Source organism: Syntrophorhabdaceae bacterium (assembly GCA_036504895.1).
Classification (GTDB): Bacteria; Desulfobacterota; Syntrophorhabdia; order Syntrophorhabdales; family Syntrophorhabdaceae; genus PNOM01.
Map to the genome: position 1 here is coordinate 1 of DASXUJ010000062.1, position 113,815 is coordinate 113,815.

The following is a 113,815-nucleotide window of genomic DNA, read 5'->3' on the forward strand; positions in this document are numbered from 1 at the left end:
ATGCATCCGATTTTCTCTATCAGGTAAAAATCAAGAAGGAAGAGTCCTATGTATATTTCAAGAATGACCGGATCTGGTTCAAGAGAAATAACTGGATCAACAATATAGATTATTTTGATAATAAACTCGATAAGATCAAAGGCCTCACCGTCATCGAGCTCGCTCCCGACTACACTATCAAGAGACGCTTTGATGCAAAAGAAGGCGTTTGGAAAGACGGCTCATGGACTTTTTATAATGTATCGGAAAGAAGTTTCGGTACGAATGGTTTTATATCAAAAAAAACGTACCCTGCCTTGAGCAACCTCATTCAGGAACCTCCGGCCGTGTTTAAGATAGCGGAAAAAAATCCCGAAGAGATGGGCTACGGCGAACTCTCCCGTTACATTAAACGACTCAAGCTGGACGGCCATGACGTGAGGAGGTATCTCGTTGACCTCTATAACAAGATTGCCTTCCCCTTCATTAACCTTATAATGGTATTTGCTGCCTTTTCCGTGGGCCTCAGGTACAGCAAAACCAAACATATATCGAAAGGGATATTTGCGGGTATGTCGCTGGGGATTTTTTACTGGTTCCTTCACTCCGTCTCCCTGTCGCTGGGGTATTCCGAAATATTCCCTCCCCTGTTCGCCGCCTGGTTTTCAAATCTTATTTTCTTCTCTTTCGGGATTATAGGTATCGTAACTTTAAGGACTTAATTGATTTTATTTTGCATAGAAAGGTAAAAGGGTGTTTTAAGTGAAAGCGTATCTCGACATTGAAACGGACAGAAACGGAAACATTTGCGTTATCGGCATTCACACGGAACCCAGCGGGTTCGTCCAGTGGCACGGAGAGAACATCAACACGGACGATATAGAAAGGGAATTGCAGAGGGCCAGTACGATCGTCACTTTCAACGGCGATCTCTTCGACCTGCCCACGATCAAGAAATACCTGAACATCGATCTGAAAGAAAAATGCAGCTCGAGGGATCTCTTTAAGGTGAAAAAGAAGCTCGGCATTAAAGGCGGGCTTAAAGACCTTGAAAAGATGTTCGGCATCAAACGGAAGACGGAGGGCATCAACGGATATAAAGCCGTGCTTCTCTGGGAGCGTTACATGAAGCGGGGAAGGCACTCCGATTTAAGCCTCCTTCTCGAATACAACAAGGAGGACGTGCTCAACCTCATCCCCCTGGAAGAAAAACTTGATGAGTTGAAAGGTACCATGAGGTGATACGATACGTCGAGCTCGATTCTTCGTATAATAAGATAAGTGCCCTATTCACCACTCCGGATGCGGGAAAGGGCCCCTTTCCCGCCGTCATCCTCTCCCATGGCCTGATCAGCTCGAAATCGAGCTCCAAGTATATGACCCTTTCGGAGCGCCTGGCTGCGTCGGGAATGGCTTCATGCCGCTTCGACTACCATGGCTGCGGGGAGAGCGGGGGAGACATCCGGAGCACCACCCTCACGATACGTCTCGAGAACCTCGACCGCATTTTTGATTACCTGATATCCCGTCCTGATGTGGATGCGGAAAAGGTCGGCATGCTGGGGGCCAGCTTCGGTGGAGCCGCCTGCCTTGTCAAGGCATCGCGAGATAGTCGGATAAGATGTGTCTCCCCCTGGGCAACACCTTACATGCTCGAGAAATCGGATGAGAAGATCGATGGCATCACGTTCGATGATGAGCTGTATGCCGACTTCGCGCGATACGATATACTTGCCCTGGCAGGAACAGTCTCCAATGCTCTCGTGATTCACGGCGATGCCGACGACGTCGTTCCATGCCGCGAGGGGGTGGAGATTTATAATGCGATCCGGGAGCCGAAAAGGCTGGAAATTATCGAGGGCGCCGACCACATCCTCTCTAACCCGATCCACCGGGAGAGGGCCGTCAGTCTTGCCGTGAGATGGTTTGGAGAATATCTATTGAGATAGATCCGGAGAATTTATAGAGGCGCCTTTTTCTTTTCTCCCCTCTCTCTTACCTTGTCTTTTATCAGGTCGGCAAGGACATGGCTCAAGCCTATGCCGAGAGCGAGGGACATGGTCATGATAATCCCACCGAATATGATAAGAAAACTGATGGTGATGATCGTGTTGCCCACACCCATGTATTCGAATACAATGCCAAAGGTGATAATAATGAGGAAAACCCTCACTCCTTTGGCGATCAGGTCCCCATACCTCACATTCGCATTTTCACAGGTAATGAAGATGACCCGGTTGATAAAATTTGCGAAGATAATCCCGAACACTATAATAAAAAGAGAGACGGCGATATTGGGTAAGGCGCTGGAGATCTTGGAAGTGTATTCCGAAAACTGGGTAATTCCGATAAAATTCAGCCCGAAGGAGAAGGAGGCGACGATAATCACCCAATAGGCGATCTTGCCGATTATAACCGAAGGGAGGACCTTTACGCCCCCCTTTTCCAGGAAATTCTTTATTCCTACTTCCTCGGCCCATCGGTCAAAGCGGAAAAGCATGAGAAGTTTTATAAGGACCTTCTTTATAAACCAGCTCACGATGAATCCCAGGATCATCACTATGATCATCACGATTATGTTGAGGAAGACTTCCGTGAAATTCTCATAGAGATCGACGAACATATCTTTGAAGAACTCTTTCATGGGTGACATCTTATTAGAACTCAGTGACTATGTCAATCAAAAATCACCACCAAACCGGTCGCATACAGCATACCCGACCTATGGGGCGGATTTGCCGGCCTTTCCCCATCGCGGGCTTCCATGGCCGGGGCATGATTTCGGTAAATCCTGATATAGGTCGGAAGGCCACAAAATTACGGTAAGCCCGAAAAGCCTTCGTGACCGTGAATTCCCGCCTTTCCGGCCCTCCGGCCACTTTCGGGTAGTTTCACTTTTCTATTGACTTTCACCCCCATATCCGTTAGGAATTCTTAAAAAGAAAGGAGGTAAAACAGATATGCCCGCGAAGATCGATGTAGAAAATTGTACAGGATGTGGAGCATGCGCCGAGGTTTGTCCTGCCGATGCATTAACGGTTGACGATACGGCAAAGGTCGACTCTGAGCTCTGCACAGAGTGTGGGGCTTGCGTTGAAGAATGCCCCGTGGAAGCTATAACCCTGGATGAATGATGCTGTTCCGTGAAAACATAAAAGGATGGGCAAGCCCATCCTTTTATGTGATCCTCACGGTGAAACCGGATTTTACAAACCTTCCGCCACAATCTCCGAAATATCACGCGCCTTCATGGTTTCGCCCTTCTCCTTATCCTTGATCGCATCTTCCATCATGATAAGGCAATAGGGACATCCCGTCACCACCGTGTTCGCGGACAGTGCAATGGCTTCATCCATCCTGTTGTGGTTTATCCTCTTGTGGTGCTCTTCCATCCATATCCTGCCGCCGCCGCCGCCGCAGCAGAACCCTTCATCTCTGTTCCGGTCCATTTCTACGTATGAGCCTTTCTTGACTCTGTCGACCAGGTCTCTCGGGGCATCGAAGATCCTGTTGACTCTTCCGAGATAACAGGGATCGTGGAATGTGGTAATGCCCTCGAGGGTCGGGCTGATGGAGATCTTCCCCTGCCGCGCGAGCATCGAGATCATCTCCGTATGATGGATTACCTCGTAGTTGCCGCCCAACTGAGGATAATCGTTCTTCAGCGTGTTATAGCAGTGCGGGCAGGCGGTAATGATCTTCTTCACGCCCAGCTCATTAAGAAGGGCCACATTACCCTCGGCCATTTCCTGATACTGATATTCGTTTCCGGTCCTCCTCAGGGGATCGCCGCAACACTTTTCATCAGGTCCCAATACCCCGAAAGAGACCCCCGCCTTCTGCAGTATGGTCGCCACTGATTTGGCTATCTTCCTGTTCCTGTCGTCAAGGGAGGCTACGCAGCCGACCCAGTAGAGGTACTCCACTTCCTCTTCCGTCGCCTTCTTTACCTCGAGGCCTTCCGTCCACTCCAGTCTCTGGCTCTTGCCCATACCGTACGGGTCGGATCTCTGCTGGAGGTTCTTGTAAAGGAGCTTCATTTCGGAGCTTACCTTGCTCAGGGTCATCGTGAGATAACGTCTCATCTCGATATTCTTATCGAAGGTCGGGATAGACACGGGACAGTTCACCTGACAGGAAAGACAGGCCGTGCAGGACCAGAGGGTCTCTTCCTGGATGACGTTGTCGATGATGCCTTCCTCGTTCTTTATCCCCTGTGCCGCCCTCTCCCATTCGCCTTTCAGGTCCTGAATCAATTTCTTCGGCGAGAGGGGCTTTTCGGTATTATACGCAGGACAGCGCTCCTGGCACCTGCCGCACCTGGTACAGGCATCGAGGTCAAAAATCTGCCTCCAATTGAAGCCGTCTATGGCATTTACGCCGAATTCCTCTGCGTTCTCGAAATCTTCGATCGCGGGAAGGGCCCCGCGCGGCGCATCCTCAACGCCCCTGAACATCATGTTGAGCGAAGAGGTGATTATGTGCAACAGCCTGGAATACGCGATATAGACAATGAGTCCGAAGGAGAGGAGCATGTGGAAATACCAGAAGAACTTGTGGCCTGCCGAAATGCTTTCTTTTGAAGCTCCTGCAAAGAGGGAAGAGATCCCCCACCCGACAAAGCTCCATGCTTCGAATTCGGGCCTGCCCTCCCCGGCAATCCTCGCGCCTTCCACGATGAATCCGGTAACAAGGACCACGAGAATCCAGACCAAAGTGATAAGATCGTCCGGCTTGCTATCGAGCCTGTCAGGTTTGGTTACGTATCTGCGGTACATGGCCATGAGAATGCCTACTATTGCCGCGATACCGCCCAGTTCCAGGAAGAAGGAGAATATCAGGTAGAAATCGCCCTTGATGAATTCAACTCCCCAGATGAGCCGGACCACGTCATCCTGTAACGCCACCAGTGCCGTGCCGATCGCCAGAACAAGAAATCCCCAGAAGAGAAAGAGGTGCATAAAACCGGGGTAGCCTTCCTTTGCCCGTAAAATGGTTCTGTGGAATATTCCGCTCTTAATGAAGTAACCTATTCGCTGACCGAGATCCTTCTTAAAATCGAAAGGCGCACTTTTACCCATACGCCACATGTCATATCTCTTCTTAAGACCGTAAATCAGGAAGATAAAAGTTACTATCATTAGTGCGTAGGTGATCCACCTCGCTCCCTGACCGACGTTCCAGAAGATTTCTCTGCCGATTTCCATCATCCAGCCTCCTAAACCGTGATTTTCCCATATATTATCATAAAAATCACCTGAAGGGCACAAATTTATGTGAAAAAAAATACAAAAAAATCACCTGTCAAAAGAGCATGATTAGTCTCTGTTTTGTCAATTCATACGTAGATATAATGAAAAAATATCTTGACATCTTTTTGCGTATTCTGATAAAACCCTACATAAGTTCTGCATCTCAAAACAAAACCGAAACGGGGTAAATGAAGAGACTCACAATAACGGCTCTCACAAGTTTATGCTTCATCTTATCGCTTGCGGTTTCCGCCTTCAGTGCACCGGCCAGTAGGGTAAAATCAAACGAGAAGCTGCAGACGTCGTCCAAGAAGCAACATGCCGGCGGCGAAAAGCAAAAAATTGTCGATAGACAGAAATCCTCAAAAACATCGAAAACACAAGTCTCGAGTCAGCGCCAGCGGCTGAGAGCCGAGAGGGACCGCAAAATGGCGGCGAAAAGCGCCGGAGGAATGAAAAACTCCCGTATTGCCCGCGTCCCGGCAGTGATCGAAGAGGTTGAAAATGACGGGGAGTTCCTGGAGTACAAGGTAAGGAAGGGAGATACCCTCGAAAACGTTGCATTGCGCTTTGGCCTCGAAAGAGATGATATTCTCGAATCCAATAATAACCTGGGAAAAAGGCTTGCCCCTGGAATAACGCTCCTCATCCCTAAAATAGGCGAGGACGGAAAGGATGACGGTTTTATCGATTTGCCAGGCAGGCCCATGAAACCATGGAAAACCCATGAAGAAAAATATATGCTCGTCAAAGTAGCGAAAAGCTTTATGGGCGCTCCTTACCGCTACGGCGGCGACAGTGTGCGGGGCCTTGATTGCTCCGCTTTCGTAAAGAAAATTTATGATATTTTCGATGTCCAGCTCCCGAGGAGCGCCAGGGATCAATTTAAAGTGGGTCCCAAAGTGGAAAAGGATGAACTGTCTGTGGGGGATCTTGTCTTCTTCAGGACAAAGAGATTTGTGAAATATCCTACTCACGTAGGCATCTATATCGGAGAAGGCAAATTTATTCATTCTTCTTCCGCCCACTGCAAAATCGGCGTGAGAGTCGATTCACTCCAGTCTGATTTTTACACGAAGACCTTTATGGGCGGCACAAGGATAAAGAAATCGCCCGACGAGACTCCCGACATCACCAAGAATCCCGATCTACCTTTAAACTTCAACCATAATTCCTGATTCACGTGAAGAAGTATCTGCTTCTTCTCGGCCTCTCCTTTTCTCTTCAGGGCTTCGGCTACTACTGCCTTGTGCATCGTGTCGAGCCCTTCTGCTATTTCTTCTATGTCACCTCATGGTGGTCCTTTATAATTCTCGCCGATGCGGTCCTGGCCGCAAAGAAAGGCAGGCTGTCGGTTCTCGACAGGCGTCTTCCCCTCACGGTCTTCGTCTCCTGCGGCTACTGGTGTCTCTTCGAAATCCTGAACCTACGGCTTCAGAACTGGCATTACATAGCCCTTCCCGAAGAAAGGGCTATACGGTACGCGGCCTATCTGCTTTCCTACGGGACCGTCGTTCCCGCGATCTATCTCACGGACGAGCTTCTCCGTCATATCTTCCCCGGTGAGCTCAGGATACGACCCCGATCCATACCCTCCCGCTATCCTGCCTACGCTTTGACAACGGGATTTCTCTGTCTCCTTCTGCTCCTTATTTTCCCTTCTGTCGCCTTCCCGCTCGCATGGGTCTTCCTCGCCCTTCTCATTGACGGCTATAATTATCTACGGGGGTATCGATCTTTTGCAGGTGATCTCGAGGCAGGCACCCTTGCCGCCTGTCTCAGGGGAGCCACCGCCGGGCTGTTTTGCGGGGTCATCTGGGAAGCATGGAATTACCGCGCCTTATCGAAGTGGATCTACACGGTTCCTTTCGTAGAGGGTCCGAAGATTTTCGAGATGCCTTTGGCCGGTTATATCGGTTTTTTGGCTTTCGGCATCGAAACCATCGCGCTCCTCAATCTTCTTGAAGGCATCTCCCGGGACCGTATTCCCCTTTATGTGCCGGCAACGCTCGCCTTAGCCGTCTCCCTTGTCGTCTTTCCTTTTATCGACCGGTATACGGTTCTTTCTTTTGTGCCTGCGATATATCGTTGACAGGAACCGTCCCGGTATGGTCAAATAAATCCCATGACAAAAAGAAAGGTAATGGAAGAGATAAAAAAGCCCGATTTCTTGATGGTGGCGGTCCAATCGGCGATCACCTACGTGCGCACCCACCTGAAACTGGTCATCATCGCCGCGGCCGTCTGCTGTATCGCGGGTCTTTCAGTCTTTGCCTACGCGGCATACGAGGATCGAAAAAGCGCCAAAGCCCAATCTGCCATTATGGAAGGGGTAAAGAGCCTGGAATCATACAATCAGGCGGGTAAGAAAGAAGACCTCGATAAAGCCGAAACAATCTTCCAGAAGGTGGTAAAAGAGAAGCCCGGGAAGATTTACATGGTAGCCGAACTTTATCTGGGCACCGTCTATGCCCTCAAGGGCCGTGCCGATGACGCGAAAAACATTTACCGCCGTCTTGCCAGGAAAGGACCAACAGTGGTGAGGATGTTGGCCGAAAAGGCCCTGCTCAACCTCGATACGAAATAGATTTTCCCTTTATTAGTCCCCCTCGAGATATGCAACTCTTTCAAGAAAGGTAAGAGTCGTATTCGCCCGTGCCACGGCGAGGATATAATTTTCCCGCGCGCTCGCGAACTCCCTCTCTGCCTGAAGGAGTGCAAGAATATCGCCCTTTCCTACCCTGTATTCACCGAAAGCCTGTTCATAATTTGAGTTGGCCTGGCGTACCAGCTCATTATAAAGCCTCACATTATCACAGCTCAGCTCGTAATCTTTATAGGCGCGCACGATCTCGATTCCCGCATTCCGTTTTATCTCGCCGAGTCTGAAACGGGCGGCCGCTATATCGCTGGAGGCGCCCTGCATATTATAGTATCTCCCCACGCCGTCAAAAAGGGCATAACTGAAATTGAGGATAAATGCATCCTGCCGCCCATCGGGGAAGAACTGCGTATCCGTTCTCGCCTGTTGCAGTTGGGCGTCAATTCTGGGAAACCAGGCGCTCGTCCTCTCCTTATACACCATCTGAAGCCGCTCGATCTCCTTCATCTGGGCCGTCACATCGGGTCGTATTGCAACGGCCCTCTCTATGAGAGTCTGAAAATCGGCCCGGTATCCCGGCTCCCCCAGAGGCCCTTCCACATCCTGCTGATCCTTCGGATCGTAAAGAAGAAATGATTTAAGCTCCTCCAGCGACCTCTCATACTGTTTCACCGAGGTGAGAAGATCGATCCTGGCGGTGGTCATTCTCACCTCGGCCTGGAGAACCTCGCTTTTCTTCGCCACCCCCGCGTCATACCTGCCCCTGGTGAGCCCGTACACCTTCTCTGCCGTCGCGAGAGCCTCTTTTCTGGTATTTACCACGTGCTTGTTTCCCAAAGCCGTGTAGAACGCGCTTTTGACGTTGTAACGTACTTCGACTCTCACGTTTTTCAGCAGCTCTCCTTCCCTGCCCATAAGGGAATAGGCCTGCCTTCTTCGGGCGAACCGCTCGCCGCCATCGAAAAGCCTGTACGAAATTGTCCCGGTGAAGGTGTAAATATTCGTGGCGGCAAAAACATTTGAAAAATTTCCGAGAGTGGAGACGCTTACGACAGACTGACCCGCGGAGGTTTGACCGTTGAGGGACCTGATATAGGAGCTTTGTATGTCGATCTTGGGGAGATAGGGATCAATCGTGGAGATGTAAGAGAATTCGGAGCTTTTGATTATTTCCTTCTGCTGTTTTATGGTGAAGGAGACCTCGAATGCCCTTTTTACCGCTTCTTCAAGAGTGATGGAAAGAAGGGGCAAGGGCGCGAGGAGCATAACGAGAAGGAGCAGGACGATCCCGACACTCCCTGTCCACGACAGAATGAACCCTCTCTTCCCCTTTGAAAGGGTTCCGCCTCCATCCCTCCCTGCTCCCGAAGCTCCGGTGCCACACTTCATCTCTCCTCCACCCGGATCCCGATTGAAAAATTCTTCTCAAGGTACGTTCAGTTTATTTAAACCACGAGCCCCTGTCAACAGCCATTTTGCGAGGAAAGACGCGTATTTTGTGGGGAATTGAGACCTCTGGCGCCGAAGGACCTGTCCGAAACGCAGTGAGAGAAAGAAGAAATGCGGTGGTTGGTATAAAAAAAGCAGGTCAGGAGTCATGATTGCCTGACCTGCTTGACTATTCACATCACCCTTTAGCGGATTCTTACGAACCCATAAAAGAAGTGGTGCCGAGGCGCGGAATTGAACCACGGACACGGGGATTTTCAGTCCCCTGCTCTACCGACTGAGCTACCTCGGCAACGCTTTATTTTAACCACAGTTTCTCCGTTTATGTCAAGACATTCATTGATTGAAATATCCGGAAAATGTCCGCGCTCATAGCCAGGCAAAAAACTTTGACATTCCTTCCGTCCTGTGTTAACAACATGTGCATGCGCGACCACTATCTCAAGCCCTTTCGGGGCATCATCTACAATAAAGCGAAGGTGGGCGGGATCGCCCCCTGCGTATGCCCTCCTTATGACGTGATTTCAGACGACGAGACCTACCTCTCGAGAAGTCCTTACAATGCAGTGAGGCTTGAGCTTCCGAGACCGCTGCCCGGCATGGACAGGTATGCCCATGCCCGTCAGACGTTCATAAATTGGTGCGAAGAGGGCGCATTGGTGCCAGACAGGGAAAGGACCATATACATCTACGAACAGGAATTCGATATTGAAGGGAAAACCTTCTTCAGGCGAGGCTTTATCGGGCTTCAAAAGCTCGACAAAGAACGGATTCTCACCCACGAACAGACAAGGAAGAAAGCGAAGGAAGACCGGGAGAAGCTCATCGTAGCCCTGGGAGCTTATACCAGCTTCCCTTTCGGACTTTATGAAGATAGCGGTTTGGAGGTGGAGAATCTGCTGGAGACCGCCGAAAAGGATGGGCTTTTCGATTTTATCGATGATGAGGCCATAAGGAACAGGTTTTACCGGATGACAAAACCTTCCGAGATGGACGCCCTGGCAGAGCTCATGGACGCGCGCAAAATCTATATCGCCGACGGCCATCACAGGCTGGACGTCTCCTTCAGGCTCAACCTCTCCCATATCCCTTTTTATCTGACCAACATGTATTCAAAGGGGGTCGTGATCCTCCCCTATCACCGGATCGTGACCCTGGAACAGAAGAGGGACCTCCGGGACCTGCTGGGCCTTCTTCAAAACCACGTGCAAATTGAAAAGATACCTTTTGAGGGTTCTCAGTCCATTTCACAGGCAATCAGGCGGATTACCCTATCCCGGGAACCTTCGTTTGTCCTGTATCCACGTCAGGACCAGGGCAGCCTTTATGTCCTCACCGCTCCCACTCCCACCGAAGGAGCGGGGCCCCTTGAGAGGTTGAAGGTAAATATCCTCCATTCAGATTTGCTGCGTAATGTGCTTGCCATCAAAGAGGAGGAGATATCCTTTACTCAGGACCCCGGGGAACTGCTCGAGTCGGTGCGGACGAAAGCTGCCGACCTCGCGTTCCTCCTCCCTCCCACGACCACGACCGAGGTCAAGGAAGTGGCCGACTGCGGTCTCGATATGCCCCCTAAATCGACTTTCTTTTATCCGAAGATTCTCACCGGTCTCGTCTACCACAAATATGCCTGAAATCGCGGGGGCCGACGAGACCCTGGAACTGCTCTGCGACGAAGAGTTGAAAATCGTGCAGAAAAAGGAAGGCTACAGATTCTCCGTAGACGCCATTCTTCTCGCTAATTTCATTCACCTGAAAAAGGGTGAAAGGTTGTTGGATATTGGGACCGGTTGTGGTATTATACCTATCTATATGATGAGAAAGGGTTTTTGTAATAATATGACGGGAATTGAGCTCCAGCCGGGATTATTTCAGACGGCAGTTAAAAACAAAGCGATAAACGGCTGTGAGAATATCGAATTCATCGAGGGTGATGCAACCTCCCCTCAGATCGACTTAAAAAAGGCGCGTTTCGACGTGGCCGTGAGCAATCCCCCCTATACCAGAAAGGGCACCGGAAGAAGGAGTCCGGATGATTCGAGACATATCGCGCGCCACGAGGAACACCTCGATCTGTCCCGCCTGCTCTCTCTTACATCGTCATTGCTTCACGGGAAGGGGAGACTATATCTCATCTATCCTTCCACGCGGATCGGCGAGGTCATGGGATGCGCGCGCGCTCACAGGATGGAGCCCAAACGCCTCCGGTTTATCCATTCCAGGGAGGCCGAGGAATCGATTCTTTTTCTCGCGGAGTTCCTGAAGGATGGGGGAGCCGGTACGGTCGTGGAGAAACCGCTCTACATCTATAAAGAAACCGATTACACCGAGGAAGTACGCTCCTACTATACATTTAAAGGTCAGGAAACATGGAAAGCGTCTTAAAACTTATCGAGCAGGACTTGGAAAATCTGGAATTGTCCATACAAAAGCTGATCACTACGAGGGTCAGCTTTATCAGAGAGATAGTAACGTATATAATAAAATCGGGAGGCAAAAGGGTACGGCCCATCCTCCTCATCCTTTCCGCGAGGCTCGCGGGATATAAGGATGATCTCCACATCCCTTATGCGGCAATAGTCGAGTTCATCCACACCGCCACCCTGCTTCATGACGATGTAGTCGACAACGCACAGACCAGGCGGGGGAATTCTACCGTCAACACGGTATGGGGAAATGAATCGAGCGTGCTCGTCGGTGACTTCCTCTATTCGAAATCTTTCGAGCTTATGGCGGAGGACGGGAATCCGGCAATATTGAAGACGATTTCGAAGGCCACCACGGCACTCTCCGAAGGAGAGATCCTCGAGCTTCTCAAGACTTCCGATGTGGAGACGACAGAGGAAGAATATTTCGAGGTTATAGGAAACAAGACAGCGGTCCTTTTTTCGGCCGCGTGCGAGATAGGAGCCCTTCTGGGCAAGGCAACCCCCACGCGACGGGAAGCGCTCAGGGGCTTCGGGTATAATCTCGGAATCGCCTTTCAATTAAAAGACGATATTCTCGATTACACCTCTTATGATGCAATTCTCGGGAAGACCGTGGGCACGGATTTGAAGGAAGGCAAAGTGACCCTGCCGCTCATATATGCCCTCAAAGAGGCAAGCGAGAAAGATCGGGCCTATGCAAAAAAGGTACTTGAAAAGCCGACTATGAGCCCCAGGGATTTCAAGGGCGTGCGCAGGATCATCACGAGACACGGGGGCATGGAGTATACGGCGGAAATGACGGCGCGTCATATCGAAAGGGCAAAGAAATATCTGGCCGCCTTCCGGGCCTCACCTTACAAGGATGCCCTTCTCGATCTTGCGGATCACATGGTGGAGCGCGAGACGTAACAGGGGAATTTACTTCAGGATTGCATCTTTCGGTATCACGACTATTCCTTCGTCGGAGACGAAGAATCTGCTCCGGTCCTTCTCCAGGTCATAACCGATGCGCATATTATCGGGTATCCTCACATTCTTATCGATTATTGCCCTTTTTACTTTGGCTCCCATACCGATCACCACATCGTGGAGCAGTATCGATTCCCTTACATCGGCATAACTGTTTACCCGCACCCCCGGGGACAGGATCGACCGCTCCACCCTGCCGCCGCTTATGATCACGCCGCTGCAGATAATGGAATCGAGAGCCTTCCCTGCCCTGCCCTTCGCTTCGTCCGCAAAAACCGTTTTTGCAGGGGGGTATTGTCCTTCATAGGTCCTTATGGGCCATTTCTTGTCATAGAGGTTGAAGACGGGACTTACGGACGCGAGATCCATATTGGCGCTCCAGTAAGCGTCTATTGTACCTATATCCCTCCAGTAGTCTGCGTGCCTTCCGCCACCTTTGCCGAAAGGATAGACGAATACCCTGTGGTCCGGGTACATGTAGGGTATGATATCCCTGCCGAAGTCATGGCTCGAGTCGGACCGGGCTGCATCCCTGGATATGATATCAAACAATGCCTTCCTGTTGAAAATGTATATGCCCATTGAAATAAATGCCTTGTGCGGCTTTCCCGGTATATGCTCGGGATGCTCCGGTTTTTCCTGGAAACCGCACACCCTGCCGTTGCTGTCTGCCTGAATGATGCCGAACCTCGATGCTTCGGCGATATCGACCTCCATGGTGGAGATCGTCAGGTCCGCTTTGTTTTTCTGGTGATGTTTTATGAAATGGCTGTAATCCATCTTATAGATATGGTCGCCCGAAAGAATGAGTACATGCTCTCCCTCGACCTGCTCGAGATGGTAAAGGTTCTGGTAGATAGCGTCCGCCGTTCCCTTGTACCAATCGTCCCCCACCCTCATCTGGGGCGACAGATGGGTGACAAACTCTCCAAGCTCCGGACTTAGTATGCTCCAGGCGTCTCTCGTATGGCCAAGGAGGGAATGGGACTTATACTGGGGGAGGACGAATATCTTCCTTATACCTGAATTGACGCAGTTGCTGAGCGTAAAATCGATGACCCGGTATTTTCCGCCGAAAGGCACGGCAGGCTTGGCCCGATCTTTGGTGAGGGGATGGAGCCTTGCGCCGACTCCGCCCGCCAGAACGAAGGCTACCGCATTATGAAGGAATTTTTGTCGCATATCTCCCTATTCTGAATATATCCCTCTATACATAACACATCACGAGCGTAAAATGAAGACCTGTAAGTAATCAATCCTGCTGCCTGCCCGCGGCGCCGCTAATAATCACCACATATTCACCTTTCGGTTCGACCTGATCGTACTCTTCGGCCAGTGACCGGAGGGTGCCCCTGCGGACCGTCTCGTGGACCTTCGTCAACTCTTTAAACACCGCTGCCTCGCGATCTCCCAACTCCGCGACGGCCGCATCAAGAGTATCGTGCAAACGTCTGGGGGATTCATAAAGGACCATGGCGTGCGGCATGAGGGCCAGTTCTCTGAATATTTTTTTCTTCTTTCCCTTCTTCAAGGGCAGAAAACCCAGGAACAGAAAGCGATCGGCATAAAGTCCGGAAATAGAAAGGGCGGCTATGACAGCGGACGGCCCGGGTATTGCCCTCACCTCGATCCCTTGATCGTGGCACTTCTTTACTACTCCCCGGCCGGGATCGGAAATACAGGGAGTGCCGGCGGCCGTGATAAGGGCGGCCGATTTCCCGCTCAAAAGCCTGTCGGTGATCTCTCCAGCCTTATTTTCCTCGGAATAACTGTTAATTGAAATAATCGGTTTTCTTATGCCGAGATGGCTCAGCAGCTTGAGCGCCCGCCCCCTGTCCTCGGCCACCACAAAATCTACCTCGCCCAGCACCTCGATAGCCCTAAGGGTGATATCTTTTAGATTTCCTATCGGCGTGGCCATTACATAGAGAATTCCTTCCATCCAACCCCCTGTACCTAACATTCGGTTCCGCTTCCTGCCAAATATTTATGACTGACGGACTGCCGAAATCGACGTATCCCCTGCCCTTCATCCGCCCCCTAAAGCAGAGGCAACCGTCAAAAGACTTGACAAGAGCCGAAAAAATGAAGAAAATAAATAAATGATATCCGTAAGACTACTCGTGCTCTGCGTTGCGCTCCTCCTCCCGATCACCGGATATTCGGCGGTCTACGGATATGTGGATGAGCACGGGGTATATCATTTCACCAATATAACCCCAATAGGCAGAAAATTCCATACTGTTACCGGTGAGAAAAACAGGTCGATGACCACCCCCGGTTTCCGGGCGGCCAACATCAACAATAACAGTTACGATCACCTTATTCGGCGTCACTCCGAGTCTCACGGGATAGATCCCAGTCTGGTAAAGGCAGTAGTGAGAGCGGAATCGAATTTTAATCCCAATGCCGTCTCACAGAAAGGCGCCCGGGGCCTTATGCAGCTCATGCCCGATACTGCAAAGCTCATGCGGGTGGAAGACCCCTTTGATCCGGATGATAATATCAAGGGAGGGACCCGTTATTTAAGGTACCTGGACGATACGTTCCAGGGCAACCTGGAGCTCATGCTTGCCGCCTATAATGCGGGCCCCACGAGAGTGATTGAAAACAGGATGACCGTCCCCCCGATAGAAGAGACCCGTAATTTCATCAAAAGAGTAAAATACTTTTACCAGAAGCTGAAAAATCCAAATGAAGGATAAGGATGAGAAAACATCTGTCTGGACCCTCCCAAACAGGTTGAGTGTAGTCCGAATCCTGTTTATCCCCATAATAATATCCTTCATCGCAACCGAAGACGAGATGTTCTTCTTCGCGGCCTGCCTCCTTTTCATTGTAGCAGGAATCACGGACGGCCTGGACGGCTTCGTGGCGCGGAAAATGCACCTTACCACAAAGCTCGGCCTCTATCTCGATCCCATCGCCGATAAACTCCTCGTCACCTCGGTCCTCATTACACTCACCTATTATAAGCTTGTCCCGCTGTGGGTCACCCTTATCCTGGTGGGACGGGAGTTCCTCATCAACGGCCTGAGGTCCTTCTATGCGATGGAAGGCATTGCCATCTATCCCTCTTTTGCGGGGAAGCTGAAAACAAGCCTTCAGCTTATCGGTATCTCATGCATTCTTTTCAATGTCCCTGAGAAGAGCAATTTCAGCATGTGCGATTATCTTCAGTATATCGGTATCTCGTGCCTTGATTTTAACAGCTCTCTCCGCCAGATAGGCTTGATCGTCATCTATATTGCGTTATTCTTCAGCATCCTCTCAGCGGTAGACTACATGAAGGCGATCTTCAAACCCCTGCCCTCTCAGAACCAGGGATCGGGAAAGAAGGACGAAACCCGCTGAGAACCTTTTTCAGGGATCTCTCCGTTTTACCCATTCGTGATCAGGAAATTATACGCGCTCGGGCCCGCAAATCCCGCAGTGGCTGCAGCAGCTTTCTTTTCCCGTGTCTTCATAGATACCCGCGACCCCTGAGGGACTCTCCACGCTGAGGCGGTCTCCCCTCCTCTCGCCCAGGTACTGATGATCCACGGGCACTTTACCCAGGCCTCCCGAGATATCGATGGCATAGTGAGGTATTGCAAGACCCGACACCGACCTTCTGAGGGCCCGCATGATCTCTATGCCTTTTTCCACTTTCACTTTAAAGTGAGACGCTCCCCTCACCTCGTCAAGCTGAAAAAGATAATAAGGTTTCACTGCCATGGCAACAAGCTCTTCAAAGAGTTTTCCCAATATGCCGGCACAGTCGTTCACTCCCCTGAGCAGCACAGTCTGGCTCACGAGCACCGCGCCGCTTTTCCGGAACCGCCCTATTGCCTCCACAAACTCCGGTGTGATCTCTTTGGGATGGTTTATATGTATTACCACCCATACGGGCCCGGCGTCATGAAGGGCTTTATAATAAGACTTGCTTAATCGCTGGGGAGAGACCACGGGCATGCGCGTGCTGATCCTGATGATCCTTTTTCCCATCCCTTTGAGCCTCGCCAGAATATGTGCGAGCTCTTCGGCGGGCCGCATGAAAGGGTCTCCGCCGGACAATATGACCTCTCGGATGGAGGTATCATTCTCAAGATATTCGAGTGTTTCCTCCACGTAGCGCGCCGGATCCCACCCTTTACCCACAAGGCGCCGTCTGTTGCAGAACCTGCAGTACATGGCGCACTCCGCGCTTACCAGAAACACACCCCTGCCATGATAGCGGCTTACAAAAACAGGTGTGCGAAGACTGCCCCCTTCATTCAAGGGATCGCTCTGCCCCGAGAGATCGAATTCGTCGCCCGACGGCAATGCCTGCCTTCCCACAGGGCAGGTCATGGGAGAATCCTTATCTATAAGAGAAAGGTAGTGTTCCGGAATACGGAGGGGATAAAGGCTGGCGACCCTTTCTATTTCCTGTCTCTGCCCTTCCTCCAATGACAGGACTTTCGTCAGATCAGAGGCGTTATCGATAAAAAAAGGGAGGGTAATCGGATTACCCTCCGCCTTTCTCGACAAAATTACGGAAGCGGCTGTATATGGGCTCTTCTGTTCTTGGCCCATGCGGCTTCATTGTGTCCAGGATCGAGCGGTCTTTCCTTGCCGTAGCTGACAGTGTCCATCAGCTTGCCGTCAATTCCGAGATCCTGCAGGTATTTCTTTGTGGAATCGGCCCTCTTCTGACCGAGCACAAGGTTGTACTCTACGGTGCCACGCTCATCGCAATGGCCCTCAATCTTAACCTTTTTGCCCGGGTTAGCCTTAAACCAACTTGCATCGCCCTTCAATATCTCTCCATCCCCTGCGCGGATAGCGTATTTATCGAAATCAAAGTTCACATCTTTAAGCGCGACCACCGCGGCAGCAGCCGGCGGCGGAGGCGGAGGAGTCACAGGCACTTCAACCTTTGCCTCCGGCGGCGCTACTTTAGCCGCGGGAGCGGGAGGCGGAGCCTGCTCGCCCTTCTGGGCCTGCATGAAACAACCACATCCGCTCAAGAACATACCAATAGCAATAATCAGGATAACAAGTCCGAACGATCTCGTTTTCATGGTCCTCCCCTACGTTCATCATTCAGGGTATATCCTTTATCAAGGATATACCCTGATATTCGGTTACTACTTTTTCGCTGGTTCCGGTGCTTTCTCGGGTGCTTTCTCGGGGGCCTTCTCGGGCGCGGGCGCTGTTGCTGCGTCCTTCGCGGGCTCCTTCGCAGGCTCCGGAGCAGGTGCTGCCGGTTTCGCCTCTTCTTTCTGGGCAGGCTTCGGGGGCTCGGTCTGACCGCAGCCGATCAAAGAAAAACCTGCAAAAAAAGAAATCGCTATAAATAACACCAATAGTTTCTTCATCAAAATTCACCTCCTTTCTTTTATTGATTAAACATAATATATCATTTCGAATAAGTAAATTAAAATTTCTTAACAATTATATCTTTTTCTATTGCCTCCACTTCTGCGCTGGAGCATCCGTCGACATAAAGATTCAGTGTTGATGCGGTTCCACACGCGACTCCGAGGCGCAGGGCGTCCTCAAAAGTGTCTCCCTTGCTTAATGCAAAAATCAAGCCTGCAGCCAGGGAGTCTCCCGCCCCCACGGAACTGCGGACTTTGACTTTTGGTGGAATCATGTGAAATATCCCGTTTCCGGAAAGGCCTATCGCGCCCCTGGGACCCATGGAAATGACCACACAGGCCGCCGAATCAAGGAAAGGCTTTGCGGATTCGACGACCTCTTCCGCTTCGGTCAGGTTCTTTCCCACGAGTCTGCTTAACTCGTGAATATTCGGTTTGATCATGTAAGGCCGTGCATTAATAGCCTGTCTCAATATATTTTCATCCGCGTCGATAACCACTTTGATGCCCCTGTCGCCGAGGGCCGTAATCATCTGGGCATAAAATTTATCATCTATCCCTCCCGGCGCGCTGCCGCTGATCACGAGATAACTGCCCCTTGGTAATTCCCTCATTTTTTTGAGAAGAGCCAGTGTCTCGAGAGGTCCCACTTCCGGTGAAGCCGTGCTGAGTAAGGTCTGAATTTTTTTTCTCTTCTGGAAAACTGTTACATTTAGTCCCGTAGAACCCGATATAGGAGTGAGGTCGCAGACCACGCCTTCCTGGATAAGTCTGCCTTCCAGCTCCATACCACTGTAGCCGCCGGCAAAACCGAGGGCGACGCTCTCCCCTCCCAGATCTTTTATTACACGGGAAACGTCGATTCCCTTCCCTCCCGCTCTCGACCGCTCTTCGGTAATCCTGTTCACATCATCATATACAAGCTCTTCGACTTCAATGATGCGGTCGAGAAACGGATTTAATGTGACCGTGTATATCATAGCAGGACCTGCGTCTATTTTATTAAATAAAATTCAAAATCGCTACAGAAAAATCGCAGCACCAATGGATTTTTTTCTTTGTCCTTATTGACTTTCCGGTACCTGTCGTCAAAAAAGTGAGGTTTTACGGCGATTCGCGGCTGTCGTCAGAATCTCGTGTTCCGATAATCGAACATTCAACGATAGTCATATTTTCCGCGATCTCCTTGAATTTCGTAACGAAATCTCGCCGGGGGAGGGAAGAGGTCGCTATTTGATAAGCTCGGTTGCTGCCGCGGTAAGTGCCGCAGGATCAAGAGGAAGCTCATGCTGTTCCTTTGTGCCCATATTTCGGAGCGTCACGATGCCTTTCTCTATCTCGTCATCCCCGAGAATCAGTACGAAATCGGATTTGAGGCTGTCCGCGTATCTCATTTGGGATTTAAGTGATTTTCCATGGTAGTCGTACCTCAGAGGCATCCCGCTTTCCACGAAAGCCCGCGCCACGGAAGCCACATATTTCGCGGCTCTCTCACCCATATAGGCAAAGAAAAACCGCGGTCCCTTATGCGCCATTCCTCCGGGCGACACCATGGCCAATCTTTCGACGCCGATGGCGAAACCCGTGCCCGGTGTTTTCGGGCCGCCCATCTCTTCCACAAGGTTATCGTACCTCCCTCCCGCGATAAAGGTCTGCTGTGCGCCCAATTCGCCGGACGTAAATTCGAAGACGGTTCTGGTGTAGTAGTCGAGGCCCCTTACGAGGCGCTTATTAATCGTCGTCTCTACGCCGAATCCGGCAAGAGAAGCGAGAAACTCATCGAAATGGGTTCTACAGGGGTTGCACAGGCTCTCGAATAGAAATGGCGATTGCCTGCTCACCTCGATACAATGGGCATGCTTACAATCGAAAATCCGGAGGGGGTTCCTGTAAAGGCGCCTCACACAGTCTTCGCACAGATGCTCCTTCTTTCCCTCAAAATAGGTGATTACCTTGTTCCTGAAATCGAGCCGGCATTCGGGACAGCCCACGCTGTTCACCTCGATGGTATACCCGGCCACTCCAAGATCTTTTAATATGAGGGAGATCATCCATAGTAATTCCGCATCGATAAGCGCCGAATCGCTGCCGAACACTTCCACATCGATCTGGCGGAATTGCCTGAACCTCCCTTTCTGGGGCTTTTCATGGCGGAACATGGGGCCGAGGGTGAAAAGCTTGCTCACCCGCTCCTTCACGAACAGGCCCGCCTGAAGGTAAGAGCGCACCACCCCTGCCGTGGCCTCGGGTCTCAGCGTCACCGAATCCCCACCAAGGTCCGTGAAGGTGAACATCTCTTTCTCCACTATGTCGGTCGTGTCCCCGATGCTTCTCACGAAGAGCTCGGTTTTTTCCAGGACCGGTATCTCCATTTCCATATAACCCAGGAGGTCAAGGTGCTTGCGCGAGATCCGCTCGATCTCGCGGAACTTTTCTATCTCTTCGCCCCAAATATCCCTGAACCCCCGAAGCGTCTGAATCTTGGCCATAATCTTCCTCTGAAGAAAAAGTTTTAAAATCAACTCATTAGTACCATAATCGGGGTGATATTTAAAGCGGAAAAGCCGGCGCGGATTCATCCTCGTGATCTCGAACGCTATAGAAACCGTATCGGAGTCCGAATCTTCCTTCAACAGTTGCTGGCAATCACCATGCCCTGTAGGTTATAATTCTTTACCATCATAATGGCGAGGTGCAGGAGATGAGAAACAAGGGATACAAGGTGCGCCGCATGCCCGCTTCCGGCAAGAAGGGTGAGGGAAAGACCGTGGATGAGATCGTGAAGGAACTCCAGTCGATGAATGCCCCGAAAAACGATTACCGCGAGCAGTCGCTCAAAATCTACGGCCTCATCTGTGCAAAATGCGCGAGGGAATTCGAATATAAAGACAGGCATCTTCTTACGGTGCACCACAAAGACGGGAACCACAACAACAACCCTCCCGACGGCTCAAATTGGGAGAACCTCTGTGTCTATTGTCATGATGAAGAGCACACGAAGGGGATGCTCGGAGATTATCTCAGCTCCGACAGGTGAATTGGTTCAAAAAAACGGGGATCGAATGGATGAGAGAATAGAATGCGGCGCCAAGGTGAATAATCCGCCCCGGCTCTCCTATGTCAGTAGCGGAGAGGGACTGGAGCTGGGCAGCCACGCTTTCTTGAGGCCCTTGCCTCCCTGCTGCGCTCAAATCGCTTCACCTTATTGGGCGCGTATAATCGGCGCCGTATCGAATACAGGCGGTCGAGAGGTCCTCGTGAAAGTGATCGCCACCCTCTTCGACGAAGAGGGCAGGACTCTCGGCACACATTTCGATTTCATGGCCCTCGATGGAGGCGAGAAGAGCGAGTTCGATATTAAAATCACCAGCTTTTATGACCATGCCTATGCCTACGGCCTCGAAGTCACGGAAAGCGGAGATATCTGAAGGTTTGACCAAATCACTGAAAAGAGAAGAGAAGGTCCTTGAAATTGTCGATGTTTCTCTCCCCGACGGATTCGGCGTGGGCAAGGAGGAAGGCTTCGTATATTTCGTTCCCGGCGCCGTGGCGGGCGACATCGTGCGCATCGGAATAAGAAAGAGGGATCGCCGTTTTTCCGTGGGAGATATCCTCGAGATCATCCGGCCGTCCTCTCACAGGGCTCAACCTTTCTGCGGCCACTTCGGCTCCTGCGGGGGATGCACTCTTCAGCACATCGCCTACGATAGGCAGCTCGAGATCAAAGAAAACCATCTCCGTCAGGCCCTGGCCAGAATAGGCGGAGTGGACCTCGAATCGGTTGAGATAGCCCCAATTGTGCCTGCGCCGCACCAGCAGTGGGGCAGGAACAATATAGAGCTGTCTTTCGGGCGGGGAAAATCAGGACTCGTGCTCGGACTGCGCGAGCGGGCTGCTCCCGGAAAAAGCTATGAAGGAAAGGTGGTTCCTCTCTCACAGTGTCCCGCCTTCAGTACCGCAATCGATTCGATCGTGCCGGTCGTCTCGGAGTACTTCAACCGGAGTGGACTTACCCCGTACGATCCTGGTCGTAAGAAAGGAATTCTTAAACATCTCCTCCTGCGGGAGTCCAAATCCACCGGCCGCATCATGGCCGTGCTCGAGACCGCGCCGGGCCCTATCATATCCCTGTCCGCCCTTTGGCACGAGCTCCGTGAGAGGGTTCCCCGACTGGGGTGCTTCTACCGCGCCGTGAGCAAGGGTAGCGTCGATACGGGCCTCTATGATTACGAAGAGCATCTCTTCGGCGCCGCTTCGATCGAAGAATCGGTGGCAGGCCTTACATTCCACATATATCCCCAATCCTTTTTTCAGGCGAATACCGCGGTCGCAGAGCTTCTCTATGAGAGCGTTCTCGAGGTGGCCCGACTTGGGAAGGGCGACAAGGTCCTCGGTCTCTACTCCGGCATGGGTCCCCTCGAGATTATTTTGTCCCGAAACGCCCGCCGGGTGACCGGGGTCGACTCGAACCCTGCCAATATCATAAACGCCCGCCTGAATTGCCAGGTAAACGATATCATGAATTGCGTTTTCATTGAGGGGAAGGTCGAGCAGTTGAAGAGCCGGCTTCCTTCCGGACCCGATCTACTCGTCATCGACCCCCCAAGGGGAGGCGTGAGCCCGCAGGGACTCAGCCTCGCAGTATCCCTCAATCCGTCGAAATTCATCTATATCTCCTGCAATCCCTCCACCCTCGCACGGGATATCGGCCTTCTCAGGGGCAGCGGGTACCGGCCGGTGAAAATTCTCCCTTTTGACGCCTTCCCTCACACCTCCCACCTGGAGACCCTGGTGCTGCTCGAAACGGGCGGCCCCTTTTGAAACTCCGGGTTCGCCATGGTATAATAGGGACATGAAAAAAATTATTTCTTTCGATCTGGACGGAACCCTCGTGGACGGCATTTATGGTGAAATGGTGTGGAACCACGGGGTTCCCGAGGTCTATGCGAAGACCCACGGCATTACATTTGAAGAGGCAAAGAGATTCACGCGCAAAGAATTTGAGTCACTGGGCGATGGAAGGCTGGAATGGTACGATATCGATTACTGGCTGCACCGTTTCGGCCTCCCCGTCTCGCCTCCGGAGCTTCTTGACCGCTATGAACGCCATATAGAGCTCCTGCCTCACGCGAAGGAGGTGCTCACGGCCCTTCAGAAGAGGTACACGCTTATTATCGCATCCAACGCGGCGCGGATCTTCGTTGAAAAGGAGATCTCCTTCACCGGCATCGGAGTACACTTCACCCACATCGTATCGGCCACGAGCGACTACGGGATCGTCAAGAAAGGAGAAACGTTTTACAGGACTCTCCTCGACAACCTTTCCGTATCCCCGGACGAGGTCGTCCACGTGGGCGATCACAGGTTATTTGATTACGAGGCCCCTTCCCGGTTCGGCATAGAGTCCTATCATCTCTGTTCCGAGGGTAACGGCAGCCACAAGATTATACACGATCTGAAGACTCTCCTCGAGAGACTATGATGGAATGTCCAAAATGCCACGCCCCTCTCGACGGTGAGCGAATCTCCTTCAGGGACGAATGCCCTCTCTGCGGGACCGACCTCCACGCCTGCATCTACTGCCGGTTCTACGACCAGGGCAAGGCCAACCGCTGCAGAGAGCCTCAGGCCGATTACGTCCATGAGCGGGACCGTGCCAATGTCTGTGAATATTTCAATTTTGAATATAAGGACGCCTCAAGGGCCTCCGGAAAAGATGCCGCCCAGAAGCTCTGGGATGAGGTGTTCAGGAAGGGCTGAGGTCTCCCGCAAGGCCTTATTCTGCAATAATTAACCTTTTACTCCGGCGGCGCTCCACCCTTTTCGGGCCCGGCGGCACATTCCTCGAGCACTCGCAGGATCGGCATATAATCGTAGTTCTCTACCAGACGCCCCAGCGCATGTGCCAGAGCTGCGTCTCTTTCATTGATCCCGATAACAATCCTGGAAATCGACTCCTGGTCAGCCCTGATCAACGCATCCGAAAGCTCCTGCCGTAGTGATGACGAAAGCCCTTCCAGCGCGGCCGGCTTAAAAAATCCGTCATCCGTCTCCGGCAACCCTGTCCTCTCCCCGTATAAGTATTCGATTCCAAGGTGTCTCCGCATGCAATCGAATATCTCTTCAGGACGGTAAGGCTTACGCACCAGGTCGTCCATATCCGCAGCCATAACCTCTTCCTTATGCTCCACAAGTGCCGAGGCCGTAACCGCGACGATCTTCACGTCCCTGCCGCCCTCGAGCCCTCGGATCGCACGGGTTGCCTGGAGACCGTCCATGACGGGCATACGCCGATCCATCCAGATAAAGTGCGGCTTCCACTCTTGAAAAAGACGCACCCCTTCCCGGCCGTTTACCGCGCTCTTCACACGGAGACCCACACCTTCCAGAAGGCGTGTGAGAAGGAGTCTGTTTTCCGCCTGGTCTTCCACAATCAGGATACGCCACTCCTCGGGTCCGGGCGCAATGGCAACGGGTCTTGCCCTTTCCTTCAGGGACGACTCCCTGACCGGCTCGTCGCTCACCTTTGCAGGCAGCTCAACACGAAATAGCGAACCCGTGCCGGGGGTGCTTTCCACCTCAATTTTTCCACCCATCAGTTCAACGAACTGTTTCGTAATAGCGAGACCGAGACCGGTCCCTTTCTGGGCGCTCGTCTTCCCCACCTGCACGAAAGGGTCGAATATATCGCGCCGGTCTTCCTCGCTGATACCGACGCCGCTGTCCTCCACCTCTATCGCGATCACGGGGCCCCGGAGCCGGAGGTGCAAGGTGATGCTGCCACGGTCGGTAAATTTCACGGCATTGGTGAAAAGGTTTATGATCACCTGCCTCAATTTCACCCCGTCGCTACGAACTATTTTAGGAAAATCATACGATTGGTCGAGAAGAAGATCGAGCCCCTTCTTTGCTGCCCGTTCCTGCATCATGGCCATTATTTCCCGCATCATGGCATGGAGGTCCACGGGCTCTTCATCTATCTTGACGCGACCCGCTTCGATCTTCGCCATATCGAGGACGTCGTCAATGAGAGAGAGCAGGTATTCCCCGCTACGCCTGATTATCTCGAGGCTCTCTCGCTGCACGGGGGTTGTGGAAGGGTCGTTTTGCATGAGATCGGAAAATCCGAGGATGCCGTTCATCGGGCTTCTCAGCTCATGGCTCATATTCGCGAGAAAGGCGCTCTTGGCCCTGTTCGCATGCTCCGCCCGCTCGGTTGCCTCCGCCAACTCCCGGCTGCGAACGATAAGGGCGGAGTTCGCCTGGGCCAGTTGCCCCAGGGTCTTCCGCCGTTGCAGGCTCACACGGATGAGAGTTATCACCAGTAGCGTCTCCAGTGCAAACGCGGCGAACGCAAGGAGCACATAATTCCGATAGCGCTGCCAAAGCGTTTTCTCGCGGTGCAAAATCACGCTTCCCGGCGGCAAGCGAGTATCAGGAATACTCCATTTCCGAAGCGCGGGAGCATCAAAATAATATCCGGTCAGCTCTTCCTTCAGCTGCTTTCCGGATAATCTGAGCGGTGAATCATACCCTGCAGCGATAACACGGCTCATCAAACCGCCTTCTTTCTCGCCGCTCCTCAAGAACCCCCCGACCACATTTCCCTTCATGTGAGAGTCAAGGACCCCGAAAACAGGAACCGAAGCGGATTCGCCGAGCCGTTGAGCCACCCTTTCCTGATAACCATGCTTCCCCAGGCGGTCATAGGACATCCCGAGATAGAGAATGGCTGCAGTCCTCGGAAGCTTTCCTGCCTTTTCATACACCTCTTCAAAAGAGAGATTGTCCCAGAACTCGAACTCCGCCCTGCCGGCGAAGGCACGTGACGACTCCCTCAGGTCTCCGAAGATTCCGGCAGCCCGGTGGCCGGGATCACCCACCACCACAATACGTCGTGTCTGCGGCAGGACGTGGAGGATAGTGGCAATTGCAATCTTTCCTCCATCGGAAAGGGCAGAGAAAGAGGCGTCCTGAGAAATACCCGGCGTATTGGCTTTCCCGATCATGTTGAAAAAGAGCCGGGGAGTTCCGGAAAAGAGGCCCGGGTTGCCGGAAAGAAATTCAGCTGCGGGCAATGACTCGGTAAGGACCATATTGAACTTTGTGGAGCAATATTTTGCCGCGAGGTATTCAGCGAGCGCCTTCCGGCCGTCGGCCGTTTCGAGACGGCCGAGGTCAAGCTGCTCCTCGTATACATCCGGCCGGATGCCTTCCGGTATTTCATGCAAACCTTGTGCAAGGCCCTTTCGCACGTTTGCGGTGTAACTGTATCCGTCGTTGAAGGAATAAAGCACGAGTGTTTTCCGGTTTTCTGCTGTTTCCTTTTTTTCTCCCCACGAAGGAACGGCATAGAAGATGAAAAGACAGCACAAGGCCCAAACCAAATACAGATTGCCTCTCCCATGGCCGGAAAACCGTGCTATCGCCGCCCCCTGACGCCCTTTGGAAGAAGAAACCTTTTCACTCATGGCGGATACAATTCCGGCCGGCCTCTTTGGCTGCATAAAGGGCGCGGTCGGCGGCCGCCACCAGGGAAGAAGGAAGAGACCCGCTCTCCGGTAAACGCATAGCTACCCCAATGCTCACCGTCACGAAACCACGGTCGACGGCTGAATCGGGAATGGGTTCGTCTATGAAACGGGACTGAATATCTCTTGCAATGTTCATTGCCCCTTCCAATGGGGTATCTGGCATCACCACCACCACTTCCTCTCCCCCGTAACGCGCGACCAGGTCGGTGGAGCGACGCAGCACCGTGCGAACCTTCTCCGCCACCGTCTTCAGGCAGGCATCGCCGGCCAGATGGCCGTAGGTATCGTTATATAGTTTGAAGTGGTCCACGTCGATCATGGCCAGAGAGAGGGGGGTCCCGCTCCTCATATGGCCGTTCCATTCCCTCTCCAGGACCCGATCGAAACATGGGCGGTTGGCAATGCCAAGCAGTCCGTCCGTCTCCGACAGGCGCGTCAACTTTTCGTTTGCCTCGATCAAGGCCTGATTGAGCCGGGCCAGCTCCCGCCGTGACCTGTAGAGCTCGATGTGGGTAGTCGCCCTCGCCAGAACTTCTTCCCGCCTGAAAGGCTTTGTGATATAGTCCACCCCGCCCGCCTGAAAAGCGGCGAGTTTATCTTCGACGTCGGCCGCGGCGCTAATGAAGATCACGGGAATAGGCCTCAACATCGCGTCTTCCTTGAGACGCCGGCAGACTTCAAACCCGTCGAGCCCCGGCATGCGTACGTCCAGAAGGATCAACTCCGGCGGCTCCATACCGGCCGACCGCAGCGCCAACTCACCGTTATTGAGCGGCCGTACACGGAAACCCTCGGAAGCAAGCGTTTCCGTCAGGAGTTTAAGGGAAGCAGGGGTATCATCGACGATCAGGATATTACTGTTCATTACCACTCCACTTTGGCTTCGCAGACACGCCCGAAGACCTCCTGCTGAACGGTTAGGCCCTGTCTCACGGCCTTCAGCCCACCACGGTTGCAAAACCTACGCGCGAGCCGGATGACAGCCGTGAATGATTATCGATTGTCCGGGAAATATCTTAAATGACGTGAACCGCTGCAGGGGCTCCACAAGATGGATACGAGAAAAAAAGAGGCGGCCCTTATCTCCGGGCGGGCCTCTCTCAGCGCGCAGTCTTTAGCCGGTCGCGGGATCGGGTAAATATGATTCGGTATTTTTCGGAATCCGCGTCGAAACAGACCATGCACCCCTTCGCCCCGCAACTCCCTTCGTTCAGCTCGTCTTTGGGTGGAAGCGGTTCGACGAGGACTTCAAGACCGAGGGATTCATAAAGCTCGGCCATTTCCGACAGACGGGGCTCACAGCTGACGAATTTCTTCTCCCATCCGTCGCGTGACAATTCCTCTTCCCTGGTCATCACGGCGCCTTTTGGGACTGAAAATAGTCCACCGTTCTTTTCAAACCATCGCCCAGGGTGACGCGGGGCTGCCAACCGAGGTGCTGCCTGGCCTTCGCGATATCAGGGCACCTTCTTTTTGGATCGTCCTCGGGCAGACGCTCGAATACGATCTCGGAGGCCGATCCCGTCATCTCCACAATCTTTCTGGCGATTTCAAGGATCGATACCTCTTCCGGGTTGCCGAGATTGATGGGGCCGGAAAATCCCGACAGATGGGGCTTTGTATAGTCCGTCTGCCTTTCCGTCTCGCCCTTCTCGTAGTCCATCATCCGTACCATGCCCTCTATCATGTCTTCAACATAACAGAAGGACCTTGTCTGACTTCCGTCTCCGTAAATGGTGATCGCCTCGCCCCGCAGGGCTTGTTCTATGAAATTACTCACCACCCGGCCGTCATCGGACCGCATTCTGGGGCCGTAGGTATTGAATATACGGATGACTTTTACATCCACCGAATTCTGCCTCATATAATCGAAAAAAAGCGTCTCGGCGACTCTTTTGCCCTCATCATAGCAGCTACGCTTACCGATAGGGTTCACGTGCCCCCAGTACTCCTCAGTCTGGGGGTGGACCTCAGGGTCTCCGTACACCTCGCTGGTGGATGCCTGCATTACCCTCGCCCGCACCCTCTTCGCAAGGCCGAGCACATTGAGGGCACCCAGGACGTTGACCTTTGTGGTCTTCACCGGGTTATACTGGTAATGAATCGGACTTGCGGGACAGGCCAGGTTGAAGATCCAATCCACCTCTACGAGAAGAGGTTCGGTGATGTCATGCCGGATCATCTCGAAGCGCGAATTTGCCGTGAGGTGACAAATATTCTCTTTTCTGCCCGTAAAGTAATTATCCAGGCATATTACCTCATGTCCGTCCTTGAGCAGCCGCTCCGAAAGGTGGGAGCCGATAAATCCGGCCCCTCCGGTGATAAGAATTCGCTTTGGAATAGAATAAGTGCGATAGGTATACATTTCTCCCTCATGAGAGGCGGGGAACGGTTTACTCCGAATCCCGGGGCGCTTACCTCTTGATCTCGCGCAAACTTCTACCTCGCCGGCCTTCCGATGCAACTGTAATAGAAGCCGTGACCAGCTACGGTCGCAGGATTGTACTGGTTCCTTCCATCGAATATAACAGGCGCTTTCATCACAGATTTCATCCGGTCGAAGTCCGGCTCTCTGAATGAAAGCCATTCGGTGACCAGGATAAGCGCGTCTACATCCTGAAGTACGTCGTACTGGCCCTTACCGAAGACAATATTCGTGTTTCCCTCGAAAATTGCGCGGGCCACTTCCATGGCTTTCGGATCATAAAGCATGCAGAAGGCCCCCCTCTTCGTCAACTCATCGACAATGTAGACGGCCGGGGCCTCCCTCATGTCGTCCGTATTGGGTTTGAATGCCAGGCCCCAGACGCCGAATTTTCGTCCCTTCACGTCGCCGCCGTAATAGTCGAGCAGCTTGTTCGTAAAGGCGACCCTCTGGGAGGCATTCACCTTCATCACGTCTTCCAGTATGGAAGCCTCGCATCCATAATCCTGACATGTCTTTATGAGAGCACGCACGTCTTTGGGGAAACAGGAGCCGCCGAAGCCTACGCCGGGAAAAAGAAATTTTGGTCCGATCCTCGAATCGCTTCCCATGCCCCGCATCACCATCATTACATCGGCCCCCACTTTCTCACACATGGCCGCAATCTCGTTCATAAAGGAGATCCTTGTGGCAAGCATGGAGTTCGCCGCATATTTTGTCATTTCACTCGATCTTACATCCATCGCGAGAAGAGGCGCGCCCGTGCGGGTGAAGGGTGAATAAAGCTCTTTCAGTATCTCCCCTACCCTGCTATGCTCGACCCCTACGACTACCCGTTCGGGCTTCATGCAGTCATCGACTGCCACGCCCTCTTTCAGAAATTCGGGGTTCGATGCGATATCAAAGGCGATACCGGCGGCCCTCGCTTTCAATTCCTCGTCTATCGCTCCCTTCACCTTTTCGCAGGTTCCCACGGGAACGGTGGATTTGACTACCACGATCCTGTATTTCTCCATCACCTTACCGATGCTATGGGCCACATTCATCACATATTTAAGGTCCGCGGAGCCGTCCTCATCCTGTGGAGTATTTACGGAGATGAAGACGATGAGTCCATGGTCGACGGTTTCTTTGATATCGGTGGTGAACCTGAGCCGCCCTTCATCCATGTTGCGCTTCACTATTTCCTCGAGGTGAGGCTCATAGATGGGAATGATCCCTTTATTCAGGTTTTCAATTTTCACGTCATCTATATCCATACAGATTACGTCATTGCCTGTCTCGGCAAAGCAAGCCCCCGTGACGAGGCCGACATATCCCACTCCGATAACCGATATATGCATAAAACCTCCATACCGTATTTGTCCCTTTATTTACCTGGAAAAGCCCCGGAAAGTCAACTATATTATACGTATAAGCGACCCGGGGGTCAAGGTGGGGACCGAGATTTCCCGAAGTTGGGAGAGGCGGAAAAACAACTGCCCCGGACAGCGAATAACCTATTGAAATAATATCCATATTATGTTAACATTTAACCCGTTAGTGGGCTCGACCCGCTATTTTACTTTATAGGTCATGGTATACGAACAGGAGATCATAGAAAAGATCGAGTCCCTTCTCGCGCCCATAGTTCGCGAGGAGGCGGTCGAACTCGTCGATGTGGAGTTCAAGCCGGCCGGAAAGCGGTGGGTGCTTCGTATCTTCATCGATAAAGAGGGCGGCGTCACCATCTCCCATTGCGAAAAGGTCGCCAGGGAGCTCGGGAGACTGCTCGACGTGGAGGATTTTATCGAGCATGCCTATACTCTTGAAGTATCGTCACCGGGGCTGACGAGGGCATTGAAGAAGAAGGAAGACTTTGCCCGGTATAAAGGGCAAAGGTGCAAAATCGTAACGAATGAGCCCTTGGACGGCAGAAGCGAATTCAAGGGAGAAATCGTCAATGTTGACGACGATAAAGTTGAGATTAAAGGAAAAATAGGTGTATTTACTGTTCCGATATGTGCTATAAAAAAGGCAAACTTAGAATTCGAATTATAAGGGGTACACATGTATTTTGATTTAAATTACGTGATCGAGCAAGTGGGAAAGGAGAAGGGCATACCGAAGGAAACCCTTATCTCCGCCCTCGAAGAGGCCATACTCTCCGCCTCCAAAAAGAAGTACGGCAGCCATCTTGATCTCGAAGCGAAGTATAATGAAGAGCTAGGCGAAATAGAGGTCTTTCAGTTCAAAACCGTCGTCGAGGAGACAAACGAGCCCGATGTGGAGATATCCATTGAAGAGGCGAGAGTACATGATCCCGAGTGCGAGATAGGCGACAGCATAGGCATTAAGATGGATACTTCGTCCCTCGGCAGGATCGCTGCCCAGACCGCGAAGCAGGTAATAGTCCAAAAGGTGCGCAATGCCGAGAGCGATGTCATTTATAACGAATATAAAAGCAAGAAGGGTGAAATCGCAACAGGGGTGGTTCAACGAGTCGAAAAGAATCATTATGTGATCAACCTGGGGAAAACGGAAGCGGTATTGCCTGTCAAAGAAGTGATACCCGGCGAGGGATTCCGGCAGAGAGACAGGATAAAAGCATTCATTCTTGACGTGGAGAAAACCCAAAAAGGCTGCACCATCCTGCTTTCGAGGACCCATCCCGGTTTTCTCATGAAGCTCTTCGAGCTGGAAGTCCCGGAAGTACAGGAAGGGATAATAAAGATCGTCGGCGCCGCCAGGGAGCCTGGCGAGAGAGCAAAGATATCCGTACACAGCACGGACACCGATGTGGACCCTATAGGGGCCTGCGTGGGAGTAAAAGGCTCGAGAGTGCAAGCGGTAGTCCAGGAGCTGAGAGGCGAAAAAATAGATATCATACCATGGAGCAAAGACCCCGCGAAATTCGTGTGCAATACTCTTGCGCCTGCCCGGGTATCCAAGGTTTACATAAATGAGGAAGAGCATTCGATGGAGATCATCGTGAATGATGATCAGCTTTCAGTCGCCATAGGGAAAAAAGGACAGAACGTGCGTCTCGCATCGAGACTGACCGGGTGGAAGATAGATATTAACAGTGAATCAGAGGTTGAGATTACGTCGCGCAAGATTATAGAAGACTTAATGGAGAAATTGAAAGTCAGCGAGATTCTTGCCCGCATTCTCCACGACGAATACCTGAGAGACCCTCAGGACCTCGCAAAGCTCACGTCCGAGGAGCTTAATAAGATTACCAGCATTTCTATCGAAGACTGCAAAAGGATTATAGAACAGGCAAAACTGGTCAGAGACAAGGAAAGGTCGGAAAAGGCCGAGGAGCGGCAGGAAGAGTCAGCAGCCGAAACAACCGAAACGGCCGATGCAACCGAGGCAGCCGATGCAACCGAAACGGCCGAGGCAGCCAAAGCAACCGAGGCAACCGAAACAGCCGAGACTCGGCAACCGTAGAAATCCAAAAAGAGCAGACGGGACTTAGGAAGGATTAAGGAATGACGAAAATAAAAATCACCACCCTCACCGATAAAATAAGCGATGATGAGATTCTCTCAAAACTCAAGGGGATCGGTGTAAAAATAAAAGATAAGGCGAAAGATGAGACGCCTCACGAAGAGGCAAAAGAAAAATCTGCGCCTACCGGAGAGACTCTTGTGGAAAAGAGAGTGGCCTCCACCATAATACGAAGACGGGTTCAGGCGCCCCCGCCTCCTCCACCGGTTGAAGAGAAGCCGGAGCCGGTAGAGGAGAAAGCCGATATAAAGGAAACTTTAAGAGCGACGGAAAAAGAGAAAGCTGCCGCGAAGCCGAAAGAGCGGACCCGGGAGATCACCAGGACCCCCGTGGCCGGCGCGTCAGAGATTGAAGCTCCTCCTCCCGAAGAAGGGGCCCCTGTTGCCGCTATCGAACCGGACCGTGCCCCGGAACAGGAGGCGGTCGCGGAAGAACCCTCCAAAGGCGAGATCGAGCGGATGGGCCAGGATAAGGAAAAGGAGATCACAAAGGTCCTGGAAGAAGCTTATAAGCAGGATCTCGAGAAAGAGGTCCCCCTTACTGATGAAACCGAAGAAGAGAGACAAAAGAAGAAAACAGAGAAGCTTCTGAAGAAGATAGAAGATGCTGAATTTGCGGAGACCAAGGGAGTAAAGAAAAAAGGTCTCCTCAAAAGGAAAGTGGTGATAAAGGAAGAAGATCTTTACACCTTCAGGAGAGGCAAAGGTAAGCCCATGCCCGGCCGAAAGTCGAGAGATCGCCTGGATGACAGGCATGACGACGACAGGAAGGCGGAGGGCAGACAGGCCCGCAAGATCATAAAAGTGGGAGACGCGATCCAGGTAAGCGAATTCGCGAAAAAACTGGGCGTCAAGGCTCAGGACATAGTAACGAGACTTCTTCCCCTGGGCATCATCGTGCCTATCAATCAGAATATCGATTTCGATACGGCATCTTTCATAGGGAACGAATTGGGTTATGACATCGAAAAAATCGTCTCCATCGAGGATGAGTTCCTCGCCCTCGAAGAGGAGCAGAAGGAAAGCAGCAGCAGGAATCTGAGACCCCGTTCCCCGGTTGTCACCATAATGGGTCACGTCGACCATGGGAAAACCCTCCTTCTCGACACCATCCGGCACACCAATGTGGCGGAGAAAGAAGCGGGCGGCATTACCCAGCATATTGGAGCTTATGTGGTCAACATCGAGGGAAAGGAGATCGTCTTCGTCGATACTCCCGGACATGAAGCCTTCACCTCCATGAGAGCCCGGGGAGCACGGGTGACCGACATTGTCGTGCTCGTGGTAGCCGCAGATGACGGAGTAATGCCTCAGACGATCGAAGCGATCAATCACGCGAAGGCGGCAAATGTTCCCATCATAGTTGCCATTAATAAAATAGATAAGCAGAATGCGAATGTCGACAGGGTCCTGAAGGAGCTCACCGAGTACGGACTGGTCCCGGAGGATTGGGGCGGCACCACCCTCTTCGCCAAGATTTCGGCGAAACAGAAAGTGGGAATAAAGGAGCTCCTCGAGCTGATCGCTCTCCAGGCGGAAATGCTGGAGCTTACGGCCGATCCGGATCAGCTTGCGAAAGGTATAATCATAGAGTCGGAATTGGACAAAGGCCAGGGGCCCATAGGAACAGTGATCATTCAGGAAGGAACCCTTAAAATAGGAGACCCTTTTATCGCCGGCAGCATGTTCGGCCGGGTTCGGGCAATGCTGGACGACAAAGGAAAGCGAATTCAGAAAGCCCCGCCCTCGAGGCCCGTCCTTGTGGTGGGATTCCAGGACGTACCTCATGGTGGAGACCGGTTTATCGTCACCACGGAAGAAAGGTATGCGAGAGAGCTTTCCAAATTCAGACAGGAACGCCTCAAGGAAAAGGAGATTACGAAAAGCTCCCGCACCACCCTTGAGGAGCTTTATTCCAAGATGCATGAAACCGGAAGGGTCACCCTCAATGTCATCGTGAAAGGCGACGTGAGAGGCACCATCGACGCAATCGTGGAAGCCCTGAGGAAACTATCGAACGATCAGGTAGAGATCCAGATCATCCACAGCGGCGTGGGCGCGATCACTGAAACGGATGTAAACCTCGCCATGGCGTCAGGCGCCATCATAATAGGTTTTAACACGAGACCCGTGGCCAAGGCACAGGCCCTGGCCGAGCATGAGAAGATCGATATCAGAACCTATTCAATCATTTATGAATTGATAGACGAGATCAGGAAGGCCATGGAAGGCATGCTCGCCCCCAAGATTGTGGAGACGGAGATCGGCAAGGCCGAGGTACGGAAGGTGTTCTCCGTGTCAAGGATCGGGACCATTGCAGGATGTTACATGACCGAAGGAAAGGCCACCAGAAACTCCATAGTAAAGGTTTCCAGGGCGGGAAATATCCTGTTTACCGGAAAATTGGCTTCTCTTAAAAGGTTTAAGGATGATGTCAAAGAAGTTCTGGCCGGTTACGAATGCGGTATATCGGTAGAAGGGTTCAATGATATCAAAGAAGGTGACGTACTGCTATTTTCCATACAGGAAAAAGAAAAACAGACTCTTGATGGTTGAGCAGCATGATTGTCGGTGTCTCGACTATAGAGATGTTCTTTTCTGAAAACCACTCTCTGAAAGACAAAAGGCAAACCACAACGAAGATAGTGGAGAAGATAAGGACGAGGTTTAACATTTCCGTCATGGAAGTAGAACAGACCAATCTATGGCAGAGGGTCGAGATCGCCTTCGCCATCGTGGGTGTGAAAAAAGATCATGTAGAGGCGGCGATCGAGAATGTCCACAGGTTTGTAGAATCCCTTTATGTGGGGGAAATCATCAATACCAGGACAGAAATCATAATGATGTGAGAATTTTATGAAGTATAGAAAACTAAGGGTTCAGGACCAGATACGGGAAGAGGTTTCTTCGATGATTCAGAGGGACATCAAAGATCCTGGTATTGGTTTTGTAACCATAATGGAAGTTAAGATGTCGGAGGACCTGAAGGTGGCCAAGATATTCTGCTCCGTCTATGGAGATGACGAGACGAAGCAGAAGACCCTTGAAGCACTGAAAAGGTCCAAAGGATATATCAGGTTTCTTCTCGGGAAGCGTATAAAGCTACGTTATACCCCTGAACTGATCTTTGTGCTCGACAAGACATTCGAGACTGCGATGAAGATCGACGAAATACTGAAGAAGGAATCCCATGCTCCGGAAGATTAAGACGATCATTGCCGAAAACGACCGCTTTCTCATCACGAGCCATATCGATCCCGATGGCGATGCAATCGGCTCTGCCTTTTCACTCTCCTGGGCCTTAGAGACGCTGGGAAAACATCCCACGGTCTATCTCAGGGATGAAATCCCTTACAAATACCAGTTCCTGCCCCTTCCTCCCCGGTTTACGAGAAAGTTTCCGGAGGAGAGGTTCGATGCGGTCTTTGTGGTCGATTGCGGCAATCTTTTCAGGGTCGGAGCAGGCTACGAGCGGCTGAAGGATATGGGGCCCCTTGTGAACATAGATCATCACCAGACGAATGAGGCTTTCGGCGCGGCAAATCTGATCGATGAAAAGGCGTGCTGCGCGGCGGAGATACTTTACGGCCTCTATGAATTCCTGAACATCCCCCTCTCCCACGACATGGCGATCAATATTTATACGGCCATTTTGACGGATACGGGTTCATTCCGTTATGAGAACACGAATATCGCGGCCTTTGCAATCGCCCAAAAAATGGTAGAGGCGGGGGTAAAGCCGTCCTACGTATCACGGATGGTCTATAACAGTCATCCCAAGGAGCGGTTTAAGCTTCTCGGCCTTGTCCTTTCTCAACTGGAGACATTCAACAGCGGCTCCATCGCGATGACATTCGTAACCGATGACATGTTCACAAAAGCCAATGCAACAAAAGAACTGAGCGACGGGTTCGTCGAGCTCGTGAAAGAGATCAGGGGAGTCGACGTGGCAGCTCTTCTGCGGCAGGTTCCCGACGGTTATAAGATCAGCCTCAGGTCGGCAGGGGCGATCGATGTCGCCCATGTCTGCGGCCTCTTCGGCGGCGGCGGGCACAAGAATGCTGCCGGCTGTACCATTGAAGGTGATCTGGAACAGGCGAGAAATAGACTTAAGGAGGCTTTAAACATCCAGTGAACGGTTTTCTAATAATCGATAAAAGCTCCGGAATGTCATCTTATGATGTGATACGGAGGCTTAAGAGAATCCGGTCTTTTAAGAAGATCGGCTACATAGGCACCCTCGACAGGAATGCGACGGGGATTCTGCCGGTGGCTATCGACGAAGCAGTGAAGCTGATCCCTTTTCTCGAGAACGGCCGAAAAACATATAAAGCGACGATTCTCCTCGGCACTACCACGGATACGCTCGATATAGAAGGCACGGTGCTCTCGGTTGTGGAGACCGAGCCCTTTGATATAGAACGCCTGAAAAACGGACTCACCAGGTTTGAGGGTAAAATCACCCAGCAGATTCCCGCCTATTCTTCAAAGAAGGTAAACCGAAAGCCTCTCTACAAGTGGGCAAGAGCGGGCGTCGCCATGGAGCCTCAGACCAAAGAGGTCGAGATATTCGATGTCCATCTCCTCGATTACGCCCATCCCTACGTCACCATTGAAGTATCGTGCTCGAAGGGCACCTATATCAGGGCACTCGCTCAGGAATTCGGGGCGGACCTCGGCTGCGGCGCAACCCTTCATGCACTCAAACGCACCAGGCATGGCGAGTTCGCCGAAGGGATGTGTGTGGACCTCGATCGCATAAATATCGAGCAGGACGTGGTAAACAGTTTAATATCATTAGAGGATGTGTTAAAATACGTGAAGGAGACCGTTTTGGAGCCGCCTTTGGAGAAATTTCTGAGACAGGGTATGCCTGTTCCGCTCCTCGGAACCAGGTCGGAGTGGCTTCACGGCGAGTTGACGAGGATTTTCAATGCAAAAGGGGATCTTATTGCGATAGGTACTGCGGATACGCTCTCACGAACGATAAAAATAAAACGACTGATTAATAATTAATATTAAGGAGGTTAACATGTCACTTACCCCTGGACAAAAATCTGCTGTTATAGAGGGTTACAAAATCCACGAGAAAGATACCGGCTCGCCGGAGGTCCAGATTGCCCTTCTCACGGAACGGATCAAGACTCTCACGGAACACTTCAAGGTTTATTCGAAAGACCACAATTCGAGAAGAGGTCTTCTCGTGCTGGTGGGAAGCAGAAGAAGGCTTCTCAACTATCTGAAGGATACCAATGTGGATCGTTATAAAAAACTCATCGAGAGGCTCGGTTTAAGAAAATAACCTCCAGAGACAGAAAGGAAAATTATGAAACAAAGTGTTACTATTGAATATGCGGGAAGACCATTAACGATCAGTACCGGCGAATTGGCAAAACAGGCAGGAGGCAGTGTGGTCGTGCAGTATGCGGACACGGTGCTGCTGGTGACGGCTGTCGCCCGGAAAGAGCCATCGGACAGGGATTTCCTCCCTCTTACGGTAAATTATCAGGAGATGGCGTACGCGGGCGGTAAATTTCCCGGCGGCTTTTTCAAGAGAGAAGGACGGCCCGCCGCCGGCGAGGTACTCATCTCCCGGCTCATCGACAGGCCCATTCGCCCTCTCTTTCCCACCGGCTACCGGCACGAGACCCAGGTCATCGCCACCGTGCTCTCCGCCGACCAGGAATGCGATCCGGGCATACTGGCCATGACAGGCGCCTCGTGCGCCCTCACTATCTCCGACATACCCTGGGAAGGCCCGATTGCCGGAGTCAAGATCGGCAGGAAGGAAGGCTCTTTCATCGTGAACCCCACTGCGGCCGATATGACGGAAAGCGATATCGATATCGTCGTAGTCGGTACGAGGGATGCAATAATGATGGTCGAAGGCACGGCGCAATTCGCGACTGACGCAGATCTTCTCGAAGCGATCCAGTTCGGGCACCAGCAGATTATTCCCCTCATCGACCTGCAGGAAAAGCTGAGAGACCTGGCAGATCCGAAGCCGAAGTGGGCTCCCCAGGTGAAAGAAGCGCCCCAGGGGCTCAAAGAGGAAATGAGAAAGAAGTACGAGGCCGATCTTATCGCCTCCTTCGGTATTAAAGCGAAGCTCGAACGGGGCGAGAGCCAGAACCAGCTCTTCAAGAGTATCGTCAAGGAGTATCCGGACATCGAGGAACCCATCGTCTACAGCGTTTTCGACGACGTCACGAGAGACGTTCTCAGGGAGCAGCTCCTCTCGACCGGGAAAAGGATAGATGGTCGCGCGAATAACACCATCCGTGATATCAACTGCCGTGTGGCCGTGCTCCCCCGCACCCACGGCTCCGCACTCTTTACCAGGGGAGAGACCCAGTCCCTTGCCGTGACCACCTTCGGGACATCGGACGACGAGCAGAAAATGGAATCCCTCATGGAAGGCGAGAGGTACAAGACCTTCCTGCTTCACTATAACTTCCCCCCCTTTTCGGTGGGCGAGGTATCGATGCTGCGCAGCCCCTCCAGGCGCGAGGTAGGGCACGGGAACCTGGCCGAAAGGGCTTTGTCCCATATCCTTCCGTCCAAGGAAGATTTCCCTTACACCATCAGAATCGTGTCGGAGATCCTTGAATCTAACGGGTCGTCATCGATGGCCACGGTCTGCGGCGGCTGTCTCTCCCTTATGGATGCGGGCGTACCCATTAAAGAACCCGTTGCCGGTATCGCCATGGGCCTCGTGAAAGAAGGAGATACGGAGATAGTCCTCACCGATATCCTGGGCGACGAGGATCATCTGGGAGATATGGATTTCAAGATTGCCGGAACAAGGGACACCATAACCGCCATCCAGATGGACATCAAGATAAAAGGCATTACGAAAGAGACCATGTGGAAAGCTATCGTCCAGGCAAAGGAAGGGATCGGGACAATCCTCGGTATTATGACGGAAACATTGAGCGCCCCGAGAGAAAACCTGTCGCCCTATGCCCCGAGAATTTATACGATCACTATTAAGCCCGACAGGATAAGAGACGTCATCGGTCCGGGCGGCAAGATCATCAAGAGCATCGTCGAGCAAACCGGAGTGAAGATTGACATCGAAGATTCCGGAGTGGTGAAAATAGCATCTCAGGACGAAGAGTCTGCAAATCAGGCAATCGAGATAATCAGGGGTCTCACGAAAGAAGTCGTGGTCGGTGAAATATATCTCGGCAAGGTTAAGAAAGTTATAGATTCAGGCGCCATCGTCGAGATTATGCACGGCACCGACGGTTTCGTGCATATAAGCCAGCTTGCGGACGGTTACGTGAAAAAGGCCTCCGATATCGTGAAGGAGCGGGAAGAGATGCTGGTAAAGGTTATCGACGTCGAGCCCAACGGGAGAATCAAGCTTTCCCGAAAGGCTGTTCTCAAGGATCAGGAGCAAAAGGAATAACAGGATTATATGTACAAAAAAACAGTCCTTGCGAACGGCATCACGGTAGTGACCGAGTCCATACCCTATTTTCCCACCGTTTCATTAGGGGTATGGTGGAAGACGGGCGGCCGGTTCGAAGATGAATCGAACAACGGGATCTCCCATTTCCTTGAGCACATGCTATTCAAGGGAACGGACCGCCGCTCCGCCTACGATATCGCAAGGGAGATAGACGCCGTGGGCGGCACGTTGAATGCCTTCACGGGCAAAGAGTCAACGTGCCTCTATGCGAGGGTTTTGAAGAAAGATATGGATATGGCCCTCGATATTCTCGCCGACATGTGCAAACAATCGGCGTTCAATGAAGATGATATAGAGAAAGAAAAATATGTCGTCGCTCAGGAGATCAAGATGATCGACGACAATCCCGAGGAGTATGTGTACGACCTCTTCAACTCTACTTACTTCTCGGGGCATCCTTTGGGAATGACCATTCTGGGCACTCAGGGAAATCTTGACGCCTTTACGAAAAAGAACCTCGTGAACCATTTCCGTACCCATTACCGCCCCCAGAACGTGATCATTACCGCAGCGGGGAGAATTCAGCACGAGGGGTTCGTCAAAAAGGTTGAAGCCCTTTTCGACATGAAGAAGCCGCACATACCGGAGATACCCATTGAGACACCCAGGCCTCAACCGGGGGTTCATTTTTATGATAAGGACCTGGAGCACGCCTATCTCTGCATAGGGACCCGCGGAGTAAGTCAGATCGATGAGAGACGTTACCCCCTTTACGTGCTCAATGCCCTTTTGGGCGGCAGCATGAGCTCTCATCTCTTTCAGGAGATCCGCGAAAAGAGAGGCCTCGTATATAACATATATTCTTATGTGAACTGCTACCATGACACAGGAACCTTCGGAATATCGACCTCCACATCCCGCGAATCAGTGGAGGAAGTGGTGAGCCTCATCAAGAAAGAGATCGTCCGCATCAGGGACAAGGGCATCACCGATGAGGAGTTGAGTTTCTCAAAGGAACATATAAAAGGTAACCTCTTCATTTCTCTCGAAAGCTCCGAGTCGAGAATGGGGAGATTGGCAAAAAACGAGATCTATTTCGGATCTTATATACCCCTCAAGGACACCCTGCGCTCCATCGATTCCATCCGGAAGTTGGATGTAAACGAGATGGGACGACTTGCCTTCAGCGATCCCGATGACCTCTCGCTCACGGTCCTCGGAAACGTGGATAGAAAAATCGTAGAACAGGCATGGAAGAGTTAGAAGTCCTCGTCTCACTCGCACAAGGGGCGCGTCTTCCGGAATACGCGACTCCGGGATCCTCCGGCGTCGACCTTTGCGCCCTACTGAAAGAACCCTTTACCCTCCTTCCCTTCGAGCGCACACTCATACCGACCGGAATACATGTGACCATACCCGAAGGATATGAAGGGGAGATAAGGCCCCGTAGTGGTATCGCCCATAAGTTCGGAGTGACCCTCGTCAACACGCCCGGCACAATTGACGCGGATTACAGGGGAGAGATAAAGATATTGCTCATTAACCTGGGCAAAGACCCCTTTATGATATCAAACGGGGACAGGATAGCTCAGATGGTCTTCCGCAACATCTCGAAAGCCCGCTTCAAAACTGTAGAGATACTACCCGCGTCCCAAAGGGGCTCAGGCGGCTTCGGCTCTACGGGCGCACGATGAATCTCTACCATTGCCTCGATAACTTCATCAGTTATCTCACCGCCGAAAGAGGCGCATCCATCCATACTATAGACGCCTATAATCGTGATATTCTTGCCTTCATCAGGCACCACGAAGAGATCCCCGGGCCTCACGTAAACCGCCAGGAGATGGAAAACTATATCGCCCGCCTGAGAGATGAGGGGAAAAAGGCAAGGAGTATCGTCAGGGCCATTTCCGCCCTCCGGGGCTTTTTCAATTTCCTCCTGGCTGAGGGGACATTACAGCAGAGCCCCCTGGAGGAAGTGGAGACCCCCAAATTCACCATGCCCATACCACGGGTCCTGAGCGAACAGGAGGTGGTGAAACTTCTGAATCTCCCTGCCGGGGCGCGAACCTCTACCCGGGACAGGACAATTCTCGAGCTTCTCTATGCCACGGGATTGCGCGTTTCAGAGCTGATCAACCTCAAAAAAAGCGACGTAAATCTGGACGCAGGATTCCTGATCGCCTGCGGCAAAAGGTCAAAAGAGCGGATTGTTCCTCTCGGGACATATTCGCGGGACGCAATCAAAGTCTACCTTGAAACAGAAAAGCCGAAGGGCCCTCTCCTCTTTCCTAACAGGAAAGGGGGCGCCCTTACGCGGCAGGCGATTTGGAAGCTTATCCGCAAATACGGCATTCAGATGGACAAGGACCATATCTCGCCTCACACGATGAGACATACCTTCGCAACCCATCTCCTCGAGGGGGGAGCGGACCTGAGGTCGGTTCAGATACTTCTCGGCCACGAAGACATTTCAACCACCCAGATCTACACCCACGTGGACAGTAAGAGATTAAAGGAAGTTCACAAAAAACATCATCCGAGAGGGTAATGAAGGTTATCACGAGTCACCACAACGCGGATTTTGACTCACTCTCGTCAATGGTAGCAGCGAAAAAACTCTATCCCGATGCCATATTGGTCTTTCCCGGCTCCCAGGAGAAGACGCTCAGGGAATTTCTCATTACCTCCACCCTTTACGTATACGACATCGAGAAAATGAAGAAGATCGATTACGAGATGATCGACACCCTCATTCTCGTAGATACCCGTCAAAAGACCAGGATCGGTGATTTTGCCAGGGTGGCGGCCGACGAAAGAGTCAAGATCCACATCTATGACCACCATCCCCAATCAAAGGAAGACCTGCGGGGTGAAAAGGAAGTAATAAGAGCCACCGGCGCGTGTGTGACCATCCTGATCTCGATTATCAAAGAAAAAGGAATTCACCTATCCCCCGAAGAGGCCACTATCATGATACTCGGCATCTATGAGGAGACGGGCAGCTTTCTTTTTCCCTCCACCACGACCGAAGATTTTGAGGCCGCCTCTTTTCTGCTTTCCTGTGGAGCCAATGTCAACCTCGTCTCGGATATGCTGGTGAAGGAGATCACGCCCGAGCAGGTATTTCTCCTTAACGACCTCATCAGTAACGCCACCGCATATAATATCAACGGGGTCGATGTGGTGGTGGCGGAAGGAATTTCCGAGAATTACGTGGGAGACCTGGCCGTGGTAGTCCACAAATTCAGGGATATGGAGAATATAAACGTAGTATTCGCCCTCTTCCGGATGGAAGACAGGGTCTATGTTATCGGCAGGAGCAGGATTCCGGAAGTCGATGTGGGGCACATCCTGTCTCTTCTCGGAGGTGGCGGGCATAAGGAAGCTGCATCGGCAACCATCAAAGATATGACGCTGATAGAGGCAAGGGAGCAGCTCCTCGAAAACCTGCGCCACAACGTGAAACCGCTGTGGAGGGCAAGGGATATCATGTTTTTCCCCGTGAAATCGATCGATGCGGAAGCCACCATAGAGGAGGCGCGGGTGCTCATGGTAAAATATAACATTAACGCCTTGCCCGTTATCTCCCACGGCAAGGTGGCAGGAACGATTACCCGGCAGATCGTAGGCAAGGCGGCCTTTCACAAACTCGAGGAGATTCCCGTTCGGGAATACATGAGTACGGAATCGGCCACAGTGGAAGAAAATGACTCCATTGAAAAGGTAAAGGAGATCATTATCGGCAACAACCAGAGGTTCGTGCCCGTGGTGAGGGAAGCAGCGCTGATCGGCGCTATCACGCGTACGGATCTGCTCAAGGTCCTCGAAGACGAGATTGCAAAGGCAATTCTCGGAAAACTCGAATCTCACGACCTATACCAGAAGCACAAAAACGTGAGAAAGCTGATGGACGAGAGACTCGACCGAAAGACGCTCCAGAGGCTTACCGATATAGGCGCCCTTGCCGATTCCATGGGCTACCACACTTTTCTGGTCGGAGGTTTCGTGAGAGATCTTCTCCTGCGCATAGATAATTACGATATAGATATTGTAGTCGAGGGAGACGGCGTGAAGTTCGCCGATGAAATGGCAAAGTCCTTCAAGGTAAAAGTAAGGCCCCACACCGAATTCGCCACTGCCAAAGTAATTTATGGGGACGGCTTCAAAGTCGACATTGCCACGGCCCGACTCGAATATTACAAGGCACCCGCGGCCCTTCCCATAGTCGAGCATAGTTCCCTGAAACTTGACCTCCACAGGCGCGATTTCACGATCAATACCCTGGCCATATCTCTCAACAAGAATAATTTCGGGGAGCTCATCGATTTCTTCGGGGGACAACGGGACATCAAAGACAAGACCATCAGGGTCCTCCACAGCCTGAGCTTTGTGGAAGATCCAACGAGGGTCTTCAGGGCCATAAGGTTCGAGCACCGGTTCGGGTTCCAAATAGGCAAGCATACCATGAATCTCATAAAGAATACGGTCAAAATGAATTTTCTTGCGAGAATCCGGGGCAAACGGCTCTGGGCCGAGCTCTCTCTCATCCTCCTCGAGGAAGAGCCGGAAAAAATCCTGCGAAGGCTTCAGGAGTTGGATGTCCTGAGGTTCATATCATCTTATCTCGTTTTCGACAGGGAAAAGGAGAAGCTCTTTCACCAGATCCATGATGTGTACACATGGTACGAACTTCTCTACAAGGACAGGCCCTGCGATAGGATCGCCCTTTATGTGCTGGGTCTCGTGGAACATACGAAACCTTCGGAGATTTCCGAGTTTTGCCGAAAAACGGAGATGACGGAACGGCTGAAACGGAAAATTATCGATGATATGGTGCGAACGAGAGAGGCCATTACACGGCTCACCCCTGCAATTCAGACCATGAAGAGGAGTGAAGCCTACAGGATATACGAGGGGCTTTCCCAGGAGGCCATACTTTTTACCATGGCGCGAACCAGATCGGAAGAGATCAAAAAGTCCCTGTCACACTATATTACCTATACCGATACCTTCAATCCCATCCTTTCCGGAGAAGACCTGAAAAAAATGGGCGTGAGAGAAGGTCCGATTTACAGGGAGATACTGGAGAAGCTGAGGGAGGTAAAAATCGACCACAACCTGAAGACCAGAGACGAAGAAATAGGTTTTGTGAGCGAATTCCTTGCGGGGAGGAGGACGGCCGATGAACGGGCTTCCGACGCCTCTTGAGGTAAGTGTAGCGTGTTACGAAGGCCCCCTGGCGGTTCTTCTCACCCTCATCAAGAAAAATAAAGTAAGTATCTGGGATGTTCCTCTGGCCTCCATCACGGACAGGTTTCTTCAGTATGTCGATCTCATGACGGAAATGAATTTGAGAGTTGCCGAGGATTTTATAGAGATGGCTTCCCTCCTTATCTTCATCAAATCGAAAATGCTACTCCCCTCGGACGATGATACCTCCGAAGAAAACCAAGCCGAGCAGTTCGTGGAGCGTATCATAGAATATGAGAAGATCAGGAACATGTCCCAGGCAATCGATGAGCTGCCCCTGCTCGGCAGGGACGTATTCGGCCGCGGAGTCAGAACCCTCGATCGGGAGATGGAATACGACCTTCTTCATCTCTCAGGGCTCTTCTTCGAGCTTCTCAGGAATAAGGAAGAAAGATATCTGGAGGTACGGGAGATAAAGCCCACGCTCGAAGAAAAGATAAAGGCGCTGAGGGAGGTGCTCGATACCTCCGGCCTGTATGTCTGGAGCGTCGATGGCGAGGAAGAGCAGACCGAGAAAGTGGCGACCATTCTCGGAATGCTCGAGCTGACGAAGATAAAATTGGCTGTCCTCATACAGCGAAGGCCTTTCGGTAAAGTGATCCTGAGGAAGAAGGGACCGCCTGCGCTCGCAGGCGCGTCGCCGGACGCCATTGAAGCTAACCACACGCAACGGTAAAAGGGGGTTTCCATGTCACGGACAAAGAAGACTCTTTTGATTCTCCTCGTAATCATCGTAGTTGTCTTCGCAGGCGCATTTACTATTGGTTTGGTGAGCGGAGGCCTGGGCGACAAAATAGGGGTCGTCGAGATCGAAGGGGTTATCACCCGGTCAGGGGAGACCATGGATGAGATCGTCCGTTTCAGGGAGGACGATTCAATCAAAGGGGTCATTTTAAGGATCAGCTCGCCCGGAGGATCGGTAGGTCCGACACAGGAGATATTCCGGGAGGTCCGGAAGCTCAGGGAAAAGAAGAAGGTCTTTGTCTCCATGGGTTCCGTGTGTGCCTCGGGGGGATATTATATCGCAAGCGCCGGGGACCGTATTTATGCAAATCCCTCGACCATAACGGGGAGTATAGGTGTAATCATGGAACAGACGGTCGTCGAAGACCTTCTGAAAAAGATAGGGATCCAGACCAATACGCTCAAAGCGGGAGAATTCAAAGATGTGGGCTCGCCCTTCAGAAAAATGCGTCCTGAAGAAAAGGCTTACCTTGAGCAAATCCTCAAGGACATTCATGAGCAGTTCATCTCCGATATGGCCGCGGGCAGAGGACTGACCCTCGAAAAAGCGAGGGCCCTTTCTGATGGAAAGATATTTACGGGGACCCGCGCAATGGAGCTGAAGCTCGTGGACCGCATCGGCACCTTCTATGATTGCCGGGATGATCTTAAGAAGACACTCAATATCAAGGGAAAACCCGTTTTGATCCGGGCAAAAAAGCCATTCTCCCTTCTCCGGCTGCTGGTCTCTTCGACGGCAGATGAACTGATGTCCCGGAGTAACGCGGCCCCCTTCTCTTTCCTCCTTAAGTAGAATTCGGATGGAGAAGCGGGTTATGCTGACGCCTTTCAATACCTCCTTCCTTTGCATTGCGGCAATATTCCTGGCAATGGCTTTGGGAGCGCTTCGCGTTGACTGGGGCGCCTCAGAGAAGCAATCCGTCGGCAAAGATCTTTTTCCTCTGAGCTATCCCTTCACCGCCATCCCCACAAGATCTACTCAGTTAATTATTGCGTCAGGCAATCAAGGGTCCGTCTCTGTGTGCCTTCTCGAAAGGGAAGGCACATGGTGGAAGATGCCCTCCCCTCCCATGCCGGCAGCGATCGGCCGAAACGGCTTTGCCGGTCCGGGCAAGAAGAAAGAGGGCGACGGCAAAACGCCTTCAGGCATTTACCCTCTCGAGTTCGCTTTCGGCTACTCCCCGAAGATCGATTCAAAAATGCCCTATCGACAGGCCCTGGAGCATGACGTGTGGGTGGATGACCCCCTTTCCCCCGATTATAACCAATGGATGGAAAAAGATCGGACCACCGCCGCTTCCTTTGAAGAGCTCCGGAGGCGAGACCACCTCTACAAGTACGGCCTCGTCATAGGATACAACAGGAACCCCGTAGTGAAAGGTCTGGGGAGCGCCATATTCGTCCACCTCTGGAAGAAGCCCGGAGAGGCTACGTCAGGATGCGTGGCCCTATCGGAAAAGGACATGCTCCGTATCCTGGATTGGCTCGACCCTGGAAAAGAGCCGCTTATTGTTCTGGGAACCGAACGTACAATCGCCGCGATAGTCACGCAGGAACCACGGTAACGGATATCTGCCGCTTTGTCTCACCCGAGGATGAAATCGCCTCTTTCGAATAGCTTCACGCAGGCGTCGACCACCGAGGCGTCGTAGAGAGCGCCCCTATTGCCCGATATCTCTCTCAGGGCCATCTTAATACCCAGGGCAGGTCTGTACGGTCTATGGGATGCCATGGATTCGACTACGTCGGCCACCGCAAGGATCCGCGCCTCCAATATAAGGGCCTCTCCTTTGATGCCTTCTGGATATCCGGAGCCGTCAAGTCTCTCGTGGTGCTGCAGCACCGCTACATTGACGGGCCACGGAAATTCGATATCCTTTAAAATATTGTAGCCTACCTGAGGGTGGACCTTTATCATGCTGTACTCAAGGTCGTTAAGCTGTCCCGGCTTGGACAGTATCTCCGCCGGTACGACTATTTTCCCGATATCATGGAGGAAGCCGATAACCTGCAACCCCTCCAGCCTGTCTTCCGACCAGCCCAGTTCGTTGCCTATCGCGCAGGCAAGCTGTGCCACGCGCCTTTGATGGCCCGCCGTATAAGGATCCCGCATCTCTATAGTCGTGGCGAGGGCCCTCACCGTGCTGTCGAGGGTCTTCCTCAGGCTTTCATAACTTTCCCTCAATGCCTCATTCGCCCGTTTACGTTCCGTGATATCTTCCGCATTGCCTTCGTAATAGAGAATGGCGCCCTTCCCGTCACGTACCGCTCGGGCGCTCAGGTCGATCCATATCTCTGTGCCGTCCACGCGAGATGCCTTTGTCTCCAAATGAAGCACCGATCCCTGCGCGGCGATTACCTCCGAGAATGCCGCCCCCTCGTCCGTGCCCGTGGAATACTGAACACGACCGGCATGGACCGTCTCTTTCATCTCCTCTGCCGAATCATACCCGAACATACGTGCGAAGGCGGGATTGACACTCAAAAACATGCCGTCGGGGGCATACTGGAATAACCCTTCCATTGCATTTTCGAATATGGAGCGGTAGTTTTCTTCCGATTTAACCAAGGCTTCCTCGATCTTTTTCCGCTCTATGATCTCCTCTTCGAGGACGAGCGTCTTTTCCTTCACCCTCTCTTCGAGATGGTTATTCAGCTTTCTCAGCTCGAGCCTCGTCTGCTCGAGGTTCTTGTTCTGATGGAGCATATTCTGATACGTGGAGAGAAGAAAGTTTACGATCTTTTGGGGCTCCACTGAAATCGTGCGGGTGTCATCCCCCACGCCCATCTTCACCACTGCCTTGATTCCGTTGGGCCCCTGAGGCACTCCGGCGCCCTTCCTTCCCAGTATTGTCTCTATGGTCAATAAAAGCAATTTCTCGTCATAGGGCTTTGTCAGGTAAAAGTCGGCGCCCGCTTCAAGACCCTGTATCACGTCCCTCAGCTCCGACATGGAAGTGAGCAGGATGACGGGAATGTTCTGGAGCCTTTTATCGGCTTTAATGGCACGGCAGAATTCGTAGCCGTTCATCTTCGGCATCCATACATCGCTGATGATGAGGTCAGGCCTTGTCTTTGCCAACTCATACAGCCCCTGCAGCCCGTTTTCCGCCGCACGTACCGCATAGCCTGCCGCGCTTAGTATTCCTCTCAGCAGCTCGGCCTGGGCCTTGCTATCCTCGGCGAACAAGATTTCCGCTTTACGATTTTCCATTCTGTCTCTTACCAGCGTGGGTATTCACGACTCCTGGATTGAGCTCCATCCATCCTATACCTGCAGGAAAGGAGTGGATAAGGAGCACCCGGTATACAAAATGTTTTCGTCTGTTGAAAGAAAATCTTTAGAATATGGTGGGCACGATCAGTCCGAATTCCCGCCGGCGACCACGGCGTATTCGAATCCGTCGAGCAGGGCAATAAAGGATGCCATGTTGATATTCGGGGAGATGGCGGTGACGCTCCATATCTCAGTGCCGTCCGTAAATATGACCGACACTTCGACCTGCGCGGCGGTGCCTGTCCTGGATTCATGTATACGCGAAGAATAGTCGACGAGCTTGATCCCCTGGATCGCGGGGAATATGGACCCGAGAGATTTTTTGAGCACATTCGCGAGCGCATCGACCGGTCCGACCCCTGTGGATGCTTCGTGCATCTCCCGGTCGGTAGTTTTGATAATCACCGTAGCTTCCGGCCTCAACCCGTCGTCAATGAGCCTGTAAGTTCCCACCACCTGAAATGGTTTCCGGTAGCTTGCAAGAGACCGGACTATGTTAAGCTCTTTTGTCGCATCCCGTATGTCGAGAAACTTCTTCACCTGACTCTCTCCTCTTCGATGAGCAGTTTATAGTCGATACTGTCCACCAGTGCCTGCCAGCTCGCCTCGATAATGTTCTCCGACACCCCCACTGTTCCCCAGGTGCGCTTTCCGTCGCTGCTCTCTATGAGGACCCTGGTGGGCGCTCCGGTGCCGTCCTTCGTCGACAGGACCCTTACCTTGTAATCGACCAGCTCCATCTCTTCCAGAACCGGGTAAATTTTGCAAAGGGCTTTTCTCAGTGCGTTATCAAGGGCATTTACGGGGCCCGTTCCCAGGGCGGCGGTATGCTCGACCCTGTCGTGCACCTTTACGAGTATGGTGGCCTCACATACAGGATGGTTACGCTCCTTCTTCTCCACTATAATGCGAAAGCCTATGAGATCGAAATATTTCTTATGAATCCCCAGGCTTTTTTTGATAAGAAGCTCGAGGGATCCCTCGGCGCCTTCGAATTGATAGCCGAACATCTCGAGGTCTTTTACTTTCTTCACTACCTCTCTTGCAAGTTTTTTGTCCTTTCCGATGTCGATATTGAACTCTTTCGCCTTATAGAGGATGCTGCTCTCTCCTGACAGATCGGAGATAAGGACCCGCTGCACGTTACCCACGAGGGCCGGTACGATATGCTCGTAGGTTTCGGAGTTCCTGCGCACCGCGCTGACGTGAATCCCGCCTTTATGGGCAAAGGCGCTCTCTCCCACATAGGGCCTGTGTTTATCGGGGATGAAATTGGCCATCTCATCGACAAAAAGGCTCAGCTCCCTCAGTCTCTTCAGCTTCTCTTTCTCTATTCCGGTGTGGCCCATCTTGAGGATCACGCCCGCCATAATGGAGCAGAGATTCGCGTTACCGCATCTCTCACCGTACCCATTTATGGTGCCCTGTACGTGAACACATCCGGCCTGCACCGCCATGAGCGTATTGGCCACCGCCATTTCCGTATCGTTATGGGTATGGATCCCGAGAACAGCCCCTGTAACCTCGCCCACTTTCTCAACAGCAGAAAAGATTTCAAAGGGCATGGTCCCGCCGTTGGTATCGCAAAGGACCAGGACGTCAGCCCCCGCTTCATGGGCGGCCGCAAGCACTTTCATCGCATAGGCCTGGTTCCTCCTGTACCCGTCGAAAAAATGCTCAGCATCGAAAAAGACCGTCTTGCCCTGTCCTTTGAGATAACGGATCGTTCCGTCTATCATCCTGAGATTCGTATCGAGGCTCACCTTCAATGCGTCCCTCACGTGGAGGTCCCAGCTCTTGCCTACGATTGTGACATATTCGGTATCGGCTTCCAGTACCGCCCGCACGACCTCATCGTCCTCCGGCCTCCCTTGAGCTTTCATAGTCATACTGAAGGCGGTGATCTTTGCGTTCTTTAGGGTAAGGTGTTTCACTTCTTTGAAATAGTTGAGGTCTTTCGGATTCGAGCCCGGCCAGCCGCCTTCGATGAAATGTATTCCGAAGTCGTCGAGCTTCTCGGTAATTCTCAATTTATCGGTAAGGGAGAAGGAGATATCTTCTGATTGGGCTCCGTCCCTCAAGGTGGTGTCGTAAAACTCGACCCTCACTTCTCCTCCTGCACGTCCTCTGCATCCAATCCGAAGGCCGTATGCAGCGCCCGCACCGCGAGCTCACCATACTTGCTCTCGATCACGCAGGAAACCTTGATTTCGGAGGTAGTGATGGCTTCAATATTAATGCCTTCTTTTGCAAGAACGGCAAACATCTTCGACGCGATGCCCGCGTGGGATATCATGCCCCTGCCCACGATGCTTATTTTGGCGATGCTGTCGTCCATGGTCACCTGTAGTGCGCCCACCTGGGCCGCCTTTTCTTCCATGAGCTTATAAGCCTTCTTCGCATCGGCCCTTGCCGTGGTAAAGGTAATGTCCGTCAGGCTCCCATGGCTTACGTTCTGCACGATCACGTCGACGACGATATTGGCATCGGAAAGAGCGGTGAAGATCTCTGCGGCTATGCCCGGTTTGTCGGGAACAGAGCTCACCGTGATCTTTGCCTCATTCTTGCTGTATGTTACTCCGGATATTACGACCTTCTCCATTGACATCGTTCCCTCCTCACATACGAGTGTCCCTATTCCCTCCACAAGAGAAGATTTTACCATAAGGGGGACATTATATTTTTGTGCGAGCTCGACCGACCGTATCTGGAGCACTTTCGCCCCCAGGCCGGCCATCTCCAACATCTCGTCATAAGAAATTCTATCGAGCCTTTGCGCTTTTTCACAGATATTTGGGTCCGTGGTATAGACGCCGTCCACGTCCGTATATATTTCGCAAAGGTCTGCCTTAAGGCCCGCTGCCAGGGCAACGGCAGTCGTGTCTGAGCCTCCCCTGCCGAGGGTCGTGATATTGCCGTCCTCATCCACCCCCTGAAACCCGGGGACCACCACAATTTTTCCTTCTTTCAGCTCACCGAATATCCTCACGTCTTCCAGCTTTTCTATCCGTGCTTTTCCGAAACTGGAATCGGTAAGAATCGGGATTTGAGAACCCAGGACAGAGACGGCATCATATCCCATCTCCTTGAGCGTAACCGCGAGCAAAGCGGATGTTACCTGCTCGCCTGTCGATATGAGGACATCGACCTCCCGCTCATCCGGAAATTTGGCGATCTGGTGGGCAAGGGTGAGAAGCCGGTCCGTCTCTCCCGACATAGCTGAAACCACTATCACCATATCGTTGCCACGTTTTTTGTACTCTATGGCCCTCAGTGCAACATTACGAATCCGCTCAACATCCTTTACGGAAGTTCCGCCATATTTCTGCACGACTAACATCCTCTACCTCCAATCTGATTATTCGGTCTTCATCTCCGGGGCATTCTATATAAATCTTTATCGTCTCTTCGGACCACCTGCTCCTCCCGGCCCACTCCACTACCACGACACCCGTTTCCCGGTAGGCGGCCATGTCGAGATCGTCCGCCTCGGCTCCATCGATCCTGTACAGATCGACGTGGCAAAGCGTACAGGAGCCTTCATAGAGATTCATAAGGGTAAAGGACGGACTCACTACATAAAGCCAATCCGGGACCCCCAGTCCCCGGGCAAGGCCTTTCACTAATTGCGTCTTGCCTGCGCCGAGATCGCCATAGAGGGCAAAGCAGTCGCCTCTGCGAGCGTGCCTCCCGATATGCTCGCCGATATCCCATGTATCAGAGGCACTTCTCGATGTAAATTCTATCCGCTCCACCTTGTATATCCCTTAAAGCTTTGCCGACCCCGTGAAGGAGGTCGCCCGCCAGAAGATCCATATCGCTCGACCCTTCCACGTGGCGGTCCGCCAGATAACCATGCAGGTAAGCTCCCAAAAGAGCGGATTCCCGCAATGAATACCCCTGGGCCGCACATCCTCCGATGAAACCAGTTAGTATATCACCACTTCCGCCTTTTGCCAAGGCTTGATTGCCCGTAGGGATAATGAACACCTCTCCGTCCTTATCGAAAACCATGGTCCTCGCACCCTTAAGTACGAGGGTAACTCCCGTTTTTTCCAGAAACTTCTTCCCGGCAGTCATCCGGTCCCCGTTTATTTCAGCAGGACTGAGGCCCATGATGCGTCCCAGCTCTCCCGGATGGGGGGTGAATACCGCGTCCCTCCCCGCCTCACTTATAAGGTCTTCATGGCCTATAAAGGCATTTATGCCGTCCGCATCGACTACAAACGGCTTATCCGTCTCCACGTAGAGCCTCCTCACCACCTCCGAGGTCTCCTCGTGTTGTGAAAGTCCGGGACCGATGACGATTACATCCTTATCACGCACGAATTCGGTTATCCGGTCATAGGAAGAAAGACCGAGGTGTCCCGTTCCTTCGTCGGGGACCGGGTAGGTCATCGCCTCGGTAAGCTTCACTTCCATTATGGCGTTAAGGGATTCAGGAATTACGAGAGAGACGAGGCCCGCGCCTATCCTGAGGGCAGCGAGGGATGTCATGGCGGCAGCACCTGTCTTTCCGGACGAGCCTGCGATCACCGCTGCATGGCCGAAGGTCCCTTTGTGCGACCAGGGTGCCCTGGTCCTGAAGAAGCTCCTCAACATCTCCCCGTCGACCATTTGGGCGTCTACACCGAGCTTTGCTTCGCCGTGAACCGGCAGGGAAATATCGATAACCGTAATCCTGCCCGCATGAGTTGCACCGGGATAGAAGAGTTGCCCCAGTTTGAGATAACCGTAAGTAAACGTGTGGATTGCTTTCACTGCAACGCCCAAAGGCGCTCCGCTCCTCCCGTCGATCCCCGATGGGATATCGACGGCCACTACAGGTTTCCCCGAAGAGTTTATGGCCTCTATGGCCATAGCCTCGATCCCGCTGACTGCCTTGGAGAGACCGGTGCCGAAAATCGCATCGATGATGATATCCGACTCTTCAAGATCCTGCTCCGGGGAGTGAAGAGAACCGTCTCGCACCTCCACGATCTCTCCCCCAAGTGACTTATAAAGCCTCATGTTAAGCTCGGCGTCCCCTTTAAGACCGGCCTGCGGTCCCACAAGGAGGACTTTCACGGGAAAGCCGTCTCTCAATGCATAACGGGCGATTACAAATCCGTCACCGCCGTTGTTGCCCCTTCCGCACACTACCGCCACCTTGTTTCCCGCTCGGAGGTAGCGTTCCTTCACGAGTCGATAGGTGGAGCGCCCGGCGTTCTCCATGAGGACGGAGGACGGTATTCCCCAACTCTTGATCGCGTATGCATCGTATTTCGCCATTCTTTCAGGAGAGAGCACATTCATACCATACTCCTTGTCATAGGATTACTACAGAGACGGCATATGCCTTTTCATGGGAGATACTGATTCCTTCATATTTTTGGCCCTGAAACATTATAAAAGGCCTGCCCCCGGTTTCATGGACCGCGATCTCTCTCCATGGAAGCCCTCTTCCCCGGGCTTTCATGAAGGCCTCTTTCGCCGCAAACCTGCCCGCGAGGGACTGATAGATGTTTTTCTTTCTCCTTGCATAGGCAACTTCCTCTTCGGTAAAAATTTTCCTGAGGAAGTGCTCCCCGTACCGTTCCACGGCAGCAGCTATTCTCGATACTTCCACGATATCGACGCCCACCATTACCCTTGACCCTCCGGGATTCGCGGACCGGCCGTTACACCTCTTTCCAGAGGGAGAGACGGCTCGAGAGACTTGCCCGAACTTCTGTTCATTGTCTGATAAGGCTGATCATGTCGCGTATCGCGCGGTCGAGACCCACGAAAATGGCCCGTGCGATTATGGCGTGACCGATGCTTAGTTCATCGATGGCGGGTATGGCGGCGATCTCCTTTACATTATGATAATGGAGACCATGGCCGCCGTTGACTCCCATGCCGAGCTCTTTACCTTTGCGTGCGGCGCGCATGACTTTGTGGAGCTCCTCCCGCCTCAGGTATTCGTCGGGTGCATCACTGTAAGCGCCTGTGTGTATCTCGATCATGTCCGCGCCCAATGAACTTGCGGCCCCTATCTGTTCCTCTTCGGGGTCGATAAAGAGGCTGACCTTTATACCCTTTTCTTTTATTGAATCGATCGCCCTCCCCAGTTTTCCGGAAAGTCCCTTCGCATCGAGGCCGCCTTCAGTGGTCAGCTCCTCCCTCTTCTCCGGGACGAGGGTGACCATGTCGGGCAACACCTGCCGCGCAATCTCGACCATTTCGTCGGTTGCCGCCATTTCAAGATTCAACCTGGTCTTTATCACGCTCCTTAAGATCGTCAGATCCCGGTCTTTTATATGACGCCTGTCCTCTCTCAGATGGATGATGATCCCGGAAGCTCCGGCCATCTCCGCGATACCCGCCGCATGGACCGGGTCCGGGTAGGATGTGCCGCGGGCTTCTCTTAAAGTCGCCACATGATCGATGTTTACCATGAGCTCAGGCATATCATTCTCCTCCGAGCTCTTGCCGTGCCGACTCCGCTATCTCCTCTCCGAAACCGGTGACAAGGTCCTTGTCGATCCCTTCGACCATGACCCTGAGCTTCATTTCCGTGCCAGAGTACCGCACCACCACCCTGCCGTCTTCTCCGAGCTTTTCTTTGACTGACTCGATGACACTCGTGAGGCGTGGGCAATCTTCTACCGGCGTCTTCCGGAGCACCTTCACATTTTTTTCTATCTGGGGAAATTCCTCGAATCCCGCGAGGAGGTCGCCGAGACTCTGCTCTTTTTCGATCATGACACTCAGCATTTTAAGCGCCGTCACCATACCGTCTCCAGTCGAATTATGGTCAAGGAATACGATATGACCCGATTTCTCTCCCCCGAGATTCAGGCCTTCCTTCAGCATGGCCTCCAGAACATACCGGTCACCCACATTTGTCCTGAGGAGACGCACGCCCTCCGATCTAAGACACGTCTCGACACCCATGTTACTCGCTATGGTCGCCACTACCGTATTCTTTTTTAACGCTCCCTTCCGTTTGAGGTCTTTGCCTATAATGACCATAGCTCCGTCCCCGTCTATGACCCGGCCCCTTTCATCCACAAAAATAACCCTGTCGGCATCTCCGTCAAGACCGATCCCGATATGGGCGTTATGGGCGATCACCATCTCCCTGAGAAGCTCCGGATAGAGGCTTCCGCAATCTTTATTGATGTTCTCGCCGTCCGGGTCAACCCCTACCGCTACGACGTGGGCGCCCAATTCCTCGAATACACTCGGTGCAACTTTGTATGCGGCCCCGTGAGCGCAGTCGACTACAATTTTTAGTCCGTCGAGGGAATAATCCTGAGGAAAAACATTCTTAAGGAAGACGATATATCTCCCCACTGCATCGTCGATCCTGTGAGCCTTCCCAACCTCATTGGCCGTGGGCCGAAGGGTATCGAGGGTACCGTCGGTCATCATCTTCTCGATCTCATATTCGAGTTCGTCAGGGAGTTTGAATCCATCTCCGGAGAAGATTTTTATTCCGTTATCCTGGTAAGGGTTGTGAGATGCCGAGATTACAATGCCCGCATCCGCTCTCATGCTGCTCGTGATAAAGGCGATCCCGGGCGTGGGGAGGGGTCCTACGAGCCATACGTCAAGACCCATCGAGCAGATGCCCGAGGCAATGGCCGTCTCCAGCATATATCCCGAGAGCCTTGTATCCTTCCCCACCACAATTCTGCCCCTTCCGTGGCGTTCTTTAAAGATATAAGATACCGCGCGGCCCAGCTTCAGGGCCATTTCCGATGTCATAGGGTGTACATTGGCAATCCCCCGTATACCATCGGTGCCGAAAAGTCTCCTCTCCATGTCACTTCCTCCTTATGCGGACCCTCACCGTCTCGGGATTCATTTTTCTAATATCCATCCCCTTTGCCGACAAAGGCACATCCATTTCCTCTTCTTTTCGAGAGAATTCCCCTTCCACCGGAACCGTCTCTATTTCACGCGCCTTCGACAGCTCTTGCCCGGCCCCCTCCACCAGCACGTAAGCAGGATAGCATGACTTCACGTCGTAGAGGTGGACCCACTTCTCGTCTAATTTTACAATAACCCTGAGCTTCTTCTCCACAGCTTTATCGATATTGATAGCCAGGTAATCGGGTTTTACCTCTTCGACCTTGACTCCCTTGGGTACGGTCACGCTCCCCTTATCGAGGGAAAGGACCTGCGACCCCTCCCTTGCTCCCGACAGGTTTATTTTAAGCCTTATGTCGCGGGCCCTCAAGTTTTTGAGTATGGAAATGGGTCCGCCTATCGTAACGAGCACCGCATCGGAGTCCATCTTGCTGATCAATAGCCCTTTCCCCAGGTATTCCACGATCACGGGGACCGATACGGTCATCTTCGATTCCCCTATGTAAGATATTGCGAACCAGAGCATGCCCGCCAGAATGACCGACAGCGCCTTGAGTTTCAGGTCCTTGAGAATATAATCCTTAACCAATCTCATTACTGCCCCCGTCCGACCATAGCCTCATCATCTCAGAAGCTCCCTGAGCACCTTTTTGAGGGTCTCCCCGTCCATATCCCAATGAAATTCACCCTTAAAGGCGTAAGAGATCCTCCCCTTCTCCTCGGACACGGCCAATGTAACCGCATCGGTCACTTCGGTGATGCCTATGGCGGCCCTGTGGCGGGTGCCTAACTGCTTGTCTATCGTATCCTTCATGGTAAGGGGGAGGATACAGCTCGCCGCCCTTATTCTCCCTTCCCTGATGATCATTGCACCGTCGTGAAGGGGAGAGGAATATTGAAAAATACTCAATATGAGCTCCGTGTTTACCTCAGCGTCCAGACGGACGCCTATTTCCATAAATTCTTCGAGCCCCACCTCACGCTCGATCACTATGAGCGCTCCCGTCTTTTTTTTCGCAAGGGCAACACATGCGTTTGACAGCTCATCAAAAAACAGGGTCTCCTCCACATAGGTAATCTTTTTGAAAAAGGGGCTCCTTCCCAGGGCGAGGAGCACCCTCCTGATCTCATTTTGAAATACCACGACAATTACGAGAATAAGGGAGCTTACGAAATTATTGAGAATCCACCCGAGGGCAAAGAGTTCAAGCTTTTTGGAAAGGTAAAATACGAATACTATTATGATGACGCCGACAATAAGCTGGCTCGCCCTGGTCCCTTTCACGAGGAGAAAGGTGCGATAGATGATGAAGGCTACGATCAATATATCGAAGACGTCCTGCCATCGGAAAGCCGTTATCATGACTTCAGGACGGCGTCTACGAGCAGGGCGACCTTACGTGTCTTTCCCACCTCATGGACCCTCACGATATCGGCGCCATTCCACAAAGAGAGGGCTACACTGGCCAACGTCCCTTCAAGTCTCCCTTCAACGGGCGTATCGGTGACTTTTCCTATAAAGGTTTTCATGGAGGTGCCTACGAGAAGAGGTCGGCCTAATTCCCTGAACCGGCGAAGCTCCTTCAGGATCCGCAAATTGTCTTCCACCCGTTTCCCGAATCCGATACCCGGGTCAAGGATGATACGCTCTTCTTCAATCCCGCAACTCAGGGCGAAGGACGTCCTTTCCCGCAGGAACTCGGTCACTTCGGCGATTACATCTTCATAGACAGGATCGCTTTGCATATTCTCCGGAGTCCCCTTTATGTGCATCAGGACCACGTACATTCCAAGGCTGCTCACCGTCTCGGCCATAGACGGATCGAACATGAGAGCGCTTATGTCATTCACCATGTCAGCCCCTGCCCGAAAAGCCTCTTCGGCAACCTTTGCTTTATAAGTATCTACAGATATCATCACATCGGAGCGGGAACGGATTTGTTCGATAACGGGAATTACCCGTGTGAGTTCTTCGTCTACGCCGGTACGGCTCGAAAAGGGCCTCGTGGACTCCCCTCCCACGTCGATGATGTCGGCGCCTTCTTCGACCATATGAAGGGCATGCTGCACTGCGGTATGGGGATCGAGAAATCTCCCCCCGTCTGAAAAGGAGTCGGGTGTAACATTCAGCACTCCCATTACGAGAGGCCTGTTTTTACATAGCAACTTCCTCTTCATTTGAACTTTCCCTGATTAATGCCTCTATCTCCTGGCCATCGAGCACTTCCTTTTCAAGAAGCTTGTTGGCGATGGCATGGAGGGAACCCATATTATCCAAGAGAAGGCCCTTCGCCCTCTCGAAACAATCCGTCACGATCCGTCTTAATTCGGCATCGATGTCTTGAGCGGTGTTCTCGCTGAAATCCCGGTGTTGCGCTATTTCTCTGCCGAGGAAGATATGCTCTTCCTTCTTTCCATAATTGAGGGGTCCGAGCTTGTCGCTCATGCCCCACTCGCACACCATTTTCCGCGCGATCTCGGTCGCCCTCTCGATGTCGTTGCCGGCCCCTGTGGTTTCGTGGTTGAGCACAAGCTGCTCCGCGACCCGCCCACCCAGGAGTATTGTAATATTCTCAAGAAGGTAAGACTTGGAATAGGTATGCCTCTCATCGATAGGCAGCTGCTGTGTAATACCAAGGGCACGTCCACGTGGAATAATCGTAACTTTATGAATTGGGTCGGACCCGGGGATCATCTTCGCCACCAGGGCATGACCCGCCTCATGAAAGGCGGCATTCTTCCTCTCCTGGAAAGGAATAATCAGGCTCTTGCGCTCAACACCCATGAGCACTTTATCTTTCGCGTGCTCGAAATCGTCCATCTCGATCTCTTTCTTATTCATGCGGGCAGCGAGCAACGCGGCCTCATTTACAAGGTTCTCCAGGTCTGCGCCTGAAAACCCGGGTGTGCCGCGGGCAATCACGGACAGCTCCACATTGGGCGCCACTACAGTCTTCCTGGTGTGGACGTTGAGTATCGCTTCCCTTCCTTTCACATCGGGTATGGAAACTACGATCTGGCGGTCGAACCTGCCCGGTCTGAGCAACGCAGGGTCCAGCACATCCGGCCTGTTCGTCGCAGACATGACGATTACCCCTTCATTCGATTCAAAGCCGTCCATTTCCACGAGAAGCTGGTTCAAGGTCTGCTCCCGTTCATCGTGGCCACCCCCGAGGCCGGCGCCCCGGTGTCTCCCGACGGCATCGATCTCATCGATGAAGATAATGCAGGGCGCGTGTTTCTTTCCCTGGTTAAAAAGGTCTCTTACCCTGGACGCCCCCACGCCTACGAACATCTCCACGAAATCGGAGCCGCTGATGCTGAAAAAGGGCACATCCGCCTCGCCTGCAATAGCCCTGGCGAGAAGGGTCTTACCGGTACCGGGAGGACCCACGAGGAGTACGCCCTTGGGTATTCTTCCGCCGAGTTTCGTAAATTTCTTAGGGTCGACGAGAAACTCGATGATCTCCTGCAGTTCTTCCTTTGCTTCGTTAATACCGGCCACATCCTGAAATGTCACCTTATGTTCTTTTCCGGTGACGAGTCTTGCTTTGCTCTTGCCGAAAGCCATAGCCTTCCCGCCTCCCGCCTGCATCTGTCTCATGAAAAATATCCAAACCCCGATGAGAAGGAGCATAGGGAACCAGGAGATAAAGATGTTCTGCCAGAGGCCCGAATCCTCATCCGGCTTTGCATTTATCCTGACATTATGCGCCCTCAATACCTTCATCAGGTCCGGATCGTCGGGGGCATAGCTTTTGAACTCTTTTCCGTCTTTGAATGCTCCGAGAATGTGTCTTCCCTGGATGGTGATCGCCTGGATCTTGTCGGTCTGCACTGCTTCCACAAAATCGCTGAAGATGACATTCTCATATGTTTTCTTGGGCTTATAGTAGATATTGAAGATAAAAAGGCCCAGGAGAATGATGAAAAGCCAGACAAAGATATTTTTGTTCATAGGATTGATATTAGTGTTCTTCGGCACCTACAGTTTGTACCATAAATACCCTGAATTATCAAGACAAGAAAACCCTCCTTTCCCGATTCCGGTCGGAACTGCAGCGGCGGGACCGCCTTTTTCCGGATTGCCGTGGAAAGCACCCATAAAATCATCTTATCTTGCTGTGTCACGGGCCCCGTTTTGATATAATGTGGTAACGACTACAGTGAGAGGCGAAGGCATGAAGATTGGGGAAAAGAAAGTGATCCTCGGGCTGGTGGGCTCCCCCCGCAGGCTCGGAAATTGCGAAGTAATGGTGAAAGAGATAGGGAGATGGGCGGCGCAGACACACAACCTTCAGCTCATCCGTATGCCCTCTCTTCACATCGAGCCCTGCCGGGCCTGTTACGCGTGTGTCACGGGGAAATCCTGTCCCCACGGGGATGACATGGATTTCCTGCTCGACCGGATAGCGGAGGCGGACGGGATCATCATGGCAACACCCGTCTATTTTCTCGGAGCCCACAGTATTTTCAAGCGGGTCCTTGACCGGGGTTTCCTCTTTTATCGAGTTCTGGAGAAGACTTTCGGAAAACCGTGCATACTCCTGAATCTTTATGGCATGGAGGACCGGCTTGGGGCAAGCCCCCATACTCTCAGGTCTTTCGCCGCTTTTCTCGGCCTGGCCGTAAAGGCCGATATGAACCTGCAGGCTGCGCTTCCAGGCGAGATCAGCCTCGAAGAGACCTCCGGCCCCCTGGCGGAAAAATTGGCCGGGGACCTCTTTTCGGAAATGAAGCCCGCCGCACCCGCCGGAGGGTGCCCCTTCTGCGGGTGTACCATAGTCCGGATGGATAAGGCGCGATTTCTCTGCACCATCTGCCACGGTTCTTTCTTTATCGACGGTTCGGGAGCCGTCTCCCCCCTGAAAGAGGGCAGCTTGTTCGGCTCCCCGGCACATATGCTTCTGCATCAGGAGTGGCTCAGGTCGATGAAGGAACAATTTCTGGAACGACGAAAAGAGATACTGCGTAATACTCTTCAATATAAAAATATGGGGGAATGGGTTTATCCGGAAGGCGCAGGATCGGACGGGGAGATACCTTAGGGGGGAGTACCTTACTTCAGTTTTGACATGGTATGGGCCGCTTTCCTCAGCTTTTTGGGGAGCTTTCTCGGGTTTCCCTTTTTCGGAGAGGACTGGTCATCCTCTTCGATGAAATCATCCCTTTTGCCTGTCATCTCTTCCATGATCATCAGGTCCAGTCGTTGGGGAAGCATAAAGGCGACCCCCGCCTTCTTTGCTTCATCTATAATCGCGCGGTCCGAGGTAACCACCGCTATATTGCCCCTGCCCTCTCTGATCCAGCCGATAATCACGTCATCGGCGGTCTCGTTTTCTTTTGAGTAGACCACGTCGATGCCAAGATAGTTCTCCCGCTGTCTTCCAGGAGACATGCTGTTGTAGGCATCAAAGACAACAGTAATCCTGGAGCCCTTTTTTTTCTTGTAGCGGGCCAGTCTTTCGAGTACGGTCCGCCTAAGGGTCTCTCCCTGAGACCCGTTCTGAACTCCGGGACTTATGATCTTCATCATGTAGTTATACCCGTCGATCACTATATGGGTCATTATATCCCCCAAGCCGGCCCCGTCCGTTTTCCGGGGCATTAGTCGTGTGTATTCTCTTTTTAAGATGATCAGGAGACTGAAGAGCCCGCCTTTAATGTCCCACTACCTTCGGCCGAAGTGGCTGCGCAGCCCGGCCCCTTCTCTTTGTAGTGATCCCTCATTATTCTGTCGAGTACACCGTTGATAAATTCACGGGATTCATCGCTTCCGTATTTCTTGGCCAGCTCGAGGGCCTCATCGATCGCCACCTTCGGCGGCACATCGGGCGAATAGAGCATCTCATAGATGGAAAGCCTCATGATGCCCTTATCCACATAGGTAATACGATCCAACCGCCAGTTGTCGCAGGCATCCTGAATATAGAGATCGATCCTTTCCCTCTCACGGGTCACGCCGAGGAGGATTGATTTGGCATAATTCACTACATCCGGCTGATACGGGAAGCTTTCGCAGTATGCAGCCAGAGCCCGCTCGGGATCATTTCCGTAAGTTTCTAACTGGTAAAGCATGCGTAATGCTAATTCTCTGGCTTTTCTTCTGCGCACATTAACCTTTCTTGAGCAGGTTAGCCATCTCGATCGCCGTGAGAGCGGCATCGAACCCTTTATTGCCCGATTTCGTTCCTGCCCGCTCTATGGCCTGTTCGATGGTTTCACTCGTAATAATACCGAAAGCGACAGGCTTCTCATTCTCCAGGGAAACAAGGGCGATGCCTTTGGTGACCTCTGAGGCGACATAATGAAAATGCGGCGTGGCGCCTTTGATCACCGCTCCCAGACATATCACGGCGTCCAGCTCCGGCTTTTTGACGAGCCGCTTTGCCATAAGAGGTATTTCAAATGCGCCGGGTACTTTATAGATGTCGATCTGTCCCTCTTTCGCGCCGTGCCTTTTTAAGGCATCGAGGGCGCCTTCAAGGAGCCTTTCCGTAATAAAACTATTGAACCTGCTTACGATAATTGCGAATTTGAAGCCTTTTGCATCGAGTATCCCCTCATAGACCATATATGGCTCCTCATATGTTATTCAAGATATGTCCAAGCTTCTCCTGCTTGGTCTTAAGATAAGCAAGGTTATCTTTGGTCGGCGACATTTCTATGGGCACCCTTTCCACAACCGTCAGACCGTAGCCCTCGAGTCCTTTTATTTTCCTCGGGTTATTCGTAATGAGCCTCATTTTTCTGACTCCCAGGTCATTGAGAATTTGAGCGCCGAGGCCGTAATCTCTCAGGTCGGGAGAAAAACCCAGGGCAATGTTCGCCTCCACGGTATCATGACCGTTGTCCTGAAGGTTATAGGCTTTTAATTTATTGAGCAGGCCGATGCCTCTGCCTTCCTGCCTCATGTAGACAAAGACGCCTTTCTCTTCCTTCTCGATCATCTTCAGGGCCAGTTGAAGCTGTTCTCCGCAGTCACACCTCAAGGACCCGAGTACATCGCCCGTAAAGCATTCCGAATGGACCCTCACGAGCACCACGTCATCGGGAGTGATATTCCCTTTGACAAGGGCCAGGTGGGTTTCTTTGTCTACGTCGTTTTCATAGCCCATAAGCGTGAAATCGCCGCCGTAGCGGGTGGGCAGTTTTGTCTCCGTCACCCGTCGCACAAGCCGCTCGTTCTTCGTCCTGTATTTGATCAGGTCGGCAATAGCCACGATTTTGAGGTCATGTTCTTTCGCGAAGACCTCGAGATCGGGCATCCTCGCCATGGTGCCGTCCTCTTTCATGATCTCGCAGATGACACCCGCGGGTTTCAGACCCGCAAGCCTCGCAAGATCTACCGATCCTTCGGTATGGCCGACCCTCACCAAAACTCCGCCGTTCTTGGCCATTAAAGGAAAGACATGACCCGGCTTCGCAAGATCGTCCGGCGTCGTGGCATCGTCAATCGCGACTTGTATAGTCTTTGCCCGGTCATGGGCTGAAATACCCGTAGTGACCCCTTTCTTGGCTTCGATAGAGACGGTGAACGCGGTATTGTGGGCGGAGGTGTTCTCCCGGACCATCAAGGGAAGCCCGAGGGCCCTCACTCTCTCTTCCGTGAGGGAGAGACATATGAGGCCGCAGGCATAACGGGCCATAAAAGTAACGACTTCCGGGGTAACCATCTCCGCGGCTATCATTACATCGCCTTCGTTCTCTCTATCTTCGTCATCGACAATGATGACCATTTTTCCTTTTCTGATGTCTTCTATTACATCCTCAATATTCGAAATTGCCATTTCAATCCCCTTTTATATATCCATGGTCATAGAGAAATTTCATGTCGAGGCCCCGATTTTTGCCTCCCGCCATGAAATTCTCTATATATTTGCCGATGATATCGGTCTCTATATTCAGTTTATCCCGCTGTTTTCTTTCCCGAAGTGTGGTTTTCGATGCGGTGTACGGGATTATGTTAACCGTAAATAAGTTATCATGTCGATCGTTCACTGTCAAGCTCACGCCATCAAGGGTTATGGAGCCTTTTCTTACGATTTGTCTTGCCGTGTCGGGACCGACTTCTATCTCGAAACGCAGGGAATCACCCGCCCCTTTTATCTCCCTGATCGTTCCGATTCCGTCCACATGGCCCATGACAATATGGCCGCCGAACCGTCCGTCGGACCGCATGGCCCGCTCCACATTGATAAGAATGCCCGGCTTCTTCTCCTTCAGAGTTGTCACGTCCAGCGTCTCCAGAGACGCGTCCGCCACAAAGCCGTCGACCGTAATTCTCGTGGCCGTCAGACATACGCCGTCGATCGCCACACTGTCCCCTTCCACGATACCAAGGGGATCCAAATGGGTGCGAATGGAGAACTCCCATCTTCCCGTCAGCTTTCTTATATCGGCGATGGCGCCTATATCCTCAATAATCCCTGTGAACATAAGCCTCTACGAATATATCTTCTTTGAATCTCTTCACTGCGACAATATCGACCTTGTGGGCGTCCCGGAGAAAATCGATTCCTTTTCCCCCTATGAGACTCTGGGCATTTTTGCCGCCTATGAGAATAGGCGCATAGAAGATGAGAAGCTTGTCGAGGAGATTCTCTTTCACGAGGGTGCTGTTCAATTCCCCGCCCCCTTCGACCAGCACGCTCTGCACCTCTCTATTATAGAGCACGTCGCAGACCTGTTTCAGGGAAACCCTTCCGTTCTCGTCCTTTCCCACCTTTACCACATCCACGCCAAAGGACTTCAACCGCGCCTCTTTATCATGACGGGACTCGTCGGACGTGAAGATCCACGTGCGGTACTTCTCTGCGGTCTTCACTACATCGCAGGCAAGAGGTATTCTCAACTTGGAGTCAAGGATAATCCTGACCGGTATTTTTTTGGGTTTTGACACCTTGGGCACGAGGAGCGGGTTGTCCGAGATTACCGTATTGATCCCAATCATCACCCCGTCCGTCACCGATCTCAGCTTATTTACATACCGCCGCGACTCTTCATTCGATATCCATTTGGAATCACACGTCTTCGTCGCTATTTTTCCGTCAAGACTGGCAGCGGCCTTGAGGGTGAAGAAGGGTCTTTTCTTCTCCATGTATGCAATGAATGCTTCGTTGAGTTTCCTGGCCTCATGTTCCAGGAGGCCCACTTTCGTATCTATGCCGCCCTTTCTCAGGCTCTCCACCCCTTTTCCGTTCACCAGAGGGTTGGGGTCGAGCATGGAGACGACCACCTTCCTGACTCCCGCCCTCATGACCGCATCCACGCAGGGAGGAGTCCTGCCCTGATGGGCGCACGGTTCCAGATTAATGTACAGGGTGGCGCCGCGGGCCTCTTCTTTCGCCTCATGAAGGGCGATAATCTCCGCATGGGGAAGACCCGCCTTCCGGTGATATCCCTTGCCCACCACATGTTTTCCTTTTACGAGTATTGCTCCGACCATAGGGTTGGGGGAGGCGGTACCGTGCCCCCTTCTTCCGAGCGAGAGCGCCATGCGCATGTAATCTTCTTCTTTCACGGTAAACCCTCTGCCATGCGAGCCGCGGGAAAGGCTCACATCTGTCGTTATTGGCTCTCGTTTTTCTTGAGAACGAGATCCTTCAGCTCATCCATAAATTCATTGATGTCCCTGAACTGCCTGTATACCGATGCAAACCTCACATAGGCGATCTCATCGAGTTTTCGCAATTCATCCATGACCATGGAGCCGATCTCGGAGGACCTGATCTCCTTTTCACCCTTCTCGTTCAGGTTATGCTCTATGCGCAGCACTATTTTTTCGAGGTTGGTAATACTGACAGGTCTTTTCTCGCACGCCCTTTTGAGGCCTCCGAGTACCTTCACCCCATCGAAGACTTCACGCCTTCCGTCCTTCTTCACCACCAGAGGCAGCCCCTCCTCGAGCCTCTCGGCCGTGGAGAACCTCTTGGCGCATTTCAGGCACTCCCTCCGCCTCCTGATGGTATCCATCTCTTTGCTCATGCGGGAATCAAGTACTTTGCTTTCCGGGTGACCACAGTAAGGACATTTCATGATGAAGTCCCGTCTGCTTTTTCCTGCAATTGCACCTTCTGCACCAGTATACCCGACTCCTTCACCATATCGGCGGCAAGTTCGTCAGGGTACCCGTCAATGTAAAATATCGTGGTAATACCGGCATTAATCACCATTTTGGTGCATATGGAGCAGGGGAGATGGGTGGTATAAAGTTGAGCGTCTTTAATCGACGCGCCATGATACGCGGCTTGAATGATCGCATTCTGTTCGGCATGAAGCCCCCGGCACAACTCATGTCTTTCACCTGCCGCGACATTGAGTCTCTCTCTCAGGCACCCGCTTTCCGTACAATGCCTGAGCCCCATGGGCGCCCCGTTATAACCCGTAGACAGAATCCTCTTGTCTTTCACAATGAGCGCCCCTACGTTTCTTCTCTTGCATGTGGATCTCTTGGATATGATCTGCGCGATCTCCATGAAGTAAGAATCCCAGCCGGGGCGGGTACTGATCATATTCCGTATATGGGGGAATAAAAGGGAAACCTCTCGCAAAGAGCTCTGACCCGGGATTTTATTTCTCTGTATACCTCTTCGTTATTAAGATTCGTCAAAGCCCTGTCCATAAGTTCCGCGATCAGGTCCATTTCGCTTTCCTTCATGCCTCTGGTGGTCACCGCGGGGGTGCCGACCCTTATGCCGCTGGTCGTGTTGGCCCCTTTTGAATCAAAGGGAATGAGGTTCTTGTTGACCATGATCCCGCTCGGCTCCAGGGCCTCCTGCGCCTCTTTTCCCGTGATCCCCTTTCCTGAAAGATCCATAAGAAAAAGATGGTTATCCGTGCCCCCGGAGACGATCCTGTAGCCCCGCAGCTCCATATTTCGTGCCAGTCGTGCTGCATTCACGATTACCTGCTTCTGGTAATCCCGAAACTCTTCGGTCATGGCCTGCTTCAAAGCCACTGCCTTCGCCGCAATGACATGCATGAGCGGGCCGCCCTGAAGTCCGGGGAATATCGCTGAATCGACGGCCTTTCCGAACTCTTTCTTGCAGAAGACAAGGCCGCCCCTGGGTCCGCGCAAGGTCTTATGTGTCGTAGTAGTGACGAAATGAGCATGCTCCATGGGACTCGGATGGCACTCGGCGGCTATCAGCCCCGCGATATGAGCCATATCAACCGTGAGGTAAGCGCCCACATCGTCTGCTATCTCCCTGAATTTCTTAAAATCGATGACCCTGGGATAGGCGCTTGCCCCCGCGATGATCATCTTGGGCTTCTCCGCCCGCGCAATCCTCAGGATCTCATCGTAATCAAGCAGCTCGCTCTCGGCGGCAACCTTATAACCGACGGCATTGTAAAATTTTCCCGAGAAGCTGACTCTTGCCCCGTGGGTAAGGTGACCCCCATGGGCGATATCCATGCCGAGTATCTTGTCGCCTTGATTGAGGACGGCATAGAAAACCGCCATATTTGCCGACGAGCCGGAATGGGGTTGCACATTCACATGCTCTGCATGAAAGAGCTCTTTTGCCCTTTCTATGGCAATATTTTCAATTTCATCGAGAAATCCGCACCCGCTGTAATACCGCTTACTCGGATATCCCTCGGCATATTTATTCGTAAGCACACAGCCCTGAAATTCGAGTATCTCTTCATCGACGTAATTCTCGGACGCAATGAGGATCAGGCTGTATTCTTCGCGCTCGATTTCGCTTCGCACCAGCGTATAAATCTGTCGGTCTTTCACATCCTCGCTCTTCATCTTCATGGCTTTGATAGATGTTTATCTTCCCATTCCTTTATTTTGTCGACTCTCTTCTCATGTCTTCCTCCTTCAAAGGGGGTTTCGAGCCAGACTTTCACGATTTCTTCCGCGAGTCCCTTTCCCATCACCCGACCTCCGAGGACAAGAACATTCGTGTCCAGGTGCCGCCGGCTCTGCGTCGCCGTATACAAATCCTGACCGAGGACCGCACGCACCCCTTTCACTTTGTTGGCCACGACGCTCATTCCGACCCCGGTTCCGCAAAAGAGGATACCCCTCTCGGCAATGCCGTCCGAAACGAGCTTTGCCGCTTTGAAACCAAAATCAGGATAATCGACCGAGCCTTCTCCGTCAGTTCCTTCATCGGTGCAGCTATACCCCCATTCCTTCAGGAGGTTCTTTACATATTCTTTAAGCTCGTAACCCGCGTGGTCCGACCCCAGCGCGATCTTCATCCTTCAAATTTCCGGAAGACGAGGGTACAATTGGTGCCTCCGAAACCAAAGGAATTCGACATGGCGGCGCGGATTTGGTGACTCCGTGCCGTATTAGGCACGTAATCCAGGTCACACTCCGGGTCCGGGTTCTCATAGTTGATCGTAGGCGGACAGACCTGGTCCCGTATGCTGAGAACGGAAAAGACCGCTTCCACCGCGCCTGCCGCACCCAACAGGTGACCGGTCATGGACTTGGTAGAGCTCACGGGGACCTTATATGCGCGATCTTTAAATACTTCTTTAATCGCGATTGTTTCGATGTGATCGTTAAGTTCCGTCGACGTCCCGTGGGCGTTGATATAGTCCACATCCCCGGTGGTCATGCCGGCGTCTTTCAGCGCCATTCCCATGCACCTGACGAAGCCTTCTCCGTCAGGTGCCGGCGCAGTAATATGATAGGCGTCGCCGTTGTAGCCGTAACCGGCTATTTCGGCATAAATCGTTGCATTTCGTGCCAGGGCATGATTGAGCTCCTCGAGGATCACTATCCCTGCGCCCTCGGCTACCACAAAACCATCCCTGTCCCGCTCGAAAGGCCTCGACGCCTTCTGGGGCTCATCATTCCTTCTGGACAGCGCCTTCATCGCATTAAAACCACCCACCGTCAGTGGAGTGAGATTGGCCTCGGTGCCGCCCGCAACCATAACGTCCGCGTCCCCATACTGGATAATCCTGAAGGCGTCGCCGATGCAGTGAGCGCCCGTCGCGCAGGCGGTCACGATGCAAAGGTTCGGGCCTTTAATGCCGTGTTCTATGGCAATATGGCCGGGCGCCTCATTGGCAATCAGCATAGGAATAAAAAAAGGCGATATCCTGCCCGGTCCCCGTTCGAGAAGTATACTGTGATACTTCTCGAGTGTAGGTAAGCCCCCAAGTCCCGTGCCGGCAACGACTCCCACTCTCGTCGCGTCTTCGGACGACATATCGAGTCTTGCGTCGCCAACGGCGATCTTGGTCGCTCCGAGGACATACTGGATGAAGAGGTCCATCCTCTTCATCTCTTTCGGAGATATAAAATCCTCCGCCTTATAATCTTTAATCTCGCCGGCGATTTTCGTATCAAAGCGGGAGGTATCGAATCTCGTGATGGGCGATATGCCGGATTCGCCCTTGAGGATTCTTTCCCACACATTCTGATTCCCGGTACCAAGGGGAGTTACGAGACCCACACCTGTTACCACTACTCGTCTCTTCAATCTAATCCACCCCTTAATTATTTTTCGGTCATGTGCTCTTCGATATATCTGATCGCGTCGCCCACGGTCTCGATCTTCTCCGCATCTTCATCGGGGATCTCTATACCGTACTCATCCTCCAGAGCCATGATCAACTCAACGATATCAAGAGAATCAGCTCCGAGGTCATCTATGAATTTCGCCTCGGGAACCACCTCGGATTCGTTTACTCCCAGCTGATCAACTATCATCTTTTTTACTTTTTCGGAAACTGTCATCGAACCACCTCCTCATGATAAATAGGGAATTGTCTCCCTACTGCAAAAACGTTATTGTGCTACATGTGCAGACCACCGTTGACACTTATAACCTCACCGGTAATGTAGCTTCCATATTCCGAAAGAAGGAAATAGACCACCCCCGCGACATCGGAGGTCTCACCGAGCCTGCCCAGGGGGATTGCCCTGAACATCTCTTCCTTCGCCTTCTCGTTCAGCTCGTCCGTCATCTTCGTACGGATAAATCCGGGCGCCACGGCATTGACCCTGATTCCCCTCTCGCCATACTCTTTCGCCACGCTCTTGGTAAATCCTATGAGCCCCGCCTTGCTCGCCGCATAATTGGCTTGTCCCGCGTTGCCCATGATTCCGACTACGGAGGAGATATTCACAATTGCCCCGCCCGTCTTTAACATAGGTTTCACAACGGCCCTGGTACAGTTGAAGGCGCTTTTCAGGTTCACCTGCATGACCCTGTCCCAGTCTTCTTCTTTCATGCGTATGAGCAACTTATCGTTTGTAATGCCCGCGTTGTTGACAAGGCAATCGACCTTTCCCAGCGTCTTTATCACCGAGCTCACCGCCTCCTCGACTGCGCGAAAATCGGTGACGTCGACATGGACGAATTCGCCTTTGCGGCCCTGGGACCGTATCTCTTCCACGGTCTCCCGTGCATCGGCGATATCGAATATAGCCACGTCCGAGCCCTTTCCGGCCAGGAATACCGCAATGGCCCTTCCTATGCCCTGTGCGCCGCCCGTAACGATGGTAACCTTGTCATTCATTCGACGCTCTCCTCAAGCCAGAATGGCTTTCAACCCTTCGATCTCTTCCATCCCTTCGACATTATAACACGGAATCCCCGGCTGAATCCGTCTTACCAGATTCGTGAGCACTTTCTGGGGTCCCACTTCGATAAAAAGCTCCACCCCTTCCCGGGCCATCCTCTTCACGCTTTCCTCCCAACGGACCGGAGAAAACATCTGCCTGAAGAGCTTGTCCGCCACTCTCTCCTTGTTCTGCTCCGGGGACGCATCGACATTGCAGACCACGGGATATATCATTTCGCCTTTGGTGAGGGACTCCAGCTCTGTCCTGAGCTTCCCGGCCCCCTCTTTCATGAGGGGACTATGAAAGGGTCCCGACACGTTAAGAAAAACCGCCTTTTTATAGCCGATGCCTTTCAGTTTTTCCACGCATTCTCTGAGCGCTCCGAGATCGCCCGACAGGACTACCTGGTCCGCCGAGTTCAGGTTTGCGGGCACTACCACATAATCATCATGCGAGGTCTCTCTCAGCACGGGCTCCACTTTTTCCATATCGGCGCCTATAAGGGCGGCCATCCCGCCTTTGCCCTTCGGGCAGGATTCTTCCATAAGAAGTCCTCTTTTCCTTGTAATCCTGAGGGCGTCCTCGAATGAGAAATATCCCGAGGCCAATAAGGCCGTATATTCGCCAAGACTATGCCCCGCAAGGATAAAAGGGGCAAAGGAGATCTCTTGTGTCAACACCCGCCACGTCGCATAACAGGCAAGGAGAAGGGCGGGCTGAGTATTGAAAGTCTGCCTTAATTCTTCCTCGGGTCCCTGAAAGAAAAGCTCTGAAATAGGGAAGCCGAGAGTCGAGTCGGCCTTTGCGAAGAGCTCCCGCACCGTGTCGAACCTATCGTACAGCTTCTTGCCCATGCCCACATACTGAGAGCCCTGGCCCGGAAATAGAACGCCTATTTTTGCCATCTATTTTCTCTTCTGAGCTGCTTCCTTTATAAGCTCGAGTCCGATCACATTCCTTTGAATCTGATTCGTCCCTTCGTATATCTGGAGGATCTTTGCATCCCTCATCATCTTCTCCACGGGATACTCTTTCATATAACCGTACCCGCCAAACACCTGAATGGCATCCACTACTACTTTCATCGCCACATCGCTGGGGAATACTTTACTCATGGCGGATACTTTCGAGGTGTCCTTGGGATTACTATCTATAAAACGGGCAACCGCATACACCAGCGCCCTGGCAGCCTCAACCTGAGTCGCCATATCGGCAAGCATATGCTGTATGGCCTGGAAGGAAGAGATCTTTCTGTCGAACTGCTCCCTTTCCTTGGCATACCGGACCGCCTCGCCCAAAGCTGCATGGGCTACTCCCACCGCTTGGGCGCCGATGCCCGGCCTTGTCTTGTCAAAGGTGCGCATGGTATAAATAAAGCCCATGCCTTCTCTACCTATAACATTTTCCTTCGGAACTTTGCAATCCTGAAATACCAGCTCTCTCGTCGCGGAAGCCCTGATGCCCAGCTTATTCTCTTTCTTGCCGAAAGAAAATCCTTCCATGCCCTTTTCCAGGATGAAGGCCGTGGCGCCTCTGCCGCCCCTCGTCTTGTCCGTCTTCGCAATCACCGTGTATATATCCGCTTCTCCACCATTGGTGATCCACTGCTTTGTCCCGTTCAGGATATACTCGTCGCCGACCTTCTTCGCTTCCGTCCTGATACTCTGCGCGTCGCTGCCCGCACCCGCTTCGGTAAGGCCGAAGGCGCCGAGTTTCTTCCCTGAAGCGATCTGGCTGAGATACTTCTTTTTCTGTTCTTCCGACCCGCCGATCAGGATCGGGTATGCCCCGAGAAGGCTCGCCGCATAGCTCACGGAGACGCCGAGACAGGCCTTGCTCAATTCTTCGACCACAATACAGTTCTCAAAACAACCCCCACCCAAACCGCCGTATTCTATGGGTATACTCACACCGAAAAGCCCTGTATCGGCACATATCTTCATAATAGTCCAGGGGAACTCCTGCTTCTCGTCGAGTTCCGCCCTGATGGGCACGATCTTTTCTTCAGCAACCTTTCGAGCCAGAGCACGGATATGTTTCTGGTCTTCTGTGAGGAAATAATCCATCCTATCTCTCCTTTATCTTCTAAAGTGACTCATATTCCTGCATCGTCTCTTTTATGGACTGGTTCAATTTCTTTATGACAAAATTATTCGCCATGATGACGGCATTCCTGATCGCATGATGGCTCGATTTGCCGTGGCAGATGATGGAGACCCCGTCCACCCCGAGAAGGGGCGCACCACCGATGGCGGCATAATCGAATCGCTGTCCGATCCGTTTCATCGCATTCTTCAAAACTGCGCTGTCCGGCGTCTGGCCGTCGCCCTCGGCAGCCAATCCTTTCAGGAACCCCATGAACATCTCGGCTACCCCTTCCGTGATCTTGAGCGCCACATTTCCCACAAAACCGTCGGTTACCACCACATCCACATCGCCGCTGTGCATGTCGCTTCCTTCCACATAACCGAGATAATTGAGAGCCGCGTTTTTCAAAATGGCGTGGGACTCCCTCGTCAACTCGTTGCCTTTGGTCTCTTCCGTGGCATTGCTCAATAACCCCACTTTGGGCGAATCCAATCCGAAAGCGCATCGGGCGAAGATCTCTCCCATGATCGCAAACTGCACCAGGTGGCCCGGTTTACAGTCAACGTTGCCGCCCGAGTCTATCACTATTGTGGACCGTCCTCTCGCATTGGGATGAAGGGCTGCGATAGCGGGCCTGTCCACGCCCTTGAGCCTGCCCAGGGTGAAAATGGCAAAACCCATAGCCGCGCCGGAGTTCCCGGCGGTTACCACCGCCTGGACCTCGCCGGCCTTGAGGAGCTCAAAGGCCATGTTCATGGAGCAATCCCTTTTTTTCCTCAAGGCAGCTGAGGGGGATTCATCCATGCTCACTTCCACCGGTGTATGCACGATCTCGATAGACCCGTCCTGCACCAGCGGCCTGAGCCGCTGTTCGTCACCTACCAGGACTATGTCTGCTAACCTCTCGTGGTGTACTGATTCGGCGCCTTTGACAATCTCATGGGGTGCAAAATCCCCCCCCATGCCGTCTACCGCTATCCTCACCATCAACTAAGCTTCCTTTACCTCAAGATATTTCTTTCCCTTATACATCCCACACTTGGGACAGACGGTATGAGGCATTTTCGGCTCTTTGCAATGAGGACAGGAGACCACGGCCACCGGAGTGGCTTTATAATGGGTTCTTCTCTTGTCCCGCTTTGATTGCGACGTTTTCCTTTTTGGAACGGCCATGATACTCTCCTTGCTAATTTAGAAAAGATTTTAATTTATCGCCTAACAGAGTATGAGACTCCCCGCTGCAACGGCACTCTTCAGTGTTTCTGTTGCAGCCGCACGTTTCACATAATCCCCTGCAATCTTCTTTGCACAGGGGCCTGATGGGGACATTCAACATGATCTCCTCATATACGAAGGGATCGAGTTCTATCTCGTCTCCCTCGTAATAGTAGGTGTCCAGATCCTCCCCCTTCAACTCCAGTTCCGATTCCGAAGGCATGAGCTTCGTCGGCGCGAGCTCGATGTCGACAAATGCTTCGACATGGAAGTTATACTGCTCAAGGCATTTGCCGCACGTCAGGGTCAATGTACTTTCAACCGGTCCCCTGATGCTCAGTACCTCACCCTTCTTCCTCACGGTAAGCTCGTAAAGAAGGGGTGATGCGAAGCGAACCGGATCCTCTCCGTCTTCCTTCTCGAACTTCCTTCCTTCGATTTCGCCCTGCACTTTTACTACATTTTCTATATCTGAAATCCTGATAATCATAGGACCTCTTTTCGAAATTCGATAATATAATGGGTTTAATCTGCCTTGTCAAGCAAATTAACCCGTTGTAACCGTTGCCTTTTTCCTTCAATTGCCGGTCAGGAAGCCGGCATTTACGAGTATATGGGCTTACGCCTTCTCCTGAATTTCGGCCATTTTCCTTGAATATTCAGCCTCATCCATCACAAGGGAGACGACTTTCCTTTTGTCCTTCTCTCCCTTGACGATCGTCACGTCGGTTTTACGGACACAAAAGACATCCGCAAGGTATTCGGTGAGCTCCTGGTTCGCTTTTCCATCTCGGGGCACAGAGAGCAGCTTCACCTTCAGGGCCCCGTCTTCCCGGGTGATCTCCTTCCTCTTTGCCCTCGTGATGACCTTAACCTCTATGTTCATCTCTTTCGTCCGTGATCTTGAGGCCCTTATCTGAGCCTCATCCCAAGGTCGAGCAGGCTGTTTACCGCGAATTTCTGCAAAAATATAATCACGATTATTACCAGAAACGGGGCGATATCGAACATGCCGATTCTGGTCGGGAGCATTCTCGAGATCCTGTATGTCACGGGATCAACCATTCCATAAATGATCCTGACAAGAGGATTATAGGGATTGGGCCTGATCCACGAGAGGATGGTCCGAATTATCACGACCCACAGGTAGAGCTCGAGCAACAAATTGACTACATATGCCACGCCATAAATAAAATTTCCCAAAACAAACATCGGGCCTCCGTATTCACAGGAATGAGGGGGAAGGCGAGGGAGCCTTTCAGGCTTCCAAAACCTCACCTATAAGATTGTCTCCCATTATCTCCTTTATTTTAACCCGGGTAAGATTATTTTCAATATCTTTTTTCCGGGGGAGGTAAAGAGGGAGGTAATTATCCGTATACCCCCTTACATAATCTCCTTTGTAAACCTTCCCTTCCGGAATGACCCAGGCTTCGGATCCGAGGAAGCGCCGGAAAAATCTCTTCCTCATCTCCCGATCGAGTGCCCTCAATGCCGAGACTCTCATTTTTTTCGTCCTTGCCGATACTGCGCCCCCCATGGATGCCGCCTTGGTCCCCGTCCTGGGGGAAAAGGGAAAGACATGGAGATAGTAGATATCAAGGGAGGAGATAAAACGAAGAGTCTCCTCGAACTCCTCATCCGTCTCCGTGGGAAAGCCCACGATCACATCGAACCCGATACCGATCTCACCCATGCCTTTCTGCAGCCGCCCGACCATGGCACGTATATATTCGATCCCGTAGGGCCGTCCCATCAGCCCAAGTATGCGGTCGCACCCGCTCTGGAGCGGGATATGGAGGCTTTTGGCGATCTTTCGCGAGGCCGCCATTATCCCGATCATTTCAACATCCAGATAAAGGGGGTCTATCGAGCTCAGCCGTATCCTCGGCGGAGTCGGACTTGTCTCGATCTGTCTGAGAAGACCCTTGAGGTCCATATTCTGCCCTGGATCGAAATATGATGAGATCTCGATCCCTGTGAGGACTACTTCCTTCACTCCCCAGCCCGCAAGGCGGGCGAGGGTCTCCATTATCTCGGGCAGAGGTCTGCTGCGCGGCTTTCCCCTTCCGAAGGGAACAATACAGTACGCGCAGAAACGGTCGCACCCGTCTTGTATCTTGAAGAAAAAACGGGTCTTGTCCCGCGGGACCCCATGGATCTCTCCCGCTTCCATGAGACGGTCTCTTCCCGGGGATACGAATGTCCCTGTTTTCCGGAGGTATTCGGCAATCCTGAACTTCTCATCCTGTCCGAGTACCGCATCGGCGCCGAAGGTCTTACCGGGATATACCTGCCCCTGGCAACCCGTGAGGATGACATGGGCAGATCCGTTCAATCTTTCCATGCTTCCGATAAACCTCCGCACGTCCCGCTCGGCCCCCTCGGTCAGCGCACAGGCATTAACCACAATGACATCGGCGTCTTCGGGTGAAGCCGGCGAAAGCCCCGCCTCTTCAAGCCTGTTGGCGATCACATGGGTATCCCACTGGTTTGCCTTGCACCCCGTAGTATGGACGTAGTATTTCATCCGCCCCTTCACTTCGGCCCGAAGGGCGACATTTCCCTCAGCCTTTTTACTGCCCCGGGAATCACCGAAAGGGCGTAATCCACCTCGGAAGCCGTATTTTCGGGTCCAAGACTGAACCGTACCGAACTCCGGCAAAGGGCCTCAGGGATTCCCATCGCAGCAAGTACGTGAGATGGGTGGGCCGCTCCGGAAGCACAGGCCGCTCCTGAGGAGAGGGCAATCCCTTTAAGATCGAGGGCAATAACCAGGGACTCCCCTTCGGCACCCTCAAAACTCAGATTGATCGTATTCGGGAGCCTCCGTTCGGGGTCTCCATTGAGTGTCACCTTCTCCACATCGGACATTATTCCCTCAAGCAATTTTTTTCTGAGGGAGTCGATGTTATGGTTTCTCTCCTCGAAATCTCTCCGGGCGATTTCGCACGCCTTTCCGAAGCCGGCAATGGAGGGCATATTCTCCGTCCCCGCCCTCCGTCCGCCCTCCTGACCTCCGCCATGGATAAGGTTCTCGATCTCGAGTCCTTTTCTGATATAAAGAGCGCCCACACCTTTCGGGGCAGACATTTTATGACCGGAGAAGCTCGCGAGGTCCACGCGAAGGGATTCCACATCAATCGGCACCTTGCCCAGGGCCTGAACCATGTCCGAATGGAGGAGAACCCCCCTTTCCCTCGCGATCCCGCCTATTTCCGCAAGAGAGGAGACAGCGCCGGTCTCGTTATTGGCGAGCATGACGCTGATGAGCACTGTTTCCGGCCTGATCGCCGATTTTACCTCATCCGGCTCCACCCGTCCGTATCGGTCAACGGGGAGGTAGGTGACAAGGAAGCCGGATTCCTCCAGATACCTCATGCTGTTCAGAACGGCAGGGTGCTCCACTACAGTCGTGATCAGGTGATTCCCCCGGTCCCTTTGCGATCGTGCAGCCCCTTTTATCGCATGGTTATCGCTCTCGGAGCCGCAACCGGTGAACACGATCTCTTCAGGGGCCGCATGGATTATCTGCGCGACCAGCCCCCTCGCCTTTTCATAATGGCTTCTGACCTTTCGTCCTGCCCAATGAAGGCTGGAAGGGTTCCCGAAGAACTCATCGAGAAAAGGATGGATGGCCCGGGCCACCTCGGGATGAACAGGCGTAGTGGCGTTATAATCGAAGTAGACCTGCTTCATATGGTCAGTCAAAAAAGACGGTCATCGCCTTCACCGGGCACACCTTGACGCAAAGCTCGCACGCCACGCACCGCTCGTAATCGAAAAGAACTTTCATGTCGGTCCTGTCTATGTGCAATGCCTCGGGTGCGCAGACCCCGGTGCATACGCCGCAGTGTACGCATCTTAATTCATCCCTCTGGATATCCTGCTCTATGGGCTCGGTATCGATATTGAGGCTCTTTATATATTCGATCCCTTTCTCGAAATTCTCGTCGGTGCCCTCGATCTCCAGCACCATCATGGATTCGTGTCTGGGAGATATATTTGCCCGGAGAATATTGAAGACAAGGTCAAAATCCCGCGCCAGACGGTAGACTATGGGCTTATCTATCGTATTTCTCTTGAACCTAAGAATAATTCGCTTCTTCATGCCGGACCTCGCTTAATTTTTTCACTCTTCCTCACCGATTCCTTTCAGCTTTCATATCCTCACAAGCTCCATATCTCCCCACATGCCGATATGGTCGCCGAGCACCACGAGAACGGCCAGCACATCCGGGAAATTTTTCCCTTCATCGATGGCACGGGAGAGATCCTCTTTCTTCTTCACCATGTTGCCCACTTTCGTGGCAAGCCCGTCGGCAAAAAGCGCCGATCTTGCCACTACGCATACCGCGTCCGCCTTGCCGAAGCTCAGAGAGGGACCGACTGTGGCGGAGGAGGTGCATATGCCGTAAGGCCTCTCGTCCGGCCGCACTTTGATCCCTATCCGCCCGCTGAAAGGCGAATCGCCCGCGTAGATGAGCACCACCCTCTCCTGCCTGGTGGAAAGAGAGATATCGCCCCCGTTTTCTATCACATATTCATCGGAAAATAGCGAAATATCATTGCCCACGTGCTCCGCCAGGGCGCCCGCTACCGTGGCCATGGGTCCCACGCCGAGGGCGGCGGCGGCAACGATCATGCGGCGCGCCATAAGGGGAGCCAGGGCGTCGTCTTCAACAGGCGCGAGACTCTCCCTGAAAACCGGCCTTACCCGTATGTATTCTTCGAGCTGATTTCTATAAAAGAGCACCCGGTCCTCAATAAACCCGCTCAAATCACCCCTGGTACAGCAAAGCAGGTCCGTCTCCTTTATCTTCACCTCATAACAGTCAAGATCAGGAGGTTTGCCTGCGTGCCGATAAAATCGTTCTTCATACATAGTTGTTTAAATGCGGACCCTGAGCTTCGGGGGCGCTCCCGCCACGGATGCGTCTCGCCCGGTTTTTTCCGAATTCTTTTAAAGCCGCGGACTTAAATATAGCAAGGACGGCCCCGGCTGTCAAATCAAGGCTATCTCCGGGATTGACATAAGCTCACAAAAACATTAATTTATCCGCTGTGCAGATGCGTTAAATAAATATTTCAGAAGGAGACAAAAATGACCCAGTCTTCATTGGCCGCAATAATCCATACCGAAAAAGGGGACATCAGGCTGAATCTCTTCCCGGACAAGGCCCCCCTTACGGTCCTCAATTTTGTAAACCTGTCCAAAAGAGGATTCTACGACGGACTTATTTTTCACCGGGTTATTCCCGATTTCATGATTCAGGGCGGCTGCCCACTCGGCACCGGGACAGGCGGGCCGGGATACCGGTTTAATGATGAATTTTCCCGGGACCTGAAGCATGACAAACCGGGCGTCCTTTCCATGGCGAATGCAGGACCGAATACGAACGGGAGCCAGTTTTTCATCACCCATGTCCCCACTCCCTGGCTGGATCAAAAACATGCCGTCTTCGGCTCTGTAATGGATGAGACGGACCAGAAAGTGGTTGACAGCATCAGGGCGGGCAATAAGATCACATCGATCGCCATAGAAGGCGACTATGCGGCCCTTATGGAGGATCACAAGGATATTCTCGATAAGTGGAACGCCGCGCTCGAGGCTGCCGGAAAGTGACAATTCCCTGAATGGCTCAAATATTTCCGGGTTGCGGATTCGCAGCCCGGATGATGAGACACCTCCCTTCGCATTTATGATATACTCAAAGAAATGAAAAATTCAGGGATCGCCGTGCCCTCGGCGCGTTACCTTCTCCCCCATGGGGACCGCCCATGACGATTACGGACCGGACCGATCTTCTCACCCGTCTGGAATCGGGTTATGCCCTGCCGGCCCTTTCCGTTATCGCCATAAAACTGGTGGAAATCGCATCCGACGAGAGATGCTCGGTAAATGACCTCGCCGACCTTATCGAAAAGGACCCTTCCCTCACCGTGCGCCTTCTCAAGCTTGCAAACAGTGTATTTTTCAGGGGTAGTCAACCTATTGTCGCCGTGCGGCAGGCGGTCATGAGGATAGGTTTCCGCCAACTGAGGATTATGGCCCTTTCCCTCTCTTTGAGGGATACCTTTCCCATGGGTAGGGTGGGCTCGGTCGATTACGAGAGATTCTGGCAAAATTCCCTGTACAGGGCCTTGATCGCCAGATCCCTGGCCCGGCACCTCACTATTTGCGATCCTGAAGAGGCTTTCGTGGGAGGCCTTACACTGGGGATAGGCTTTCTCGTGTTTTTCGACCTATTTCTGAAAAAGAAAGCGATAGAGATCGACCGCGACCTCGATACCCTCGAAAAGCTCCTCTTATGGGAAGCGGACAACTTCGGAATCAATCACCGAGAAGTGGGCGAGGCAGCCCTCAGATACTGGCGTTTTCCGGAAGAGATCGTCATATGCCAGCGCGGGCACATGAGGGAGACTACGGTGCCCCTCGCCCGCGTCTGTGAGCTTGCCAGAGTCCTCTCAAACACGCTCGTGCGCAAATCATCCGATTTCCAAACTTTTTTCGTGGAGGGGGAGGTGTCTTTCGGCCTCACCTACGAGACCATCAATGATATACTCTGCACCACCTTCGAAGAGGTTCAGGATATTGCGGAAAGCCTGAGGATCGAGATGAATAAGGAAAAGGACCTCCTCGGTCTTATGGAAAAGGCGAATCATGCTTTGAGCCTCTTATCCGAGAGGATCGCAGGGCTCCGGTCGGACCCTCCCCTGCCTTCCTTCGAAAGCCTGTCGGACACGCCTGCGGGTCAGGCGAGTAACATTTCCGAGACCCTTCAGGCGGTGGCCCACGAGATCAGAAACCCGCTGGTAGCGGTGGCGGGATTCGCACGAAAGCTCGCGGCGACCGTAGACCCCGGCTCAAAAGGAGGGCAGTACGCACGCATCATTCTCGAAGAAGCCCTGCGACTTGAAACAGCCCTATCCGAAATGACCGCGGAGAAACTCGAGACTGCAATGAAATGAAGATGGCGGCCCTATTCCTCCGGCGTCATAAAAAACCTCTATTCCTAAATTGTCCCGATGACGAGGATAATACTGATCACACCCACGGCGAGAGCCGCAAAACCCACTACATAAGAGAGGATGGTAAGCCACGGGGCCGGAGGCGCACTCCGTAATGACTCCAGCCTGCCCTCACGGCTCAACCTGTCATACTCTGACGGCCGCTCCTCCTTCATCTCCCCCTCACTTATCCTACCGGTAAAAATCACCGGGTCGAGAGGAAATTTATCCCCTCTTAGATGGGTATGGCCGAAGTGAAAGATAAAGATAAAGCCCGTGGCAAGCAGGGCCTCATCACTATGGACGACTGCCGCGATGTTGAGTATCCACCCTGGAAAGAAGCGCGAGAAAAACTCGGGGAACCAGAGGAAGAGTCCGGATATTCCTATCATCCCCACCCCCCAGAAAACCGCCCAATAATCGAACTTTTCCCAGTACGTCCACCTGTCGAAGCGCGGTTTCGGGCCCCGTCCCAGAAACCATTTTATGTTGCTCCCCATGTCTTTGAGATCCTTGATCCCAGGCACCATGGAATTGGGACCCAGGATGAAGCCAAAAAGGGGCTCGGTCGATCTATACCTGAAGAAATGGATGAGATACACGAGATGGGCGGCAAAATACCCGAAGGTAAGAAGGGCACAGACCCGGTGGAGAAGGCCTGCCCTTTCAAAGCCACCAATAAAAGAGACGAAATGAGGGGCCCACGGACTATCGGAATACTTCAAAGGCAGGCCCGTCACGGCAAGGCCGAGAAAGCTCACCATGACGATAAGGTGCATGATCCGGTGAACGCCGTTGAAACGGATAAAATAGGTTTCTCCGGCATCTTTCATTCCTTCCTCCTTTTCCCGCGCCTTCCATGCCTTTCGATCCACGATCTCGGAAACCAGAGGATCGTGTGGATCCCGAAAAATCCGAATACCGCGATCAAAAGAGCGGTCATAAAAACCCACACATAATAAAATATCGGATTATCATCTTTTTTTCGGTAATCCACATGGGCGACGTAGGTAGTAAAACTCTTGTTGGCCTTCGGGTGGCATTGCGCACAGGTGGCGATGATATTCTTTTCCGAGATCTTCGAGCCCGGGTCCGACCGGGGCAGCACATCATGGGCGCCGTGGCAATCGGCGCATTTTGCAACCCGGGTAAAGCCGAGGTTCGTAATCTTACCGTGATAAGAATGGTGATAGGTTTCAAGGGGTTTTTTATGGCAGCTCCCGCATTCCCTGATGGCTTCGAGCATCCACGCAGTGGCTTTGACCGGTTTTATCTCGTGGGGGAGATGACAGTTCGCGCAGCTCGGGGCGGCCTTATTGCCCTCTTTCACCTGTTGGGCGTGAATACTCTTTCCGAAGGCCTTCTCTTCCGCCTCGTGACATTTCCCGCAGGTCACGGAGATATTGGCGAAATAGATCTGCGATGTGCGGTCGGTATGAGGTTTTATTGCATGGGAGCCATGACAATCGCTGCATGCGGCGGAAACGGGAATGCCCCCCTTGGTGAGGGCCTGGCCGTGGATACTGTCCAGGTAAAGCGAGTTTTCCGCAGGTATGTTATATTTCTTTATCATCTCCGTGTTCGCATGGCATCGTGAGCAGGTCTTCGGGAGGTTGAAAACGTTGACGGCGGATTTGGAGTTATCTCTCCCGAGCATTTCGTGAGTCTTTCCATGGCAGTCTTCGCAGATTGCCACCGCCCTTCCGGTCTTTTCGGTTTGTGCGTGAATGCTTTCCTTATAATCCTTCACCACACCTGAATGGCAGGCGCCGCATGTCGAAGGGGTAAGGGCTTTCGCGTTCTCCACATTGTGATAGCCGTGACACTCCCTGCAGGTGGCTTTCTCTTTCTTCCCCTGCCCGTGGACGCCCAGGCGGTGTTGGTTGAAGGCGGCGCCATGGCATGATTTGCAGGCCTTTCCATGTACCTTCTCGGGGTGGGGAAGCTCTTTGATATCATGGCACTCTACACAGGCAAGCGATTTGTGCACGGATTTGTCGAATATTTCCTTGTGGAAAAAAAGGGAGACTGTCTTATTGCCGGGGCCTTTTTTGGTAAGTTCTTTTTCTCCATGACACCCCATGCAGTCATCATTGGAGATTTCGGCGCCATAGCCGTTACCCCAGAGCAATACCAGAAACAGCAGGAAAAGACCGCTCCACACCGTGCTCTTTCTCAAGGCCCGCTTCCTCCTTCGCACTTACACCGTTCAAGTTTATACCATTTTATTTTTTCTGACAATTATTTTGAGAGGGGCTTTCCTGTGAAGGCGGTAAAACGCAGGGGTATCGGTCGCGCTCTATGCGAATGTATCGAGGGTATACTCCAGGGTCTCGTCCTGTGCCCTCACCGCTTTTACATATGCCTCGAGGCCTCTTTGGGCAATGATCATCTGTGGGATCTCCTGTCCCGGGGTCGTGTCCGAGACATCGGCAAAAAGTCCATTGGAACCCTGGCCTATCGATCCCGACGAGGTGAGGTTGATTCCGGAATTCTCGCCCCCTGAGAGGGCTGTCCTTTCCTTCTCCGAAATAGCGCTCACCCTCAGATTGTTGATCGATGATGAGGCGGCGCCGTAAAACGAATTCTCGAGCTTCTTGAGTGATCCTACACTCATGCTCATCAGGTAGGGATAAATTCCGCTTATCATCTATCAATTCTAGCAGAAGAAGAGCCGCTCCGCTGTGATATGGGTCACATTACGAAAAAAAATTACATCATTTGAAATATATCGGGCCATTAAGAAAAAACTTAGATCTTTTCGCCGTCCGGTGTATCGGAGTCGGGGAAAATTTTTCCCGGGTTGAGCAGACCTTTCGGATCGAAGGCGTTCTTTACCCGTTTCAAAAGCTCCAGTTCGGTCCGGCTCATCTGGAGGTTCATATAATTTTTCGCCGTAATCCCGACCCCGTGCTCCCCTGTCAATTTTCCACCCATGGAGACCGTCTTCCGGTAGATTTCACCGAGCAGTTCGTGAGCCTCCTCCGTCTCCGCGAAATTCTTTTTTCGATACTGGATCGTCACATGGAGGTTTCCGTCACCCCCATGCCCGAAGGTAGCGACCTTTACCGACTTTCCCGCCTCACTCTCTCTGATTGCCCGGACGAGAAAAGGCAATTCGTACCGGGGCACCACCACATCCGCTTCCAGATGGTCCTTGCCTTTCGCCTTGAGGGCCGGAAGGGCCTCACGTCTTATTCTCCAGAGTTTTTCCCCTTCCCGGTCGTCCAGCGCGAGCCTTGATTCTATTACGCCCTTCATGCTCCGAGCCAGCTCGAGGATATGGCCCGCCTCCTCATTTACGGCGCCCTCGTGATTTCCGTCAATCTCGACCAGCACAAGCGCCGCGGCATCTCTCCTCAGGAATTCGGCGCCCGGAAGGTAATCGCCCACACAGTTTATCGTCACATCGTCCATGAATTCTATGGCGCATGGGACAATACCCTTTTCAAAGACGGATGCCACAAAGCGTGCGGCAACGATAAGGTCGTCAACATATATAATGCAGGTGCGGCGGTACATAGGTCTGGGAAGCACTTTGAATATTATCTTCGTAATCACGGCAAGGGTGCCCTCGGAGCCGGTAAGAAGGGCTGTCAGATCATACCCCGTCACGTTTTTCACGGTCCTGCCGCCTGCGTTGATAATCTCGCCGCCGGGAAGCACGGCTTCGAGGCCGAGCACGTAGTCTCTTGTAACGCCGTATTTTACGGCTCTCGTATATCCTGCATTCTCCGCCACGTTTCCACCGACCGTGCTTTCTACCGTGCTCGAGGGGTCGGGGGGAAAGAAAAGATTGCGCTCCCTGAGGGCCTCCTGCAGGTCGGCGGAGATAACCCCGGGCTCCACTACCACCTGCATGTTTTTCTCATCGATCGCGATAATTTTGTTCATTCTGATCAGGGAGAGGACCGCCCCGTGCCGGACAGGCAGGGCGCCGCCCGAAAGCCCTGTCCTGCCGCCCTGGGGCGTCACCGGCATCTCCATGCGGTATGCGAGCTTCATGATCCCCGACACTTCTTCAACGTTCTCCGGCAGAAGGACGATGTCAGGCGCAAAACGCATCTCAGTGGCATCATAACAGTAGTGGGAAAGACCTTCTTTGTCGGCCACCACCTGACGCTCCTCGAGAAGAGAACTTACCTGCGTGAGGAATGATTGAATTTTATCCTGCCCCATCTTATCTCCTGTGACCGGTATTTTTTGAGTTTAGCCGATAAGATGGAAGGTTTCCATATTTTTCAACTGTAGCCCCTCAATTTGAATCGAAGACTGCAATTCACGCGGGGCACGGCCGGGGAAAAACCGTGTCCGCAGGTTTTTCACACTCTATTGACAAGGCGGAGCCCACTCGGTACAATCAATACTTGCGCAGTCCTTTACTGCTCATCCTTCACTGCCTGGGCTGATGAGACAGGATATCAGGATTTTATCGACAGGGAGACGGTTTCTTCTATTCGACGGTCCCTGCTTCATTATAGCGCGGTATGCCATGGACGAGAAAGACAGGAAAATACTTAATCTCATACAGGAAGAGTTTCCTTTAACCGCGGAGCCCTTTGTCGAGATCGGAAGAGAGGCGGGCATAACCGGGCAGGAGGCCCTCCAACGGGTTAAGAAGGCGAAAGACGAAGGACTTATCAGGCGGATCGGACCAATCCTCGAACCGAAGGAGCTCTCTTTGGTGAGCATCCTCTGTGGGGTCTACGTTGAGGAGGGCATACTCGCGGATGTGGTGGGACAGATCAATGCCCATAGCGGCGTTACCCATAATTATGAGCGGGAAGGGAGGCTCAATGTCTGGTTCACCGTCACCGCGAAGACTTGGGAAAGTATCGAGCGTTTCCTCAATACCCTTGAAGAGCGCTATTCTCTCACCATATACCGATTTCCCAAGAAAAGAGTCTTCAAGATAAAAACCTTTTTCCCTCTCTGACGGAACACCCGCAGAGGCATTCCGCGACAGGGTCAAAACTCTTCACCACCCAGGACAAGGAGCGAATTACATGGTTCAAGGCATGGAAAAAATAAACGGGAACTCTGAGGGCGCCGCAGGGAAACGCATCTTTCTTGTAGACGGCAACTCCTACCTCTACAGGGCCTTCTACGCCACACCGCACCTTTCGAATTCACAAGGGCTGCCGACAAACGCGACGTATGCGTTCATGAACATGATAAGGAAGCTGCTCAATGAGGAAAAGCCCGACAGGCTGATCGTCATCTTCGATTCCAAGGGCCCCACATTCCGCCAGGAGATCCTCGATACTTATAAAGCCCACAGACCGCCCATGCCGGGCAATCTTTCCGCTCAGATACCCTATGTAAAGAAAGTCACGAAGGCCATGGGCCTTCCCGTGGTAGAAAAGGAGGGAATCGAGGCCGACGATATCATCGGCACCATAGTGGAGCAATTGAAAGGCCGGAGCGCCATGATCTTTATCGTGACCAGTGATAAGGATCTGATGCAGCTCGTATCGGAAAGGGTCTTCATTTACGATTCCATGAAGGGCCTCCTCGTGACGGAAAAAGAGGTGGAAGAAAAACTTGGCGTAAGGCCTTCCCTCGTGGTCGATTATCTCGCCCTCGCGGGGGATGCTTCGGACAATATTCCCGGAGTCCCGGGCATCGGAGAGAAGACGGCCCGGGAGCTTATCACCAGGTATGGCGACGTCGAGCATATCTACGAGAACATCGCAGATATCACCAAACCCGCGCTCAGGCGCAAGCTCGAAGAGAATCAGGATTTCGCATTTTTGAGCAAAAACCTCGCCACCCTGAGGCTTGACGTGCCCCTGGAAGAATCGATCGACGATCTCGTCATGACCGAGCCCGACCTTGCCGCCTTGAGGCATCTCTACAGGGAGCTCGAGTTCACCGCGCTTTACCGGGAGATGCGGGTGGAGACGGAGGAAAGAAAGCAGTGGCCTCCCCTCGCCCTCTCTGACCTCGACATGAAGCGGATGGCCATCGTGGCGATCATGCATGGAAAGGACCCGAGAGAGACACGGCTCGCCAGGTTTGCCGCATTCGACGGAAAAGGCATATTCTATTCGGAAGATGAGGCGGACCTACTCTCCCTTCTCGGCAGCGCGGAAGAGCTGGTAACCCATAACCTGAAGCCCTTCCATTTATTGGCAGCCAACCGGAACGTGACCCTTCCGGAGCGCTGTTTCGACACCATGCTCGCCACGTACCTCGTCAACCCCCTCAGGAAGGACTACTCGGTGGTCTCGGTCATAGAGGAATATCTCGATGTGGAGCTTTCATCTCATGACGCGAAACTGGCCCTCCTCGACAGCCCGCCCTATCTTTTCGACTTAAAGAGCCTTCTTTCGGAGAAAATGGAGGAACAGGGGCTTTTGGATCTTTATGACGAAATCGAGCTCCCCCTCGTGGCAGTGCTCGCTGCCATGGAGAATTATGGCGTAAAAATCGACAGGAGCATTCTGGCGGGCCTCTCAAGGGATTTCGACGGGAGGCTCAATAGCCTCATGAAAAATATCTTTGACCTCGCGGGTGAATCGTTCAATATCAACTCACCCCAACAGCTCTCCCGTATTCTCTTCGAGACGCTGAAGCTGCCTCCCACGAAGAAGACCAAGAAAGGATTTTCGACCGATACGGACGTCCTCCAGTCCCTCTCCGTCCTCCATCCCCTCCCGAAGGAGATACTCCAATACAGGACCCTTACGAAATTGAAAAGCACTTATGTGGATGTCCTTCCCACCCTGATAAATCCGGCTTCCGGGAGGATCCACGCCTCTTTCAACCAGATGGTGGTCGCCACGGGCAGGCTCTCCAGCACCGATCCCAACCTCCAGAATATCCCGGTCAGGGGGGAGGAGGGAATGAAGATCCGCCGCGCCTTCGTCCCCGAAGAGGGATTTCTGCTCCTCTCATCGGATTATTCCCAGATCGAGCTCAGGATCCTCGCCCATATCTCCGGAGACGAGATCCTTATCGATACCTTCCGGAGAGGTGAGGACGTCCATGCCCGCGTGGCGCAGGAGGTATTCGGAGTGGGGCCCGACGGGGTAACGGGCGACATGCGCCGGAGCGCAAAGGTGATAAACTTCGGGATCATCTACGGCATAAGCGGATACGGCCTCTCAAAGGAGCTTGGCGTTTCTCCCCGGGAGGCGCAGGATTATATCGACGAATATTTTGTGAGATACAGGGGAGTGAAGCGCTATATCGACGGCATAATAGAAGAGGCCCGGGAAAAAGGCTTCGTCACCACCATGCTGGGGCGGGTGCGGTGCATTCCCGAGGTGAAAAACCACGATGCGAACATACGGCAATTCGGGGAAAGACTTGCCATGAACACCCCTATTCAGGGAAGTGCCGCCGATATCATCAAACTCGCCATGGTACATATATGGCGGAAACTCGCCTCCCTCGGCCTCGGCTCGCACCTTATCATGCAAATCCATGATGAATTGGTAGTGGAAGTGAAAGAATCGGAGTCGCTTCTCGTGGAGAAACTGGTCAGGGAAGAGATGGAGCGTGTGGTCCCCCTCTCCGTGCCCCTCGTAGTAAACATCAAGAGAGGCAGGAATTGGGCGGAAGCCGACGAATGAGCCGCCCTCCATGACCAGGAAAGGAACTAGCTGATCATCCTATCCTTATTCTCGGGTCCGCTACCGCATACATGATATCTGCAAGAAGGTTGCCCAGGAGGGTGAGGAAGGCCCCGATCACGAGGATGCCCATGATGGTCGGGTAGTCCCTCGACATGACGCTCATGAAGAAGAGCTGCCCCATACCGGGAATGGAAAAAATGCTCTCCATTATTACACTTCCTCCGATCAGACCCGGTACCGACAGGCCGAATATGGTGATCACGGGAAGGAGCGAGTTCCGAAGCGCATGCTTTCTCAGGACCATCCGCTCGGGAAGCCCTTTCGCATAGGCGGTGGTGATATACTCCTGCCGCAACACTTCGAGAAGACTGTTCTTCATATACCGGGACACTCCCGCGAGACCGCCGATAGACGAGCAAAACACGATGATGACAAGGTGCTTCACGAGGTCGATGCCCTTCTCGAAGAAAGAAAGGTCTGCAAAGTCGAATGATTTTATCCCCGATATGGGCAGCACTTCCAGATAGACCCCAAAAAAGAGCATGAGCAGGAGGGCGAGCCAGAAATGGGGCATGGCGTAGCCCGCAAACACGAACGCGCTCAATCCTTTATCAAGCCAACTGTCTTTATACCGCGCCGAGTATACCCCTATGGGAATGCCCACCATGAAGAAGAGGACCGTCGATAAAAGCTCGATTGTGATCGTAATCGGGAGCCGCTCCGCAATTTTGTCGATAACAGGTCTTCTGTCGGGGGCGAAAGAAGGGCCGAAATCGAGCCGCACGATCCTCTTGAGCCAGAGGAAGTACTGGATATGAAGCGGTTTATCGAGCCCGTAATAGGCCTTTATCCTGTCCCTCACTTCCTTGGTCACTTTGGGGTTCATCTCCGCTTCGAGCACGCTCGGCTCTCCCGGCGTCAGGTGGATCACTGCGAAAGAGATGATCGATATACCCAGCAGCATGGGGATCATGAAGAAGAGACGTTTAAGGAGATAGCGCAGCACTCTTTTTATACCTCCTCTGGTTCTCCGGCACGTACCATTTTATAAAATCATAGGTAATTCCCGCCGGGGCGGGTTCTATTCCCTTGAAGCGCTTGTGGACCGCAGTATTGGCATAAGGGATAAAAAGAAACGTGTAGGGCTGCTCCTCGGCAAGGATCTCCTGCACCCTGTCGAGATACTTTTTCCGTTCTTTCCTGTCCAGGGTATGGCGCGACTTCACGAGCATCTCGTCCACCTCGGCATTTTCGAAAGAGATGAAGTTAAGCTCCTTTTTGCCCTGTTTCGATGAATGCCATATATCGAACAGATCGGGATCCTGAGGGATCGTCCATCCCAGGATGACCGCTTCAAAATTCTTCTTGTCGATGAATTCATTTATAAAAGCGGCCCACTCGATCACCCTGATCTTGAGCCTTATCCCCACGTCCGAAAGCCTCTTCTGAATAAGCTCCGCGCACTTGATCCTCACGTCGTTGCCCTGGCTCGTCAAAACGGTGAATTCAAAGGGGGCGCCGTCCTTGCGAAGTATCCCATCGGGTCCCATCTCGAAACCCGCTTCCTTGAGGAGCGATGCCGCCTTCTCCTTATTGTATCCGTATTTCTTCACATTCCCGTTGTAAGACCACATATCGGGCTTTATGGGACCGTCGGCTTCAATGCCCTGGCCGAGGAGGATTCCGTCGACGATCTCCTTCTTGTCGATCGCATAGGTGATCGCCTGACGCACCCGTTTATCCTTAAAGTAGCGGTGCTTAAGATTATAGCCCATATACACATAGGAAAAGGCGAGGAACTTGAATTTATTGAATTCCCTTTTGAATCGGGGATAATCGGTCTGCCTTACCGCCTGCATGGGGGTCAATGCCGCCATGTCGATGCCGCCCTGCTTCAGCTCGAGAAAAGTGGTCGCCGTGTCGGGCACCACGCGCATGACGTAACGGTTAAGATAGGGCCTGCCTTCGAAATATTTTGGATTGGCGGAGAGAATGAGCCGGTCCCCCGCGATCCATTCACTGAACATATAGGGGCCGGTACCAATGGGCGCCCTGCGCAGGGGAGATGCGGTGATATCCCGTCCCTCAAGCAGGTGCCTCGGCATTATTGCCGCGTTCCAGCTTATGAGCGCCGGAGCGAAAGGTTTCTCGTAGGTGACTTTGAACGTATAATCGTCAAGGACCTGAGCTTCCTTTACGAGCTTGAAATCTCCGGAATAGGCGGTCGGCGTCTTCTCGTCCACCGTGACCCGGTAGGTATACATGACATCATGGGCAGTGAAGGGCCGGCCGTCGTGCCAGGAGACATTTTTTCTGAGATGAAAGGTTATGGAAAGATTATCTTTCGATATATCCCACGACTCAGCCAGGTCCCCCACGATATCGAGGTTTTTGTCATATTTGACGAGCCCGTTAAAAACAAGTCCGCTTATCTGGTGGGAAGGCTGATCCGAAGCGAGGATCGGAATGAGGTTCGACGGCTCTCCTGTTGAAGACGTGATAATAGTATCGCCAAATGACGCCTTCCCCGGATCGTCATAAAAGCCGATTTCCTTCGGTTTGCCGCAGGAAAGACAGAAGAAAAGGACGAGGGCCCATATAATCCATAATTTCGGGAACATTGCGCTTATTCTAACAAAAGGAGCGCCTCAAGTAAAGGAATCTCGGGGAGTCCTCCTCCATTACGCCTTCTCGATCCTGATGTGCGCCGCCCCCTTCTCTTTCCTGAGCTCTTCCGCCCGGCCGAGGATCTTCCCCACCATATTGACCGCACCGGCAGGCACGGGGTCCTCTCCGGTGCTCAAAGGGGTGGGGCCGAAGAAGATCGCCAGGGCGGCCCCCGGCGGCCAATATCCGATATCTCCGACTTTCACCGCCGTGGTAGCCCCCTCATCCAGCCCCACGGAGATCGGTATCTCGAAGTAGAATTCATCACCCCATCTATTGATATCTTTTTCAATGGGAAGAATCTCCGCAATGGACCTAGCGCAGGCAGTATCGAACAGCTCGCCGCGAAGGGAAGTCTTTCCTATAGTGATTGTAACAGGGACCGTCATATTACCTCCCGGGACTAATTCCCTCAACCCTTTTAATACCTCCCCCGTACGAATGTCAAGAAGCATTTATCTCCGCGCCTCTCGCGAGGATTTTGGTTTACTATCATCTGCCCCTGGGATAATATCTAATGCGCGGGCGGTGACTTGTCCTCCCATTAAGAATCGGGCCCGAATTGCGATAAAAACAATGGAGTCTTCCGGGAAGATCCAATATAAGGAGAAGAACATGAGACGATCCATAGAGGCTATCCTTTTGTGCTCCTTTGTAGCCCTTTTATGTATGGCGGTACTGCCCATGAATGCCCGCGGCCAGGATAAGCGCTGGGTTCATTTCACCTTCGACAAGAACCTTCAGAATACAGATTACTACTACGATCGCGAGACGGTGAGGTATTTGTCGGATAATAGGGTGAGCGTATGGCTTAAAATCGCTTCGCCCCAAAGCGAGGAACTGCTTCATCTGGAGATAGAATGCTCCGGCTCCATGTTCCGCACGATCGAGCCCTATAAGCCCCTCTTCGGGAGCCCGGTCAAGACATCTTATGCCCAATACGGCTGGCTCGAAGTCCCTCCGGATTCCGAGGTTTTTCTGCTCAAGAAGGCCCTCTGCAGGTAGAATATTCCGGAGGCGCCCAAAGCCCGCGCCCCAAATGAAAATCACGGATCAGATCAGGGAAAATAACGGACAACCTGCGTCACACGGGGAAAGGGAAGCTCTGCCGGATCAGTTTGAGGAGATTGTACCTCTCCCGCAGGGACAGTTTGAGATAGAACTTGCTTGTGATCAGGATATGGATAATCTTTTTCATAGCGTGCAGCTCAGGCATCGGTACCCCCCTATGTCGGCGCTGCCGGGGCACGATCTTCAGGCAAATCCCGGCTTGGTACATTATCGGCAGTTCTTGGATAAACTTTAGCCGATAGGGGCCTTTCCGGGAAAAATAGGGTATTTAATTAGTTACGAAAACCAGCAGGGGGGATCATTTGAATTTATGGTGGTCCTTGTTCTTCTGATAGAGCATCTTGAGTCCCCTCAGGGTAAGCATCTCATCGACTTCGTCTATGGTCAGAGATTCTTTGAAAATAAAACTGGATAAACCGCCTGTGGCGATCACGTAGGGAGTGGTCCCGACCTCTTCCTTCATCTTGCTCACTATTCCGTCGACAAGACCCACATATCCGTAAATAATTCCCGCCTGCATGGCATGGACCGTATTCTTGCCTATGAGGCTTTTCGGTTTGATGAGCTCGACCCTCGGGAGCTTGGAGGCCCTTTCGAAAAGCGCTCCCAGAGATATCATGATTCCGGGAGCGATGGCGCCTCCCGCATATTCTCCTTTTGCGGTAATGTAATCGAAGGTGGTGGCCGTCCCAAAATCTACGATGATAAGAGGTTTTTTATACTTCTCATACCCTGCCACCGCATTGACGATCCGGTCGGCTCCCACTTCCTGGGGGTTCTCGTAAAGAATGGGCATACCGGTCTTGATGCCGGGCTCGACCACGAGAGGCCTTATCCCCACATACTTCCGGCAGATTATCTCGAAAGGTATGAGCATGGGCGGCACCACACATGAGATAATGGCGCTGTCGATGTCCGTGAGCTTTATATTTTCGAAATTGAGAAGGCTGTTTAAAAGGATCGCGTTCTCATCAACCGTCTTCTGAATCGAGGTGCTGAGCCTCCAATGGTTGACGAGGTTATCCTCGTCGTATACTCCGAAAACAATGTTCGTATTACCGATATCGATTACAAGTAGCATAGGCTAATAATTCACATCCCCCGCAATTATCTTTTTCAGCCGGCCCCCTTCTTCGAGGACTACCGCACCGTCCCGGTCTATGCCCACGCATATGCCCCGGTTCACTTCACCCATCTGGACTATCTCCAGGTACTTCCCTTTTATCGCCGCCCGATCCTGCCAGATCCTGCAGATCTCCGATTCGCCTTGAGTTTTGAAAATCTCGTAATATCGTTCCAGGTTGGAGAGTAGCTTACCACAGACTTCGGCTCTTTCAAAGACCTTTCTTGTCTCCATCGAGAGGGAGGTGGCCTTCTGCCTGATCTCTTCAGACATCCCCCCTACTTCCATATTGATATTGAGCCCTATGCCTACGATTACGAACCGCACCATCTCCGCTTCCGTCGACAGCTCGAGAAGGGTGCCACAGACCTTCTTTCCGTGAATCAGCACGTCGTTGGGCCACTTGAGCGCGGGTTCGGTCCCTAAATCCTTTATGGTGTCATAGACCGCAAGAGACGAGAGAAACGTTATAGGATAAATACGGGAGGGATGGACCTGGGGCCGAAGGATAACCGACAGGTAAAGGTTCTTCCCCTCCGGAGAGAACCAGACCCGTCCGAGCCGGCCTTTCCCCATGCCTTGCGATTCGGCGATCACTACGGCGCCTTCAGGCTCCCCATTGAGGGCGAGCTGGAAGGCCAGAAGGTTGGTCGAATCGACTCTATCTTTATAAATCGACTTGTGGCCCACGTACCGTGTGTCGAGGAAACGATCGATCTCCCAGGGGTAAAGCCGGTCGGGACCCCGCACCAGCATATAGCCTTTGCCTTTCGCCTTAGTCACATTGTAGCCCAGCTCGTCGAGGTGGTTCACATATTTCCAGACCGCAGTCCTCGAGATGCCGATTTTGCGTGCAATGTAGTCTCCCGAGACAAAGCCCTCGGTTTCCCGGAGAAAGGTCAACAGCTCCTTAATTCTGTCCATTTTCTATTTTGTCGTAGTGAGAGAAGAACATGGTGAAAGAGGCCCTCCCCTGAGAGAGTGAGCGCACGTCCGTCGAATAGCCGAACATCCTCGTGAGCGGCGCATTCGCCTGTATGACCGTGATCTTGTCCTTTGAATTGACATCCGTGATCTGGCACTTCCTCGAATTCAGGTCGCCGATGATCTCACCGAGAAATTCATTCGGTGTAGTGACCGTAAGAGACATAAAGGGAACGAGAAGCACGGGTTTAGCCTCGACGCATGCCTTCCTGAAGCCCTCATAGGCCGCCATCTTGAGGGTAAGGCGCGCGAACTCCGGACTGCTCGTGGAGGCGTCCAGCACGTCGACCTTTATATCCGTCAAGGGAAAGCCTTTGAGGATCCCTATATGGGAGGCCTCCGTGATGCCCTCTTCGAGGGCGCTGATGTAGGGATATGCGAGGCTCTCCTCTTTCAGGTGGGCGTGCACCACGTTACCCTGGCCCCTTGCATTGGGAGAGATCCGGAGAGAGACCCACCCCCTGGGAGTGGATGAACCCGCGGTTCCGGCCACGCCGGTAAGTACTTTCTCAAAAGCATGCTCCACCAGGGCTTCTCTTTCTATGGTCTCTTTGTAGACCACCTGCGGCCTGCCCACGTGAAGCTCGATATTGAACTCTTCTTTTATCCGCCTCACCACCACGTCCAGGTGAAGCTCCCCCATGCCGGAGACCACTGTCTGATAGGCGTCCTCATCCGTTCTCACTACAAATGTAGGGTCTTCCTCCGCGATGCGCTGGAGGGTGAGAAGGAGTTTCTCCTGGTCTGCGTTCTTCCGGGGCTCCACTGCAATGGAGATAACGGGTTGATATACTTCTATCTGCTCGAGCACCAGGGGTTTTGCCCCTACCAGGGTATGGCCCGTGGAGGTCTCCTTGAGTCCCACAATCCCCACGATCGCGCCGGTTCCTGCCTTTTCGATCCGTTCCCTGTGGTTGGCATGCATTTTAAAAATTCTGGAGATTTTTTCTTTCTTGTTGATGTTGACATTGAGGATATCATCCCCGACCTTTATCGTTCCCCCGTAGACCCTGATGTAAACGAGTTTTCTCCCCTCCTGCATGACCACTTTGAAGGCCAGCGCCGTAAAATCCTCGTCGTCCCTCGCCTCACGCTCCTCGATCTCTCCTGTCTGAGGATTTATCCCTTCGACGGAAGGTACATCTAGGGGAGAAGGAAGGTATCTCACGACCGCATCCATGAGGGGCTGAACGCCTTTATTCTTCAACGCGCTTCCGCAGAGGACGGGTACGCATTTCAAGCCTATGGTCCCTTTTCTCAGGACCTCGTGGATAAGGGCCTCTTCTACGGTCCCCCCTTCGAGATAGATCTCCATAAGCCTGTCGTCCAAAAGGGAGAGTTTCTCGAGAAGCCGCTCCCGCTGTTCATGGACCGCCTCCTCATACTCCTTCGGGATCGATATGGAGTTATAAGTCGCGCCGGAGTCCGCTTCATCCCAGACTATGGCTTGCATGGTAATGAGATCCGCGACCCCGTAGAATCCGTCCTCTCTTCCGAGAGGTATCTGTATGGGGATAGGATTTGCCCCGAACTTCTCTACAATCGAATCGATCACGGAAAAATAATCGGAGCCGAGGCGATCCAGCTTATTTATAAATGCGAGTCTCGGCACGTGGTACCTGTCCGCCTGGTGCCACACCGTCTCCGACTGGGGCTCCACACAGCCCACCCCGCAAAAGACCGCTACCATGCCATCAAGAACCCGGAGCGACCTTTCCACCTCAATGGTGAAATCCACGTGTCCCGGAGTATCTATAAGCTGTATCTCATGACCGGCCCATTCAAGAGTAGTAACCGCGGAGGTAATGGTAATGCCCCTCTCCTGCTCCTGGGGAAGGTAATCCATGGTAGCAGTGCCTTCATGAACTTCTCCGATCTTATGGGTTTTGCCGGTGTAGAAAAGGATACGCTCCGTCACGGTTGTCTTGCCCGCGTCTATATGGGCGGCAATTCCGATGTTCCTTATCTTTTTAAGGCGCTCGACTTCTTTTTTCATAACGTGAAAATATGACCTATTACCGGTCAAAAGTCAATATTAACGCGTTGCCGTGTTAAGGCGTTGCCGCCAGGTGCGACCGAAGACGGAGATTGGCCTTTGCCTCTCTCGAGGAGATTAATTCCCGGATCGACACCGTCCTATCGAGGGGTCACAGTCTCAACAATCAGGCCGGGAGTATCATGAGGCGGGCCGCCGGGCTTTTGCCCGATAGCCCTTCACTTTTGAAAATCATTCGAAATTTGGGGAGTTCTCGATCGAAGGCCCTAAGGGACGAGAGCGGCCTCCGTCCTTTACTTTTCCACCGCCTTGAGATCCTTTTCTCTGTCCGGCGTTAAATCGGCTTGATAAAAATCCCGATCCGAGGGAATAATGAGGGTGAATTCCGTGGTATCATCTATCTCCAGCGTGGCTTTCTCCACTGCAAAGTCGAGCACATGCCCCCCGGCGGACCGGTCCGCCGTGATGAAGTGAAGGTGATAGCCGGGAACGTTTACTCCTTTCACATAAGGAGGACAACGAAAACCTACGATCGTGCCTTTTACATTCTTTAAGGTGAAAAGAGGCTGCGTCTTTACCACCTCTTTCAACGGCTTATACGGCTTTTCCTGGGCGGGAACGCTCCGGGTCTTCACGATGCGAAAAACGCCCGATATCTTGATCGCATAAAACATATTAAGGGTAGGAAGCATTCGATCGGCTACATTTGCGACCCCCGCAAAATCCATATCCTTGTCGAGAATAACGGTGCGATCCGCCTCGAAATATGTCACCGCGGCAAAGGGCGTCTTCGTCTCCATGCCCGGCCTCTCGACCGCCCCCCGTCCGTTAATCCGGTAAAATTCTCCGTCTACCAGCACCATTTCACCGTCAAGGGAATTGTAGGTACCCACTCCGAAGTCGCCTTTCCCTTTTAGGGCCCCAAGGGTGGTCTCCCCGTCATAAATACCTGTCATCAGGGCATCTATAGTCGAGATCTGGGTGAGCGTATCCTGCCCGGCATAAGAGAGTCCTGTTGCGGTAAAAACTAAAACCAAAACATACACAATGAATCGTCTCATTTGCAGTTCACCTTTTCTGTTATTTTACCACAGAAACCAAAGCGATCGAAGGCCGGGAGGTTGGACCGAGGCCTCTCTTTACCCATCGATTGTAAGCCCGAAGATTCGGTCCGCTATAGTCCGGCAATGTTCCGATATGAGCTCCAGGTTCATGAGAATGTCGACAAACAGCGGACCCGCCTCGGCCTTACAGAGTTTGGTGTAGAACCTCTTCAGATGCTCATCCGTGGCTTCCCTGACTTTATCCCTTATCTCCTCGTGCCTTACCATCACGACCCTTATGAGCTCCTCGTCCCTTTTCACGATGAGAGATGACGTATCTTCTATATTTCTGAGGACCAATCCTCCTATCTCGTCTATTTCAGAGTAGGCCTGATCGGTAAAGACGGCTTTTCTCTTGTACTTCGATTCCCCCGCCTCCATAATATTTGTGGAGCGGTCACCGATCCTTTCTATGTCATCCACAATCACGGAAAAAGCGAATAATTTCCTTGATAATCCGGGAGACAGGTCTCCGCAAGAAGTATTCCACAGGAATTGTGTAATCTCCGTCTGAAGGTTATCCACCACGAGCTCCACATACATGATGTCTCTTTTCCGGGTTTCACTCCACGAGGGGATGAGCGTGAGACTTTCCGAGAACATCCTTCCCGCAAGGAATATCTCCCTGGAGAGCTCCTTGTTCACACAATCCAGGGCCTCCTGCGGGATTGTGAGGCATTTTTGGTCGAGGTATTCCGGCCAAAGCGGCAGAGTCTCTTCTTTGCCCGGGACGATTGCCTCCACAACCCATGCAAAGGGTTTGAGGAGACCTATGAAAAGAATAACTATGAGGAGGCTGAGGATTACATGACTCAGGGCAATCTGTTGGGCTACCTCGGAAGAAAGGGCCTTGAGCAATACGACAAAGAGGGGGAATAAAAGAAGGGATACCCCTACCCCCGATACCTTGAAAAGGAGATGGGCCAGGGCGCTCCTCTTGCCGGCCTTATTCATGAAGAGGCTGCCCATGATGGCTGTAGCCGTGGTCCCAATATTCGCCCCGAATACGACCGGAAGAGCACCTTCAATCGATATGAGCCCCTGTTGTCCGAGGATTATAAGAATGCTTACGGGGATGGCGGACGCATGCACCACTGCCGTAAAAATAATGCCTATCGCCAAACCGAGGAGGGGATTTTCGGTTCCCCTGAAGAAGCGTATAAAGGTCTCGCTCTCTTTCAACGGAGCAGCGGCATCGCCTATCAGGCCGAGGCCGAAGAAGATGAGACCGAAATAGACGACCATCTCGCCCGCAGATTTCCATCTCTCCACACCGATGCAGAAGATGAGGACACCCGTCAGAATAATCCATGGAGACAGGTCGGTCACATTCCATACCACTAGCTGGGCCGTGAGAGTGGTTCCTATATCCGCGCCTAATATTATGCCGAGGGAATGGTAAAAAGTGATGAGGCCCGCGCTCACGATGCTCACGGTGAGAAGAGTGGTGGCAGAACTACTCTGAAAAACCGTGGTGGCGGCAATGCCGGTGACCAAGCCGAAAAACCGGTTCTTTACCGAAAACTTTATAAAATTGCGGATCCTGCCGCTGAAGGCGCCCTCCATTCCCGAGCTCAGCTTCAGCATACCGAAGAGAAAGAGGGCAAGTCCGGTGATGAAAAGCAGAAGACTCCCTACCATCGGCCCCTTAGATCGTCATTGTGCCCGCCGCGCAGGCGCCCGGTATTCCGCCTGCCCTTCACGAGATTTTGCTGCCGTTGACGATATCCTTGTCCAGGGTAAGGAGTACGACGGAAGATTTATCTTCGGTCGAGGCTGCGAGAAGCATTCCATGAGAGAGTATGCCCCGCAGCTTTCTCGGTTCGAGATTTGTCACCACTACGATCTTCTTGCCGACCAGCTCTTCTTTTCCATAGAAAGGCTTGATGCCTGCCACGATGGTCCTTTCTTCGCCTATATCGACAGTCAGCTTGTAGAGCTTGTCAGCCCCCTCCACCTCTTCGCATGATCTGATCTCGGCAACCCGCAAATCCATGGTCTGAAATAGATCGAACGTGATATTTTCCATTACCTTCCTCCCATCCGGAAAAATCCTATATTATTCTGTTCCTCAGAACTCCGATACCTTCGATCTCCACCTCCACCTCGTCCCCCCTCGCCATTGGCCCAACCCCCGGCGGCGTGCCAGTGATGATCACATCCCCCGGCAGGAGAGTCATGATATCCGACACGAAGCTCACGATCTCAAAGACGTTGAAGATCATGTTTTTGGTGTGAGAGTGCTGCCTGATCGCTCCGTTGACTCTGGTCAAAATCTCGCAATTGCCGGGGTCGATGTCCCGAACGATGCGGGGCCCCAGGGGGCAGAAGGTATCGAAGGATTTGGCCCTCGTCCACTGTCCGTCTTTTCTCTGCATGTCCCTGGCTGTGACGTCATTCGCGCAGGTATATCCTGCGATATGCGCGCCCGCCTCTTCACGGGTCACCTTTCTGGTCCTGTCTTTTATCACTATGGCCAATTCCCCTTCATAATGCAGCTCCTCCGACTGAGGGGGAAAGACGATCGCTTCTCCGGTCCCTATTACAGAGGTCGAGGGCTTAAGAAAGATAAGCGGATAATCGGGGACCATCATATTGAGCTCTTTTGCATGATCGTGATAGTTGAGCCCGATAGCGACTATCTTCGTGGGCTGAAACATCTTACCCTCCTTGAGAAAACTTCAGACTCCCCTTTTTTCGGTCCTTGCCCCGCCCCCGCGCATGAGAGGACTTAGGACTTCAAAGTGCAGGACTGCAATTATTTTAGGCTGGGAGATGATGGTTTGTAAACCCTTTTCACCCTGATATGGGTCCCTATCATTTCTTTCTCGCCTGATTTATATAAAAAAAGACAAGGATGGCGGCTATCACGACCATGGCGCCGATAAGGAAGAGTGCGGTTTTTTCCTGACCCAGATAAGTAACCATTTTAAGATATAAAAGCACGCAAAATACCCCCAGTGCCATGAGTGTCAGGGGCGCTGGCCAACGGACCGGCTGTCTTGCCGGTGAAGGAAGGACGCCTTTCCTGCGAGGAGTATCCGGTGGTACGTCATCAGGGGCGGGATTCTGAGGAAGGGGCTTTAACCTCCTGCCCAGGAACAGATAAATGAATACCCCGAAGGGCGCAAAAACAACCACGATCAGCCATAGTATCTTGCTTAACTTCGTGAAGGCGCTTCTGAAGATATCGACGATGGCCCATATGGAAAGAACGAGTGAAAAAAAGACAAATATGATGAGTGAAGGGGGCAGGTTTTGGGTTTCCATTATCTGTGCACCTATATGAACCTAAAGGGAACGCTCAGTCAAGACAATTCTTAGGTCCCCTCTTCGGCGTCTGTTATTTCTGCAAACGACGAAAGCTCGCGCGCTGCGATGGGTCGTCAATACCCCTCCGATCAGGTCCCGGCTGCTTTGAAACCCAAATATGGCATAAAGGTCGTCACGAAAAACCCCTGATTTGCATCGGCAGTTACGAGTATATCAAACCCCCCGAACATAGTCAAAGCACCGGGGGCCGTATCATTTCACGGGAGTGGATTCAAGATAAGAACGATTTACACAGACTCTGTCCGGTCGGACAGAGAAGGGATTGCAAAAGAAAAAGGGCGGGCGTCAGAGTGCCAGGTCTATCTTCTGTGTGGTACCGACCGTACCATCTTCCCTGAGATAGATACCGGTCTTCTGAATCTTTGCCTCGGTTTCGTTTCCATCGTCTTTTATTTCAAAAGGAGTAGAAGCGCTTCCCGTATAAAGGGCGCCGATATTCAGCTCAGAGAGCCTCTGCAGGGATTCGCTTTCACCGTCGCTCCTCCAGACACTGAGCCTGGCGAACGCTGAATCTCCTTCGTCGATCCAGCCGTTTTTATCCTCATCATACGCTGCAAGCTCTCCATATCCGTCACCGCTCGAAGGGCCGAACAGCTCCGATCCGTCATCCACGATGCCGTTTCCGTTCTTATCGATTACCAGAAAACCGCTCGCGCCGCCGGGTACCGGCATCTCTTCATCGCTACCATCCATATCGATATCGAATTTGATTCTCTTACCCGACAGATCCACCGGACCCAGGCCGAGGTTGACCACCAGGGGGTCTTTGAGTGCGTCCCCCGCGCGCAGGTCAATGCTCTCCGAGATACTATAGGACCGTTCCATAAGGAGAGAAACGGAGAAGGCATACTCTTTTCCATCCGCCGTGATCGTGCCTTTTGCGCTGAAGGCCGTCTGTTCCTCTTCGGTATATGTCTCTATCGAGGAATAGGCGAGACCCCACCCTTCCCTTGCATTTGCCTGATCCGTCTGGGCTTCAGCCCCTGACGGGCCGCGACCTTTTCCGTCTTTACCGGGAACCAGGATCTTGATATCCTTTCCCGTAAGATTTGCGATGAGCCGGGCAAGAACGTAATATCTCGGCTCGATATAAGGGTCTGCATCGCTGACCTTCTTCTTTGAAGAGGATCTCGAAAGCTCCAGGCCTGTGGGTGAAAGTATTGCTTCATCCCCGTTCTCCGCGAGCGCGCTCCGGTTATCCCAGAAATGAAGGTCCTCCGTCTTTTCGTAAACCTTGGAGAGGCGATGGTCCGAAGAAAATGTTATGGAAGATTGGCTCACCCTCATAATGGGGTTATCGCCATAACAGGGATAAACTTAAGTTATTTCTCCTATTCCATAAGACCGCTGCTGATTCCCTTCTATTCCGAAAGCACGAAAATCCCGGTCTGGGCAAAGAGATTGGGAAAAAGGCTTACCCTCCCCTTCTTCCCCAGATAAATTGCCCTTTCGATTCTGATGGCCCTCTTCCTGCAAAAATCGGTGAAGTCGGTGAGGCTCAGGAAGTGCAGATTGGGTGTATCGTACCATTCATAGGGAAGGGACGGGGTGACGGGCACTCTGCCATCGAAAAAGATCTGCATTCTCGATTTAATATACGCAAAGTTGGGGATCCCCACAATCACTTTCCTCCCCACCCGAAGCGCCTCTTCGAGCACGGTGGCCGGTTTCCTGACCTGCTGGATGGATTGATTGAGAATCACATAATCGAATGATTTATCCGAATATTCGGGGAGCCCGGTATCGATATCATCCTGAAATACGCTGAGACCGCGGGCCACGCAGGCAAATATCGCCTTATCGTCAATTTCTATTCCCTGGGCTTTTATCTTTTTTCCTTTTACAAGCAGGAAGAGGAGGTCGCCGTTTCCACACCCGAGATCGAGGACTGAAGATCCTTCCTCCACAATCTGAAGGATCGCCTCATGGTCGGGGCTCATACCTGCTGCCCTGCCCTGGCGAGAAAATGGGTGATGAGATGGCTCTGCTCCGATACCTCGACGAGGAACGCGTCATGGCCGTAGGTGGAATTGAGCTCGCAATAGATCGCCTCTACCCCGGCCTTCTTGCATGCCCGTGCGATCTCCTGGGACTGATAGGAAGGATAAAGCCAGTCGGATTTGAAGGCGATGATGAGAAATCGGGCGTTTATGCCTTTCAGCAAGTTGTGGAGGCCCTGGCCGTTCGAAAGGTCGAAATAATCTATGGCTTTCGTGACATAAAGATAGGAATTCGGGTCAAAGCGTTTGATGAAGTTATCTCCCCTGTAATGAAGGTACCCTTCCACCTCGAAATCTGCCCCGAACTTGAGGGGCTGCTTTTCTTCCCTGAACCTCCTCCCGAATTTTTCGTTCATCGACTCATCACTCATGTAGGTGATGTGCCCCACCATTCTGGCCACACTCAAGCCCTTTACCGGAAGCCGGCGGCCGTAATATTCCCCTCCGTTCCAATGGGGGTCCGCCATGATCGCCTGCCTGCCCACTTCGTTGAATGCAATCTGCTGAGGCGAATGGACCGCGGTAGTGGCGATGGGTATGGCGGATCGTATTTTATCGGGGTGGGCGACGGCCCATTGGAGGACCTGCATGCCTCCCATGGAGCCGCCCGCCACGGACAGGAGCCTCTTTATCCCGAGGTGCTCCGTCAGACGGACCTGGGCGTTTACCATATCCCCAATGGTGACAATGGGGAATTCAAGCCCATAGGGCCTTCCTGTCTTGGGATTCGGCGATGACGGGCCTGTCGAGCCCCGGCAACCTCCGATCACGTTGGAACAGACCACAAAATACCGGTTTGTGTCAAAGGCCTTCCCGGGACCGATCATATTGTCCCACCAGCCGGGGTTTTTGTCGCCTTTGTGAAATCCCGCGGCGTGGGCATCGCCGGTCAGCGCGTGGGTAATGAGGACCGCATTCGATCTGTCCTCATTGAGCGCCCCATAGGTCTCATACTCGAGGGTGACGGGACCGAGCACCTCTCCACTCTCGAGCTTAAGCTCGGCAAAGGTAAAGTGCTCCGGCTCCACAAGCCCTATGCTCCCGTCACGGGTCGTCACGAATCACCCCTCAGCCTGCGCGAGGGCCTGATCGATATCTTCCTTGATATCCGCCACATCCTCCAGACCGATGGAAAGCCTTATAAAATCCTCCGTCACCCCGGTGGCCTCCTGCTCTTCCCGCGTCAACTGCTGGTGAGTGGTCGAGGCAGGGTGGATCACGAGACTCTTGGCATCGCCGATATTTGCGAGGTGGGAAAGAAGTTTTACCCCGTTTATGAATTTCTTGCCTGCCTCCAACCCTCCCTTTATACCGAAACCGATGATGGCGCCGAACCCGCCTTTCAGATACTTCTTTGCGAGCTCATGACTTCTGTGTTCCGGCAGCCCGGGATAATTCACCCAGTTGACCCGTGGATGGTCCTTAAGGAAACGCGCCACTTCGAGGGCATTTTCCGAGTGCCTGCGTATGCGTAACGGAAGGGTTTCCAATCCCTGGAGGAAAAGAAAGGCATTAAACGGGCTCAAGGCCGGACCAATGTCCCGGAGCCATATGACACGCGCCCTTAAGATAAATGCCACGTTGCCCATACCCGGCACATTGCCGAAAGCCTCCCGGAAGACGAGTCCGTGGTAGCTGGGATCGGGTTCGGTATAATCGGGGAATTTGCCGCTCCCCCAGTCGAAGTTGCCCGAATCCACAATGACTCCCCCTATGGAGGTGCCGTGTCCGCCTACGAACTTGGTGGCTGATATGACCACTACGTCTGCACCGTAATCTATCGGCTTTACGAGGCCCACTCCTACCGTGTTGTCTACCACCAGAGGAATCCCTGCCTCATGGGCTATTTGAGCGAGTCTCACGAAATCGGGCACGTCGAGCTTGGGGTTCCCCACGGTTTCCGCATAGAGGGCCCTCGTCCTGGGGGTAATCGCCTTTCTGAATTCCTCCGGGTCGGCGGAATCGACGAATACCACATGGCGGCCCAATTTCTCGAAGGTATAATGGAGGAGCTGGTACGTCCCGCCGTAGAGGTTGTTTCCTGCTACGATCTCGTCGCCGACCCTCGTGATATTGAGCAGCGCCAAGGTTTCCGCCGCCTGGCCCGAAGCAACGGCAAGGGCGCCTGTCCCGCCTTCCAGGGCGGCCATCCGCCGCTCGAAGACATCGGTCGTGGGGTTCATGATACGGGTATAGATATTTCCGAACTCCTTCAGGGCAAAAAGGTTCGCTGCATGTTCGCTGCTGTCGAATACATATGACGATGTCTGGTATATGGGCACAGCCCTTGCCCCCGTCGCGGGATCGGGCTGCTCCTGGCCCACGTGCAAGGCGATCGTATCGGGTCTCCAATTAGCCATTTAGGCCTCCCCTTATATGTAATACATGCCGCATTCAGCCCCGCCCTTGGCGTTTTCCATGGCAACGATATCCTCGAGCGTATAGCTTGCGAGCACCTCTTCGATTTTACTGCTCAACTCTCCCCAGATGTCTCTCGTGGAGCAGGCCCCCGACTTCGCGCACGTCCCGGGATCTTTCACGCAGTCTACCAGGCTAAAAGGTCCTTCCAAAACCGTGATAATTTCCGAGAGCCTGATCTGACCCTCAGGCTTGTTGAGAAGGTAGCCGCCTTTTCTTCCCCGTATGGTTCGCACCAAGCCTCCCCGCTGAAGCTGGGTCGCGATCTGCTCAAGGTACTTATCCGAGATCTCCTGTCTTTTTGCAATCTCCGACAGGAAGACGGGCAGCCCGCTCTTGCCGTGTATCGCGAGATCGATAAGCGCCCTGAGGCCGTATCTGCCTTTCGTTGAAATCTTCATAATCCCCACACCTCAAACCGTTATATCAGACCGCTTGATGCGGTTGCACTCTCAACGCCGGAAAACATGCCCTCAAAGAGTGGGGTGGAAAGATAGCGCTCCCCCGCATCCGGCAGGATGACGACTATTGTTTTCCCCGCACTGCCTGGTTCCCTGGCGATCCGGACCGCAACTGCGGCGGCTGCGCCACAGGAAATACCGGAGAGAATGCCTTCCTCGCGCGCAAGGCGGCGCGACATCTCCATCGCCTCATCGTTCGTCACCTGTTCGATCCTGTCCACGAGCTCGAGGTCGAGTACCTTAGGCACGAAGCCTGCGCCGATACCCTGGATCTTGTGGGGACCCGGCTTCAAGGGCTCTCCATTCTTCGTTTGGGTGAGGACCGGCGAGTGGGTAGGCTCAACAGCCACGGATATGATCTTCTTCCCTTTGGTTTTTTTGAAATAGCGGCTTACCCCCGTAATGGTGCCGCCCGTGCCCACGCCCGATACAAGGATATCCATGGCGCCGTCGGTGTCGTTCCATATTTCCACCGCGGTAGTCGTCTCATGGATGGCGGGATTTGCAGGGTTCTCGAATTGCTGAGGCATAAAATAGCGGGACGGATCGCTCGCCGCCACTTCCGTCGCCTTTTCTATTGCCCCTTTCATGCCTTTTGCCGCATCGGTGAGGATCAGGTTCGCCCCGAAGGCCTTGAGAATCTTCCTGCGCTCGATGCTCATCGTTTCCGGCATGGTAAGGACGATCCCGTATCCGCGGGCTGCCGCCACATACGCGAGAGCAATTCCCGTATTGCCCGATGTAGGTTCGATGATCGTCATACCGGGTTTAAGTACCCCTCTCTTCTCCGCGTCCCACACCATGGCCGCCCCGATCCTGCACTTCACGGAATATGCCGGGTTCCTGCCTTCCACCTTGCCGAGAACCGTCGCCTTCGCGCCGTCAACTATCTTGTTGAGGCGGATGAGAGGCGAGTTGCCTATGGAATAAGAATTATCGTCGAAAATCCTTCCCATATCACTCCTCCTTTTTGTGGTACTATATGTAATATATATTTTCTTTATCTTTTTTAAAGTCTACTATGTACCTAGATCAAGTATACTTTAAGTGAGAAAGTCTGTCAAGATTAATTATAACAAAATCAACGGAATCGGGTACCACGAGGAATGAAAAAGGGGTCTTGACGACCCCCTGAATGTGTCCTTATTCCGATTTCCTTCCTTTGGAGCCGCTATTGATCATCCCCCGGAGAGCATACTGAATCGAGGCGCCTCCAGCATTTCTATCTCCTCGACGCCCTTCTCCTGGTTCCTGTGGAGAAGCGAAACCAACGCCTCATAGCTGTGGATCTGCCACCCATTGACTACCCGCCAGATATTCGGGTCCTTCCAGTCCCACGCCTGCGCTTCTTCAATATTGACGATCTTTTTCTCTTTCGTCTCACCATCGAATACCCGTAATCGTATGGTCAGCTCCTTCGCATCGATAACCGCGCCATTCGAGCTTTCACCAAACACCACGGCGGATGCCATTTTGAGGTCGTCTCCCTCATCCGCCGCATTGGCGCCAAAAAAACTATCCCTGATTTCTGCCATTCCTATTCCTCCAAAATCATTTATTCGCAGCTCGTAGAAGCGCGTTTTCTCAGTTATAAAAGGGCCTCGGGAACGTCGCCCTTCATGAGTCCTTTGATGACAGGGGTCTCACCGCACAGGGGGCACTGGGCATTTATTCCCGTCTCCATAAGGCTGACGGAGAGCCTCAGGGCATTCATGACAAAAAATTTACCTATCATGGGTGTGCCGATCCCGAGAATCAGCTTTAAAACCTCGGTAGCCTGAACCAGGCCAACCTGTCCCGGGACAACGCCCAGGACGCCTGCCTCACTTCAGGTAGGTGTGAGGTGGCGCGGAGGTGGGGTGGGAAAAAGGCACCTCAGGCAGGGGCCTCCTTTCTTCGGCCAGAATACGCCTGCCTGGCCGTCGAAGCCTACCGCCCCGCCGAATACATAGGGTTTTCCAGCAAAATAACATGCGTCATTGAGGAGGAACTTCGTATCGAGGTTGTCGGTAGCATCCATGACGATGTCGAAGGCTTCAATAATTTCAGAGGCATTCTCCCGGGTCAGGCGGCCCCTGTAGGGGATCACCTTTACATCCGGGTTAATCTCTTCTATGAAATCCACGGCCGAGTCGACCTTGAGCCTCCCTATGTCGCCCGTTCCATGGATTACCTGGCGGTTGAGGTTCGAGAGGTCTACCCGGTCGAAATCGACGATGCCCAATGTGCCTACGCCCGCTGCGGCAAGGTAGGGCAGAGCGGAAGATGCAAGACCCCCCGCGCCCACTACAAGGACTTTGGCATTCAAAAGTTTAAGCTGCCCCTCTTCACCGATCTCTTTGAGGAGCATATTCCTGCTATAGCGGTTCAACTGGTGGACCGTAAGCCTGCCATCCGATATGATCTCACCCCCCCTGCTCAACCACGCATCGTAACCTCCCGCCAGAGAGCGGGCATTGGCAAAACCCATTTCTCTCAGTTTTGCGGCGACGGAGATCGATCGGTCGCCTACCGCGCAATAGACTATGATCGGCGTTGAGGGGTCCGGAGAAAGTTTATTCCATTCCCCTTCGATGAGACCGGGGGCAATAAAGCGAGCCCCCCTGATGTAGCCGAGGTAAATTTCCCTGCTGCCCCGTATATCGATCGGTATTGTCCTGCTATCGCGGGCAAGCAACTCCCTTGCATCCTCGACCGTGATTTCCTGTTCCGGGGGAACTACCGGTTTTTCCATGTCTCTCATCCTATTATGCCGGAATTGACGCTGTCGGTAGATACCAGGTCTTTTCCGTATGAATTTGCTCATCGTATGTGACTTAAAGCGATGTAAACGGCCGAACCACCAAAAGAAATCGTTCCTTCGCGCCGCAATTTATGAGGAAGATCTTCCCGAACCTCCCGTCCATTTGCGCGCACACCGCCTATGTATATACCAATTCTTCATATTAGTGTCAACTAACACTATCACAGTACTATGGTTTAATTTGAATCCAGAGTGTCGAGCGGGCGGAGCCTGAAATAATTTATTCCATCGGAACAAATTTCATAAAATGGAGGCATCCTGTGATAGAATAAGACGAAAGTTCTAATGCAAAGTCGCCCTCGGGGTGACGAATTATTCAATGAGGAGGAGTCCTATGGCGCAAAGATGTGTGCTTGGTCTGCTGGTCACCAACAGGGTGGAAAATGTTCCCGAGGTCCAAAGAGTCCTTACCGAGTATGGCTGCAATATCAAATCGAGGATCGGTCTTCATGAAGTGAATGAAAACCTTTGCTCTCCCGCCGGACTTATTCTACTGGAATTATACGGCGCCGAGGCTTCTTATGCGCAGGTAGAATCGGCGCTCAGGCAGATAAAGGGGCTTCAGGTCCAGAAGATGGTATTCGAATCCTAGGATGAGGTAAGAACCGACAGGCTTTCCGGTAGCCATAGGGGGCCGTAAATTAAGGATTTGGAAAGCTTGGAAGGACTCGCTGACGGGACCGTGGATGCAAACCCGCCGAGCAGCAGGGTCTTGCCCGAATGAGTTACATATCCGTCTTCATTCTCTTTATCGCGCATTCCTCACAACGGAAACAAGTTCCATCCTTGACGCCCTCGGCCTCACAGCATTTGGAGCCTGCAATCCTGTAGCATTTTCCGACGCGTCCGCACTCGGTACAGACGGCACGGGGCTTTACCTCCCACGGCACGGGCAGCACCCCGGACGAGAATATGAGCCGGTCGATGAAGTAGACCATGGCCCCCATGAGTGCCTGGCTCACCACCATCGCCAGGTACACATCCTCGATCCCGAAAATCTCCCTCACTTTGTTGAAAAAAAGTGCGCCCGGCACCGCCAGCACGGTCCACCGCAATACGTACAAGAGATATTTGGCCACCTCGTCCTCCTTCTTTTACCCTCCCCGCATCGGCTTATCCGCGGTATACGGGCAGGTCCGGAACTTTTAAGCCTGTGCGATGTTCCGCCAGTCGGTTACTACCGGGTCATAGCCTTTCTTGATGAGCATCTCTTTGATTTCCACGAGGCTCCGGGGGTCGTGGACCTCGAACTGCCCGTCCCCCTGCGCTTTTTCCCTGTCGGCATATCCCCCGACACTGGTAAGAGAGCCCGCGGACATCTTGGTAACGCCGAATTCGATGATGCGATCTCTGAAAGAGGGGCTTTCCCTCGTGGAAAGGTTTATGCCTGCCCTCGGAAAAAGAAGCCTCCCCACGGACACTATTTTAACCATATCTCGGTCGTTCACTTCGAAATATCGGCCTTTATCCGCAGGCACGGGTCGTATACGGGGGAAAGAGAGGGTATATTCCACGCCCGGGTAATCCTTTTCCAGAGAGTGTACATGGGCGAAAAACCTCGGTACTTCCTCGTGCCACTCCGTGAGGCCAAGGAGGGGGCCCATACCTAAATGTCTGAACCCGGCCTCCGCCATTCTTCCGGGAGCGAGATAGCGGTAATCGTAATCCTTTTTCGGACCCGCGAGATGAAGCTCGTCGTACCTCTCCCGGTCATAGGTTTCCTGGAACATGGTCACTCCGTCGGCGCCCGCGTGAAAAAGGGAGGCATATTCTTCGGTTTCGAGGGCATATACTTCAAGTGACACGTTCGGGAAATATCTCCCCGCAATGACGACCGCCTCCTTGATGTATGACGGTGGGGAATGAAAACGGGATTCGCCGGTAAGCATGAGACAGCTGCGTATTCCCGTGGAGGCCAGGGCCTCGCACTCCCTCTCTATCTCGGAAAGGGTGAGCTTACTCCTGACCACGCGGGTGCGGGCCGCCTGAAATCCACAGTAGACACACCGGTTCCGGCAATAGTTGGAGATATAAAGGGGCGCATAGAGGCTTATCACCCGGCCGAAATACTGACGCGTGACTGCCCGGGCGGCCCCGGCAAGTTCCTCGAGAAGACCCCTGTCTTCATTCCCGAAGATGAGCTTCAAATCATTTATCTTCAAGCGGAGCGGGTCAAAATGGGCAAATCTGTTATGTGTCATAAAGAAACCCCGTCAAGGGAGAGGAAGGGCTCGCATGGGCGCACTCCCGTCCCGGTCCCGCGAGATAAGCCATTCTTCCCGCTTCTATCCCTTTTGCAAAGGCAACGGCCATGGCAACAGGGTCCCCTGCCACGGCAACCGCAGTATTGACGAGCACTCCATGGGCGCCCATTTCCATGGCTTCCGCCGCATGAGACGGACGTCCTATGCCTGCATCGACGATGATGGGCACTTCAGTGATTTCATCGATGAGCACTTCTATCAGGGTACGCATCTTCACCCCCTGATTCGAGCCGATAAGGGAGCCCAAAGGCATAACCGCCGCTGCTCCCGCCTTCACCAGCGCTCTGGCCGCATAGAGATCGGGATGCATGTAAGGAAGCACCACAAATCCCTCCGAAGCGAGGACCTCCGTTGCCTTTATCGTCTCCGAATTGTCAGGCAGAAGATAACGGCTGTCGTTGATAACTTCGATCTTCACCCAATCTCCGTACCCGGCCTCACGTGCAATACGGGCGATCCGTATTGCTTCCTCGGCATTTCGCGCACCCGAGGTATTCACGAGGAGCGTTACATCCTCCGGCACAAAGGAGATGATATTCTCTTCCGACTGTTCGAGGTCGATACGCCTGAGTGCCACCGTCACCACCTGCGTCCCCGATCGTTCTATAGTCTCCCGCATTATTTCTTTGCTCGCAAATTTTCCCGTTCCGAGAATAAACCTGCTCTTGAGATATTTCCCGCCAATTTTCAGCACGTCTTCCATCGCTATCCGCCTCCCACCAGGGATACGAGTTCAAGGGAATCACCGGAAGAGAGAAGCGTCTCTTTCCATAAATCCCGCCCCATTACTCTCCGGTTCAACTCGGCGATAACCCCCTCAGGCTTTACCCCTGTTCCAAGGATAAAATCGTGGAGGCTCGCCCCTTCCGGTACGTCCCTTTCCCTGCCGTTAACCTCTATTTTCACTTCTCCCCGCCTCTGATCCGTTTGAGTAGCTCCCCGGCTTCGCCATAGGCCCGTACCACCCCGACGGTCTTTGCCCCTGCTTCCAGCACCTCGTCAATATTGGTAAGGTCTATACCTCCGATTGCGACAAAAGGTATGTCAAGGTGCGCGGCCGCCTCTCTCACGTACGGAAGCCCCACTGCCGGCCGTCCCGGCTTGGTTGGTGTGGCAAAAACGGGCCCTACGGACACGTAGTCCGCCCCTTCCCGCACGGCCAGCATCGCCTGTTCCAGAGAATGGGTGGTCTTCCCCACGATCATCTCCGGGCCCGCGATCGTCCGAGCCTCCCTGGTTGACATGTCCTGTCCTATGTGGACCCCGTCCGCCCCGGTTTTCTTCGCCAGCTCAGGATTATCATTAAGAATGAAAAGAAAGGGCTTGACCTTCTTATACGCCAGAATTTCATGGGCCTTCCGGATTATCTCATCCTCATCACTCTTCTTGTCGCGGAGCTGTATGATTGATGCGCCGTCCTCCACTGCCTTGATCAGCACCCCGACAGAATCGGAAACAATATACAAGTCTCTCGTAAAGGGTTCTTTCTTCATTGCGCAAGCCTCCCATGCAGTCGTGTGCATTAATTTATAGCGCAAAAAAGCAGAGAAATAAAGGTCGCCATTGACACAGGGGACGGACGAAACGAGTCCACCATCGTGCGCGGGAGTCAAGGAACTCTGGAAATGGGACATCCCTTAAGGGTATATTAATAGTGTCTGCCGGATAAGCCCACAATAAAAGCGGGCACGATAAAGAACAGTCCTTCCATGTATCGGACTGTTCTTAAGGCAATTTAAGGAGCGTGAATGAAGTACCGAACCAGGATTTTACATACAGGAAGAGACAGGGACCCTCACACGGGGGCATCGAGCATCCCCATTTATCAGTCTTCTACATTCGCACAGGACGATCCGGAAAAATTCGGCAACTATGTATACGCCCGGGGCTCGAATCCGACCCGGGAAGCGCTCGAACATACGATCGCGCTCCTGGAGAGCGGGTCCAGGGGATATGCCTTCTCGTCCGGCATGGCCGCCATATCCTCGACCTTTCTTCTTCTGAAGCCGGGGGATCACGTGGTGGTGGCGGAGGACGTCTATGGCGGGACTTATAAAATACTCACCACCCTTTTCACGCGCTGGGGACTCGACCACACCTTCGTCGATATGACATTTCCCGACCGTATCGAGAAGGCACTGA

The 113,815-nt window shown here is 52.6% G+C and carries 121 protein-coding genes, 1 tRNA gene and 1 pseudogene (1 of these 123 cut by a window edge); 40 read left to right on the top strand and 83 right to left on the bottom strand.

The window, feature by feature from the left end; genetic code table 11:
* From VGJ94_07555 to VGJ94_07565, 3 genes are all read left to right on the top strand, one after another.
* Positions 1-701: LptF/LptG family permease (locus VGJ94_07555; GenBank protein HEY3276461.1), on the top strand; the 701-nt coding region annotated here is incomplete at its 5' end.
* 40 nt (positions 702-741) lie between these two features.
* A complete protein-coding gene (locus tag VGJ94_07560; GenBank protein HEY3276462.1) occupies positions 742-1,221 on the top strand; it encodes a ribonuclease H-like domain-containing protein in 480 nt (159 codons plus the stop codon).
* A complete protein-coding gene (locus VGJ94_07565) occupies positions 1,218-1,928 on the top strand; it encodes an alpha/beta fold hydrolase (GenBank protein ID HEY3276463.1) in 711 nt (236 codons plus the stop codon). Before VGJ94_07560 ends, VGJ94_07565 begins: the two co-directional genes overlap by 4 nt.
* 11 nt (positions 1,929-1,939) lie before the next feature.
* Here the strand turns inward: VGJ94_07565 and VGJ94_07570 are convergent, their stop codons facing one another.
* Positions 1,940-2,623, bottom strand: coding sequence for a hypothetical protein (locus tag VGJ94_07570; protein ID HEY3276464.1), 684 nt, complete (start codon positions 2,621-2,623; stop codon positions 1,940-1,942).
* Between the two features lie 562 nt (positions 2,624-3,185).
* The gene (locus VGJ94_07575) at positions 3,186-5,189 is read right to left on the bottom strand and encodes a heterodisulfide reductase-related iron-sulfur binding cluster (GenBank protein ID HEY3276465.1); all 2,004 of its coding nucleotides are present in this window, start codon (positions 5,187-5,189) and stop codon (positions 3,186-3,188) included.
* Between the two features lie 470 nt (positions 5,190-5,659).
* On the opposite strand from VGJ94_07575, the gene VGJ94_07580 reads away from it, so the two are divergent.
* The 3 genes from VGJ94_07580 to VGJ94_07590 are packed head-to-tail and all read left to right on the top strand — an operon-like array spanning position 5,660 to position 7,818.
* On the top strand, positions 5,660-6,409 hold the full coding sequence (locus VGJ94_07580; protein ID HEY3276466.1) for a peptidoglycan endopeptidase: 750 nt from the start codon (positions 5,660-5,662) through the stop codon (positions 6,407-6,409).
* Between the two features lie 5 nt (positions 6,410-6,414).
* Complete coding sequence (locus VGJ94_07585; GenBank protein HEY3276467.1) at positions 6,415-7,323, top strand: hypothetical protein; 909 nt, start codon at positions 6,415-6,417, stop codon at positions 7,321-7,323.
* 51 nt (positions 7,324-7,374) lie between these two features.
* On the top strand, positions 7,375-7,818 hold the full coding sequence (locus VGJ94_07590) for a hypothetical protein (protein HEY3276468.1): 444 nt from the start codon (positions 7,375-7,377) through the stop codon (positions 7,816-7,818).
* Positions 7,819-7,830: 12 nt separating this feature from the next.
* Here the strand turns inward: VGJ94_07590 and VGJ94_07595 are convergent, their stop codons facing one another.
* On the bottom strand, positions 7,831-9,222 hold the full coding sequence (locus tag VGJ94_07595) for a TolC family protein (GenBank protein ID HEY3276469.1): 1,392 nt from the start codon (positions 9,220-9,222) through the stop codon (positions 7,831-7,833).
* A 276-nt stretch (positions 9,223-9,498) separates the two neighbouring features.
* Positions 9,499-9,574 (bottom strand) — tRNA-Phe (locus VGJ94_07600).
* A 133-nt stretch (positions 9,575-9,707) separates the two neighbouring features.
* Here VGJ94_07600 and VGJ94_07605 point away from each other — a divergent pair.
* The 3 genes from VGJ94_07605 to VGJ94_07615 are packed head-to-tail and all read left to right on the top strand — an operon-like array spanning position 9,708 to position 12,620.
* On the top strand, positions 9,708-10,916 hold the full coding sequence (locus tag VGJ94_07605) for a DUF1015 domain-containing protein (GenBank protein HEY3276470.1): 1,209 nt from the start codon (positions 9,708-9,710) through the stop codon (positions 10,914-10,916).
* Positions 10,909-11,667: a methyltransferase domain-containing protein gene (locus tag VGJ94_07610; protein ID HEY3276471.1), complete on the top strand. Its 759-nt coding sequence runs from the start codon at positions 10,909-10,911 to the stop codon at positions 11,665-11,667. Before VGJ94_07605 ends, VGJ94_07610 begins: the two co-directional genes overlap by 8 nt.
* The gene (locus tag VGJ94_07615) at positions 11,652-12,620 is read left to right on the top strand and encodes a polyprenyl synthetase family protein (GenBank protein ID HEY3276472.1); all 969 of its coding nucleotides are present in this window, start codon (positions 11,652-11,654) and stop codon (positions 12,618-12,620) included. The genes VGJ94_07610 and VGJ94_07615 overlap by 16 nt, the downstream gene beginning before the upstream one ends.
* Before the next feature lie 9 nt (positions 12,621-12,629).
* On the opposite strand, the gene glgC is transcribed toward VGJ94_07615, so the two are convergent.
* Positions 12,630-13,862: a glucose-1-phosphate adenylyltransferase gene (gene glgC, locus VGJ94_07620; protein ID HEY3276473.1), complete on the bottom strand. Its 1,233-nt coding sequence runs from the start codon at positions 13,860-13,862 to the stop codon at positions 12,630-12,632.
* Positions 13,863-13,932: 70 nt separating this feature from the next.
* Complete coding sequence (gene rsmI, locus VGJ94_07625; protein HEY3276474.1) at positions 13,933-14,622, bottom strand: 16S rRNA (cytidine(1402)-2'-O)-methyltransferase; 690 nt, start codon at positions 14,620-14,622, stop codon at positions 13,933-13,935.
* A 160-nt stretch (positions 14,623-14,782) separates the two neighbouring features.
* Here rsmI and VGJ94_07630 point away from each other — a divergent pair, with 160 nt between their 5' ends.
* Together VGJ94_07630 and pgsA are read left to right on the top strand one after the other, a co-directional pair.
* On the top strand, positions 14,783-15,385 hold the full coding sequence (locus tag VGJ94_07630; protein ID HEY3276475.1) for a lytic transglycosylase domain-containing protein: 603 nt from the start codon (positions 14,783-14,785) through the stop codon (positions 15,383-15,385).
* The gene (gene pgsA, locus VGJ94_07635) at positions 15,375-16,034 is read left to right on the top strand and encodes a CDP-diacylglycerol--glycerol-3-phosphate 3-phosphatidyltransferase (protein ID HEY3276476.1); all 660 of its coding nucleotides are present in this window, start codon (positions 15,375-15,377) and stop codon (positions 16,032-16,034) included. Before VGJ94_07630 ends, pgsA begins: the two co-directional genes overlap by 11 nt.
* A 48-nt stretch (positions 16,035-16,082) precedes the next feature.
* Here pgsA and VGJ94_07640 read toward each other — a convergent pair whose 3' ends face one another.
* From VGJ94_07640 to hisS, 5 genes are all read right to left on the bottom strand, one after another.
* Positions 16,083-17,237 carry a KamA family radical SAM protein gene (locus VGJ94_07640; protein ID HEY3276477.1) on the bottom strand — a complete coding sequence of 385 codons (1,155 nt, stop codon included), beginning with the start codon at positions 17,235-17,237 and terminating at the stop codon, positions 16,083-16,085.
* The gene (pal, locus tag VGJ94_07645) at positions 17,195-17,725 is read right to left on the bottom strand and encodes a peptidoglycan-associated lipoprotein Pal (GenBank protein ID HEY3276478.1); all 531 of its coding nucleotides are present in this window, start codon (positions 17,723-17,725) and stop codon (positions 17,195-17,197) included. The genes VGJ94_07640 and pal overlap by 43 nt, the downstream gene beginning before the upstream one ends.
* A 66-nt stretch (positions 17,726-17,791) precedes the next feature.
* Positions 17,792-18,022, bottom strand: a complete 231-nt coding sequence (locus VGJ94_07650) for a hypothetical protein (protein HEY3276479.1) — start codon at positions 18,020-18,022, stop codon at positions 17,792-17,794.
* 59 nt (positions 18,023-18,081) lie between these two features.
* Entirely contained in the window at positions 18,082-19,005 is a 924-nt protein-coding gene (locus VGJ94_07655) for a 1-phosphofructokinase family hexose kinase (protein HEY3276480.1), read from the bottom strand.
* 249 nt (positions 19,006-19,254) lie between these two features.
* The gene (hisS, locus tag VGJ94_07660; protein HEY3276481.1) at positions 19,255-20,514 is read right to left on the bottom strand and encodes a histidine--tRNA ligase; all 1,260 of its coding nucleotides are present in this window, start codon (positions 20,512-20,514) and stop codon (positions 19,255-19,257) included.
* A gap of 212 nt (positions 20,515-20,726) precedes the next feature.
* Between hisS and VGJ94_07665 the strand changes: the two genes are divergently transcribed.
* The 5 genes from VGJ94_07665 to VGJ94_07685 are packed head-to-tail and all read left to right on the top strand — an operon-like array spanning position 20,727 to position 23,785.
* Positions 20,727-21,062, top strand: a complete 336-nt coding sequence (locus tag VGJ94_07665) for a YajD family HNH nuclease (GenBank protein ID HEY3276482.1) — start codon at positions 20,727-20,729, stop codon at positions 21,060-21,062.
* 25 nt (positions 21,063-21,087) lie between these two features.
* A complete protein-coding gene (locus VGJ94_07670; GenBank protein ID HEY3276483.1) occupies positions 21,088-21,453 on the top strand; it encodes an FxLYD domain-containing protein in 366 nt (121 codons plus the stop codon).
* Positions 21,454-21,457: 4 nt separating this feature from the next.
* Entirely contained in the window at positions 21,458-22,846 is a 1,389-nt protein-coding gene (gene rlmD / locus VGJ94_07675) for a 23S rRNA (uracil(1939)-C(5))-methyltransferase RlmD (protein HEY3276484.1), read from the top strand.
* Positions 22,847-22,877: 31 nt separating this feature from the next.
* Positions 22,878-23,507, top strand: a complete 630-nt coding sequence (locus VGJ94_07680; protein HEY3276485.1) for an HAD family hydrolase — start codon at positions 22,878-22,880, stop codon at positions 23,505-23,507.
* Positions 23,507-23,785, top strand: a complete 279-nt coding sequence (locus tag VGJ94_07685; GenBank protein ID HEY3276486.1) for a hypothetical protein — start codon at positions 23,507-23,509, stop codon at positions 23,783-23,785. Before VGJ94_07680 ends, VGJ94_07685 begins: the two co-directional genes overlap by 1 nt.
* Positions 23,786-23,823: 38 nt before the next feature.
* Here VGJ94_07685 and VGJ94_07690 read toward each other — a convergent pair whose 3' ends face one another.
* The 5 genes from VGJ94_07690 to VGJ94_07710 all read right to left on the bottom strand — a co-directional run bounded on the left by VGJ94_07690 (position 23,824) and on the right by VGJ94_07710 (position 30,327).
* Positions 23,824-26,412 (bottom strand): ATP-binding protein, encoded by a 2,589-nt coding sequence (locus VGJ94_07690; GenBank protein ID HEY3276487.1) that lies wholly within the window; start codon positions 26,410-26,412, stop codon positions 23,824-23,826.
* A 76-nt stretch (positions 26,413-26,488) separates the two neighbouring features.
* Positions 26,489-27,424: a diguanylate cyclase gene (locus VGJ94_07695; GenBank protein HEY3276488.1), complete on the bottom strand. Its 936-nt coding sequence runs from the start codon at positions 27,422-27,424 to the stop codon at positions 26,489-26,491.
* Positions 27,425-27,659: 235 nt separating this feature from the next.
* The gene (locus VGJ94_07700) at positions 27,660-27,914 is read right to left on the bottom strand and encodes a hypothetical protein (GenBank protein HEY3276489.1); all 255 of its coding nucleotides are present in this window, start codon (positions 27,912-27,914) and stop codon (positions 27,660-27,662) included.
* Entirely contained in the window at positions 27,914-28,924 is a 1,011-nt protein-coding gene (locus VGJ94_07705) for a UDP-glucuronic acid decarboxylase family protein (GenBank protein ID HEY3276490.1), read from the bottom strand. The genes VGJ94_07700 and VGJ94_07705 overlap by 1 nt, the downstream gene beginning before the upstream one ends.
* A 74-nt stretch (positions 28,925-28,998) precedes the next feature.
* Positions 28,999-30,327 carry a UDP-glucose/GDP-mannose dehydrogenase family protein gene (locus tag VGJ94_07710; protein ID HEY3276491.1) on the bottom strand — a complete coding sequence of 443 codons (1,329 nt, stop codon included), beginning with the start codon at positions 30,325-30,327 and terminating at the stop codon, positions 28,999-29,001.
* A 232-nt stretch (positions 30,328-30,559) separates the two neighbouring features.
* Here VGJ94_07710 and rimP point away from each other — a divergent pair, with 232 nt between their 5' ends.
* The 16 genes and pseudogenes from rimP to VGJ94_07790 all read left to right on the top strand — a co-directional run bounded on the left by rimP (position 30,560) and on the right by VGJ94_07790 (position 47,457).
* The gene (rimP, locus tag VGJ94_07715) at positions 30,560-31,024 is read left to right on the top strand and encodes a ribosome maturation factor RimP (GenBank protein ID HEY3276492.1); all 465 of its coding nucleotides are present in this window, start codon (positions 30,560-30,562) and stop codon (positions 31,022-31,024) included.
* A gap of 9 nt (positions 31,025-31,033) precedes the next feature.
* Positions 31,034-32,419: a transcription termination factor NusA gene (nusA, locus tag VGJ94_07720; protein HEY3276493.1), complete on the top strand. Its 1,386-nt coding sequence runs from the start codon at positions 31,034-31,036 to the stop codon at positions 32,417-32,419.
* A 41-nt stretch (positions 32,420-32,460) separates the two neighbouring features.
* Positions 32,461-35,034, top strand: a complete 2,574-nt coding sequence (gene infB / locus VGJ94_07725) for a translation initiation factor IF-2 (GenBank protein HEY3276494.1) — start codon at positions 32,461-32,463, stop codon at positions 35,032-35,034.
* A 5-nt stretch (positions 35,035-35,039) separates the two neighbouring features.
* Positions 35,040-35,327: a DUF503 domain-containing protein gene (locus VGJ94_07730; GenBank protein HEY3276495.1), complete on the top strand. Its 288-nt coding sequence runs from the start codon at positions 35,040-35,042 to the stop codon at positions 35,325-35,327.
* A 7-nt stretch (positions 35,328-35,334) separates the two neighbouring features.
* Positions 35,335-35,685, top strand: a complete 351-nt coding sequence (rbfA, locus tag VGJ94_07735) for a 30S ribosome-binding factor RbfA (GenBank protein ID HEY3276496.1) — start codon at positions 35,335-35,337, stop codon at positions 35,683-35,685.
* A complete protein-coding gene (locus tag VGJ94_07740) occupies positions 35,669-36,613 on the top strand; it encodes a bifunctional oligoribonuclease/PAP phosphatase NrnA (GenBank protein ID HEY3276497.1) in 945 nt (314 codons plus the stop codon). Before rbfA ends, VGJ94_07740 begins: the two co-directional genes overlap by 17 nt.
* Positions 36,610-37,494 carry a tRNA pseudouridine(55) synthase TruB gene (truB, locus tag VGJ94_07745; protein ID HEY3276498.1) on the top strand — a complete coding sequence of 295 codons (885 nt, stop codon included), beginning with the start codon at positions 36,610-36,612 and terminating at the stop codon, positions 37,492-37,494. Before VGJ94_07740 ends, truB begins: the two co-directional genes overlap by 4 nt.
* Positions 37,495-37,510: 16 nt before the next feature.
* Complete coding sequence (rpsO, locus tag VGJ94_07750) at positions 37,511-37,780, top strand: 30S ribosomal protein S15 (protein ID HEY3276499.1); 270 nt, start codon at positions 37,511-37,513, stop codon at positions 37,778-37,780.
* Between the two features lie 24 nt (positions 37,781-37,804).
* Entirely contained in the window at positions 37,805-39,892 is a 2,088-nt protein-coding gene (pnp, locus tag VGJ94_07755) for a polyribonucleotide nucleotidyltransferase (GenBank protein ID HEY3276500.1), read from the top strand.
* A 9-nt stretch (positions 39,893-39,901) separates the two neighbouring features.
* A complete protein-coding gene (locus VGJ94_07760; GenBank protein HEY3276501.1) occupies positions 39,902-41,158 on the top strand; it encodes a pitrilysin family protein in 1,257 nt (418 codons plus the stop codon).
* Entirely contained in the window at positions 41,146-41,589 is a 444-nt protein-coding gene (gene dut / locus VGJ94_07765; GenBank protein HEY3276502.1) for a dUTP diphosphatase, read from the top strand. Before VGJ94_07760 ends, dut begins: the two co-directional genes overlap by 13 nt.
* Positions 41,590-41,609: 20 nt before the next feature.
* Positions 41,610-42,446: pseudogene (xerD, locus tag VGJ94_07770) on the top strand (site-specific tyrosine recombinase XerD).
* Positions 42,446-45,106 (top strand): CBS domain-containing protein, encoded by a 2,661-nt coding sequence (locus VGJ94_07775; protein ID HEY3276503.1) that lies wholly within the window; start codon positions 42,446-42,448, stop codon positions 45,104-45,106. Before xerD ends, VGJ94_07775 begins: the two are co-directional and overlap by 1 nt.
* Complete coding sequence (locus VGJ94_07780) at positions 45,081-45,824, top strand: segregation/condensation protein A (GenBank protein ID HEY3276504.1); 744 nt, start codon at positions 45,081-45,083, stop codon at positions 45,822-45,824. The genes VGJ94_07775 and VGJ94_07780 overlap by 26 nt, the downstream gene beginning before the upstream one ends.
* A gap of 12 nt (positions 45,825-45,836) precedes the next feature.
* Positions 45,837-46,685: a signal peptide peptidase SppA gene (gene sppA, locus VGJ94_07785; protein HEY3276505.1), complete on the top strand. Its 849-nt coding sequence runs from the start codon at positions 45,837-45,839 to the stop codon at positions 46,683-46,685.
* A 7-nt stretch (positions 46,686-46,692) separates the two neighbouring features.
* Positions 46,693-47,457, top strand: a complete 765-nt coding sequence (locus VGJ94_07790; GenBank protein ID HEY3276506.1) for a L,D-transpeptidase family protein — start codon at positions 46,693-46,695, stop codon at positions 47,455-47,457.
* Positions 47,458-47,477: 20 nt separating this feature from the next.
* Here VGJ94_07790 and VGJ94_07795 read toward each other — a convergent pair whose 3' ends face one another.
* From VGJ94_07795 to ftsH, 13 genes are all read right to left on the bottom strand, one after another.
* The gene (locus VGJ94_07795) at positions 47,478-49,106 is read right to left on the bottom strand and encodes an HD domain-containing phosphohydrolase (protein HEY3276507.1); all 1,629 of its coding nucleotides are present in this window, start codon (positions 49,104-49,106) and stop codon (positions 47,478-47,480) included.
* Positions 49,107-49,253: 147 nt separating this feature from the next.
* Entirely contained in the window at positions 49,254-49,709 is a 456-nt protein-coding gene (locus tag VGJ94_07800) for an alpha-isopropylmalate synthase regulatory domain-containing protein (protein HEY3276508.1), read from the bottom strand.
* The gene (gene cimA / locus VGJ94_07805) at positions 49,706-51,277 is read right to left on the bottom strand and encodes a citramalate synthase (GenBank protein HEY3276509.1); all 1,572 of its coding nucleotides are present in this window, start codon (positions 51,275-51,277) and stop codon (positions 49,706-49,708) included. Before cimA ends, VGJ94_07800 begins: the two co-directional genes overlap by 4 nt.
* Positions 51,274-52,509 (bottom strand): aspartate kinase, encoded by a 1,236-nt coding sequence (locus tag VGJ94_07810; protein ID HEY3276510.1) that lies wholly within the window; start codon positions 52,507-52,509, stop codon positions 51,274-51,276. The genes cimA and VGJ94_07810 overlap by 4 nt, the downstream gene beginning before the upstream one ends.
* Positions 52,463-52,924: a tRNA (adenosine(37)-N6)-threonylcarbamoyltransferase complex ATPase subunit type 1 TsaE gene (gene tsaE, locus VGJ94_07815; protein ID HEY3276511.1), complete on the bottom strand. Its 462-nt coding sequence runs from the start codon at positions 52,922-52,924 to the stop codon at positions 52,463-52,465. The genes VGJ94_07810 and tsaE overlap by 47 nt, the downstream gene beginning before the upstream one ends.
* A complete protein-coding gene (locus tag VGJ94_07820) occupies positions 52,887-54,464 on the bottom strand; it encodes an NAD(P)H-hydrate dehydratase (GenBank protein ID HEY3276512.1) in 1,578 nt (525 codons plus the stop codon). The genes tsaE and VGJ94_07820 overlap by 38 nt, the downstream gene beginning before the upstream one ends.
* Positions 54,465-54,477: 13 nt before the next feature.
* Positions 54,478-54,795, bottom strand: coding sequence for a holo-ACP synthase (gene acpS / locus VGJ94_07825; protein ID HEY3276513.1), 318 nt, complete (start codon positions 54,793-54,795; stop codon positions 54,478-54,480).
* 88 nt (positions 54,796-54,883) lie between these two features.
* Positions 54,884-55,600 carry a pyridoxine 5'-phosphate synthase gene (locus VGJ94_07830; protein ID HEY3276514.1) on the bottom strand — a complete coding sequence of 239 codons (717 nt, stop codon included), beginning with the start codon at positions 55,598-55,600 and terminating at the stop codon, positions 54,884-54,886.
* Between the two features lies 1 nt (position 55,601).
* Positions 55,602-56,960 carry a phosphoglucosamine mutase gene (gene glmM / locus VGJ94_07835; protein HEY3276515.1) on the bottom strand — a complete coding sequence of 453 codons (1,359 nt, stop codon included), beginning with the start codon at positions 56,958-56,960 and terminating at the stop codon, positions 55,602-55,604.
* A gap of 1 nt (position 56,961) precedes the next feature.
* A complete protein-coding gene (locus VGJ94_07840) occupies positions 56,962-57,603 on the bottom strand; it encodes a CdaR family protein (protein HEY3276516.1) in 642 nt (213 codons plus the stop codon).
* 27 nt (positions 57,604-57,630) lie between these two features.
* Positions 57,631-58,371: a diadenylate cyclase CdaA gene (gene cdaA / locus VGJ94_07845; protein HEY3276517.1), complete on the bottom strand. Its 741-nt coding sequence runs from the start codon at positions 58,369-58,371 to the stop codon at positions 57,631-57,633.
* On the bottom strand, positions 58,368-59,186 hold the full coding sequence (folP, locus tag VGJ94_07850) for a dihydropteroate synthase (GenBank protein HEY3276518.1): 819 nt from the start codon (positions 59,184-59,186) through the stop codon (positions 58,368-58,370). The genes cdaA and folP overlap by 4 nt, the downstream gene beginning before the upstream one ends.
* Positions 59,164-60,966: an ATP-dependent zinc metalloprotease FtsH gene (ftsH, locus tag VGJ94_07855; protein HEY3276519.1), complete on the bottom strand. Its 1,803-nt coding sequence runs from the start codon at positions 60,964-60,966 to the stop codon at positions 59,164-59,166. The genes folP and ftsH overlap by 23 nt, the downstream gene beginning before the upstream one ends.
* A 223-nt stretch (positions 60,967-61,189) precedes the next feature.
* Between ftsH and VGJ94_07860 the strand changes: the two genes are divergently transcribed.
* Positions 61,190-62,056: a flavodoxin family protein gene (locus VGJ94_07860; GenBank protein HEY3276520.1), complete on the top strand. Its 867-nt coding sequence runs from the start codon at positions 61,190-61,192 to the stop codon at positions 62,054-62,056.
* Between the two features lie 11 nt (positions 62,057-62,067).
* Here VGJ94_07860 and VGJ94_07865 read toward each other — a convergent pair whose 3' ends face one another.
* From VGJ94_07865 to VGJ94_07980, 24 genes are all read right to left on the bottom strand, one after another.
* Positions 62,068-62,577 carry an NYN domain-containing protein gene (locus VGJ94_07865; protein HEY3276521.1) on the bottom strand — a complete coding sequence of 170 codons (510 nt, stop codon included), beginning with the start codon at positions 62,575-62,577 and terminating at the stop codon, positions 62,068-62,070.
* A gap of 68 nt (positions 62,578-62,645) precedes the next feature.
* Entirely contained in the window at positions 62,646-63,122 is a 477-nt protein-coding gene (gene nusB / locus VGJ94_07870; GenBank protein ID HEY3276522.1) for a transcription antitermination factor NusB, read from the bottom strand.
* A 1-nt stretch (position 63,123) separates the two neighbouring features.
* The gene (ribE, locus tag VGJ94_07875) at positions 63,124-63,582 is read right to left on the bottom strand and encodes a 6,7-dimethyl-8-ribityllumazine synthase (protein ID HEY3276523.1); all 459 of its coding nucleotides are present in this window, start codon (positions 63,580-63,582) and stop codon (positions 63,124-63,126) included.
* Between the two features lie 10 nt (positions 63,583-63,592).
* Positions 63,593-64,798 (bottom strand): bifunctional 3,4-dihydroxy-2-butanone-4-phosphate synthase/GTP cyclohydrolase II, encoded by a 1,206-nt coding sequence (locus tag VGJ94_07880; GenBank protein HEY3276524.1) that lies wholly within the window; start codon positions 64,796-64,798, stop codon positions 63,593-63,595.
* 1 nt (position 64,799) lies between these two features.
* Complete coding sequence (locus VGJ94_07885) at positions 64,800-65,447, bottom strand: riboflavin synthase (protein ID HEY3276525.1); 648 nt, start codon at positions 65,445-65,447, stop codon at positions 64,800-64,802.
* Positions 65,428-66,531, bottom strand: coding sequence for a bifunctional diaminohydroxyphosphoribosylaminopyrimidine deaminase/5-amino-6-(5-phosphoribosylamino)uracil reductase RibD (ribD, locus tag VGJ94_07890; GenBank protein ID HEY3276526.1), 1,104 nt, complete (start codon positions 66,529-66,531; stop codon positions 65,428-65,430). Before ribD ends, VGJ94_07885 begins: the two co-directional genes overlap by 20 nt.
* A gap of 47 nt (positions 66,532-66,578) precedes the next feature.
* Positions 66,579-67,046 carry a transcriptional regulator NrdR gene (gene nrdR, locus VGJ94_07895; GenBank protein ID HEY3276527.1) on the bottom strand — a complete coding sequence of 156 codons (468 nt, stop codon included), beginning with the start codon at positions 67,044-67,046 and terminating at the stop codon, positions 66,579-66,581.
* Positions 67,043-67,522 (bottom strand): cytidine/deoxycytidylate deaminase family protein, encoded by a 480-nt coding sequence (locus VGJ94_07900; protein ID HEY3276528.1) that lies wholly within the window; start codon positions 67,520-67,522, stop codon positions 67,043-67,045. The genes nrdR and VGJ94_07900 overlap by 4 nt, the downstream gene beginning before the upstream one ends.
* A complete protein-coding gene (glyA, locus tag VGJ94_07905; protein ID HEY3276529.1) occupies positions 67,519-68,754 on the bottom strand; it encodes a serine hydroxymethyltransferase in 1,236 nt (411 codons plus the stop codon). The genes VGJ94_07900 and glyA overlap by 4 nt, the downstream gene beginning before the upstream one ends.
* 17 nt (positions 68,755-68,771) lie before the next feature.
* Positions 68,772-69,227: a ribose 5-phosphate isomerase B gene (rpiB, locus tag VGJ94_07910; GenBank protein ID HEY3276530.1), complete on the bottom strand. Its 456-nt coding sequence runs from the start codon at positions 69,225-69,227 to the stop codon at positions 68,772-68,774.
* Complete coding sequence (gene fabF / locus VGJ94_07915; protein ID HEY3276531.1) at positions 69,224-70,465, bottom strand: beta-ketoacyl-ACP synthase II; 1,242 nt, start codon at positions 70,463-70,465, stop codon at positions 69,224-69,226. Before fabF ends, rpiB begins: the two co-directional genes overlap by 4 nt.
* A 17-nt stretch (positions 70,466-70,482) precedes the next feature.
* A complete protein-coding gene (locus VGJ94_07920) occupies positions 70,483-70,722 on the bottom strand; it encodes an acyl carrier protein (GenBank protein HEY3276532.1) in 240 nt (79 codons plus the stop codon).
* A gap of 59 nt (positions 70,723-70,781) precedes the next feature.
* On the bottom strand, positions 70,782-71,507 hold the full coding sequence (gene fabG / locus VGJ94_07925) for a 3-oxoacyl-[acyl-carrier-protein] reductase (protein ID HEY3276533.1): 726 nt from the start codon (positions 71,505-71,507) through the stop codon (positions 70,782-70,784).
* A 12-nt stretch (positions 71,508-71,519) separates the two neighbouring features.
* Positions 71,520-72,458, bottom strand: a complete 939-nt coding sequence (gene fabD, locus VGJ94_07930) for an ACP S-malonyltransferase (protein ID HEY3276534.1) — start codon at positions 72,456-72,458, stop codon at positions 71,520-71,522.
* On the bottom strand, positions 72,459-73,619 hold the full coding sequence (locus VGJ94_07935) for an acyl-CoA dehydrogenase family protein (GenBank protein HEY3276535.1): 1,161 nt from the start codon (positions 73,617-73,619) through the stop codon (positions 72,459-72,461).
* Between the two features lie 19 nt (positions 73,620-73,638).
* On the bottom strand, positions 73,639-74,628 hold the full coding sequence (gene plsX, locus VGJ94_07940; protein ID HEY3276536.1) for a phosphate acyltransferase PlsX: 990 nt from the start codon (positions 74,626-74,628) through the stop codon (positions 73,639-73,641).
* A 3-nt stretch (positions 74,629-74,631) separates the two neighbouring features.
* A complete protein-coding gene (gene rpmF, locus VGJ94_07945; protein HEY3276537.1) occupies positions 74,632-74,814 on the bottom strand; it encodes a 50S ribosomal protein L32 in 183 nt (60 codons plus the stop codon).
* A 13-nt stretch (positions 74,815-74,827) separates the two neighbouring features.
* The gene (locus VGJ94_07950; protein ID HEY3276538.1) at positions 74,828-75,346 is read right to left on the bottom strand and encodes a DUF177 domain-containing protein; all 519 of its coding nucleotides are present in this window, start codon (positions 75,344-75,346) and stop codon (positions 74,828-74,830) included.
* Between the two features lie 129 nt (positions 75,347-75,475).
* Positions 75,476-75,742 carry a DUF167 domain-containing protein gene (locus VGJ94_07955; GenBank protein HEY3276539.1) on the bottom strand — a complete coding sequence of 89 codons (267 nt, stop codon included), beginning with the start codon at positions 75,740-75,742 and terminating at the stop codon, positions 75,476-75,478.
* 26 nt (positions 75,743-75,768) lie between these two features.
* Positions 75,769-76,068, bottom strand: coding sequence for a YggT family protein (locus tag VGJ94_07960; GenBank protein ID HEY3276540.1), 300 nt, complete (start codon positions 76,066-76,068; stop codon positions 75,769-75,771).
* 46 nt (positions 76,069-76,114) lie between these two features.
* Positions 76,115-77,386, bottom strand: coding sequence for a MiaB/RimO family radical SAM methylthiotransferase (locus tag VGJ94_07965; GenBank protein ID HEY3276541.1), 1,272 nt, complete (start codon positions 77,384-77,386; stop codon positions 76,115-76,117).
* A gap of 8 nt (positions 77,387-77,394) precedes the next feature.
* Positions 77,395-78,567: a cysteine desulfurase family protein gene (locus VGJ94_07970; protein ID HEY3276542.1), complete on the bottom strand. Its 1,173-nt coding sequence runs from the start codon at positions 78,565-78,567 to the stop codon at positions 77,395-77,397.
* On the bottom strand, positions 78,560-78,967 hold the full coding sequence (locus VGJ94_07975) for an NIL domain-containing protein (protein ID HEY3276543.1): 408 nt from the start codon (positions 78,965-78,967) through the stop codon (positions 78,560-78,562). Before VGJ94_07975 ends, VGJ94_07970 begins: the two co-directional genes overlap by 8 nt.
* Before the next feature lie 51 nt (positions 78,968-79,018).
* Positions 79,019-79,741, bottom strand: a complete 723-nt coding sequence (locus VGJ94_07980) for a UPF0280 family protein (protein ID HEY3276544.1) — start codon at positions 79,739-79,741, stop codon at positions 79,019-79,021.
* A 219-nt stretch (positions 79,742-79,960) separates the two neighbouring features.
* On the opposite strand from VGJ94_07980, the gene VGJ94_07985 reads away from it, so the two are divergent.
* Positions 79,961-80,482 (top strand): peptidylprolyl isomerase, encoded by a 522-nt coding sequence (locus VGJ94_07985; protein HEY3276545.1) that lies wholly within the window; start codon positions 79,961-79,963, stop codon positions 80,480-80,482.
* A gap of 155 nt (positions 80,483-80,637) precedes the next feature.
* Positions 80,638-81,828 carry an HDOD domain-containing protein gene (locus VGJ94_07990; GenBank protein HEY3276546.1) on the top strand — a complete coding sequence of 397 codons (1,191 nt, stop codon included), beginning with the start codon at positions 80,638-80,640 and terminating at the stop codon, positions 81,826-81,828.
* Positions 81,829-81,872: 44 nt separating this feature from the next.
* Here VGJ94_07990 and VGJ94_07995 read toward each other — a convergent pair whose 3' ends face one another.
* From VGJ94_07995 to VGJ94_08010, 4 genes are all read right to left on the bottom strand, one after another.
* A complete protein-coding gene (locus VGJ94_07995; protein HEY3276547.1) occupies positions 81,873-82,700 on the bottom strand; it encodes a cytochrome b/b6 domain-containing protein in 828 nt (275 codons plus the stop codon).
* A complete protein-coding gene (locus tag VGJ94_08000; protein HEY3276548.1) occupies positions 82,697-84,046 on the bottom strand; it encodes a hypothetical protein in 1,350 nt (449 codons plus the stop codon). Before VGJ94_08000 ends, VGJ94_07995 begins: the two co-directional genes overlap by 4 nt.
* A gap of 120 nt (positions 84,047-84,166) precedes the next feature.
* On the bottom strand, positions 84,167-84,517 hold the full coding sequence (locus tag VGJ94_08005) for a hypothetical protein (GenBank protein ID HEY3276549.1): 351 nt from the start codon (positions 84,515-84,517) through the stop codon (positions 84,167-84,169).
* A 101-nt stretch (positions 84,518-84,618) separates the two neighbouring features.
* Positions 84,619-86,046 (bottom strand): FAD-linked oxidase C-terminal domain-containing protein, encoded by a 1,428-nt coding sequence (locus tag VGJ94_08010; GenBank protein HEY3276550.1) that lies wholly within the window; start codon positions 86,044-86,046, stop codon positions 84,619-84,621.
* A 313-nt stretch (positions 86,047-86,359) separates the two neighbouring features.
* Between VGJ94_08010 and VGJ94_08015 the strand changes: the two genes are divergently transcribed.
* Positions 86,360-86,803, top strand: coding sequence for an AsnC family transcriptional regulator (locus VGJ94_08015; GenBank protein ID HEY3276551.1), 444 nt, complete (start codon positions 86,360-86,362; stop codon positions 86,801-86,803).
* A 70-nt stretch (positions 86,804-86,873) separates the two neighbouring features.
* Positions 86,874-89,447 (top strand): DNA polymerase I, encoded by a 2,574-nt coding sequence (polA, locus tag VGJ94_08020; GenBank protein ID HEY3276552.1) that lies wholly within the window; start codon positions 86,874-86,876, stop codon positions 89,445-89,447.
* Between the two features lie 34 nt (positions 89,448-89,481).
* Here the strand turns inward: polA and VGJ94_08025 are convergent, their stop codons facing one another.
* The 3 genes from VGJ94_08025 to VGJ94_08035 are packed head-to-tail and all read right to left on the bottom strand — an operon-like array spanning position 89,482 to position 92,506.
* The gene (locus tag VGJ94_08025) at positions 89,482-90,456 is read right to left on the bottom strand and encodes an ABC transporter permease (GenBank protein HEY3276553.1); all 975 of its coding nucleotides are present in this window, start codon (positions 90,454-90,456) and stop codon (positions 89,482-89,484) included.
* Positions 90,437-92,071 (bottom strand): peptide-binding protein, encoded by a 1,635-nt coding sequence (locus tag VGJ94_08030; GenBank protein HEY3276554.1) that lies wholly within the window; start codon positions 92,069-92,071, stop codon positions 90,437-90,439. Before VGJ94_08030 ends, VGJ94_08025 begins: the two co-directional genes overlap by 20 nt.
* Positions 92,072-92,131: 60 nt before the next feature.
* A complete protein-coding gene (locus tag VGJ94_08035; protein HEY3276555.1) occupies positions 92,132-92,506 on the bottom strand; it encodes a cyclophilin-like fold protein in 375 nt (124 codons plus the stop codon).
* Positions 92,507-92,732: 226 nt separating this feature from the next.
* On the opposite strand from VGJ94_08035, the gene VGJ94_08040 reads away from it, so the two are divergent.
* Positions 92,733-93,122: a hypothetical protein gene (locus VGJ94_08040; protein HEY3276556.1), complete on the top strand. Its 390-nt coding sequence runs from the start codon at positions 92,733-92,735 to the stop codon at positions 93,120-93,122.
* Between the two features lie 79 nt (positions 93,123-93,201).
* On the opposite strand, the gene VGJ94_08045 is transcribed toward VGJ94_08040, so the two are convergent.
* From VGJ94_08045 to VGJ94_08130, 18 genes are all read right to left on the bottom strand, one after another.
* Positions 93,202-93,333: a hypothetical protein gene (locus VGJ94_08045; protein HEY3276557.1), complete on the bottom strand. Its 132-nt coding sequence runs from the start codon at positions 93,331-93,333 to the stop codon at positions 93,202-93,204.
* 153 nt (positions 93,334-93,486) lie between these two features.
* Positions 93,487-94,269, bottom strand: coding sequence for a type III pantothenate kinase (locus VGJ94_08050; GenBank protein HEY3276558.1), 783 nt, complete (start codon positions 94,267-94,269; stop codon positions 93,487-93,489).
* A gap of 3 nt (positions 94,270-94,272) precedes the next feature.
* The gene (locus VGJ94_08055; GenBank protein HEY3276559.1) at positions 94,273-95,235 is read right to left on the bottom strand and encodes a biotin--[acetyl-CoA-carboxylase] ligase; all 963 of its coding nucleotides are present in this window, start codon (positions 95,233-95,235) and stop codon (positions 94,273-94,275) included.
* On the bottom strand, positions 95,222-97,291 hold the full coding sequence (gene fusA, locus VGJ94_08060; GenBank protein ID HEY3276560.1) for an elongation factor G: 2,070 nt from the start codon (positions 97,289-97,291) through the stop codon (positions 95,222-95,224). Before fusA ends, VGJ94_08055 begins: the two co-directional genes overlap by 14 nt.
* A gap of 293 nt (positions 97,292-97,584) precedes the next feature.
* Positions 97,585-98,352 carry an acetolactate decarboxylase gene (gene budA / locus VGJ94_08065; protein ID HEY3276561.1) on the bottom strand — a complete coding sequence of 256 codons (768 nt, stop codon included), beginning with the start codon at positions 98,350-98,352 and terminating at the stop codon, positions 97,585-97,587.
* 78 nt (positions 98,353-98,430) lie between these two features.
* Complete coding sequence (locus tag VGJ94_08070; protein ID HEY3276562.1) at positions 98,431-100,035, bottom strand: Na/Pi cotransporter family protein; 1,605 nt, start codon at positions 100,033-100,035, stop codon at positions 98,431-98,433.
* 58 nt (positions 100,036-100,093) lie between these two features.
* Complete coding sequence (gene metG, locus VGJ94_08075; protein ID HEY3276563.1) at positions 100,094-100,423, bottom strand: methionine--tRNA ligase subunit beta; 330 nt, start codon at positions 100,421-100,423, stop codon at positions 100,094-100,096.
* A gap of 25 nt (positions 100,424-100,448) precedes the next feature.
* Positions 100,449-101,054 (bottom strand): fumarylacetoacetate hydrolase family protein, encoded by a 606-nt coding sequence (locus VGJ94_08080; protein ID HEY3276564.1) that lies wholly within the window; start codon positions 101,052-101,054, stop codon positions 100,449-100,451.
* Between the two features lie 157 nt (positions 101,055-101,211).
* Positions 101,212-101,664 carry a PLD nuclease N-terminal domain-containing protein gene (locus VGJ94_08085; GenBank protein ID HEY3276565.1) on the bottom strand — a complete coding sequence of 151 codons (453 nt, stop codon included), beginning with the start codon at positions 101,662-101,664 and terminating at the stop codon, positions 101,212-101,214.
* A gap of 348 nt (positions 101,665-102,012) precedes the next feature.
* Complete coding sequence (locus VGJ94_08090) at positions 102,013-103,014, bottom strand: hypothetical protein (protein ID HEY3276566.1); 1,002 nt, start codon at positions 103,012-103,014, stop codon at positions 102,013-102,015.
* Positions 103,015-103,088: 74 nt separating this feature from the next.
* Positions 103,089-103,667 (bottom strand): methionine biosynthesis protein MetW, encoded by a 579-nt coding sequence (gene metW, locus VGJ94_08095; GenBank protein ID HEY3276567.1) that lies wholly within the window; start codon positions 103,665-103,667, stop codon positions 103,089-103,091.
* Positions 103,664-104,785 (bottom strand): homoserine O-acetyltransferase, encoded by a 1,122-nt coding sequence (locus VGJ94_08100; protein ID HEY3276568.1) that lies wholly within the window; start codon positions 104,783-104,785, stop codon positions 103,664-103,666. The genes metW and VGJ94_08100 overlap by 4 nt, the downstream gene beginning before the upstream one ends.
* 3 nt (positions 104,786-104,788) lie before the next feature.
* Positions 104,789-106,087 (bottom strand): O-acetylhomoserine aminocarboxypropyltransferase/cysteine synthase family protein, encoded by a 1,299-nt coding sequence (locus VGJ94_08105; GenBank protein HEY3276569.1) that lies wholly within the window; start codon positions 106,085-106,087, stop codon positions 104,789-104,791.
* 12 nt (positions 106,088-106,099) lie between these two features.
* Positions 106,100-106,546 carry an Rrf2 family transcriptional regulator gene (locus VGJ94_08110; protein ID HEY3276570.1) on the bottom strand — a complete coding sequence of 149 codons (447 nt, stop codon included), beginning with the start codon at positions 106,544-106,546 and terminating at the stop codon, positions 106,100-106,102.
* A gap of 20 nt (positions 106,547-106,566) precedes the next feature.
* Positions 106,567-107,562 carry a cysteine synthase A gene (gene cysK / locus VGJ94_08115; protein HEY3276571.1) on the bottom strand — a complete coding sequence of 332 codons (996 nt, stop codon included), beginning with the start codon at positions 107,560-107,562 and terminating at the stop codon, positions 106,567-106,569.
* A gap of 222 nt (positions 107,563-107,784) precedes the next feature.
* A complete protein-coding gene (locus VGJ94_08120) occupies positions 107,785-108,141 on the bottom strand; it encodes a hypothetical protein (protein HEY3276572.1) in 357 nt (118 codons plus the stop codon).
* A gap of 53 nt (positions 108,142-108,194) precedes the next feature.
* Complete coding sequence (locus tag VGJ94_08125) at positions 108,195-108,341, bottom strand: hypothetical protein (protein HEY3276573.1); 147 nt, start codon at positions 108,339-108,341, stop codon at positions 108,195-108,197.
* Between the two features lie 93 nt (positions 108,342-108,434).
* On the bottom strand, positions 108,435-109,340 hold the full coding sequence (locus VGJ94_08130) for a ThiF family adenylyltransferase (protein ID HEY3276574.1): 906 nt from the start codon (positions 109,338-109,340) through the stop codon (positions 108,435-108,437).
* 403 nt (positions 109,341-109,743) lie between these two features.
* Between VGJ94_08130 and VGJ94_08135 the strand changes: the two genes are divergently transcribed.
* Positions 109,744-110,001 (top strand): hypothetical protein, encoded by a 258-nt coding sequence (locus VGJ94_08135; protein HEY3276575.1) that lies wholly within the window; start codon positions 109,744-109,746, stop codon positions 109,999-110,001.
* A gap of 133 nt (positions 110,002-110,134) precedes the next feature.
* Here the strand turns inward: VGJ94_08135 and VGJ94_08140 are convergent, their stop codons facing one another.
* The 5 genes from VGJ94_08140 to thiE form a co-directional block, all read right to left on the bottom strand.
* Positions 110,135-110,488 carry a hypothetical protein gene (locus VGJ94_08140; protein HEY3276576.1) on the bottom strand — a complete coding sequence of 118 codons (354 nt, stop codon included), beginning with the start codon at positions 110,486-110,488 and terminating at the stop codon, positions 110,135-110,137.
* Positions 110,489-110,554: 66 nt separating this feature from the next.
* Complete coding sequence (gene thiH, locus VGJ94_08145) at positions 110,555-111,610, bottom strand: 2-iminoacetate synthase ThiH (protein HEY3276577.1); 1,056 nt, start codon at positions 111,608-111,610, stop codon at positions 110,555-110,557.
* A complete protein-coding gene (locus tag VGJ94_08150; protein ID HEY3276578.1) occupies positions 111,600-112,376 on the bottom strand; it encodes a thiazole synthase in 777 nt (258 codons plus the stop codon). Before VGJ94_08150 ends, thiH begins: the two co-directional genes overlap by 11 nt.
* A 2-nt stretch (positions 112,377-112,378) precedes the next feature.
* Positions 112,379-112,579, bottom strand: coding sequence for a sulfur carrier protein ThiS (gene thiS / locus VGJ94_08155; GenBank protein ID HEY3276579.1), 201 nt, complete (start codon positions 112,577-112,579; stop codon positions 112,379-112,381).
* Positions 112,576-113,166 carry a thiamine phosphate synthase gene (gene thiE / locus VGJ94_08160; protein ID HEY3276580.1) on the bottom strand — a complete coding sequence of 197 codons (591 nt, stop codon included), beginning with the start codon at positions 113,164-113,166 and terminating at the stop codon, positions 112,576-112,578. The genes thiS and thiE overlap by 4 nt, the downstream gene beginning before the upstream one ends.
* Positions 113,167-113,421: 255 nt before the next feature.
* Between thiE and VGJ94_08165 the strand changes: the two genes are divergently transcribed.
* Positions 113,422-113,815, top strand: the beginning of a protein-coding gene (locus tag VGJ94_08165; GenBank protein HEY3276581.1) for an aminotransferase class I/II-fold pyridoxal phosphate-dependent enzyme. The gene runs 758 nt beyond the window's last position; 394 of the gene's 1,152 nt are visible here — the first part of the coding sequence; it begins with the start codon at positions 113,422-113,424; its stop codon lies off the right edge, out of view.

Excerpts from the sequence above, each read along its gene's own strand:
- VGJ94_07570 (HEY3276464.1), bottom strand. The coding sequence starts at position 2,623 with ATGAAAGAGTTCTTCAAAGATATGTTCGTCGATCTCTATGAGAATTTC.
- VGJ94_07575 (HEY3276465.1), bottom strand. The coding sequence starts at position 5,189 with ATGATGGAAATCGGCAGAGAAATCTTCTGGAACGTCGGTCAGGGAGCG.
- VGJ94_07580 (HEY3276466.1), top strand. The coding sequence starts at position 5,660 with ATGGCGGCGAAAAGCGCCGGAGGAATGAAAAACTCCCGTATTGCCCGC.
- VGJ94_07590 (HEY3276468.1), top strand. The coding sequence starts at position 7,375 with ATGGAAGAGATAAAAAAGCCCGATTTCTTGATGGTGGCGGTCCAATCG.
- VGJ94_07595 (HEY3276469.1), bottom strand. The coding sequence starts at position 9,222 with ATGAAGTGTGGCACCGGAGCTTCGGGAGCAGGGAGGGATGGAGGCGGA.
- VGJ94_07605 (HEY3276470.1), top strand. The coding sequence starts at position 9,708 with ATGCGCGACCACTATCTCAAGCCCTTTCGGGGCATCATCTACAATAAA.
- VGJ94_07610 (HEY3276471.1), top strand. The coding sequence starts at position 10,909 with ATGCCTGAAATCGCGGGGGCCGACGAGACCCTGGAACTGCTCTGCGAC.
- VGJ94_07615 (HEY3276472.1), top strand. The coding sequence starts at position 11,652 with ATGGAAAGCGTCTTAAAACTTATCGAGCAGGACTTGGAAAATCTGGAA.
- glgC (HEY3276473.1), bottom strand. The coding sequence starts at position 13,862 with ATGCGACAAAAATTCCTTCATAATGCGGTAGCCTTCGTTCTGGCGGGC.
- rsmI (HEY3276474.1), bottom strand. The coding sequence starts at position 14,622 with ATGGAAGGAATTCTCTATGTAATGGCCACGCCGATAGGAAATCTAAAA.
- VGJ94_07630 (HEY3276475.1), top strand. The coding sequence starts at position 14,783 with ATGATATCCGTAAGACTACTCGTGCTCTGCGTTGCGCTCCTCCTCCCG.
- pgsA (HEY3276476.1), top strand. The coding sequence starts at position 15,375 with ATGAAGGATAAGGATGAGAAAACATCTGTCTGGACCCTCCCAAACAGG.
- VGJ94_07640 (HEY3276477.1), bottom strand. The coding sequence starts at position 17,237 with ATGGGCCAAGAACAGAAGAGCCCATATACAGCCGCTTCCGTAATTTTG.
- pal (HEY3276478.1), bottom strand. The coding sequence starts at position 17,725 with ATGAAAACGAGATCGTTCGGACTTGTTATCCTGATTATTGCTATTGGT.
- VGJ94_07650 (HEY3276479.1), bottom strand. The coding sequence starts at position 18,022 with ATGAAGAAACTATTGGTGTTATTTATAGCGATTTCTTTTTTTGCAGGT.
- VGJ94_07655 (HEY3276480.1), bottom strand. The coding sequence starts at position 19,005 with ATGATATACACGGTCACATTAAATCCGTTTCTCGACCGCATCATTGAA.
- hisS (HEY3276481.1), bottom strand. The coding sequence starts at position 20,514 with ATGGCCAAGATTCAGACGCTTCGGGGGTTCAGGGATATTTGGGGCGAA.
- VGJ94_07665 (HEY3276482.1), top strand. The coding sequence starts at position 20,727 with ATGAGAAACAAGGGATACAAGGTGCGCCGCATGCCCGCTTCCGGCAAG.
- VGJ94_07670 (HEY3276483.1), top strand. The coding sequence starts at position 21,088 with ATGGATGAGAGAATAGAATGCGGCGCCAAGGTGAATAATCCGCCCCGG.
- VGJ94_07680 (HEY3276485.1), top strand. The coding sequence starts at position 22,878 with ATGAAAAAAATTATTTCTTTCGATCTGGACGGAACCCTCGTGGACGGC.
- VGJ94_07685 (HEY3276486.1), top strand. The coding sequence starts at position 23,507 with ATGGAATGTCCAAAATGCCACGCCCCTCTCGACGGTGAGCGAATCTCC.
- VGJ94_07695 (HEY3276488.1), bottom strand. The coding sequence starts at position 27,424 with ATGAACAGTAATATCCTGATCGTCGATGATACCCCTGCTTCCCTTAAA.
- VGJ94_07700 (HEY3276489.1), bottom strand. The coding sequence starts at position 27,914 with ATGACCAGGGAAGAGGAATTGTCACGCGACGGATGGGAGAAGAAATTC.
- VGJ94_07705 (HEY3276490.1), bottom strand. The coding sequence starts at position 28,924 with ATGTATACCTATCGCACTTATTCTATTCCAAAGCGAATTCTTATCACC.
- VGJ94_07710 (HEY3276491.1), bottom strand. The coding sequence starts at position 30,327 with ATGCATATATCGGTTATCGGAGTGGGATATGTCGGCCTCGTCACGGGG.
- rimP (HEY3276492.1), top strand. The coding sequence starts at position 30,560 with ATGGTATACGAACAGGAGATCATAGAAAAGATCGAGTCCCTTCTCGCG.
- nusA (HEY3276493.1), top strand. The coding sequence starts at position 31,034 with ATGTATTTTGATTTAAATTACGTGATCGAGCAAGTGGGAAAGGAGAAG.
- infB (HEY3276494.1), top strand. The coding sequence starts at position 32,461 with ATGACGAAAATAAAAATCACCACCCTCACCGATAAAATAAGCGATGAT.
- VGJ94_07730 (HEY3276495.1), top strand. The coding sequence starts at position 35,040 with ATGATTGTCGGTGTCTCGACTATAGAGATGTTCTTTTCTGAAAACCAC.
- rbfA (HEY3276496.1), top strand. The coding sequence starts at position 35,335 with ATGAAGTATAGAAAACTAAGGGTTCAGGACCAGATACGGGAAGAGGTT.
- VGJ94_07740 (HEY3276497.1), top strand. The coding sequence starts at position 35,669 with ATGCTCCGGAAGATTAAGACGATCATTGCCGAAAACGACCGCTTTCTC.
- rpsO (HEY3276499.1), top strand. The coding sequence starts at position 37,511 with ATGTCACTTACCCCTGGACAAAAATCTGCTGTTATAGAGGGTTACAAA.
- pnp (HEY3276500.1), top strand. The coding sequence starts at position 37,805 with ATGAAACAAAGTGTTACTATTGAATATGCGGGAAGACCATTAACGATC.
- VGJ94_07760 (HEY3276501.1), top strand. The coding sequence starts at position 39,902 with ATGTACAAAAAAACAGTCCTTGCGAACGGCATCACGGTAGTGACCGAG.
- dut (HEY3276502.1), top strand. The coding sequence starts at position 41,146 with ATGGAAGAGTTAGAAGTCCTCGTCTCACTCGCACAAGGGGCGCGTCTT.
- VGJ94_07775 (HEY3276503.1), top strand. The coding sequence starts at position 42,446 with ATGAAGGTTATCACGAGTCACCACAACGCGGATTTTGACTCACTCTCG.
- VGJ94_07780 (HEY3276504.1), top strand. The coding sequence starts at position 45,081 with ATGAACGGGCTTCCGACGCCTCTTGAGGTAAGTGTAGCGTGTTACGAA.
- sppA (HEY3276505.1), top strand. The coding sequence starts at position 45,837 with ATGTCACGGACAAAGAAGACTCTTTTGATTCTCCTCGTAATCATCGTA.
- VGJ94_07790 (HEY3276506.1), top strand. The coding sequence starts at position 46,693 with ATGGAGAAGCGGGTTATGCTGACGCCTTTCAATACCTCCTTCCTTTGC.
- VGJ94_07795 (HEY3276507.1), bottom strand. The coding sequence starts at position 49,106 with ATGGAAAATCGTAAAGCGGAAATCTTGTTCGCCGAGGATAGCAAGGCC.
- VGJ94_07810 (HEY3276510.1), bottom strand. The coding sequence starts at position 52,509 with ATGTTAGTCGTGCAGAAATATGGCGGAACTTCCGTAAAGGATGTTGAG.
- VGJ94_07820 (HEY3276512.1), bottom strand. The coding sequence starts at position 54,464 with ATGAATGTGCTCTCTCCTGAAAGAATGGCGAAATACGATGCATACGCG.
- acpS (HEY3276513.1), bottom strand. The coding sequence starts at position 54,795 with ATGGTGGGCGTCGATATCGTGGAAGTATCGAGAATAGCTGCTGCCGTG.
- VGJ94_07830 (HEY3276514.1), bottom strand. The coding sequence starts at position 55,600 with ATGCCTGAGCTCATGGTAAACATCGATCATGTGGCGACTTTAAGAGAA.
- glmM (HEY3276515.1), bottom strand. The coding sequence starts at position 56,960 with ATGGAGAGGAGACTTTTCGGCACCGATGGTATACGGGGGATTGCCAAT.
- VGJ94_07840 (HEY3276516.1), bottom strand. The coding sequence starts at position 57,603 with ATGAGATTGGTTAAGGATTATATTCTCAAGGACCTGAAACTCAAGGCG.
- cdaA (HEY3276517.1), bottom strand. The coding sequence starts at position 58,371 with ATGATAACGGCTTTCCGATGGCAGGACGTCTTCGATATATTGATCGTA.
- folP (HEY3276518.1), bottom strand. The coding sequence starts at position 59,186 with ATGAAGAGGAAGTTGCTATGTAAAAACAGGCCTCTCGTAATGGGAGTG.
- ftsH (HEY3276519.1), bottom strand. The coding sequence starts at position 60,966 with ATGAACAAAAATATCTTTGTCTGGCTTTTCATCATTCTCCTGGGCCTT.
- VGJ94_07860 (HEY3276520.1), top strand. The coding sequence starts at position 61,190 with ATGAAGATTGGGGAAAAGAAAGTGATCCTCGGGCTGGTGGGCTCCCCC.
- VGJ94_07865 (HEY3276521.1), bottom strand. The coding sequence starts at position 62,577 with ATGACCCATATAGTGATCGACGGGTATAACTACATGATGAAGATCATA.
- ribE (HEY3276523.1), bottom strand. The coding sequence starts at position 63,582 with ATGGTCTATGAGGGGATACTCGATGCAAAAGGCTTCAAATTCGCAATT.
- VGJ94_07880 (HEY3276524.1), bottom strand. The coding sequence starts at position 64,798 with ATGGCAATTTCGAATATTGAGGATGTAATAGAAGACATCAGAAAAGGA.
- VGJ94_07885 (HEY3276525.1), bottom strand. The coding sequence starts at position 65,447 with ATGTTCACAGGGATTATTGAGGATATAGGCGCCATCGCCGATATAAGA.
- nrdR (HEY3276527.1), bottom strand. The coding sequence starts at position 67,046 with ATGAAATGTCCTTACTGTGGTCACCCGGAAAGCAAAGTACTTGATTCC.
- VGJ94_07900 (HEY3276528.1), bottom strand. The coding sequence starts at position 67,522 with ATGATCAGTACCCGCCCCGGCTGGGATTCTTACTTCATGGAGATCGCG.
- rpiB (HEY3276530.1), bottom strand. The coding sequence starts at position 69,227 with ATGAAGATCGCGCTGGGGTCGGACCACGCGGGTTACGAGCTTAAAGAA.
- VGJ94_07920 (HEY3276532.1), bottom strand. The coding sequence starts at position 70,722 with ATGACAGTTTCCGAAAAAGTAAAAAAGATGATAGTTGATCAGCTGGGA.
- fabG (HEY3276533.1), bottom strand. The coding sequence starts at position 71,507 with ATGAATGACAAGGTTACCATCGTTACGGGCGGCGCACAGGGCATAGGA.
- fabD (HEY3276534.1), bottom strand. The coding sequence starts at position 72,458 with ATGGCAAAAATAGGCGTTCTATTTCCGGGCCAGGGCTCTCAGTATGTG.
- VGJ94_07935 (HEY3276535.1), bottom strand. The coding sequence starts at position 73,619 with ATGGATTATTTCCTCACAGAAGACCAGAAACATATCCGTGCTCTGGCT.
- plsX (HEY3276536.1), bottom strand. The coding sequence starts at position 74,628 with ATGGTGAGGATAGCGGTAGACGGCATGGGGGGGGATTTTGCACCCCAT.
- rpmF (HEY3276537.1), bottom strand. The coding sequence starts at position 74,814 with ATGGCCGTTCCAAAAAGGAAAACGTCGCAATCAAAGCGGGACAAGAGA.
- VGJ94_07950 (HEY3276538.1), bottom strand. The coding sequence starts at position 75,346 with ATGATTATCAGGATTTCAGATATAGAAAATGTAGTAAAAGTGCAGGGC.
- VGJ94_07955 (HEY3276539.1), bottom strand. The coding sequence starts at position 75,742 with ATGAACATAGAGGTTAAGGTCATCACGAGGGCAAAGAGGAAGGAGATC.
- VGJ94_07960 (HEY3276540.1), bottom strand. The coding sequence starts at position 76,068 with ATGTTTGTTTTGGGAAATTTTATTTATGGCGTGGCATATGTAGTCAAT.
- VGJ94_07965 (HEY3276541.1), bottom strand. The coding sequence starts at position 77,386 with ATGAAATACTACGTCCATACTACGGGGTGCAAGGCAAACCAGTGGGAT.
- VGJ94_07975 (HEY3276543.1), bottom strand. The coding sequence starts at position 78,967 with ATGAAGAAGCGAATTATTCTTAGGTTCAAGAGAAATACGATAGATAAG.
- VGJ94_07980 (HEY3276544.1), bottom strand. The coding sequence starts at position 79,741 with ATGTATGAAGAACGATTTTATCGGCACGCAGGCAAACCTCCTGATCTT.
- VGJ94_07985 (HEY3276545.1), top strand. The coding sequence starts at position 79,961 with ATGACCCAGTCTTCATTGGCCGCAATAATCCATACCGAAAAAGGGGAC.
- VGJ94_07990 (HEY3276546.1), top strand. The coding sequence starts at position 80,638 with ATGACGATTACGGACCGGACCGATCTTCTCACCCGTCTGGAATCGGGT.
- VGJ94_07995 (HEY3276547.1), bottom strand. The coding sequence starts at position 82,700 with ATGAAAGATGCCGGAGAAACCTATTTTATCCGTTTCAACGGCGTTCAC.
- VGJ94_08005 (HEY3276549.1), bottom strand. The coding sequence starts at position 84,517 with ATGATAAGCGGAATTTATCCCTACCTGATGAGCATGAGTGTAGGATCA.
- VGJ94_08010 (HEY3276550.1), bottom strand. The coding sequence starts at position 86,046 with ATGGGGCAGGATAAAATTCAATCATTCCTCACGCAGGTAAGTTCTCTT.
- VGJ94_08015 (HEY3276551.1), top strand. The coding sequence starts at position 86,360 with ATGGACGAGAAAGACAGGAAAATACTTAATCTCATACAGGAAGAGTTT.
- polA (HEY3276552.1), top strand. The coding sequence starts at position 86,874 with ATGGTTCAAGGCATGGAAAAAATAAACGGGAACTCTGAGGGCGCCGCA.
- VGJ94_08030 (HEY3276554.1), bottom strand. The coding sequence starts at position 92,071 with ATGTTCCCGAAATTATGGATTATATGGGCCCTCGTCCTTTTCTTCTGT.
- VGJ94_08035 (HEY3276555.1), bottom strand. The coding sequence starts at position 92,506 with ATGACGGTCCCTGTTACAATCACTATAGGAAAGACTTCCCTTCGCGGC.
- VGJ94_08040 (HEY3276556.1), top strand. The coding sequence starts at position 92,733 with ATGAGACGATCCATAGAGGCTATCCTTTTGTGCTCCTTTGTAGCCCTT.
- VGJ94_08045 (HEY3276557.1), bottom strand. The coding sequence starts at position 93,333 with ATGCCTGAGCTGCACGCTATGAAAAAGATTATCCATATCCTGATCACA.
- VGJ94_08050 (HEY3276558.1), bottom strand. The coding sequence starts at position 94,269 with ATGCTACTTGTAATCGATATCGGTAATACGAACATTGTTTTCGGAGTA.
- VGJ94_08055 (HEY3276559.1), bottom strand. The coding sequence starts at position 95,235 with ATGGACAGAATTAAGGAGCTGTTGACCTTTCTCCGGGAAACCGAGGGC.
- fusA (HEY3276560.1), bottom strand. The coding sequence starts at position 97,291 with ATGAAAAAAGAAGTCGAGCGCCTTAAAAAGATAAGGAACATCGGAATT.
- budA (HEY3276561.1), bottom strand. The coding sequence starts at position 98,352 with ATGAGACGATTCATTGTGTATGTTTTGGTTTTAGTTTTTACCGCAACA.
- VGJ94_08070 (HEY3276562.1), bottom strand. The coding sequence starts at position 100,035 with ATGGTAGGGAGTCTTCTGCTTTTCATCACCGGACTTGCCCTCTTTCTC.
- metG (HEY3276563.1), bottom strand. The coding sequence starts at position 100,423 with ATGGAAAATATCACGTTCGATCTATTTCAGACCATGGATTTGCGGGTT.
- VGJ94_08080 (HEY3276564.1), bottom strand. The coding sequence starts at position 101,054 with ATGTTTCAGCCCACGAAGATAGTCGCTATCGGGCTCAACTATCACGAT.
- VGJ94_08085 (HEY3276565.1), bottom strand. The coding sequence starts at position 101,664 with ATGGAAACCCAAAACCTGCCCCCTTCACTCATCATATTTGTCTTTTTT.
- VGJ94_08090 (HEY3276566.1), bottom strand. The coding sequence starts at position 103,014 with ATGAGGGTGAGCCAATCTTCCATAACATTTTCTTCGGACCATCGCCTC.
- metW (HEY3276567.1), bottom strand. The coding sequence starts at position 103,667 with ATGAGCCCCGACCATGAGGCGATCCTTCAGATTGTGGAGGAAGGATCT.
- VGJ94_08105 (HEY3276569.1), bottom strand. The coding sequence starts at position 106,087 with ATGGCTAATTGGAGACCCGATACGATCGCCTTGCACGTGGGCCAGGAG.
- VGJ94_08110 (HEY3276570.1), bottom strand. The coding sequence starts at position 106,546 with ATGAAGATTTCAACGAAAGGCAGATACGGCCTCAGGGCGCTTATCGAT.
- cysK (HEY3276571.1), bottom strand. The coding sequence starts at position 107,562 with ATGGGAAGGATTTTCGACGATAATTCTTATTCCATAGGCAACTCGCCT.
- VGJ94_08120 (HEY3276572.1), bottom strand. The coding sequence starts at position 108,141 with ATGGCAGAAATCAGGGATAGTTTTTTTGGCGCCAATGCGGCGGATGAG.
- VGJ94_08125 (HEY3276573.1), bottom strand. The coding sequence starts at position 108,341 with ATGATAGGTAAATTTTTTGTCATGAATGCCCTGAGGCTCTCCGTCAGC.
- VGJ94_08130 (HEY3276574.1), bottom strand. The coding sequence starts at position 109,340 with ATGGAAAAACCGGTAGTTCCCCCGGAACAGGAAATCACGGTCGAGGAT.
- VGJ94_08135 (HEY3276575.1), top strand. The coding sequence starts at position 109,744 with ATGGCGCAAAGATGTGTGCTTGGTCTGCTGGTCACCAACAGGGTGGAA.
- thiH (HEY3276577.1), bottom strand. The coding sequence starts at position 111,610 with ATGACACATAACAGATTTGCCCATTTTGACCCGCTCCGCTTGAAGATA.
- VGJ94_08150 (HEY3276578.1), bottom strand. The coding sequence starts at position 112,376 with ATGGAAGACGTGCTGAAAATTGGCGGGAAATATCTCAAGAGCAGGTTT.
- thiE (HEY3276580.1), bottom strand. The coding sequence starts at position 113,166 with ATGAAGAAAGAACCCTTTACGAGAGACTTGTATATTGTTTCCGATTCT.